104 protein-coding genes (2 of these 104 running past the window's edge) are annotated in these 115,343 nt (G+C 66.9%); 55 read left to right on the top strand and 49 right to left on the bottom strand.

Annotation, left to right across the window (positions count from 1 at the left end; all coding sequences use genetic code 11):
* Positions 1–133 carry the end of a M48 family metalloprotease gene (locus tag M8859_RS21930; protein ID WP_159927073.1) on the top strand. Its footprint begins 1,286 nt before the window's first position, so the window shows 133 of its 1,419 coding nt (coding positions 1,287–1,419); its start codon lies beyond the left edge, outside the window; it ends in the stop codon at positions 131–133.
* Between the two features lie 84 nt (positions 134–217).
* Here M8859_RS21930 and M8859_RS21925 read toward each other — a convergent pair whose 3' ends face one another.
* The 4 genes from M8859_RS21925 to M8859_RS21910 form a co-directional block, all read right to left on the bottom strand.
* On the bottom strand, positions 218–1,750 hold the full coding sequence (locus M8859_RS21925; RefSeq protein WP_195070889.1) for an esterase-like activity of phytase family protein: 1,533 nt from the start codon (positions 1,748–1,750) through the stop codon (positions 218–220).
* A gap of 222 nt (positions 1,751–1,972) precedes the next feature.
* Positions 1,973–3,394 (bottom strand): glyceraldehyde-3-phosphate dehydrogenase, encoded by a 1,422-nt coding sequence (locus M8859_RS21920; RefSeq protein ID WP_370523810.1) that lies wholly within the window; start codon positions 3,392–3,394, stop codon positions 1,973–1,975.
* A 350-nt stretch (positions 3,395–3,744) separates the two neighbouring features.
* On the bottom strand, positions 3,745–4,824 hold the full coding sequence (locus M8859_RS21915) for a saccharopine dehydrogenase family protein (RefSeq protein ID WP_195070812.1): 1,080 nt from the start codon (positions 4,822–4,824) through the stop codon (positions 3,745–3,747).
* 96 nt (positions 4,825–4,920) lie between these two features.
* Entirely contained in the window at positions 4,921–5,640 is a 720-nt protein-coding gene (locus M8859_RS21910) for a MerR family transcriptional regulator (RefSeq protein ID WP_195070888.1), read from the bottom strand.
* A gap of 113 nt (positions 5,641–5,753) precedes the next feature.
* Between M8859_RS21910 and M8859_RS21905 the strand changes: the two genes are divergently transcribed.
* Positions 5,754–6,971 carry an erythromycin esterase family protein gene (locus tag M8859_RS21905; RefSeq protein ID WP_195070811.1) on the top strand — a complete coding sequence of 406 codons (1,218 nt, stop codon included), beginning with the start codon at positions 5,754–5,756 and terminating at the stop codon, positions 6,969–6,971.
* Between the two features lie 81 nt (positions 6,972–7,052).
* On the opposite strand, the gene M8859_RS21900 is transcribed toward M8859_RS21905, so the two are convergent.
* Together M8859_RS21900 and M8859_RS21895 are read right to left on the bottom strand one after the other, a co-directional pair.
* On the bottom strand, positions 7,053–7,679 hold the full coding sequence (locus M8859_RS21900) for a VOC family protein (RefSeq protein ID WP_159927079.1): 627 nt from the start codon (positions 7,677–7,679) through the stop codon (positions 7,053–7,055).
* Between the two features lie 143 nt (positions 7,680–7,822).
* Positions 7,823–10,276, bottom strand: coding sequence for an FHA domain-containing protein (locus M8859_RS21895; RefSeq protein WP_195070810.1), 2,454 nt, complete (start codon positions 10,274–10,276; stop codon positions 7,823–7,825).
* Between the two features lie 620 nt (positions 10,277–10,896).
* Between M8859_RS21895 and M8859_RS21890 the strand changes: the two genes are divergently transcribed.
* From M8859_RS21890 to M8859_RS21870, 5 genes are all read left to right on the top strand, one after another.
* Positions 10,897–11,814, top strand: coding sequence for a DMT family transporter (locus tag M8859_RS21890; protein WP_195070809.1), 918 nt, complete (start codon positions 10,897–10,899; stop codon positions 11,812–11,814).
* A gap of 232 nt (positions 11,815–12,046) precedes the next feature.
* Positions 12,047–13,237: an NAD(P)/FAD-dependent oxidoreductase gene (locus M8859_RS21885; protein WP_195139695.1), complete on the top strand. Its 1,191-nt coding sequence runs from the start codon at positions 12,047–12,049 to the stop codon at positions 13,235–13,237.
* Between the two features lie 10 nt (positions 13,238–13,247).
* Positions 13,248–14,186, top strand: a complete 939-nt coding sequence (locus M8859_RS21880; protein ID WP_195070807.1) for a sigma-70 family RNA polymerase sigma factor — start codon at positions 13,248–13,250, stop codon at positions 14,184–14,186.
* A gap of 196 nt (positions 14,187–14,382) precedes the next feature.
* Positions 14,383–15,081, top strand: a complete 699-nt coding sequence (locus M8859_RS21875) for a helix-turn-helix transcriptional regulator (protein WP_159927087.1) — start codon at positions 14,383–14,385, stop codon at positions 15,079–15,081.
* A gap of 93 nt (positions 15,082–15,174) precedes the next feature.
* The gene (locus M8859_RS21870; RefSeq protein WP_159927089.1) at positions 15,175–15,555 is read left to right on the top strand and encodes a VOC family protein; all 381 of its coding nucleotides are present in this window, start codon (positions 15,175–15,177) and stop codon (positions 15,553–15,555) included.
* Between the two features lie 123 nt (positions 15,556–15,678).
* Here M8859_RS21870 and M8859_RS21865 read toward each other — a convergent pair whose 3' ends face one another.
* The 3 genes from M8859_RS21865 to M8859_RS21855 all read right to left on the bottom strand — a co-directional run bounded on the left by M8859_RS21865 (position 15,679) and on the right by M8859_RS21855 (position 17,802).
* Complete coding sequence (locus M8859_RS21865; protein ID WP_159930911.1) at positions 15,679–16,551, bottom strand: LLM class F420-dependent oxidoreductase; 873 nt, start codon at positions 16,549–16,551, stop codon at positions 15,679–15,681.
* 159 nt (positions 16,552–16,710) lie between these two features.
* On the bottom strand, positions 16,711–16,914 hold the full coding sequence (locus M8859_RS21860; protein WP_195070806.1) for a hypothetical protein: 204 nt from the start codon (positions 16,912–16,914) through the stop codon (positions 16,711–16,713).
* Between the two features lie 243 nt (positions 16,915–17,157).
* Positions 17,158–17,802, bottom strand: a complete 645-nt coding sequence (locus M8859_RS21855; protein ID WP_195070887.1) for a DNA alkylation repair protein — start codon at positions 17,800–17,802, stop codon at positions 17,158–17,160.
* A gap of 498 nt (positions 17,803–18,300) precedes the next feature.
* Here M8859_RS21855 and M8859_RS21850 point away from each other — a divergent pair, with 498 nt between their 5' ends.
* The gene (locus tag M8859_RS21850) at positions 18,301–19,299 is read left to right on the top strand and encodes an alpha/beta hydrolase (protein WP_240679492.1); all 999 of its coding nucleotides are present in this window, start codon (positions 18,301–18,303) and stop codon (positions 19,297–19,299) included.
* An 80-nt stretch (positions 19,300–19,379) separates the two neighbouring features.
* Here the strand turns inward: M8859_RS21850 and M8859_RS21845 are convergent, their stop codons facing one another.
* Both M8859_RS21845 and M8859_RS21840 read right to left on the bottom strand, forming a co-directional pair.
* Complete coding sequence (locus M8859_RS21845; protein ID WP_195070805.1) at positions 19,380–20,033, bottom strand: VldE C-terminal domain-containing protein; 654 nt, start codon at positions 20,031–20,033, stop codon at positions 19,380–19,382.
* Positions 20,034–20,369: 336 nt separating this feature from the next.
* Positions 20,370–20,768, bottom strand: coding sequence for a winged helix-turn-helix transcriptional regulator (locus tag M8859_RS21840; protein ID WP_159930915.1), 399 nt, complete (start codon positions 20,766–20,768; stop codon positions 20,370–20,372).
* 62 nt (positions 20,769–20,830) lie between these two features.
* On the opposite strand from M8859_RS21840, the gene M8859_RS21835 reads away from it, so the two are divergent.
* On the top strand, positions 20,831–21,667 hold the full coding sequence (locus M8859_RS21835; RefSeq protein WP_195070804.1) for an NAD(P)H-binding protein: 837 nt from the start codon (positions 20,831–20,833) through the stop codon (positions 21,665–21,667).
* Positions 21,668–21,875: 208 nt separating this feature from the next.
* Here M8859_RS21835 and M8859_RS21830 read toward each other — a convergent pair whose 3' ends face one another.
* On the bottom strand, positions 21,876–22,505 hold the full coding sequence (locus M8859_RS21830; RefSeq protein WP_308221223.1) for a hypothetical protein: 630 nt from the start codon (positions 22,503–22,505) through the stop codon (positions 21,876–21,878).
* Positions 22,506–22,821: 316 nt separating this feature from the next.
* Here M8859_RS21830 and M8859_RS21825 point away from each other — a divergent pair, with 316 nt between their 5' ends.
* The 7 genes from M8859_RS21825 to M8859_RS21795 all read left to right on the top strand — a co-directional run bounded on the left by M8859_RS21825 (position 22,822) and on the right by M8859_RS21795 (position 29,107).
* Entirely contained in the window at positions 22,822–22,968 is a 147-nt protein-coding gene (locus M8859_RS21825; RefSeq protein ID WP_159930918.1) for a hypothetical protein, read from the top strand.
* A gap of 39 nt (positions 22,969–23,007) precedes the next feature.
* On the top strand, positions 23,008–23,985 hold the full coding sequence (locus tag M8859_RS21820) for an NAD-dependent epimerase/dehydratase family protein (RefSeq protein ID WP_249644788.1): 978 nt from the start codon (positions 23,008–23,010) through the stop codon (positions 23,983–23,985).
* A 185-nt stretch (positions 23,986–24,170) separates the two neighbouring features.
* Entirely contained in the window at positions 24,171–25,109 is a 939-nt protein-coding gene (locus M8859_RS21815) for a TauD/TfdA dioxygenase family protein (protein WP_195070802.1), read from the top strand.
* 359 nt (positions 25,110–25,468) lie between these two features.
* Positions 25,469–26,113 carry an ABC transporter permease gene (locus M8859_RS21810; protein WP_159930920.1) on the top strand — a complete coding sequence of 215 codons (645 nt, stop codon included), beginning with the start codon at positions 25,469–25,471 and terminating at the stop codon, positions 26,111–26,113.
* Positions 26,110–27,390: an ATP-binding cassette domain-containing protein gene (locus M8859_RS21805; RefSeq protein WP_159930921.1), complete on the top strand. Its 1,281-nt coding sequence runs from the start codon at positions 26,110–26,112 to the stop codon at positions 27,388–27,390. Before M8859_RS21810 ends, M8859_RS21805 begins: the two co-directional genes overlap by 4 nt.
* On the top strand, positions 27,387–28,124 hold the full coding sequence (locus tag M8859_RS21800) for an ABC transporter permease (protein ID WP_159930922.1): 738 nt from the start codon (positions 27,387–27,389) through the stop codon (positions 28,122–28,124). The genes M8859_RS21805 and M8859_RS21800 overlap by 4 nt, the downstream gene beginning before the upstream one ends.
* Positions 28,121–29,107, top strand: coding sequence for a glycine betaine ABC transporter substrate-binding protein (locus M8859_RS21795; RefSeq protein WP_195070801.1), 987 nt, complete (start codon positions 28,121–28,123; stop codon positions 29,105–29,107). Before M8859_RS21800 ends, M8859_RS21795 begins: the two co-directional genes overlap by 4 nt.
* Positions 29,108–29,210: 103 nt before the next feature.
* Here M8859_RS21795 and M8859_RS21790 read toward each other — a convergent pair whose 3' ends face one another.
* Together M8859_RS21790 and M8859_RS21785 are read right to left on the bottom strand one after the other, a co-directional pair.
* Complete coding sequence (locus M8859_RS21790; protein WP_159930924.1) at positions 29,211–29,969, bottom strand: DUF899 domain-containing protein; 759 nt, start codon at positions 29,967–29,969, stop codon at positions 29,211–29,213.
* 34 nt (positions 29,970–30,003) lie between these two features.
* A complete protein-coding gene (locus M8859_RS21785) occupies positions 30,004–30,768 on the bottom strand; it encodes an SDR family NAD(P)-dependent oxidoreductase (RefSeq protein ID WP_372492930.1) in 765 nt (254 codons plus the stop codon).
* Between the two features lie 190 nt (positions 30,769–30,958).
* Here M8859_RS21785 and M8859_RS21780 point away from each other — a divergent pair, with 190 nt between their 5' ends.
* Both M8859_RS21780 and M8859_RS21775 read left to right on the top strand, forming a co-directional pair.
* A complete protein-coding gene (locus M8859_RS21780) occupies positions 30,959–31,906 on the top strand; it encodes an RNA polymerase subunit sigma-70 (protein ID WP_195139692.1) in 948 nt (315 codons plus the stop codon).
* A gap of 196 nt (positions 31,907–32,102) precedes the next feature.
* The gene (locus M8859_RS21775) at positions 32,103–37,580 is read left to right on the top strand and encodes an ATP-binding protein (protein WP_195070798.1); all 5,478 of its coding nucleotides are present in this window, start codon (positions 32,103–32,105) and stop codon (positions 37,578–37,580) included.
* A 255-nt stretch (positions 37,581–37,835) separates the two neighbouring features.
* Here the strand turns inward: M8859_RS21775 and M8859_RS21770 are convergent, their stop codons facing one another.
* The 4 genes from M8859_RS21770 to M8859_RS21755 form a co-directional block, all read right to left on the bottom strand.
* Positions 37,836–38,060 carry a contact-dependent growth inhibition system immunity protein gene (locus tag M8859_RS21770; RefSeq protein ID WP_372492933.1) on the bottom strand — a complete coding sequence of 75 codons (225 nt, stop codon included), beginning with the start codon at positions 38,058–38,060 and terminating at the stop codon, positions 37,836–37,838.
* A 6-nt stretch (positions 38,061–38,066) separates the two neighbouring features.
* Positions 38,067–38,327, bottom strand: coding sequence for a hypothetical protein (locus tag M8859_RS21765; protein WP_249644786.1), 261 nt, complete (start codon positions 38,325–38,327; stop codon positions 38,067–38,069).
* A gap of 34 nt (positions 38,328–38,361) precedes the next feature.
* Complete coding sequence (locus tag M8859_RS21760; protein WP_159929595.1) at positions 38,362–38,529, bottom strand: DUF4236 domain-containing protein; 168 nt, start codon at positions 38,527–38,529, stop codon at positions 38,362–38,364.
* Between the two features lie 125 nt (positions 38,530–38,654).
* Positions 38,655–39,602: an NAD(P)-dependent oxidoreductase gene (locus M8859_RS21755; RefSeq protein ID WP_249644785.1), complete on the bottom strand. Its 948-nt coding sequence runs from the start codon at positions 39,600–39,602 to the stop codon at positions 38,655–38,657.
* 181 nt (positions 39,603–39,783) lie between these two features.
* Between M8859_RS21755 and M8859_RS21750 the strand changes: the two genes are divergently transcribed.
* On the top strand, positions 39,784–40,653 hold the full coding sequence (locus M8859_RS21750; protein ID WP_249644784.1) for an AraC family transcriptional regulator: 870 nt from the start codon (positions 39,784–39,786) through the stop codon (positions 40,651–40,653).
* Between the two features lie 127 nt (positions 40,654–40,780).
* On the opposite strand, the gene M8859_RS37305 is transcribed toward M8859_RS21750, so the two are convergent.
* Positions 40,781–41,560: an AraC family transcriptional regulator gene (locus M8859_RS37305; protein WP_159929591.1), complete on the bottom strand. Its 780-nt coding sequence runs from the start codon at positions 41,558–41,560 to the stop codon at positions 40,781–40,783.
* 63 nt (positions 41,561–41,623) lie between these two features.
* On the opposite strand from M8859_RS37305, the gene M8859_RS21740 reads away from it, so the two are divergent.
* Together M8859_RS21740 and M8859_RS21735 are read left to right on the top strand one after the other, a co-directional pair.
* Entirely contained in the window at positions 41,624–42,628 is a 1,005-nt protein-coding gene (locus tag M8859_RS21740) for an alpha/beta hydrolase (protein ID WP_240679477.1), read from the top strand.
* Positions 42,625–42,816 (top strand): hypothetical protein, encoded by a 192-nt coding sequence (locus M8859_RS21735; RefSeq protein WP_195070899.1) that lies wholly within the window; start codon positions 42,625–42,627, stop codon positions 42,814–42,816. Before M8859_RS21740 ends, M8859_RS21735 begins: the two co-directional genes overlap by 4 nt.
* A gap of 112 nt (positions 42,817–42,928) precedes the next feature.
* Here M8859_RS21735 and M8859_RS21730 read toward each other — a convergent pair whose 3' ends face one another.
* From M8859_RS21730 to M8859_RS21720, 3 genes are all read right to left on the bottom strand, one after another.
* Positions 42,929–43,258 (bottom strand): DUF3140 domain-containing protein, encoded by a 330-nt coding sequence (locus M8859_RS21730; RefSeq protein WP_195070794.1) that lies wholly within the window; start codon positions 43,256–43,258, stop codon positions 42,929–42,931.
* Between the two features lie 18 nt (positions 43,259–43,276).
* Complete coding sequence (locus M8859_RS21725; RefSeq protein WP_195139687.1) at positions 43,277–43,495, bottom strand: hypervirulence associated TUDOR domain-containing protein; 219 nt, start codon at positions 43,493–43,495, stop codon at positions 43,277–43,279.
* 181 nt (positions 43,496–43,676) lie between these two features.
* Positions 43,677–44,561: an oxygenase MpaB family protein gene (locus M8859_RS21720; RefSeq protein WP_372492932.1), complete on the bottom strand. Its 885-nt coding sequence runs from the start codon at positions 44,559–44,561 to the stop codon at positions 43,677–43,679.
* Positions 44,562–44,752: 191 nt separating this feature from the next.
* Here M8859_RS21720 and M8859_RS21715 point away from each other — a divergent pair, with 191 nt between their 5' ends.
* Positions 44,753–46,402, top strand: coding sequence for an acyl-CoA synthetase (locus tag M8859_RS21715; protein ID WP_249644783.1), 1,650 nt, complete (start codon positions 44,753–44,755; stop codon positions 46,400–46,402).
* Between the two features lie 69 nt (positions 46,403–46,471).
* Here M8859_RS21715 and M8859_RS21710 read toward each other — a convergent pair whose 3' ends face one another.
* From M8859_RS21710 to M8859_RS21690, 5 genes are all read right to left on the bottom strand, one after another.
* Positions 46,472–48,184: an acyl-CoA dehydrogenase family protein gene (locus M8859_RS21710; RefSeq protein WP_159929617.1), complete on the bottom strand. Its 1,713-nt coding sequence runs from the start codon at positions 48,182–48,184 to the stop codon at positions 46,472–46,474.
* Positions 48,185–48,588: 404 nt separating this feature from the next.
* Entirely contained in the window at positions 48,589–49,023 is a 435-nt protein-coding gene (locus tag M8859_RS21705; RefSeq protein ID WP_159929581.1) for a hypothetical protein, read from the bottom strand.
* A gap of 1,125 nt (positions 49,024–50,148) precedes the next feature.
* Positions 50,149–51,723 carry an FHA domain-containing protein gene (locus M8859_RS36920; RefSeq protein WP_308221221.1) on the bottom strand — a complete coding sequence of 525 codons (1,575 nt, stop codon included), beginning with the start codon at positions 51,721–51,723 and terminating at the stop codon, positions 50,149–50,151.
* On the bottom strand, positions 51,720–52,163 hold the full coding sequence (locus tag M8859_RS21695; RefSeq protein WP_159929579.1) for a hypothetical protein: 444 nt from the start codon (positions 52,161–52,163) through the stop codon (positions 51,720–51,722). The genes M8859_RS36920 and M8859_RS21695 overlap by 4 nt, the downstream gene beginning before the upstream one ends.
* Before the next feature lie 3 nt (positions 52,164–52,166).
* Positions 52,167–53,708, bottom strand: coding sequence for a hypothetical protein (locus M8859_RS21690; RefSeq protein WP_195070791.1), 1,542 nt, complete (start codon positions 53,706–53,708; stop codon positions 52,167–52,169).
* Between the two features lie 151 nt (positions 53,709–53,859).
* On the opposite strand from M8859_RS21690, the gene M8859_RS21685 reads away from it, so the two are divergent.
* The 14 genes from M8859_RS21685 (at position 53,860) to nuoN (ending at position 70,613) form a co-directional block, all read left to right on the top strand.
* Positions 53,860–54,270 (top strand): Rv3143 family two-component system response regulator, encoded by a 411-nt coding sequence (locus tag M8859_RS21685; RefSeq protein ID WP_236565703.1) that lies wholly within the window; start codon positions 53,860–53,862, stop codon positions 54,268–54,270.
* A gap of 480 nt (positions 54,271–54,750) precedes the next feature.
* Positions 54,751–55,131 (top strand): NADH-quinone oxidoreductase subunit A, encoded by a 381-nt coding sequence (locus tag M8859_RS21680; protein WP_159929573.1) that lies wholly within the window; start codon positions 54,751–54,753, stop codon positions 55,129–55,131.
* 51 nt (positions 55,132–55,182) lie between these two features.
* On the top strand, positions 55,183–55,737 hold the full coding sequence (locus M8859_RS21675) for a NuoB/complex I 20 kDa subunit family protein (protein ID WP_159929571.1): 555 nt from the start codon (positions 55,183–55,185) through the stop codon (positions 55,735–55,737).
* Positions 55,734–56,510, top strand: a complete 777-nt coding sequence (locus M8859_RS21670; protein ID WP_195070790.1) for an NADH-quinone oxidoreductase subunit C — start codon at positions 55,734–55,736, stop codon at positions 56,508–56,510. Before M8859_RS21675 ends, M8859_RS21670 begins: the two co-directional genes overlap by 4 nt.
* The gene (locus tag M8859_RS21665) at positions 56,510–57,844 is read left to right on the top strand and encodes an NADH-quinone oxidoreductase subunit D (RefSeq protein ID WP_236565702.1); all 1,335 of its coding nucleotides are present in this window, start codon (positions 56,510–56,512) and stop codon (positions 57,842–57,844) included. Before M8859_RS21670 ends, M8859_RS21665 begins: the two co-directional genes overlap by 1 nt.
* Positions 57,841–58,611: an NADH-quinone oxidoreductase subunit NuoE gene (gene nuoE / locus M8859_RS21660; protein ID WP_159929569.1), complete on the top strand. Its 771-nt coding sequence runs from the start codon at positions 57,841–57,843 to the stop codon at positions 58,609–58,611. The genes M8859_RS21665 and nuoE overlap by 4 nt, the downstream gene beginning before the upstream one ends.
* Positions 58,608–59,930 carry an NADH-quinone oxidoreductase subunit NuoF gene (nuoF, locus tag M8859_RS21655; protein WP_159929567.1) on the top strand — a complete coding sequence of 441 codons (1,323 nt, stop codon included), beginning with the start codon at positions 58,608–58,610 and terminating at the stop codon, positions 59,928–59,930. Before nuoE ends, nuoF begins: the two co-directional genes overlap by 4 nt.
* Positions 59,927–62,464, top strand: coding sequence for an NADH-quinone oxidoreductase subunit G (locus tag M8859_RS21650; protein WP_283779929.1), 2,538 nt, complete (start codon positions 59,927–59,929; stop codon positions 62,462–62,464). Before nuoF ends, M8859_RS21650 begins: the two co-directional genes overlap by 4 nt.
* A gap of 16 nt (positions 62,465–62,480) precedes the next feature.
* Complete coding sequence (gene nuoH / locus M8859_RS21645) at positions 62,481–64,358, top strand: NADH-quinone oxidoreductase subunit NuoH (protein WP_159929609.1); 1,878 nt, start codon at positions 62,481–62,483, stop codon at positions 64,356–64,358.
* Complete coding sequence (locus M8859_RS21640) at positions 64,355–65,185, top strand: NADH-quinone oxidoreductase subunit J (RefSeq protein ID WP_249644782.1); 831 nt, start codon at positions 64,355–64,357, stop codon at positions 65,183–65,185. Before nuoH ends, M8859_RS21640 begins: the two co-directional genes overlap by 4 nt.
* Positions 65,182–65,481, top strand: a complete 300-nt coding sequence (gene nuoK / locus M8859_RS21635; protein ID WP_063048808.1) for an NADH-quinone oxidoreductase subunit NuoK — start codon at positions 65,182–65,184, stop codon at positions 65,479–65,481. Before M8859_RS21640 ends, nuoK begins: the two co-directional genes overlap by 4 nt.
* A 1-nt stretch (position 65,482) precedes the next feature.
* A complete protein-coding gene (gene nuoL / locus M8859_RS21630; RefSeq protein ID WP_159929561.1) occupies positions 65,483–67,369 on the top strand; it encodes an NADH-quinone oxidoreductase subunit L in 1,887 nt (628 codons plus the stop codon).
* Entirely contained in the window at positions 67,366–68,991 is a 1,626-nt protein-coding gene (locus tag M8859_RS21625) for an NADH-quinone oxidoreductase subunit M (protein ID WP_159929559.1), read from the top strand. The genes nuoL and M8859_RS21625 overlap by 4 nt, the downstream gene beginning before the upstream one ends.
* Positions 68,988–70,613, top strand: coding sequence for an NADH-quinone oxidoreductase subunit NuoN (nuoN, locus tag M8859_RS21620; protein WP_249644781.1), 1,626 nt, complete (start codon positions 68,988–68,990; stop codon positions 70,611–70,613). The genes M8859_RS21625 and nuoN overlap by 4 nt, the downstream gene beginning before the upstream one ends.
* A 72-nt stretch (positions 70,614–70,685) precedes the next feature.
* Here nuoN and M8859_RS21615 read toward each other — a convergent pair whose 3' ends face one another.
* Genes M8859_RS21615 through M8859_RS21605 form a run of 3 tightly spaced genes read right to left on the bottom strand, consistent with a single transcriptional unit; the run spans position 70,686 to position 72,351 of the window.
* A complete protein-coding gene (locus M8859_RS21615; RefSeq protein ID WP_195070786.1) occupies positions 70,686–71,522 on the bottom strand; it encodes a helix-turn-helix domain-containing protein in 837 nt (278 codons plus the stop codon).
* A complete protein-coding gene (locus tag M8859_RS21610) occupies positions 71,519–72,067 on the bottom strand; it encodes a DUF6879 family protein (protein ID WP_195070785.1) in 549 nt (182 codons plus the stop codon). Before M8859_RS21610 ends, M8859_RS21615 begins: the two co-directional genes overlap by 4 nt.
* Positions 72,067–72,351 carry a hypothetical protein gene (locus M8859_RS21605; RefSeq protein ID WP_159929551.1) on the bottom strand — a complete coding sequence of 95 codons (285 nt, stop codon included), beginning with the start codon at positions 72,349–72,351 and terminating at the stop codon, positions 72,067–72,069. Before M8859_RS21605 ends, M8859_RS21610 begins: the two co-directional genes overlap by 1 nt.
* 199 nt (positions 72,352–72,550) lie before the next feature.
* On the opposite strand from M8859_RS21605, the gene M8859_RS21600 reads away from it, so the two are divergent.
* Positions 72,551–72,793: a MarR family transcriptional regulator gene (locus tag M8859_RS21600; protein ID WP_159929549.1), complete on the top strand. Its 243-nt coding sequence runs from the start codon at positions 72,551–72,553 to the stop codon at positions 72,791–72,793.
* A gap of 125 nt (positions 72,794–72,918) precedes the next feature.
* Here the strand turns inward: M8859_RS21600 and M8859_RS21595 are convergent, their stop codons facing one another.
* Positions 72,919–73,938 carry a helix-turn-helix transcriptional regulator gene (locus tag M8859_RS21595; protein WP_159929547.1) on the bottom strand — a complete coding sequence of 340 codons (1,020 nt, stop codon included), beginning with the start codon at positions 73,936–73,938 and terminating at the stop codon, positions 72,919–72,921.
* A 62-nt stretch (positions 73,939–74,000) separates the two neighbouring features.
* Between M8859_RS21595 and M8859_RS21590 the strand changes: the two genes are divergently transcribed.
* The 4 genes from M8859_RS21590 to M8859_RS21575 all read left to right on the top strand — a co-directional run bounded on the left by M8859_RS21590 (position 74,001) and on the right by M8859_RS21575 (position 77,293).
* Complete coding sequence (locus tag M8859_RS21590; RefSeq protein ID WP_195070783.1) at positions 74,001–75,158, top strand: epoxide hydrolase family protein; 1,158 nt, start codon at positions 74,001–74,003, stop codon at positions 75,156–75,158.
* Between the two features lie 64 nt (positions 75,159–75,222).
* Complete coding sequence (locus M8859_RS21585) at positions 75,223–75,711, top strand: DNA glycosylase AlkZ-like family protein (protein ID WP_249644780.1); 489 nt, start codon at positions 75,223–75,225, stop codon at positions 75,709–75,711.
* Positions 75,712–75,872: 161 nt separating this feature from the next.
* A complete protein-coding gene (locus M8859_RS21580) occupies positions 75,873–76,460 on the top strand; it encodes a TetR/AcrR family transcriptional regulator (RefSeq protein ID WP_308221220.1) in 588 nt (195 codons plus the stop codon).
* Complete coding sequence (locus tag M8859_RS21575; RefSeq protein WP_195070781.1) at positions 76,457–77,293, top strand: alpha/beta fold hydrolase; 837 nt, start codon at positions 76,457–76,459, stop codon at positions 77,291–77,293. Before M8859_RS21580 ends, M8859_RS21575 begins: the two co-directional genes overlap by 4 nt.
* Before the next feature lie 157 nt (positions 77,294–77,450).
* Here the strand turns inward: M8859_RS21575 and M8859_RS21570 are convergent, their stop codons facing one another.
* From M8859_RS21570 to M8859_RS21560, 3 genes are all read right to left on the bottom strand, one after another.
* The gene (locus tag M8859_RS21570) at positions 77,451–78,764 is read right to left on the bottom strand and encodes a S8 family serine peptidase (protein WP_195139738.1); all 1,314 of its coding nucleotides are present in this window, start codon (positions 78,762–78,764) and stop codon (positions 77,451–77,453) included.
* A complete protein-coding gene (locus M8859_RS21565; RefSeq protein WP_195070780.1) occupies positions 78,736–79,530 on the bottom strand; it encodes an HdeD family acid-resistance protein in 795 nt (264 codons plus the stop codon). The genes M8859_RS21570 and M8859_RS21565 overlap by 29 nt, the downstream gene beginning before the upstream one ends.
* Before the next feature lie 108 nt (positions 79,531–79,638).
* On the bottom strand, positions 79,639–80,592 hold the full coding sequence (locus M8859_RS21560) for a coiled-coil domain-containing protein (RefSeq protein WP_195070779.1): 954 nt from the start codon (positions 80,590–80,592) through the stop codon (positions 79,639–79,641).
* Positions 80,593–81,200: 608 nt separating this feature from the next.
* Here M8859_RS21560 and M8859_RS21555 point away from each other — a divergent pair.
* From M8859_RS21555 to ligD, 5 genes are all read left to right on the top strand, one after another.
* Complete coding sequence (locus M8859_RS21555; RefSeq protein WP_249644779.1) at positions 81,201–82,172, top strand: methyltransferase; 972 nt, start codon at positions 81,201–81,203, stop codon at positions 82,170–82,172.
* Positions 82,173–82,433: 261 nt separating this feature from the next.
* Positions 82,434–83,945 (top strand): carboxylesterase/lipase family protein, encoded by a 1,512-nt coding sequence (locus tag M8859_RS21550; RefSeq protein ID WP_249644778.1) that lies wholly within the window; start codon positions 82,434–82,436, stop codon positions 83,943–83,945.
* 166 nt (positions 83,946–84,111) lie between these two features.
* A complete protein-coding gene (locus M8859_RS21545) occupies positions 84,112–85,317 on the top strand; it encodes a site-specific integrase (protein ID WP_159929531.1) in 1,206 nt (401 codons plus the stop codon).
* 239 nt (positions 85,318–85,556) lie between these two features.
* Positions 85,557–85,847: a hypothetical protein gene (locus M8859_RS21540; RefSeq protein WP_159929529.1), complete on the top strand. Its 291-nt coding sequence runs from the start codon at positions 85,557–85,559 to the stop codon at positions 85,845–85,847.
* A gap of 80 nt (positions 85,848–85,927) precedes the next feature.
* Positions 85,928–86,875 (top strand): non-homologous end-joining DNA ligase, encoded by a 948-nt coding sequence (gene ligD, locus M8859_RS21535; RefSeq protein WP_195070882.1) that lies wholly within the window; start codon positions 85,928–85,930, stop codon positions 86,873–86,875.
* Positions 86,876–87,276: 401 nt separating this feature from the next.
* Here ligD and M8859_RS21530 read toward each other — a convergent pair whose 3' ends face one another.
* Positions 87,277–87,864 carry an allene oxide cyclase barrel-like domain-containing protein gene (locus M8859_RS21530; protein ID WP_223514744.1) on the bottom strand — a complete coding sequence of 196 codons (588 nt, stop codon included), beginning with the start codon at positions 87,862–87,864 and terminating at the stop codon, positions 87,277–87,279.
* A gap of 27 nt (positions 87,865–87,891) precedes the next feature.
* Between M8859_RS21530 and M8859_RS21525 the strand changes: the two genes are divergently transcribed.
* Complete coding sequence (locus tag M8859_RS21525) at positions 87,892–88,302, top strand: MerR family transcriptional regulator (protein WP_159929528.1); 411 nt, start codon at positions 87,892–87,894, stop codon at positions 88,300–88,302.
* 236 nt (positions 88,303–88,538) lie between these two features.
* Here the strand turns inward: M8859_RS21525 and purN are convergent, their stop codons facing one another.
* The 4 genes from purN to M8859_RS21505 are packed head-to-tail and all read right to left on the bottom strand — an operon-like array spanning position 88,539 to position 94,018.
* On the bottom strand, positions 88,539–89,150 hold the full coding sequence (gene purN, locus M8859_RS21520) for a phosphoribosylglycinamide formyltransferase (RefSeq protein ID WP_159929527.1): 612 nt from the start codon (positions 89,148–89,150) through the stop codon (positions 88,539–88,541).
* A 14-nt stretch (positions 89,151–89,164) separates the two neighbouring features.
* Entirely contained in the window at positions 89,165–90,865 is a 1,701-nt protein-coding gene (locus tag M8859_RS21515) for a tetratricopeptide repeat protein (RefSeq protein WP_249644777.1), read from the bottom strand.
* A gap of 49 nt (positions 90,866–90,914) precedes the next feature.
* Positions 90,915–92,729, bottom strand: a complete 1,815-nt coding sequence (locus tag M8859_RS21510) for an ABC transporter permease family protein (protein WP_249644776.1) — start codon at positions 92,727–92,729, stop codon at positions 90,915–90,917.
* Positions 92,726–94,018 carry an ABC transporter substrate-binding protein gene (locus tag M8859_RS21505; RefSeq protein ID WP_159929521.1) on the bottom strand — a complete coding sequence of 431 codons (1,293 nt, stop codon included), beginning with the start codon at positions 94,016–94,018 and terminating at the stop codon, positions 92,726–92,728. Before M8859_RS21505 ends, M8859_RS21510 begins: the two co-directional genes overlap by 4 nt.
* Positions 94,019–94,300: 282 nt before the next feature.
* On the opposite strand from M8859_RS21505, the gene thrS reads away from it, so the two are divergent.
* From thrS to M8859_RS21490, 3 genes are all read left to right on the top strand, one after another.
* Positions 94,301–95,533, top strand: a complete 1,233-nt coding sequence (gene thrS / locus M8859_RS21500) for a threonine--tRNA ligase (protein ID WP_195070776.1) — start codon at positions 94,301–94,303, stop codon at positions 95,531–95,533.
* A 78-nt stretch (positions 95,534–95,611) separates the two neighbouring features.
* Positions 95,612–96,955 (top strand): cytochrome P450, encoded by a 1,344-nt coding sequence (locus tag M8859_RS21495; protein ID WP_159929517.1) that lies wholly within the window; start codon positions 95,612–95,614, stop codon positions 96,953–96,955.
* Between the two features lie 153 nt (positions 96,956–97,108).
* Positions 97,109–97,726, top strand: coding sequence for a TetR/AcrR family transcriptional regulator (locus tag M8859_RS21490; RefSeq protein ID WP_236565698.1), 618 nt, complete (start codon positions 97,109–97,111; stop codon positions 97,724–97,726).
* 29 nt (positions 97,727–97,755) lie between these two features.
* Here the strand turns inward: M8859_RS21490 and M8859_RS21485 are convergent, their stop codons facing one another.
* The 3 genes from M8859_RS21485 to M8859_RS37695 all read right to left on the bottom strand — a co-directional run bounded on the left by M8859_RS21485 (position 97,756) and on the right by M8859_RS37695 (position 100,460).
* Positions 97,756–98,277: a 2-phosphosulfolactate phosphatase gene (locus M8859_RS21485; RefSeq protein ID WP_249644775.1), complete on the bottom strand. Its 522-nt coding sequence runs from the start codon at positions 98,275–98,277 to the stop codon at positions 97,756–97,758.
* 479 nt (positions 98,278–98,756) lie between these two features.
* Positions 98,757–99,041, bottom strand: coding sequence for a hypothetical protein (locus M8859_RS21480; RefSeq protein ID WP_159929508.1), 285 nt, complete (start codon positions 99,039–99,041; stop codon positions 98,757–98,759).
* Positions 99,042–100,109: 1,068 nt separating this feature from the next.
* The gene (locus M8859_RS37695; RefSeq protein WP_372492929.1) at positions 100,110–100,460 is read right to left on the bottom strand and encodes a carbohydrate-binding module family 14 protein; all 351 of its coding nucleotides are present in this window, start codon (positions 100,458–100,460) and stop codon (positions 100,110–100,112) included.
* Positions 100,461–101,220: 760 nt separating this feature from the next.
* Between M8859_RS37695 and M8859_RS21475 the strand changes: the two genes are divergently transcribed.
* On the top strand, positions 101,221–102,708 hold the full coding sequence (locus tag M8859_RS21475; RefSeq protein ID WP_249644774.1) for a hypothetical protein: 1,488 nt from the start codon (positions 101,221–101,223) through the stop codon (positions 102,706–102,708).
* A 580-nt stretch (positions 102,709–103,288) separates the two neighbouring features.
* Here M8859_RS21475 and M8859_RS21470 read toward each other — a convergent pair.
* The 4 genes from M8859_RS21470 to amcB form a co-directional block, all read right to left on the bottom strand.
* Positions 103,289–104,293, bottom strand: a complete 1,005-nt coding sequence (locus M8859_RS21470) for a hypothetical protein (RefSeq protein ID WP_249644773.1) — start codon at positions 104,291–104,293, stop codon at positions 103,289–103,291.
* Between the two features lie 142 nt (positions 104,294–104,435).
* A complete protein-coding gene (locus tag M8859_RS21465; RefSeq protein ID WP_372492928.1) occupies positions 104,436–104,789 on the bottom strand; it encodes a transposase in 354 nt (117 codons plus the stop codon).
* Positions 104,790–105,251: 462 nt separating this feature from the next.
* Positions 105,252–105,395 carry a hypothetical protein gene (locus M8859_RS21460; RefSeq protein WP_195070771.1) on the bottom strand — a complete coding sequence of 48 codons (144 nt, stop codon included), beginning with the start codon at positions 105,393–105,395 and terminating at the stop codon, positions 105,252–105,254.
* Entirely contained in the window at positions 105,373–106,533 is a 1,161-nt protein-coding gene (gene amcB, locus M8859_RS21455) for a cyclophane-forming radical SAM peptide maturase AmcB (RefSeq protein ID WP_249644772.1), read from the bottom strand. Before amcB ends, M8859_RS21460 begins: the two co-directional genes overlap by 23 nt.
* Before the next feature lie 250 nt (positions 106,534–106,783).
* On the opposite strand from amcB, the gene M8859_RS21450 reads away from it, so the two are divergent.
* Positions 106,784–107,530, top strand: a complete 747-nt coding sequence (locus tag M8859_RS21450; protein WP_249644771.1) for a HEAT repeat domain-containing protein — start codon at positions 106,784–106,786, stop codon at positions 107,528–107,530.
* Positions 107,531–108,113: 583 nt separating this feature from the next.
* Here M8859_RS21450 and M8859_RS21445 read toward each other — a convergent pair.
* The 3 genes from M8859_RS21445 to M8859_RS21435 form a co-directional block, all read right to left on the bottom strand.
* Positions 108,114–110,339, bottom strand: coding sequence for a hypothetical protein (locus M8859_RS21445; protein WP_195070768.1), 2,226 nt, complete (start codon positions 110,337–110,339; stop codon positions 108,114–108,116).
* Positions 110,340–110,934: 595 nt separating this feature from the next.
* The gene (locus tag M8859_RS21440; RefSeq protein WP_195070767.1) at positions 110,935–111,309 is read right to left on the bottom strand and encodes an Ig-like domain-containing protein; all 375 of its coding nucleotides are present in this window, start codon (positions 111,307–111,309) and stop codon (positions 110,935–110,937) included.
* Positions 111,310–111,352: 43 nt separating this feature from the next.
* Positions 111,353–111,724: an FKBP-type peptidyl-prolyl cis-trans isomerase gene (locus M8859_RS21435; protein ID WP_195070881.1), complete on the bottom strand. Its 372-nt coding sequence runs from the start codon at positions 111,722–111,724 to the stop codon at positions 111,353–111,355.
* A 531-nt stretch (positions 111,725–112,255) separates the two neighbouring features.
* On the opposite strand from M8859_RS21435, the gene M8859_RS21430 reads away from it, so the two are divergent.
* The 3 genes from M8859_RS21430 to M8859_RS21420 form a co-directional block, all read left to right on the top strand.
* Entirely contained in the window at positions 112,256–112,582 is a 327-nt protein-coding gene (locus tag M8859_RS21430) for a hypothetical protein (protein ID WP_195139675.1), read from the top strand.
* On the top strand, positions 112,579–113,682 hold the full coding sequence (locus M8859_RS21425) for a tyrosine-type recombinase/integrase (RefSeq protein WP_195070765.1): 1,104 nt from the start codon (positions 112,579–112,581) through the stop codon (positions 113,680–113,682). The genes M8859_RS21430 and M8859_RS21425 overlap by 4 nt, the downstream gene beginning before the upstream one ends.
* 794 nt (positions 113,683–114,476) lie before the next feature.
* Positions 114,477–115,343, top strand: the 5' portion of a protein-coding gene (locus M8859_RS21420; protein WP_159930974.1) for a cytochrome P450 family protein. Its footprint extends 342 nt past the window's final position; 867 of the gene's 1,209 nt are visible here — the first part of the coding sequence; the start codon lies at positions 114,477–114,479; its stop codon lies off the right edge, out of view.

Raw genomic sequence — 115,343 nt, 5'->3', positions numbered from 1 at the left:
CGACGGGATCTCCAAGGGAAAGTTCCATCAGTGGAGACACTCCTCCCCTCGTGGCCGTCACGATCTCGCCGACTTCGCGGACCCTGACCCGTTCGAATTCCCATGGCGGCAACCGGATGAGGACAACAGATGATTCTCCTGGGTTCGACCGCTGCAATGCCGATCGACTACTGCCGAATCCGACCGACGCGCGTGCTGCGATTGCCGTCTGTGCTGTCTACTTCACGGTGATCGTGACTGTCTGCGTCCGTGTCTCGGCGGGCAGCTCGGTGGTGTCGATCATCAGCACCTCACCCGAGGCCTGCACGCCGTTGGCCAGGAGCTTCGGCTTCAGCCCGAACGGCGGTCGGTCACCGGTGCGGGCCTCGATGCCGAAATCGCTGTCAGCGGCAATGTAAAGGGTTTTGCCGCCGTCACGGGTGGCGACACCTTCGATCTTGTCGTGGCCGAAGAATAGGCCGTCCGCGTTCAGACCGTCCAGCAGACCGCCGAGATCCAGAGCGGACTTCTTGACGACCGGAGAAATGCCCGCCTTCCGCAGCGTGGCGACGCCGTCGGCGGTGGGCACGGCACCGACGAGGAGTTCCAACGGCTTTCCGCCGACCAGCAGGCCCAGCTCCGTATCGTATTGCGCGCCTTGAATCTCCGACTGCGGGCCGACATCGGTGGCGCCGGTGATGTCTATCGTCCAGAGCTTTTTGTTCGCTTTGGGTGTTTTGTTGCCATCGCGCTCGTCGACCACAAAAGTGGTGTTGCTCAGCGCCGTGATCTCGGAGACCACGAGTTTCTGCTTCGGCTCCTCGAGCGGATACACGAATTCTTTGACGTCCCGGGTCTTCAGATCCACGGTGACGATCCGGGTCATGGGCACCTCACGCGCCGACGCGACACCCGGCTCGCTGAGTGCGCTCTGCACGATGCCGACCAGCGTGCTGCCATCCGGGGTGACGGTGAGCCCCTCCATCCCCTGGTTGGGAGTGCGCAGCGAAAGTTCCGCGGGCAGGCCGCGTCCCGGCGCCAGCCGTTCGAGCTCGGTGCCGTTGGCGTCGAAGTGCACGATGAACGGCCCGTACTCGTCGGACACCCAGAAGCTGCCGTCGGGCATAGCGACCAAGCCCTCGCTGTCGATGCCGTGATCGGTGGGCGGCAGGATGGCGCCGTTGAGGTCGCGGATGGTCTCGCCGGTGCCGGCGGAGATATCGACCAAGCCGTTGAACGGTTGACCCGCCGAGTTCTTCAAAGCGATGGCGCTTACCAGCACCGCCTTGGTGCCGACCATCTTGAACTTCGCGATGGTGGGCGTGAAAGTGGGTACGGGCGTGAGCTTCTCGCTCTTGCCCTGGCCGTCGACGTTCGGACCGCGGTCGGTGAGACCGTAGAATTCGTCGGTCGATCCGGGTACCGGGGCGAACGCCGACCCGTACCCGCTGCCCTGCAAGCTCACCCCGCCGAAGTCGCCGAGCGGCGGGATATCGGTGGTGAACAGCTTCACGGCGTCGGTGGTGGTCACGGTGATGCTGTCGGGCCCGGTGTACCCGGCAGCCGGCGTGTACACCACCGCCCCATCGGTGCGATGGGTGATCGTGCCGTGCCGCGGATCGGCGATCTCGACCGCGGCGCTGCCGCCGGTCTCGGCCAGCAGATCGTCCAGTGAGATCACCAGGGGCTCATCCCTGGTGGCGGTGAAGTCCGCCTCCGAACTCGACGACGAGCAAGCGGACAGAACGGCGGTCGCGCACACGGCCACCATGACGAGTGCGCTTCGGGTTCTGCGGTGCGTTCGCACCGGTGATGCGTACCGTCCGCGCCTGGCCACCAGTTGGCATCGAGCCGAACGTGCGCCGTCGATCCTCACAACCATTCGATCATTCTGCCGTGGCACCAGCCTCGACGCGCATGCCACCGGCAACGACTTCCCGATCGCGCCGCCCCTGCCGGCGGAGCAGGGGCGTGTGCCGACCGGGATCCCGGGCTACCGCGCGTCGGTCGCAGTCAGCACATGCGCGTTCGTTGCTCGGACCTGCGGGTAGGTCGGGTACTCGATGCCGGAAATGTACTGCACCGTCCGCACCACCTGGCACGAGTAGCCGAATTCGTTGTCGTACCAGACATACAGGATCGCGGTGTCATCCTCGACGATCGTGGCATTGGCATCGATGATCGACGCTGCGCGCGATCCGATGAAATCGCTGGAAACGACGTCCGTGGCGGCGGTGTAGTCGAGGTTGCGGCTCAGCGGCCCGGCGAGCGAAACCTGACGCAGGTAGGTGAGCACATCGCTTTTCGTCGTCGGCCGCGCGAGTTGCAGGTTCAGAATCGCGACCGAGACGTCGGGGGTGGGAACACGAATCGAATTGCCAGTGATCTTGGCCTTGAAATCCGGCATGGCCTTCGCGACCGCGGACGCCGCACCGGTTTCGGTGAGCACCAGATTGAACGGCGCGGACCGGCCCCGACGGTCCGCCTTGTGATAATTGTCCAGCAGGTTCTGGTCGTTGGTGAACGAGTGCACCGTCTCGACGTGCCCTCGGATGATGCCGTACTCGTCATCCATGGCCTTGAGCGGCGGGACGATCGCGTTGGTCGTGCACGAGGCGCACGAGAAGATCCGCTGCGACAGATCCAGGCTGCGGTGATTGACGCCGTGCACGATATTCGGAACGTCACCCTTGCCTGGCGCGGTGAGAACGACCTTCGCGATGCCGGGGCGCAGGTGCTGCGACAGCCCGTCACGATCGCGCCACCTACCGGTGTTGTCGATCAGGATCGCGTCCTTGATCCCGTACGCGGTGTAGTCGATCGTCGTCGGATCATCGCTGTAGATGAACTTGATGACGTTCCCGTTCGCGGTGATCGTGTCGTTGCCGGTATCGACCTTGATCGTGCCGTTGAAGTGGCCGTGAACCGAGTCCCTGCGAAGCAGCGACGCACGCTTGGCCAGATCGTCCTCGCCTCCTTTGCGCACCACCACCGCACGCAGGTTCAGCCCGTTGCCGGATCCGGCCTTCTCGATGAGCAGACGAGTGACCAGACGACCGATGCGGCCGAAGCCATAGAGGACGACGTCCCTCGGGCCCGGTGACCGAGCCTTGTTGCCGTTGGTCACCTCGGCCAGCACCGACTCGGTGAACTCGCGGATCGAGAGTCCGCGATCATCAGCGCGATAGGTCGTGACCAACTGACCGAGGTCGATCTTGCACGGCCCCAGATCCAGCTCGCTGAGCACTTGCAAGAAAGGAAGGGTCTGGTCCACCGACAGCTCTTCGCCCTCGATCTGCCTCGCGAAGCGGTGCGTCCGCAGGATGCTGATCACCGATTTGTTCACCAGCGACCGGCTGTGCAGCAGGATCGTCACGCCTTTCCCCCGGTACAACGTGCCGATGATGGGAATCATCGCCTCCGCGGCGGCTTCCTGGGCATTCCAGCGGTCAAGTTGTTCGGTCGTCAACGCAGGCCCTCGGATTTCCCTCGATTGTTCGCGGTTTCGATGCTAATGAGGGCGGCGATATCACCGAGGCCGGATACCCACTCGTGAGATCACCAGGTCGGCGACACCGTCGCTCCGGCGGGTGTAGGAATGACTATCTCGAACAGCCACGACAAAGCCTTGCTCGTGCGGCGCGACGAAGCCGAGACGCTCGAAACCATGGGTGTGCGGCTCTATGCCGATCACGATATGACCGGCGGCAAGCTGAGCGCGAAAACTGAGCGGTCCGCGGTGATCACAGTAGCGGCCGGGAACCCCTACCGGCTGAACCCCGCATTGGCCGCACCGGCAGTGAGCGCATCCAAGCCGAACGCGTCGACCGGACCGAGCGCACCGGTGCCGAGCAGGCCGCCGTCGAGGGCGGTCTGCGCACCCCAGCCGAGGATCGCGGCAGTGAAGTCGTAGGGGTCGACACCGCCCAGTGTGACCGACGTCAGCACGCGGCCGGTGTCGTCGAATGTCTCGGCAACCGCCCAGGAGCGAGTGCGGGCCCGTGCGTCCTGCCCCGGGCCGCCGGTCGATCCCTTCACGACACGTTCCAGCACACCCTCGGCCAGTTGTTTCACCGGCTCCACTCGTGCGACGGCGCCGGTGAGTAACGAGCCGGCCTGCAGGCCGCGAGCGACCGCAGTCGGCAGTCCGAGATATACGTCGACCTCCCCCAGCCGCGGGTAGGCGCGGCTCAGTGCGAGGTGTTCGGATCCGGGAATCGACACCCCCGTGCGCGAGCGACCGGCGACGTCGAAGGTGCGAATCCGTGAGCCGGTCCGCTCGGGCACGACCAGGCCGCCGCGGAGGGCGAAGCCGCGCTCGAACAGCATCCCTGCCATGGACGCGCGGGTGCCGCCGCTGGTGCCGGGGCCGGCGATGAAGTAGCCGATGTCCACGCGGACCGCCTCCGGCGCTTCGCGCAAGGCGAGACCGGCAGCCAGGTTGCCGGGCACGAAATCGAAACCGAACGCGGTCAGCAGGGCCACTCCTGCCTTGCGCGCCTCGTTGTCGCGGTCGAACACTTCGCGGATGAACGGGCCTTCCCCGGTGGAGTCGAAGTAGTGTGCGCCCGCCGCCACTGCCGCCGCCAGCGCGGGTCCGCCGTATCGCAGGAACGGCCCTACCGTCGTCACCAGCACGTCGCCTCGGCCCAGAAGCAACCGTACCGAGGCGGGGTCGGTCACGTCGGAGACCGCGGTCTCCGCGCCGCCGAGGTCGGCGGCCAGTTTCCCGAGGACAGTGGCATTGCGGGCAGCCAGCACGGGGGCGGCGCCACGGGCGATCAAGGCTTCGGCGGTCAGGCGACCGGTGTACCCGGTGGCGCCGAACAACACGATCTTCGGCATTGGCAGTCACCTACCGTTCTGTTCATCGATACGCGAATAAGCTCACCCCGCCTGCCATGGGCATACCAGCACTGTAGCGGTGCAGGATAAACGTTTTCACACTGTCGCCGCTCGCCCCTGCTGTGCCTGATCGAGCATGGTGATGTAGGTATCGAGCTGCGCCGCGCCGGTGAGAAGGTCGCGGCTGCGCGTGGTCAGCCGGTCCTGCCAGGAGTCGAGGAATGCGCTCAACGCGTTCGCCCCGCCCGCCTCGCGCAGCGAATCGATGAATTGCGCGACCTGGGACAGCAGGTAACCGCCTCGGCGCAGCTGTCGTGCGATCTCGGCGTCGCGCACACAGTCGGGTCCGTATTCTCGGTAACCCGTTGCCCGGTCGCGTTCGGGGCGCAGGATGCCGTGGGTCTCCCAGGCGCGCAGCGTCGCAGGGTGCACGCCGAGGCGCCGGGCGAGTTCCCCCACGCTCAGCGGCCGACCCTGGACAGGGGTCGGCATCGCGGTGGACAGGCTGCCCAGTGCCGTTGCGACCTCGGTGCGGGTGTCACGTTCGGTGAGCAGCGCGACGTGGGCGGTGTCGATGAGCCGGTAGGCGGACTCGGTGTCGCCGCGGTTGGTGGCGCGCATGATCTCCATTGCCTGCTGGTGCCCGTGGCCACGGCGTAACGCGAGGAAGGCGCGTAGGGACTGCGCGTGCAAGGGCGTATAGCGCCGGTAGCCGGTCTGGCTGCGCTCGGTCGGCGGGAGTATGCCCGCATCGTCGTAGTTGCGGATCGCCTGTGCGGACAACCCGTGTTCCCGGGCGAGGTCGATGGGTCTCAGCTTGCATCTCCGATTGAGGCTTTGATCTCTAGATGGCAGGTAAACGTGTCAGAAGTTTCACTTGCATCTTCAACGGTACTGTCAAAGGCAGTGCCTAGTCGAAAGAAGTGCTCATGTCCACTGCCGCATTACCGTGCACCCTCGGCCGCCAACTCGACGACCCGGCCGACCTGGGCCGTGCCATCGATGAATTTCTCGCCGCGCGAACCGAGCCGCCGATTCTGCTCGCCCTCGGGGAACCGACGCACGGGATCGAGGCGTTCCCGTTGTTGCGCAACGAAATCCTCGGCCATCTCGTCGCACGGGGGTACCGGTCGATCGCGCTGGAGACCGACGTCTTCGCCGCGTCGGTTGTCGATGACTACGTGGCCGGGGGTCCGGCGGAGATCGACACGGTGCTCGCGACCGGGTTCAGCCACGGCTTCGGCGCCGTGCCGGGCAACCGCGAACTCGTCGAATGGCTCCGCGCGCACAACGCCGGTCGCGCGCCGCAGGATCGAGTTCGCTTCTATGGCTTCGACGCGCCGGTGGAGTACTCCGGTGCGCCGAGCCCGCGACGCACACTGACCTCGGCCGTCGACTACCTTCCCGTGCCGCTGCGGCCAGATTCAGTCCACGACCTCGACGCACTGCTCGGCGAGGATGCCGACTGGTCGAACCGGGCGGCCATGTTCGACCCGGCGGCGTCCATCGGCGGATCCGATCGCGCTCGCGCCCTGCGTATCGTCGCCGACGATGTCGCCTGCGCGCTGCGTCGCGCGGCACCCGGCCTTCGTCCCGCCGACCCGACCGGCTACGACCACGCCGTCGCGCACGCGCGCACCGCCCAAGGCCTGCTGCGCTATCACGCGGCCATGGCCGGCCCCGCCCCCGATCGCATCGCGACCATGCTCAGCCTGCGCGCGGAGATGATGGCCGATAACCTGCTCGCGATCGCGGCCCGAGAGCAGTGCCGCGGCCCGAGCCTGGTCTTCGCGCACAACGCGCACCTGCGGCGCGCGCACTCCCACACGCTGATCAGCGAAGACGAGGCGAACTGGTGCGGCGCCGGCGCGCTCGTCGGGCTCGCCCTCGGCGAGCGCTACATGTTCCTGGCAACCGACGCCGGCCTCCACAGCGCTCCGGGCACCCTCCAGGGTGTGTTGGCCGAGGCGACCACCCGCCGCGCACTGTTCCCGGCACCGGCCCTGCGCGCCGCGCTTGCCCCGTCGATCGGCACAAGCGAACCGATCGTGCCCGGCCATATCCCACTCGACCCCGAAGACTTGGACGGCGCCGACGCGGTCATCTTCGTCACCGATACCGACGGAAAGCGGCATCAGTACTGGTAGCAGCACTCGATGCGGCAGAGCGGCCGGTTGGCGGGGACCACCGCATGGGCGTCTGCGCCCCACGGAGATACGGTGCTCACGTCAGACCACGGCCTCCCAGGCGAACCCGTCCGGGTCGGCGAAGGCACCGATGTCGCTGCCGATGACGATCCGATGCGACCCGGTGCCCTCTGGGGAGACGCCGGCGTCCTTGGCGGCGGCGCGACGCCCGTAGAGCGCCAGCTTGACCGACGACGAGGCGGCGAACTCGACGTATTTACTCCCGAAGCTCTTCGCCACGGTCAGGCCGCGATCGATGTAGAACTGTTTGGTCGTTTTGACGTTGTCGACCCCGAGCAGAATCACGAAATCATCGATTTCCCTGGTCGCCGGGCCGGTGTCCTTCTTCGACGACGTCGCGACCTTCCAGATCGCCCCGTCCGGCGCCTGGACGACGCCGCCGTAGCCCCAGAAACTCTTCTTGGCCTGCTTCAGCGTCGTCGCTCCGGCGTCCACAGCGGTGCCGATGAGGCCGTCGACGGTGCTCGGCTGAGACACCACGAGCGAGAGGATGAAGCCACGGAACCCGTTCGTCGGCGTCTCCGAGGCGCGCACCCGCACCTTGTCGCCGAGACCGAACGCGGCGGCGTAGAAGTCCGCGGCGGCGGCGGGATCGGGCATCTCGAGGATGACGGACTCGATGGTGGGCTGCTTGACGGTGGTATCCATGGCGATGACGCTAATTGCTGCTCGGTGACCCGCGCTTCTCGATTCCTGACCGGTCTGGCCTGCCGCCGACCGCACGCGGTACCGAACCGCCGCAGGCCGCTGACGATATGGCGTCGCGAGGTTGCCGGAGTCGGAGTCGTGCGTCAGAGCCTGGCCGGGCGGGCACCGCGGCGCTGTGGACGCAGCTGGTACAGGCGATACCAAGCCAGCGCGAGGAAGAGGACCCCTAAACCGGCCACCACTCCCATGTCGACCAGCCACGTGCCGAGGGTGTGTTTCCACAGCGGGTCGGGCGCTCCCGAGTGCGGTGAGAGAGTGTCGAGGTCGAGAGTGGCGGCTCCCGCGCCGTAGCCCCAACGAGACGGCGATAGATAGGACAGTTGCCCTAGGACGGGTGTGCCGGGAAGCCGCACCATCCCGCCCGTGAGCACCAGCTGCGCCATCGAGAGCACGATCAGCAGCGGCAGTGTCTTCTCCGAGGTGTTCACCGACACCGACACCAGCAAGCCCAGTGCCAGTGACGCGATGCCGAGTAACGCCATCACCAAGATCAGCTCCAGCTCCACCGACGTGAACACCCCTTTGGGCGGCATGCTCACACCAATAGTGCCGATCATGACCAACACCGCCGCTTGGAGGGTGGTGATCACGCTCAGGACCAGGAGTTTCGACATCAGATAGACCCCAGCCGACAGTCCGGCCGCACGTTCTCTGCGGTAGATCGTCTGCTCTTTGACGATTTCGCGAATCGAGTTGCCGGTGCCGACGAAGCATGCGGCGAATGCCAGGATCATAAGCTTCGTCGGGGCATCGACGTTGGATCCCGGCGCCCCGATGAACCCTTCCCCGGACGGCACCAGGGCGATCAAGCCGCCCAAGAGCAGTGGCATCGCGCCGAGAAGCGCCAGATAGCTTCGGTCCGAGGCGATCACAGCCAGATATCGCCGGCACAACGTACTGAGCTGGCTGAGCTTCGACTGCGGCGCGGGCGGCGGGGCTGGCGGACGCACTTCCACCGGCCCGACCTCGTCGGTCAGCCCGACCGCCACGTAGTTCTCGAAGCGTGGCGAAGCCCGGAATTCAGCGGCCCAGTCGCGGTCGTCCTCGCGGTCGAACGCCTGGAACACCTCAGCCCAGGTGCGCTTTCCGAACTGCTGCAACCCCTCCGCCGGAGGCCCGTAATAGGCCAGCCGACCGCCGGGCACAAGGACCAGCAGGCGGTCGCAGAAATCGAGATTCGCAACGCTGTGCGTGACGACGATGACGGTCCGCCCGTCGTGGGCCAGCTCGGACAGCATTTCCATGACCGTCTTGTCCAGGCCCGGGTCGAGCCCGGAGGTCGGTTCATCGAGGAACAGCAGGGACGGTTTGGTCAGCAGTTCCAGTGCGACGCTCACACGTTTGCGCTGCCCGCCCGAGAGCTTGTCGATACGGGTATCGGCATGCTTCGACAAACCCAATTCGTCCAGCACCTCGTCGACCCGCTGCTCGCGCTCCTCGCTGCGTGTATCACCCGGGAAGCGCAATTCAGCCGCGTAGAGCAGCGCCCGCCGCGTCGGAAGCTGATTATGCAGGATGTCTTCCTGCGGGACCAACCCGATCCGGTGCCGCAGCTCGTCGTAATCGGTGTACAGGTCGCGTCCGTCGTAGCGGACCGTCCCCTCCGTCGCGGGCCGCAACCCGGTGACCGCGCCGAGCAGTGTCGACTTGCCCGCCCCACTGGGCCCGATGACGCCCACGAGCGAGCGCTCCGGGATCGGGAAGCTCACGTCGTCGAGGAGCACCTTGCCTTCCGGTGTCCGCACGATGAGGTTCTGCACCGAGACCGACACGTCGCCGGTATCGACAAACTTGCGCAGTTCGTCGCCGACCAGACGGAAAGCGGTGTGGCCCATGCCGATCAAGTCGGATTCGGACAAGTCTGCGGCGTCGACCCTGGAGCCGTTGACATAGGTGCCGTTGTGGCTGTCGAGATCGACGATCCGGTATCTGCCCGGGCCGACCGTGCGCAGCTCGGCATGATGACGGGAAACCATGAGGTCGTGCACGGCGATGTCGTTGTCGGCCGCGCGTCCGATCCGGAGGGTGGGCGAAGTGATACGGACTACCGCGTCCGCAGGGGCCACCGGTGGCGCCGATCGCGAAACTCGCCGCGGCAGGCCCGGCTGGAACTTCGTGACCGTCGCATCCTCATCGAGGTTGTATCCGGGATCGGGGACGACCATCGTGTCGCCCTCACCATCGCCACCCGAGTCGTGGGTGGGTAGCCCCTCCACGGAACAGGCCAACTGCTCACCGTCCACGGCGTGACCGAGCTGGAACGTCTCGTCGTGGTCGATCACCATCCGGTCGACCCGGTGACCGTCGAAGAATGTTCCGTTGAGGCTACCCGCGTCCTCGATTTTCCAACCCTCCACACCCCGCTCCAGAACGGCGTGCAAGGAAGATACACGCGGATCGCTCACCACGATATCGGCTTCTGGATCGCGGCCGATATTATATGCGCCCCCGGCGCGGAGCCGATAGACGCGTTCTCTCGTCTGCACCACAAGAACCGGTGCCTCGGGTAATTCCGTGGAGGACGGTTCATACGCCATAACGGGAGTATACGACCGTTCGGCGGTGCCGCCGCAATAGTCCGTAACCCGACATCCCGTCGGCGGTGCCCGACCGTCTCCGGCACGGCTCACCGTAGCACCCTGCTGACCAGCGGAATCCCGTCAGTCCAGTGAATAGTAAATTACATCGTTCCGAGAAATGCGACAGCGAATCCAACTGCATTCAGCAGCTCGACCAAGGGAACCGCAGTGAAATCGACAATCCCCGCGGATCGGGCCGATGCGGTTGTCCGATGCGGTATCGAGGCCGAATGCTGCCTTGTTGTTTTTCATGGGGACTGAACTGTTACATTTCAGGTCGGTGATGGCGGTAGCCACGCGACGACGATGTGGATCCTGCCGGCACCCATAACAATTCCGTAGAAATTCTGCGGTATTCCGTACACCGCGCCCCCGTCGGCACCGGCGCTTTCGCGGCCCGACGCGCCCATGACGCGCCTTCTACGCGGACGATGCCGGGCGACCAGCGCATCCGGCCCGACGGGCGCCGAGCCGCCGATCAAGACAAGTAACGGATCGTTAGCGGAAAGCCTCGATAGGTCCTCGGTAGAGCGCCGCGCGGCCCGTCCCCCGCCTGTGCACCGGAGTAATCTACCGGAGTGTCGTCCTCACAGGTCGCCATTGTCTTCGCCCTCTGCGCGGCCCTGTGTATAGCGCTCGGGGCGGTGATCCGCCAGCGTGCCGCCGCGCGAACGGCCGGTGCGCCCGACTCGGTCGCGGCCATGGGCGATCTGCTCCGCACCTCCGAATGGTGGCTGGGGACCCTGGTCGGCGCCGGTGGATTCGCCTTCCAGGCCGCCGCTCTGGGTAGGGGTGCGCTGATGCTGGTGCAACCGCTGTTGGTGCTGTCGCTGCTGTTCGCTCTGCCGATGGGTGCGTGGCTCAACGGGCGCACGGTGTCGGCCCGCGAGTGGGCATGGGCGCTGGCGCTGACCGCCGCGGTCGCGATTCTGGTGGTGGTCGGCGACCCCAAGCCCGGCCAGTCGCACGCGGAGGCGTGGCACTGGGTGCTCGTGGGGCTCATCGGCGTTCCGTTGTTCACCGCCGCGTTGCTCGGTGCCCGCGCTTGGCCGGGGCCGCGTCGGGCGGTACTGCTCGGCCTGTGCTCCGGTGCACTCTTCGGGCTCGCCGCCGTGCTCATCAAGGGCGTGACCGCAACCGCAGGCCGCGGCACGAACGCGGTGCTCCTCTCGGCCGAGACATACGCATTGATCGTCGTCGGCCTCACCGCCACGGTGATGCAGCAATACTCGTATCGGGCCGGAAGCCTGCACGCATCGTTTCCGGCGGCGACGGTCGTCGAACCGATAGTGGTCGGCGCCCTCGGATTCCTGGCGCTCGGCGAGTACCTGGATGTGAATGTCGAACTGGTCGCGGTGCTGGTAGCCGCGTTCGTGACCGTGGTCGTCGCGACGGTGGCGCTCGCGCGCCACAAAGGCGTCGACCCCGTTCCAGACCATCACGACACCGCGCCACAGTGGGACGTACCGGCTGAGTTCCGCAGCGACAGCTCATAACCGCCGGAAGGGCGACCGCCACGGCTCTGCCGATGACCGAGCACGCCACCGACCCCCACAGGGTCACCCTGGTCGACTTCGGCTGTTCGATCTAAGACTGCGGATCGCTGGGTTCGGAATGGAGGTCGTTCGCTGAGCGAGGGTCGGAGGTGACCCACGTCACCGGTCGATGCTGTCAGGAATTCGGGGGCTGTCTCGTTCAGGGAGCACGCGAACCAGACAGGAGCGAACCATGAAGCACCGCATCGTCGTCCTCGGGGCGGGATACGCCGGAACCTTCTCCGCGGGATATCTGGCCCGCCAACTCCACCCCGACGACTTCGAGATCACCGTCCTCAACGCCGAACCCGATTTCGTCGAGCGGCTGCGCCTGCATCAGCTCGCCGCCGGGCAGGAACTTCGCCACCGGCCGCTGACGGAGGTGTTCGCGGGCACCGACATCCGGCTACGAGTGGCGCGGGTAACCGACCTCGACGTCGAGCACCGGACAGTCACTGTCGCCGACGACCAAGGCGTCGACCGGCTCGGATACGACACTCTCCTCTACACGCTGGGCAGCACCGCCGCCGACCACGACATTCCGGGCGTCCACGAGCACGCCTTCCACGTGGCCGCGCGGCCGGCCGCTCTACGCCTGCGCGCACGCTTGGACGAGCTGGGCGGGGACGGGAAGGTGCTGGTGGTCGGCGGCAACCTGACCGCGATCGAGGCCGCCACCGAGTTCGCCGAATCCCGTCCAGGACTTCGGATCGACCTCGTCACCAGCGGTGAACTGGGCGGCTGGCTGAGCGCGAAGGCCCGTGGTCACCTGCTGCGTGCCTTCGACCGGTTCGGCATCACAGTTCACGAGCACAGCACGATCGTGCGCGTCGAGCAGGGGGCGGCGGTCGCCGCGGACGGCACCACTTTCGCCTCCGACGCGATCGTGTGGGCCGCCGGGTTCGCAGTCCACCCGATCGCCGCCGCAAGCGGTCTCGCGGTGGAACCCAACGGTCAGATCACGGTCGACCGTCAGATGCGGTCGGTCTCGCACCCGAATGTCTACGCTGCCGGTGACAGCGTCTGCGCCATCGCAGAGAACGGTCGGCCGTTGCCGATGTCCTGCGCTTCCGCGGGGCCCACCAGCAAGGGGGCGATCTCCGGGATCATCGAAGACCTGACCGGGCGCAAGATCAAGCCGGCCTCGCTGACTTACGTCGGCAACCACATCAGTCTCGGCCGCAAGGACGCGATCTTCCAGCTCGTCGACGGGGATGCGCAATCCAAGCCGGGTGCCCTGCTCGGCAGGAAGGCCGCGCGTGTCAAGTCGGCGATTCTCGGGACCGCCGCCTGGAGCCTGAGCCACCCGACCGTCGGAAAGCTGAGTCACAAGTACCGCTCGGCCACCACTGGAGAGCATTCGCCCGACGTGGTCGCCGCATAGAGTCGTGCTCATGGACACTGCCACCGTGGCGCGTTTCGAGGCCAGCCGGAACCGGCTGGCCTCGCTCGCCTACCGCCTGCTCGGCTCGGCCGCCGACGCCGAGGACACGGTGCAGGACGCGTTCCTGCGGTGGCAGGCCGTCGACCGCGAGTGCGTCGAGGTGCCGGAGGCATGGCTGACCAAGATCGTCACCAACCTGGCGCTCGACCGGCTCCGTTCGGCGAAGGTGCGGCGCGAACGCGCGGTCGGCGCCTGGCTGCCCGAACCGCTGCTCGACGGCGACCCGATGCTGGGCCCGGCCGATACCGTCGAGCAGCGCGAATCGGTGACCTTGGCCGTGCTGACGCTCATGGAGCGCCTCTCGCCGGTAGAGCGGGCCGTGTACGTTCTGCGTGAGGCGTTCTCCTACAGCCATGCCGAGATAGCCGAGATCCTCGACATCACCGAATCGGCGAGCCAACAGCACGCCCACCGGGCCCGGCGCCGCATCACCGCCGAGCGCAACTCCCGCGAGATCGACCGTGCCTCCGCGCGTCGAATCGCCGAGGCTTTCGTCGCTGCCGCCTCCTCGGGCCGGACCGAACGGCTGGTCGCGCTGCTGACCGACGACGCGACCGGCATCTCCGACGGCGCCGCGGGACTGGCCGAAACGCTGATCCGGTACTCGACTCCGCAGCGGCTCGCCGACGCGGTGCGGGCCGGCTTCAGACCGTCCGCGGCCAAGCGTAGACTCGCCGGTGGCTCCCCGTCGATCCATGCCGCTATGGTCAACGGCTGCCCGGCCATGTTGTTCGCGCTGGACGACCGGGTCCTCGGTGTCGCGATCCTGGAGATCCGTGACGACAAGATCGCAGGCGTGTGCGGCATCGCCGCCCCGCGCCGACTCGGCCGCCTCACCGAGGAATGGCAGCGGCAGGAGCATGACGTCCCGCTGATCGAATCGTGGTAACCGGCTGTCCGACAACCGATCTCACGTTAGTCCGTCGGTTCCCGTCGAGCCATTCGACGAGCACCGCGGCCTGCCCGTGCTCGGCGTTCCCGATGCCGCTGCGCACGCCAAGGGCCTCCTCCAAACGGACGCACGGAGTTCGACATCGCTCGGCCGGTGGGCGGTAGGTGTCGGTGGGCGGCGCTACGGTGACGGCGTGAACCGGACGGATCGGCTGTACGCGATAGTCGAAGAGCTGCGGGCGATCTCGCCGCGACTGCGCAGCGCGCGCGAGTTGGCCGCGCGGTACGAGGTGAGCATCCGGACGATCGAGCGGGATATCTGCGCGCTACAGCAGGCCGGTATCCCGATCTATGCCGATGTCGGCAGGCGCGGCGGGTACGCGCTGGACAAAAGCATGTCCTTGCCGCCGCTGAATCTCACGCCCGCGGAGACCGTCGCGCTGGCGGTCGCGCTGGCCCGCCATCGCGGGGGCCCGTTCGAGCGGGCGGGCCGCAGTGCGCTGCGCAAGATCGTGGCGGTGCTGCCGGAACGCGACGCGGTGGCAGCCCGAGATCTCGCCGCGCGGATCCGATTGCTGTCGGTCGACGCACAGCAGGATCGCGAGATCCCGGCGGTGATCGAACGGGCCATCGAGGTCGGCAGGGTGCTGCGGATCGGCTATCTCGACCGGTTCGGCGCACGCACCGAACGCGAGGTCGAGCCGTTCGCGCTGGTGAACGGGACCAACGGCTGGTACCTGGCGGCTTGGTGCCGGCTACGCGGCAGTGCGCGCTGTTTCCGGTTGGACCGGATCGGTTCGGCGGTGACGACCGAACTGCCCGCGCCGCACCGCCCGTTCGACGGTTCGGCCTGGGACATTCCGGATTCCGGACTCCGGGTCGTCGCCTGGTAGAACCGATTCGAAAACACCGACAGGGGGATGTCGCCTCGGCGGGAGATCGTGTTCCGGCAAGACCACACGACCCCGAGAATCCGGAGACGATCGATGAGCACTCCCCCGTACAACACGGTGACCTGGTTCCAGGTAGGCAGCGACGAGCCCGAGCAGATCAAGGAGTTCTACGGCAAGCTGTTCGGCTGGTCCTACAGCCCGTACCCGAACAGCGACGACGGCTATGAACTGATTCACTACCCTGGCAGCGAGGCACCGAGCGGCGGTATCGCGCACACCCCGGACAGCGCGGCCAATCACGCCACCTTCCTGGTGGTCGTCGAGGATGTCGCGGCCACCGTGGCGGCGGCCGAGGCCCTGGGCGCCAAGGTGCTGACTGCGCCCGTCATGAGCGCGGACGGTCTGGTATCGGCCGATCTGCTGGACACCTCCGGCAATCATTTCGGCGTGTTCAGCCCCGCCCCCGCGGCGTGAGCGAACGGTGAACTCGTCTCCCGGCGCATCGCCGACGATGCGCCGGGAGGCCGACCGACGATTGGGCCGACGGCCGGATGCGAGCCCCGAATCCGCATGGCCGCGACGAAGGCGGAGGGAGGCCTAGCCCAGCTCGGACAGCTGCGGGACGACAGGCGCGAAGCCATCGATCCACGCGGCCGGGGATCCGGTGGTCGGAGTGACCATGACCGCGTGCACGCCGAGCTTCGCGTATTCGGCCATCCCACGGACGAATTCGTCGCGGGTCTCCGGAGTCGGCCGCGGGTTGTTGGCCATGATCGTCTTGCGGATCTCGTCGTAGTCGCGACCGACGTCGTCGCAGTGCCTGCGCAGGACGTCGAGCTTGTGCTCGACTTCCCGGGGCGAGCCGAACAGGTTGCACGCGTCGGCGTACTGCGCGACCAACCGCAGCGTCTTACGTTCCCCGCTGCCACCGATCAGCACCTTGGGGCGGCTGATCGGCTGCGGCGAACACAGTGTCTCGGCCAGCTGGTAATGCCTGCCTTCGAACGGCCCGTTGTTCGCCGGATCCCACATCTGCCCGCAGATGAGCAAGGTCTCCTCGAGTCGCTCGAACCGTTCGGCGACCGAGGGGAACGCCACGCCGAGCCCGCGGTGCTCGCGCTCGAACCACGCGGCGCCGATGCCGAGCACGGCCCGCCCACCGGACAGGACGTCGAGTGTGGTGACGATCTTGGCGAGCAGACCCGGATGCCGGTACGTCACGCCCGTGACGAGCAAGCCGAGCTCGACAGTCGAGGTGTGCGCGGCCAGGAAGCCGAGCGTGGTGTACCCCTCCAGCATGTTCGATTCTGCGGGGAGGCCGATCGGCTCGATCTGGAAATAGTGATCCATGAACGACAGCCAGGTCGCGCCCGACGCTTCGGCCGCCGCACCCACCCTGGCCAATTCACCGGCGATGGCGGTGGTTCCTCCGTCGATGTCGAAGATCGGTAGGTGAAAGCCGAGTTCCATGGCGTGATCTCCTCGTGTGTCGGCGAGCTTGCGCCCTCACGCTACGACCTGGAGTGCACTCCAAGGCAAGTCGAGCGCAACGCCGGTTCTACGAGGTTTCAGATGGCTTGCGAACAATGCGGGGTGAGGCGACACGGAACCTGTCAGGGGGGCGGAGTGTCACTCGTTTTCGGTGACGGTGGTGTCGGGGTGGCGGCGGCTGGTATCGGGTTTGACGAAGTGTCCGGTGATCGCGGAACGGTCGCGCCGGTTGTCACCGTGGTGCGGCTCATCCTCGCCGAGGGTGGTTTTCGGGTTCTCCGCCGCGGTCTCCTCGCTCACATATTCGCCGGTCTCAGCGGAACGAAAGCTCTTCTCGGCCACAGTGATCTCCTATGCGCTGTCTGGTCGTAACCCGTTGCGGGCGCTATGTCTAGTCAGTCACCGAATAGCACGCATACGCCGCGAGAAACGTCACCGGCAGCTCTTTTTCGCCATGCGATCCGCGAGAACCGTTCTTACGCTTGCATGGCAATCAACGACGAAGGAACGCTGGAGCGCGTAGTCGTGTCCTGACCCCCATGGCAGGAGTCGACCGTGACATCCCCGAGCGCGAGCCGGACCTTCCTACTTGTCGTGCTTTCGGCGCACCATCTCGGTGATCCAGATGGGCGCGAACGGAGACGTGCAGTTCGCTGGAGTCGGGTAGTCCTCGAGTACCCGCAAGCGCTCACCGATTCCGATCGCACGGGCGCGGTGCTCGGCGTGCTCGATCCCGATCTGCGCCAGGCAGTGGTTCATCGCCCACTGCAGGCGGTCCGGGGCGTGTTTCATCTCGGCCTCGATGACGTCGAGCAGTCCGGCGAGGTCGAGGCCTTTGGGCTTCTTCGCCACCCGTTCGGTGGTCAGCGCCCAGCCGGCACTGGCGACCACTCGATCCGGATCGGCGGTCCAGGCCAGGCGCAGTTCCTCGGAGTGCGGGTTCTTCTTCACCACGTAGTTGACGAGCCAGTCGTGCACCTTGGGTGTGCGCGCCTCGCGCACCATGGCGTCCAACTCGGCACGCTCGAACGTCTTCGGGCTGCAGATCAGAATGGCCAGCAGTCTCGCCGCGGTGTCACCGGTCTCCCACAGCGTGCGCGCTAGTTCCTGCTGAGTTTTCAGCCGCTTCGCGAGCGCGCGCAGCTTGCTGAGGTTCACACCGTGATCGTCACCGTGTCTCTCGTTCACCTCGCGTGCCTTCGGGTCTTCGAGCGCGGCCAACTCGGCCATCACCTCGGCCAGCGTCGTCTCGGCCACCTCGGGCTCCTTCCATAACAGAGGAGATCCACCCTATGAGAACGCTGCCGTTGCGCTCGACGTCGACGCACCCTCGCCGAACAGCTCGGGGTTTCGCGGATCACCGGGATCACGGAGGTGACGTCGGCTTTCCCGCCGCCGGAACCAGCCGCTGCGCATCCGTCGTCCGGTCCTGATCGGCCACCTCCGAGCGAACGTCGCACCCGGTGGTCCGCCCGCCGAGACGAATCCTCGTGGTCGGGCCGAACGTGAAGGCGTCGGCACCGGCGAGTTGCCAGCACCACGCGCGCAGACGGTCGGACCTGGAGTTTCCCAGCAGTGACGGCCACGACCCCAGGGGCCGGTAGCGGCGCGACGTAGGATGATTTCCCGGTCTCGGGCGCGGCTGCAGTACGCGCGAGTGGAGCAACTTGCTCTCAGCGGCGACGGATTCGAATTTCTCGGTCATCGAACAGTAAGTCGGCAGGAGGTATGCGGGTGGGAGCGGCGCGATCTGGACACCAGCGAGTTGTTCGTGGTCGATTGCGGAAGACCGGCGTTGCCGTGGCAACAGCTGTGCTCATGTCGTCGATCGGCCCGGCCGTGGCTACCGCCGTGCCACTCCACGCGCCCGTATTGCGCGCCCCGGCAGGCGGTTTCACGGAGCTTTCCGTGCCGTCCAGCATGGGGCCGATCAAAGTCCAGGTGCAGTGGGCGGCCCGCGGCGGGAGCGCTGCCCTGTATGTGCTCGACGGCCTGCGAGCGCCGGGCGACCACAACCAGTGGACGACCGATACCGACGCTCTGCGCCAATTCGAGAACGACAATGTCACGTTGGTGTTCCCCGTCGGTGGCCATTCGAGCTTCTACACCGACTGGTACCGGCCGAGCAGCACGAACGGTCAAACGACGACGTACAAATGGGAGACCTTCCTCACTCGGGAACTGCCCGCCTACCTCCAGCGATACGGTGTCTCGCGCACCAACAACGCCATCGTCGGCGCCTCCATGGGAGGAAACGCCGCCCTCACACTGGCCGCGCATCACCGCGACCAATACAAATTCGCCGGATCGTTCTCGGGATTCCTGCACCCCACCTTTCCGCTCTGGAACGAAGCGATGCGCGCTGCGATGTGGGACGAGGGCCACTTCAACGTCGATGACATGTGGGGTCCGGCCGGAGACCCTGCCTGGAGCCGCAACGACGCCACCGTTCAGGCGGAGTTGCTGCGCGGACTGCCGATCTACATCTCGACCGGCAACGGCGTGCCCGGTCCGCAAGACCTGCCGTACGGGGTCGGCAACACCGTCAACGCGATGAGCCTCGAGTCGATGACCACCACTGCCACACAAATCTTCCGTGACCGGATCGCCGCGCTCGGAATCACCGCCCGCGTCGACATCGTCAACGGAACGCACACCTGGCCCTACTGGCAGCAAGCACTCGCGACCGCGCGTCCGATGATTCTCGACGCGCTGCGCGCGCACTGAACTCGGTTCTCCGAGTGCCGACCTGCACTCGTCCGGCGATCGGGCGGGGTGGAAAGTCGCGGAAAGACCGCGTCATCAGATCAGCAGGTCACGTCCACTACGGCAGTCTTGTGGAACGACACATGCACATGGTCGTAGTGATTGGCGGTCGGGCTCCCTCGGTCTTCCAGGTACGACCAACCGCTGCCGTCGTTGTACCGTTGCCGCCAGATCACGTAGGTCACGCCGAAACGCTGTTGGTTGGCCAGCACGAAATCGGCGATGGCGTCGCCGCGTGCCGAATCGGATGTCATCAGATCGAGCGCCAGCCCGGCGCCGTGGTCGCCGTCGCCCCGGCCGACGGCGCCGCCGATGTCGGTGACGCCGAACGTCTTCTTGAGCAGGTGGCCCACCTGTGCCACGTGCGGGCGTGTGCCGACCAGGTCCGTTGAACACGGGACGGAGGGAGGCGGCGGGGGCGGGTGCTGTATCGCCTGCTTGGCCGACGGTGGTGGTTGCTCGGCCGCCGCCGCGGCCTGCGCCGGTACCGGCGGCGCCGTCGACGGCACGGTCGTCATGGCCGGGTCGCTTGCCACGGCGGACGACGGCGCGGATCCGACCGCCGCGACATGCTGAGCAGCCGGGTTCGGTCGAATCGCCGCCCACAGCCCGACGGCGATGATTGCCGCTATGCCGCACACAACCAGGGGCGTGAGCTTCCGGGTTGCCGTCCGCTTGCGATGTTGACCAGGCATGATGTCGATTACCGATTACGTCGAGGATAGGTCACCGATACATTACGAAATGGTCGCGGAAATGTCACGCCGAACGGGTCGGCGGTACGAGCAGCCCGTCACGCCCACAGTGGTCTCGGCACGGGCGTCCCGCGCAGGGCATCGGCACCGGCACAACGGGGGGTCGACTGCTCCAGCGGGCTCGACCGACCATCGTCTCGGCGGACCAAGATGAGCGGCTACGGCTGGAAGAACGCCAAAGCAATCTCGATCAGGTTGTAGGAAATTGTCGCGGCGACTAACCGGCGGATCCGCGGCACCAGCAACGCCCGCCGCCGACGCGCTTGCGCCGAGAGATCATCGACTTCGCCGATCGTGCTCGTGCTGGGCGGCCACGACCTCGGCCGTGTGCCGACGGATCCACTCGAGGAACTGCTGCAACGACACCGAGAGACTCCGGCCCAGTGCGGTGAGTTCGTAGTTGACCCGCGGCGGCGTGGTGGGCTCCACGGAACGCGCGACAAGCCCGTCCCGCACGAGCGTGCGTAGCGTCTGCGACAGCATCTTCTCGCTGATCCCGCCGATCATCCCGCGCAGCTCGGAAAACCGCAGTGGCCCGCCGCCCAGCGCGGTCAGGATCAGCACGCCCCAGCGGCTCGTGATGTGGTCGAGCACCTCACGCGCAGGGCAATCACTGTTGAATGCGTCACTCCGCACCGGCCAGGCAGCGCCCCCGACTTGCGAACGTACCGCCATGACCGGAGCTTACCTTAAGGTATGTCCTTACCGAGAGTAATCCCGCAGCCTACGCTGCTGCCATGGTCACAGTCGTTTTCGGAGCCAGAGGCAATGTCGGCCGCCACGTCGCGGCAGGTCTGATCGCGAAGGGCAGCCAGGTCCGTCTGACAAGCAGGGAACCCGACACGGCGGGCTTCCTATGGGGCACAGAGGTCATCGCGGCTGATCTGGAGCGCCCCGAAACGCTGCCCGCCGCACTCGCAGGCGCGGAAGGCGTGTTCCTCTATGCCAAGCCCGAAGGGATCGACGGTTTCGTGGCGGCGGCCGAGGCCGCCGGGGTACGGCACGTGACACTCCTGTCGTCCGGGGCTGTCTTGGGCGGCGATGCCGACAACCCGATCGCCCGCATGCACACCGTCGTCGAGTCCGCCATCGAAAAGTCCGGTCTGGAATGGACATTCATCCGGCCCGGCATGTTCGCCACGAACGCACTGTGGTGGTGGCAGCAGTCCATCCGCGACGCCGGCGTCGCCCGTGTGCCGTATGCCGACGCGCGAACTGCGCCTATCCACGAGAAGGATCTGGCAGCGCTCGCGGTGACCGCTCTGACCGAGCCGGGTCACCACGGCCACGCCTACACCGTGTTCGGTCCCGAGTCACTGACCCTGCGGCAGCAGGTGCGGCACATCGGTGCGGCCATCGGCCGTGAGATCGCCCTCGAGGTGATCTCGGTCGAACAGGCGCGCGCAGAACTGAGCAAGACCATGCCGTCGATCGGCGTCGAGGCCGTCCTGGCCGGATGGAAGGCCGGAACAGTGGCGCCACCGCAGGTGTCGTCGATCATCGAGGAGGTCACCGGACGCCCCGCGCGAACGTTCGCGCAGTGGGCAGAAGATCACGCGGCCGATTTCCGCTGACCCATCGTGAGCGTCGCTGAGGTCCCATCTCACGCCATGCCGGAGTCGGGGGCGATCCGATCAGCCCCCGCCCCGCCGACCCTTCCGGTCTGCTCGACATAGCCGCAGTGCTACATGGCGTGCGAGGACCGATCGAGTGCGCCGCTGGAACACGATCGCGAACGGCGATCATGCCCGAAGGCTGTCGGACCTCCGCTCACCGCGTGCATCATCGGGGCACGATGCTCTTGGCACCCACCATGCGCACCAGGCTGAGGATCGGAAGCCCGATCACGAGATGTTCGATCCCGGTGGAGATTCCCACCCAGAGGTGGCTGGACAGTGCCAGTGGAATGATCACCGCCGCCGCGGTGAGGATTCCCACGATCCAGCTGAAGAACAATTCCGGTGACGGAGTGCCCAGGCGAAGCAGGTACCAGAGCAGTCCGGCGAGCAGTGTGCAGATGAATGCCACCACCGCGAACCAGTACGCGTCCTGGGCCATCGGGTTCCACACCCCGAGCGCGCCGCTCTCGGTGACCCGGGTCGCGATGATCTCGATGATCAAGGCGCACAGCCAGGCCGCAAGAGCGGTCACCACGGCCGCCGCGATCACACCACCGACGAACATGCCGATGTTGACCTCCGGGCCCTGTTGTTGCCGAGGCTGCCGGTCCGGAAGATCGGATTGCTGGTATTCGCTGTATCCGTGACCTCGGTGGCCGTATCCGGAGCCGTGGTCCTGGCTGTATCCGGAGCCGGGGCTGTATCCGTGATCTTGGCCGTACCCAGGATCACGGTAATTCCCCGGCTGATAACCGGGTTCATAGCGTGCGGTGTGCTGGTCGCGCGGATCCATGGGATTCAACCGCCGATCACCTCCGTCTTCAGCATGCGTGTGCGTCGAGTGTAGGGCCGCACCGAGCGTGCCGCTGACCGCCTACCCAACTCCGCTCGGCCGTGGCAGCGCCTTGGATTGCCACCTTGGCAGAACTTGCTGCCACGCAACGCTCTCGCTCCCAGCCCGTTCACGGGTTCGGCATCCACGCACGGTCTCGGGTCGTCGACGTATGCGATGCTGGAACCCTGAAACCATTGCTACCGCGCCCGGCATGGTGGGCATGGCGACGACAACCGATGCGCGTGAAACCGACGTCGGTGGGTAGGCCACGGACGTGACCGAACCCGGAAACCAGAACGCACCCGAACTGGGCGACCAGACCGACACCTCCCACCCTGACGACTTGGACCTCGATACCCGCGAAACCCCGGAGAACGAGGACGTGAACGAGGAGGCGGGCGCCGTCGAACCGCCCGACTGAGCACCGTTTCACCCACGGCGGGCGGGGAATCCCGCCCGCATGGGTATCACCGTCGCCGTCACCGGGCCGACCGGCGAGATCGGCATCTCCGCCGTCACCGCACTCGAACGCGACCCGGCGGTCGACCGGATCGTCGGAATGGCCCGCCGACCGTTCGACCCCGCCGCACACAGCTGGAGCAAAACCGAGTACCGGCGCGGCGACATCCTCGACCGAACCGCCGTGGACGCCCTGGTCACCGAGGCCGACGTGGTGATCCACCTGGCGTTCGTGATCATGGGCTCCCGGGAGGAGAGCGCTCGGGTGAACCTGGCGGGCACCCGCAACGTCTTCGAGGCGACGGTCGCCGCCGAGCAGGCCCGCCGCCTCGTCTACACGTCCTCGGTCGCCGCGTACGGCTACCACCCGGAGAATCCCACCCCCATCACCGAGGACGTGCCGCCCGAGGGCTCGCCCGAGCACTACTACTCCGAGCAGAAGGCAGCGTGCGAGGCGGCGCTCGCCGAGATCACCGCCGACTCCGACCTGGAGGTATTCGTGCTTCGGCCGTGCATCGTGGCCGGCCCGAAAGCGCCGGCCCTGCACGACCTGCCGTGGCAGAGACTCCCCCGCCCGTTGCGGGCACTGGCCAGGGCCAATCCGCTTTTCAAACCGGTGATTCCCGACCCAGGCCACCCGCTGCAACTCGTCCACCACGACGACGTGGCCGCCGCCATCGCGCTGGCCGCCACCGCGGATGCGCCGCCCGGCGCCTACAACATCGCAGGCGACGGCACCCTCACCCTCTCCGACGTGGCAGCCGCACTGGGCGGCAGGCCGGTGCGCGTCCCCGCGGTCGCCGCCACCGCAGCATCCGCGGCCCTCGCCCGCCTCCCCTTCGTGCCCGCCACCCTGGAGTGGCTGCACATCGTCCGCACGCCCGTCGTCATGGACACCAACCGCGCGAAGCGGCAGCTCGGCTGGAAACCGACGCATACCTCCGCCGAAACCCTCGCAGCGCTCGCCGCCGCCCGCTGAGCCTCGGAATCCCACCCGGCCGCCGCAGACCAGAGCTGCTCGGAATACGACGAACTCGCAGCTGCGGCCGACCACCGCCTGCGTGGTCACCCGTTTCGATCTCGATGACTGTAATGCTGGCCGCGCCGTACCAGGGCTGGTTACCTCTGAGCCGGATCATCAGGTTCGAGCGAAAGGCCCCCGGTATGTCCGCCGACCATACAGCCGAGACCGAGACCGACCTGGCAGTGGTCAAACTCGGCGCCCACGTCGGCGCACAGATCGACGGGGTCCGGCTCGGTGGTGACCTGGACGCGCGGACCGTCGCCGCCATCCGCGCCGCACTGAGCGAGCACAAGGTGATCTTCTTCCGTGGCCAGCATCACCTGACGGAATACGGCCAGTACGAGTTCGCGCAACTGCTGGGACAACCGACCACCCCGCACCCGACCATCACCTCGGCGGGTGTGAAGAGCCTGGCCATCGATTCCCGCCACGGGCGCTCCAACACCTGGCATACCGATGTCACGTTCGTCGACCGCGTCCCGAAGGCATCGATCCTGCGTGCGGTGTCGCTGCCCAGCTACGGCGGTTCGACCACCTGGGCCTCGACCGTCGCCGCGTACAACGCGCTTCCGGAACCTTTGAAGCGGCTGGCGGAGAGTCTGCGCGCGCGGCACAGCAATCAGTACGACTACGCCGCCGCCGTCGAGGACGATCCGGACGAGAACACCAGGGCCTACCGCCGGGAGTTCGAGTCCACCTATTTCGAGACCGAGCACCCCGTGGTGGAGGTGCACCCGGAGACGGGTGAACGCGCCCTGTTGCTGGGCTGCTTCGTGAAGCAGATCGTCGGCCTGTCCAGCCAGGAGTCGCACGCGCTGTTCCGATTGTTCCAGGACCGGGTGACCCGCCTGGAGCACACCACCCGCTGGGACTGGTCCCTCGGAGACGTCGCCATGTGGGACAACCGCGCCACACAGCACTACGCGGTCGACGACTACGACAGCAATGAGCACCGCAGGCTGACTCGTATCACGCTCGCCGGACCGGTTCCTGTCGGTGTCGACGGCACGCCGAGCACCGTGATCGCGGGCATCGCCGAAAACTACTCGGCCGTCGGCGCCCTCACGCGGGCGGCATAGCCCGTCACCAGGGTGGATGCCGTCACGAACATGACTCGCACACAGATGGTTCGGCGAATCCGCCACTCGCTCTTCGCAGCTTCTCGCCACGGACGTGGTCGCTGAGCCGTCCGAATTACGCCGACCGCCCATGGTCGGCTCGGAACGTCGAAACAGGGCGTAATCGAAGTCGTCTGTGGGCACGAATGCGTCCTTGCCGGTATCGATCGAAATACCGCGAATGCGGCAAGCTCGCGAATCGCCCGGCACGCGGCGTCCGGATTCGAACACGCGGAATCGTCTAGTCTTTGACGGCTCGAGTATCCGGTGACTACACGTAGACAGGTACCAACTGGTCTTCGGCTGACGAGGGGAATCCCGTGAATTTATGGAGCTACATCCGAGGACGGGGAGAAGTTCTGGCGTTTCTCACCTATCAGCATTCCTCCCTGGCGTTTCAAACCGTCTTGGTCGGAACGATCGTCGCCGTCCTCATCGCGGTGGCGGTTTATCGGTTGCCGCTGCTGTCGGCGCTGTCGCTGACCTCGAGCCGGGTCGCGTTGACGATTCCTTCGCTGGCGCTGCTGGCGATCCTCTTGGTCCCTTTCGGGCTGGGCGTGGTCCCTTCGTTCGTCATGCTGACGTTCTTCGCCGCGCTGCCGGTAATCGGTAACGCGATCGTAGGTTTGCGGTCGGTGCCCCCCTCGGTGGTCGAATCCGCGCGTGGCATCGGCTTTTCGCGATGGCGCATTCTGCTGACGGTCGAATTGCCGATCGCCTGGCCGGTCATCCTCACCGGCATCAGGGTATCCACCCAGATGATCGTGGGCGTGGCCGCCATCGTCGCCTATGTGCTCGGGCCGGGCCTGGGATCGCTGATCTTCAACGGCCTCTCCCGTCTCGGCGGCGCCAACGCCCTCGAGATGGCTCTCACGGGCACCATCCTCATCGTCGTCATCGCGCTGGTGTTCGACGCGCTGCTCGTCCTGCTCGGACGGCTCACCATCGCAAAGGGACTGTCATGACCGACGACGTGACCAGCGGGCCCGGCCCGGCGACGCCGGAGCGCAACGTGACCGGCGCTTCCATCAGGCTGGACTCGGTCGTCAAGCGCTACAAGGGTCAGCACAAGCCTGCGGTCGAGCGCCTGGACCTCGAGATCGAAGCAGGCGATATCGTCGCGTTCGTCGGTCCCTCCGGCTGCGGCAAGACGACCACGCTCAAGATGATCAACCGGCTGATCGAGCCGACCGAAGGCCGGATCTTCATCGGCGATCGCGACGTCACCGGGGAGGACCCGGACAAGCTGCGGCAGTCGATCGGGTATGTCATCCAGTCCGGCGGCCTGTTCCCGCACTGGACGGTCGCCAAGAACATCGGCGCCGTCCCGCGGGTGCTCGGATGGGACAAGAAGCGGATCGCCGAACGCACCGAGTACCTGCTCGATCTGGTCGGTCTCGACCCCGGCACCTTCGCCGGACGGCTGCCGAAGGACATGTCCGGCGGCCAACAGCAGCGGGTCGGGGTCGCCCGAGCGCTCGCGGCGGACCCGCCGGTTCTGCTCATGGACGAGCCCTTCGGCGCCGTCGACCCGATCACCCGGGTCCGCCTGCAGGACAGCCTGATCGCGATCCAGCAGGAGCTCGGCAAGACAATCGTGATCGTCACGCACGATTTCGAGGAGGCCACCAAGCTCGGCGACAAGGTGCTCATCCTGTCCGAAGGAGGTCATGTCGAACAGTACGCGCGCCCGGAGGAGATCCTGACCGAACCGGCAACGCCGTTCGTGGAGGAGTTCGTCGGGTCCGGCGCGAAACTGGCGTACCTGACCGTGACGCGGGTGCGTGACGTCGCCTACGACGAGGTGATCACCGCTCGGGTCGGCGAGTCGGCGCAAGGGGTGATCGAACGCGCGAAAGCCGCGGGACACACCTGGGTCGTCGTCGTCGACCAGGCCGGCCGGCCGCGGTCGTGGCCCTCGCTCGCGGAGGTGGCGACCAAACCGGAGGTCTCCGACTACCTCGACCGGCGGTTGCCCGTGGTCGCGCGATCCTCGACCCTCAACGACGCGCTCGACGCCATGCTCGCCACCAGCCAAGGCGCCGCCCTCGTCACCGATGGGCGCGGCGCGGTCATCGGTTCGCTCGGCATCGGCTCGGTGACGGAGGTGATCAGGAGCAAGCTCGCCGAAGGACGTGCCGACGAGGAGGTGTCGTACGAAACCTATGTCGAGGGAACAGATCCGGCGCCCACTCCGGTGGTCGCCGCCGACGACGAAAACGGATCGGCCGGGCAGTCATGAGTCGTCTGCGCCGCGTTCCGATCGACGTATGGTTCGAACCGATCATCATCCTGGTCATCGGTATCGGATACGTCCTCTGGTACCGATCGACGACGTTCACCCCGACCGAGAAGGCGTCCCTCGACTGGGCCAACCTCCAGACCACGATCCTCGCGCACATCGAGTTGACGGTGGTCGCCACGGTGATCGTGATCGTCGTCGCAATCCCGCTGGGCATCGCGCTGACCCGTCCCGGGGTGCGGCGGCTCGAGCCGATCGCCGTCAACATCGCCAACATCGGCCAGGCCGCGCCCGCGGTCGGCCTGCTCGTGTTGTTCACCTTCTGGTTGGGCACCGGATTCCGCACGGCGATCGTCGGTCTCGTCGTGTACGCCGTCCTGCCGATCCTGCAGAACACGATCGTCGGTCTCCGGCAGGTGGATCAGCGCACGATCGAGGCGTCACGCGGTATCGGCTATTCGAGCGCGCGGACGCTGTTGCAGGTCGAGTTACCGCTCGCGGTGCCGGTGATCCTCAATGGTGTGCGCACCGCGCTGGTCATCCTGGTCGGCACCGCGACGCTGAGCACGTTCATCGGCGCGACCAGCCTCGGCACGCTGATCACGACGGGTGTCACCCTCTTCCTGCCCAAGCTGCTCCTGTCCGGCGCGGTCCTGGTCGGGCTCCTGGCGTTGATCATCGACTGGCTCGGCAGACTCGTCGAACTGGCCGCGACTCCCCGAGGTGTCTCATGAGATCGCCACGAGACCGCATGGTCACCCTGCTGGCGGCGCTGGTCGCGACGACCTCGATGCTCGCAGGGTGCGGTTTGGTGAGTTCGTCCGGAACGTTCCACGACGCGCGCCTGCCGGACGGCGCGCGCCCGCTGGACGGCGCGAAACTGGTCGTCACCTCGAAGAGCTTCACCGAGGGCGTGCTGCTGGGCAAGATCACCGCGACTTATCTGGCCGCGGCGGGCGCGGAGGTCACGGACCTGACCGGCGCGCCGGGTTCGGCCTCGTCGCGGCAAGCCCAGCTCAACGATGACGCCGACGTGCTCTGGGAGTACACCGGCACCGGGTGGGTGAACTACCACAACCAGACCGAGACGATCTCGGATCCGAAAGAACTGTGGCAGCGTGTCCACGATATCGAGAAGCGCGAGCACGACCTGGAGTGGCTCCCACCGGCCAACTTCAACGACACGTACGCGTTCGGCACCTCGACGCCGAACGCCGAACGTCTGAAGGTTCGGTCCCTGTCCGACGTTGCCGCGCTCCCGGTCCCCGATCGGACTTTCTGCGTCGATGACGAATTCTTCAGCCGCTCCGACGGTTTCATTCCGATGCTGCAGAAGTACGGGATCCCCTACAACGACCCGAACGGTGTTCCATCGGGCAACGTCACGCGGATGGACGCGGGTGTGGTCTACACGGCGACGGCCAGAGGCGTCCCGTGCAATTTCGGCATGATCTACACCACCGACGGCCGGGTCAAGAACCTGAACCTCGTCGTCCTCGACGACGACAAGAAGTTCTTCCTGCCCTACAGCGGCGCGGCGGTCGTGCGCGGGGTGATCATCGACCGCTACCCGCAGTTGCGGCCCCTGCTCGGGACCATCTCCGAGCGCCTCACCGACGAACTGATGCAGGACCTCAACGGTCGCGTCGACATCGATGGAGAAGATCCCGCCGACGTCGCCTACGACTGGCTGAAGAGCGAGGAGCTCATCGAGTAGGCCTTGCGGGGCCGAGCCGAGTCGTCTCCCATCTACGCTCGGCTCGGCTCGCATCGAGGAATTCGGCATCAGAGCGCGAAACACCCACGCGTGGAATCACCGATCATGCGCAGCCGCAGTCCTTCGAGCCGGCACGCGGCGGCCGTTGGTCGTTCGGGTTGTCCGGGTCGGGGTCACCGAACCACCGAGAGGGCTTGTGCTCGCCATAGGTGTCATGCCAGTCCCACCACTCGTAGGGTGGAGTCTGTGGGTAGCCCTCCGGCGAGTCCTCCCATTGCTCCTGGCGCCCCAGCGCGGTCATGTCGAGGAAGCTCCACGTGGTCCCCAGCGCCTCGTCGCCGCGGTTGTTGATGAAGTAGGTGCGGAACACGCTGTCACCGTCGTGAATGAACGCGTTCGTGCCGTGCCATTCGTCCACGCCGAAGTCGGCGTCGAAATCGTCGGTGATGGTGTACCACGGCATCTTCCAGCCCATCCGCGCCTTCACGCGCTCGATGTCCGGCTGCGGCGCACGGGAGGCGAACACCAGCGTGGTGTCGCGGGCGTTCAGGTGGGCGAGGTCGGCGACATGATCGGCCATCATGGAGCAGCCGCGGCAGGCGTGGTGGGGCCAGCCGCCCACGCCGGGCTCGAAGAAGGCGCGGTAGACGATCAGCTGACGTCGACCGTGGAACAAGTCGAGCAGAGTCGCACTGCCCTCAGGTCCTTCGAACGCGTACTTCTTGTCCACGGCCTGCCATGGCATCCGTCGTCGCAAGGCGGCGAGCGCGTCACGAGCGCGGCTCACCTCCTTTTCCTTCACGAGCAGTTGCTGCCACGCTGCCTCCCACTCCTGCGGCGCGACGATAGGCGGTTTGTTCATTGCGGATGTCCTTCCTTCCTACGGTTCCGGCGAGTCAGGCCAGCGGTGACATGCCCGCGGCGGTGAGCGTGTTCGCGGGGTGGATCGGGTGCTCGGCAGTCGCGATCTCGAGAACCGACTTGCCCACCTGTTCCGGGGTGAGGGAAGGTCCCAAGGCCCGCACGAAGGTGTCGACATCGACCCCTTGCCGCTCGGCGTAGCCGGCCACTGCCGCTGCCCCGAGATCGGTGGCGGGCGTCAACTGTGGAAGAACGGATACGAACCTGATCCCCAGCTCGGCCCGTTCGGACTCCACGGCGGCATAGCTCGTGATGAACTTGACGGTGGCCTTCGCCCCCGCGTAACCACCGCTGAGCGGCGACCCGTGGATCGCCGCGCCGCTGGAGATCGCGATCACCGAGCTACCCGGCGCGAGCGGGCGGCGCAGCGCTTCGCGGATCCAATAGAACGCCTGCGCGACGTCGACACTCCAATTCTGGCTGAAGGTTTCCCACGTCTGATCCTGTAAGGGGCTCATCCGGGGAGTGGCTCCCGCGCACAAAACCACGGTGCGCGGTCGATGCTCGTCGAGGAGACGGGCGGCCGTCGCGGGATCGGCGGCGTCGGCGCTGACCGCGGTGAAGGTAGCGCCGAGTTCGTCGCGCACCGCGTCGAGATGCGGGCCGCCCCGGGCGACGCCGACGACGTGGGCGCCTGCCGCCGACAGCGCCCGGGCGATGCCGAGGCCGAATCCACGGCTGGCTCCGGTCACGATCGACGTCGTGCCGTCGAGGGCGCCGGGCTTGTTTGTCACATTCACGGTCGTATTCGCTTTCGTTGGGGAGGTGCTTCGAGTCCGTACTGATTGAGATACGTCTCGCCGCCACGATTCATCGGTTGCGGCTCCGCTGGTCTTTCGTGGCGGGCCGACCGATGAATTCCGGTCGCCGGACGTATCTGTACCGGTATGGGGCTCGCGTCCCCACCACCTCGAGAATGGGAGTACGACTGTGCCGGTCCAGGAGGATTTCATCGAGCAGGCGGCGCCGTTCCGCGCCGAATTGATCGCCCACTGCTACCGCATGCTCGGTTCGGTGCACGACGCCGAGGATCTCGTCCAGGAGACCTACCTGCGCGGTTGGCGCGGCTATCCGGCGTTCGAGGAGCGCGCGGCGCTGCGGACCTGGCTGTACCGCATCGCGACCACCGCGTGCCTGCGCGCACTGGAGAACCGCGCCCGCCGGGTGTTGCCGGCCGGCCTGGGCGCCGGCTCGGTCGATCCGGATGTGGGTCTCGACGGCGACGCCGGTACTCACCAATGGTTGGAGCCGCTGCCAGACGCTTTCACCCCGGAGAGCGCCCTCGTCGCCAGGGAAAGCGTCCGGCTGGCGGTGATGACGGCCATGCAAGAGTTACCTGCACGCCAGCGAGCCGTGTTGATCCTGCGCGACGTCGTCCAGTTCAGCGCCGCCGAAGTCGCCGAACTGCTCGAAACGTCGCCATCCGCGGTCAACAGCGCACTTCAACGGGCACGCGCCCGGCTCGCCGAGGTCGCCCCCACCGACGAAAGCGTGACCGAACCGGAGGACGCCCGAGGCCGTGCGCTACTCGACCGCTACTGCGCGGCGTTCGAGAACGCCGACCTCGCCGCCCTCACCGAACTGCTGGCCGCCGACGTCAGGCTGGAAATGCCGCCGGTGCCGGTATGGTTCACCGGCCGCGACGCCGTGACCCGGTTCCTTGCCAAGCGGGCTTTCGCCAAGCCCGGCGATCTCCTGCTGATCCCGACGGCCGCGAACGGACAACCCGCTGTAGCCGAATACCGTCGTGGCGCCGACGGCATCCTCGAAGCCCACTCGATACACGTCATCACCACAGACCACGGCGGGGTTGCCGCCATCACCGTCTTTCTTCAACCAACCCTGTTCGCCGCGTTCGGCATGCCACTGACCCGGTAAGCATCGAAGGGCGCCCAGGCGCTCGCCTACCGCCACACGTGATCGACCTCGGCAGCGGACGGCTCGCCGAACGTATACGCGCGAGTAGGGCCCATATGCCGTGCATAATTCCAGGCTCGAGGTGCACACTACGCACAGCCGCGATCGGCTCGCCCGTCGACGGGGCCGGAGCATGGGATAGAAAGGAGCCAGGCGAGTGTTCAATCGCATCGCCATCGTCAACCGGGGAGAGGCGGCGATGCGCCTTATCCACGCTGTCCGGGATCTGGCGGCCGAGACCGCGAGACCGATCGAAACCGTCGCTCTCTATACCGATGTGGACCGGAACGCGACGTTCGTGCGAGAGGCCGACATCGCCTACGATCTCGGTCCCGCATCCGCACGCCCCTACCTCGACCTGAAGGCGCTCGAGCGTGCGCTGGTGGCGACTGGATCCGATGCCGCCTGGGTCGGCTGGGGTTTCGTCGCGGAGGACCCGGCGTTCGCGGAGTTGTGCGAGCAGATCGGCATCACCTTCATCGGCCCGAGCCCGGACGCGATGCGCAAGCTCGGCGACAAGATCGGCGCCAAGCTGATCGCCGAGGAGGTCGGCGTGCCGGTCGCGCCGTGGAGCCGGGGTGCGGTCGAGTCCGTGGACGCCGCCCTGGCCGCCGCGGCCGAGATCGGCTACCCGCTGATGCTCAAGGCCACCGCCGGTGGCGGTGGTCGCGGTATCCGGGTGATCACCAACGAGGCCGAACTCGTCGACGCCTACGAACGCACCCGCCAGGAAGCCGCGCGGGCCTTCGGCAGCGGCGTCGTCTTCCTGGAGCGGCTCGTCACCGGGGCCCGCCACGTCGAGGTGCAGGTCATCGCGGACGGTCAGGGCACCGCCTGGGCACTCGGTGTGCGCGACTGCTCGGTGCAGCGACGCAACCAGAAGATCATCGAGGAGTCCGCGTCGCCGGTGCTGAGCCCCGAGCAGACCGCCGAACTCAAGGCGTCGGCCGAGCGGCTGGCGATCGCGGTCGGATACCGCGGCGCGGCGACCGTCGAGTTCCTGTACCACCCCGGTGACCAGCTGTTCGCCTTCCTCGAGGTCAACACCCGGCTGCAAGTCGAACACCCGATCACCGAATCGACCACCGGTTTCGACCTGGTCCGGGCGCAGCTGCACGTGGCCTCCGGCGGCAAGCTCGAGGGCGAGCCCCCGGCTGAGCGCGGCCACGCCATCGAAGCGCGGCTCAACGCCGAGGATCCGGATCGCGACTTCGCGCCTGCCCCGGGCCGTATCGCTCGCCTGGACCTGCCCGCCGGCCCCGGCATCCGCGTGGACACCGGTGTCAGCGAGGGCGACACCATCCCGGCCGACTTCGACTCCATGATCGCCAAGATCATCGCTTACGGCCGCAACCGCGACGAGGCGCTGGGCAGGCTGCGCCGGGCGGTCTCGCAGACCCGAGTGGTCATCGAGGGCGGCGCCACCAACAAGAGTTTCGTACTCGACCTGCTCGCCCAGCCCGAGGTGATCGACGCGGTCGCCGACACCGGCTGGATCGACCGCGTGCGCGGCGAGGGCCGTCTCGTGTCGCACCGCCACTCCACCGTCGCGGTGGCCGCGGCCGCCATCGACGCCTACGAGGAGGAAGAGCGGGTCGAGCGGGACCGGCTGCTGTCCACCGCCGCAGGCGGACGCCCGCAGGTGCAGCACCAGAGCGGGCGGCCGCACGACCTGAAGCTGCGCGGCGTCGGCTACCGGGTGCGCGTCGCGCGCGTCGGTGCTCATCGGTTCCGGGTCGGTGTCGAAGCGGGCGGGGATCTCCGCATCGCCGACGTCGATCTGGAACGCTTCGACCACCACACCGGGCAGATCGTGGTCAACGGCACCCGGTACCGCCTCACCACGGGCACGCACGGACCGATCCACCTGGTCGATGTCGACGGCGTGACCCACCGGATCAGCCGGGATGAGGGCGGTGTCGTCCGCTCCCCCGCGCCCGCGCTGGTCGTCGCCACTCCGCTGGAGGTCGGCGCCGAGGTCGAGGCGGGCGCGCCCGTTCTGGTGCTGGAGAGCATGAAGATGGAGACGGTGCTGCGCGCGCCGTTCCGGGCCCGGTTGAAGGAGTGCGCGGTTTCCGTCGGCACCCAGGTGGAGACGGGCGCGCCGCTGCTGCGGCTGGAGCCCATCGCCGAGGACGGCGAGGAGGCCGACGGCGCGGCCGTCGCGACGGTCGAACTGGATCTGCCGGTCGCGCCCGCGCCCGCCCAGCCGCACGAGCGGGTGGCCCGCACGCTGCAGGACCTGCGCAGCCTGCTGCTCGGCTTCGACGTCGACCCGCACGACGACCGCCGTGTCCTCGGCGACTATCTCACTGCGCGCCGAGCGGCCGTGGCGGACAACCGCAGGCCGCTGGCCGAGGAGGTCGAACTCGTACAGGTCTTCGCCGACCTCGCCGAGCTGAGCCTCAACCGCTCGTGGGACGAGGACGGCGGCGGTCAGAGCCACGTGCACAGCGCGCGGGAATACTTCCACACCTACATGCGAAGCCTCGACGTGGAGCGGGCCGGTCTGCCGGAGTCGTACCGGGCCAAGCTGGCCAAGGCGTTGGGGCACTACGGCGTCACCGACCTGGAACGCACCCCCGAACTCGAGTCCGCGGTGTTCCGGATCTTCCTCGCCCAGCAACGGCCGTCCGACACCGTCGAGGTCATCACCGCGCTGCTGCGCGAGTGGCTGCGGGAGCCGGTGCCGGAGCGGGCTTTGAGCGAGCCCGTGAGCGCGGCGCTGGAGCGGCTGGTCGGCGCGACACAGGTGCGCTTCCCGGTGATCGCCGACCTCGCCCGCGGCCTGGTGTACGCCTGGTTCGGCCAGCCGCTGCTGCGGCGCAACCGGGCCGAGGTGTACGCCACGGTCCGCAGGCACCTGAGTCATCTGGACGCGCACCCGGACACCCCCGATCGAGCCGACCGCATCGCCGAGATGGTGCGCAGCACCGAGCCGCTGGTGCGGTTGCTCGGCCAGCGCCTGGTGCGCGGCGGGGCGGACAACACCGTCATGCTCGAGGTGCTCACCCGCCGCTACTACGGCAACAAGGGCCTCACCAGCGTCCGTACCGAGCAGGCGGGCGGATGCACCTTCGTGATCGCCGAACGCAAAGGCACGAGTCTGGTCTCGGCCGCGGTGCGGTTCGACGCTCTCGACACCGTGCTGCGTGGTCTCGCCGAGCTGGCCGATGGCACCGCGTCCATCGAGGCCGACATCTACCTGAGCTGGGAGAAGCAGCCCGAGGGCTTCGACGCGATGGCCGCCGCACTGCATGAGGTGCTCGCCGCGCGGTCCCTGCCGGAGCGGGTGCACCGGATCACCGCCACCGTGGCCGGGAGCAACGGCGCGATCATGCACCATCACTTCACGTTCCGCCCGTCGGACACCGGCATGGCCGAGGAGCGGCTGATCCGAGGCCTGCACCCCTACATCGCGCAGCGGATGCAGATGACACGGCTGCGCAATTTCGATCTCACCAGGCAGCCGTCCTCGGACGAGGAGGTCTACCTCTTCCGCTGCGTGGCGAAGGAGAACCCGGCCGACGAGCGTCTCGTCGCGTTCACGCAGGTGCGTGACCTGACCGCGCTGCGCGACCACGACGGCCGGTTGCTCGCGCTGCCGACGGCGGAGAACACCGTCGCCGCCTGCCTGGACTCGATCCGCCGGGCTCGGTCGCTGCGAGCGTCGTCCGCCCGCTCCCACACCAACCGCATCGTCATGTACATCTGGCCGCCGCTCGACATCACCCGTGCCGAGCTGGACACCGTCGTCGAGCGCATCCAGCCGACCACCGTGGGCGCCGGACTGGAAGAGATCCTGCTCATCGCCCGGCACCGCACCCCGGAGACCGGCGAGCTGGTCAAGGTCGCTGTGCATATCTCCTTCGACGCCACCGGCACGAAGGTCACGATCGGTGAGCGCACCGACGACCCGGTCGAGCCTCTCGACGAGTACCGGCAGAAAGTGCTGCGGGCGGCGAGCCGCAACACCGTCTACCCCTACGAACTGACCGGCCTGCTCGGCGAGTTCACCGAATACGACCTCGACGCCGACCACACTCTGGTGCCGGTCGACCGGCCCAAGGGTCGCAACACGGCGGCGATCGTCGCCGGTGTGGTTACCACGCCGACCGCGCAGCACCCGGAGGGCGTCACTCGGGTGGTGCTGCTCGGCGATCCGACCAAATCGCTGGGCGCGCTGTCGGAACCGGAATGCCGCCGCGTCATCGCCGCACTGGACCTGGCGGAGAAGATGCGGATCCCGCTGGAGTGGTACGCGCTGTCCTCCGGCGCCCGCATCTCGATGCGATCGGGCACCGAGAACATGGACTGGGTGGCCGCCGCGCTCAAGCGGATCGTCGAGTTCACCCAGGACGGGGGCGAGATCAACATCGTCGTCGCGGGCATCAACGTCGGCGCGCAGCCGTACTGGAATGCCGAAGCGACAATGCTCATGCATACCAAGGGCATCCTGGTGATGACTCCGGACTCGGCGATGGTGCTCACCGGCAAGCAGTCGCTGGACTTCTCCGGCGGCGTCTCCGCCGAGGACAACTTCGGTATCGGCGGCTACGACCGGGTGATGGGCCCGAACGGGCAGGCGCAGTACTGGGCGCCGAACCTGACCGCCGCGCGGAACGTGCTGATGTCGCACTACGAGCACACCTACGTCGCGCCCGGTGAGCAGGCGCCGCGACGGTCGCAGACCAGTGACCCGGTCGATCGCGATGTCTCCGATTTCCCGCATGTGTCGGCGGACAGCGACTTCACCACCGTCGGAGAGATCTTCTCCGCCACCGCCAACCCGGATCGGAAGAAGCCTTTCGACATCCGGGCCGTGATGCGGGCACTCTCCGATCAGGACCATCCGGTTCTGGAGCGGTGGGCGGGCATGGCCGACGCCGATACCGCCGTGGTGCAGGACGCACGGCTCGGCGGCATCCCGGTGTGCCTGCTGGGCATCGAATCACGGAACGTGCCGCGGCGCGGCTTCCCGTCCACCGACGGCCCCGACACCTACACCGCGGGCACGCTGTTCCCATTGTCGTCGAAGAAGGCCGCTCGGGCGATCAACGCGGCCAGCGGCAACCGGCCGCTGGTAGTGCTGGCGAACCTGTCCGGATTCGACGGCTCGCCGGAGTCGATGCGGAAGCTGCAGTTGGAGTACGGTGCCGAGATCGGCCGCGCCATCGTGAACTTCCGCGGTCCCATCGTGTTCTGCGTGATCTCCCGATACCACGGCGGTGCGTTCGTGGTGTTCTCGAAGGCGCTGAACCCGAACATGACCGTGCTCGCGTTGGAAGGCTCGTTCGCCTCGGTGCTCGGTGGCGCCCCGGCCGCCGCGGTGGTGTTCTCCAGCGAGGTCAACGCGCGGACCGCTGCCGACGCGCGAGTGCGGGAACTGGAGGAACGCGTCGCGAGCGCGACCGGCACCGAGCGCGCGGCCCTGACCGCGGAGCTCGATGAGATCCGGTCGTCGGTCCGCGCGGAAAAGCTCGGCGAGGTAGCCGCGGAATTCGACCGCGTGCACAATATTCAGCGCGCTGTCGAGGTCGGTTCGGTCGACGCCATCATCAACCCCTCCGAACTCCGCCCCCGCATCATCGAGGCCATCGAAGCACATCTGGCCGACCAACCCGCCCGGACGTAAAGGAGAAGCCGGGCGGACTTTCAAGGCCAGGAGAACAGGTCCCGACGCCGCGGGTGCGAAGGTGGGTGAGCACACTCATCCAGAACTTCGCACCCGCACCGCCTGTGCCTTCCCGCATCCGGGGTGGGCCACCGCCACCCCGTCGGCCACCGTCAACTCCGCTCGTACCGGGCGTCGGTGGTCAACGTCCACGCAGCTCGGCGAGGAAATCTGTTGCGCGGTTCCAGATCTCCTCGTGCGGTGCACTGTTTTCGGTCAATCACCCAGGTCATTGAGCTTGTCGATGATGATCCGAATGCGAGTGACCGCGACAGGATCCTGTGTCCAATGCTCGTGGCCGACTCGGAGGGTTGCGACCAGCAGGTCGCCAGGAAAAAGGTCGCCCTCGGCAAGTGGATTCCATTGCAGCTGGATCAACGCGCGCGGCAACAAGACATAGACACCTTCGTTCTGCTGCAGCAGGCAACGAACATCCTCGATAGTCAGTCAGCCGATCGGCTTGCGCCACAGCGCATGCACAGTGCACATCAGACGGGTCGCCTCCGGCGGCATCGCAGGCCACACGTTGTCATCGAGCTGTTCCAACGACAGCTCCTCGTCAGCGTCCGCGCACAACGTCCACCTTCCGGCTTCGTGCCGGAAGAACAGAGTGGCGACGTCGCCGGTTGCGTGCATGATGCGCGCGAAGGCGACATCCCCGAAAAAGCGGATATCCAGCTGATCCGGCAGCAAGGCGGTGGTGAACAAACTCCGCGAGTTCGGTGATCGAGCGCGGGATCGCTCAGCGCTGGCGCCAGCTGAGCGGTCCCGGCAGGTCGACATTGTTCTTCTTGCTGCGGGAGTTCCACGACCACGGGCCGATCTTGATACTCCACGAGGACAGACCCGACTGGGTGAAATTGAGTTTCAGCGGCCCGAAGGATTTGCGCTGACGGTATCTGATGGGCATGAGCAGCCTCCTTCACTCGTTCCCCCCGGCAATAGCCGATCATGTTGTCCCTCAAACCTTTCCTGGTCAGGAGTGATGCCGCTCGGGTTTCGGTGCCGATGTCATCGCGAACGCCGACAACACCACTATTTCGGGTCACCTCGGAGCAGTTGGAAGGTCGATATCGGTACACCCGCTCGCTCGCTTGCAGCCAGTGCCCGAATCCAGTAGGTCCGCACTGCGTGCGCCAACTCCTTGTCTACTCCGGCGGCCGTGGCGGTTCGGACGACATGCTGCGCGCCGGCCGCCATCATGCGCAGATAGGCCATATCGCGCCGCCCGCCGGTGGTTGTCATGGCCGCCACCGCGGCATACAGATCCGCCATGTCGCCCATCGACCGTTGTGCGTACGGCAGGAAGCGTTCGATCGATTCGCCTGATCGATCGATCATGGCCAGTGCCTGCTCGAAGGCGAGCAGCCCGGGTAGGAACATTGCCAGGATCGCCTGGTAGTACAGCTGTGCGATCCCCTCGTCCGCACCGAGGTACTCCGGCCTGCCCAGCGGCCGGAGCACGTCGGCACATGCAGCGAAGACATCGCGGGGGCCGCTGTAGAAGATATAGGCGGCGGAACTCCCTACGCCATCGCTGTCGGCCATCACTCCACCAGCGAGGAATCGACCTCCACGCGCACGGATCCATTCCCCCGCTGTCCGTGTACTTTCCGGCGCGTCCGACGAGAGGTTGACGATTATCTTGCCCGACAGATGCTCTGCCACAGGCTCGAGCACGTCGTACATTGCGGGATAGTCGGTCAAGCTGAGGACGATCACCTCGCCGGCGCTCAAAGCTTGTCCCACAGTTTCGGCTCGCACGGCGCCGAATTCGACTACCTCGTCGGCCTTCTCGGGGCTGCGGTTCCACACGGTCACTTTCGTGCCGGAGGCACACAACGACCGAACCATCGCCTGCCCCATCGGCCCCAGACCGATAACCGTCACCGAACCAGCTGACTTGGACATCATTTGTTTCCTTCGAATACGGTTTCGCAGATCTTGTCGGCACCGGACTCGATAGTGACTGCCGCCGGCCACGTCGGGAAGACCGCACTTCGGGTCCCGGTAACCTACCTCCAGGTTCGGGACAAGGTCAGAACACCGCGGCTCCTACGGCGGTGGTGTGGATCACCCATCGACGCAAATGATCGAATCGGTTCGCGGCGATCGGGCGCGGCCGGGGTACTTTCGGCCAGGGTTGATGTCGGAAGGAGGCCTCTTGATCTCGGCACTCAACCGGCTTGTCGACCTCGTCGAGGAGCACCTCACCGAGGAGTTCGACGTCCACGAGCTGGCCAGAACGCTCGGCACGACCGAGTACCACCTGCGCCGGATGTTCTCGTCCCTGGCCGCGATGCCGCTGTCGGAGTACGTGCGCCGTCGCCGCATGACCATTGCCGCAGGCGATGTCGTCCGGGGCGAGGACGATTTGCTGAGCATCGCCGTCCGACACGGTTACGGCTCGACCGAAGCATTCGGCCGAGCGTTCCGGGCTGTCCACGGCGCCGGCCCCGGTGACGTTCGCCGCGATGGAGGCCCCCTTCGCACACAACCGCAGCTCAGGTTCCGCCTGACCGTTGAAGGGAGCACCCCCATGGACACCCGCATCATCGACCGACCCGCGTTCCGGCTCGTCGGACACGCAGCCAGGGTTCCGCTCATTCACCAGGGCATCAACCCCCACATCCAGCAGCACATCACCACACTGCCGCAGGAGGAGCATCTGCGGCTGAAGGCTTTTGGCGACACCGAACCCCGGGGCCTGCTGCAAGTCTGCGACGACCTGGATCCCGACGGCACCGAGGGCAGCGAACTGACCTATCTGCACGGCATTGCTGTCTCCTGGGACACCCCAGCCCCCGAAGACCTCGATGTCATCGAGGTGCCGAACGGCAAATGGGCGGTCTTCCACACTGCCGGACCCCATCCGCAGGCCTTGCAGGAGACCTGGGCCGCGACCGCCACACAGTGGTTCCCCTCCAACCCGTGGCGTCTGCGGCCAGGTCCCTCGATGGTCGCGGTCCTGAAGCGCGCGGACGACTTAAGCACCGCGACCTGCGAACTGTGGCTACCTGTCGAACCGGTGTGACACCCCTGCGGAGAATCCGGACAGCGAGGATCCGGTCCGGCTGCCTGCCCGATGCCGGGCTGGACGATGCCGGTCCACTGGTCCGAGCCCGTTGTCGGGCAACCGAATGCTCGGAGACACCCGAACATCAGGACGCAGGAGCGGTTCCGAGATCGAAGCTGATACCGGAACGCAGCACCCTGGTGGCGGAAAGCCCGATCATGTCGCGGAAGGTCTCACTGAAGTGGGACGGGGTGGCAAAGCCGGCGTCGAGGGCGGATCGGGTGAGATCGTGGCCTGCCACAGCGCCGCGGACAGTGTGGATCATGCGGTTCCATCGCTGATAGCCGCGGAATGTGGTACCGCACTGCTGGGTGAACAGCCGGAGGAAGTGGGTGGTGGACAGGCCCAGGTTCGCGGCGATGTGGTCGGCACGGAAGGCGTGGGCCGGGTCGCTGCGGATGGTGGCGGCGACCCGCTCGATGCGTGGATCGGTGACGGGTGCGGGGCCGGCGACAGCTCGGGCGTAGATGCGGTCCGGGTCCACGATGCGACCACGGCACAGCTCGACGAGTTCCCGCTGTCGCCGGTGTGACAGGCCGAAAGGACCTGCGGCAGAGGTCATCTCGTCGGCGATGGCAGTGGCGGGCGCACCCGTGGGGTCGACGAACAGCGCCAGAATCCATCCGCGAGTTGCGACGATGCGCTGCATCGTACGAGCGGGAGCGAATGAACTACCGGTGCGAATCGGCCCGTTCGCGGTATGCAGGACGAGCGGCGCGTCCAGGCCGACACTGAGCATCGCGACCGAGGGGGAATGCGGGTCGACGCCGAGATCCGGCCCGATATAGCCCACGTGACCCTGCCGTACCCACGCCACCGGCGTCCCCGCCGAACCGCAGATTTCCGAAAGCGCGTCGATGGTCACGCTTGCCAGGGTATCGGTACGCCGCCGGACCACGGCGGTCGACAAGGAGTCTGGAGAGCAGTCATGCGAGGCAAAGTTCCCCTTGGTGTGCGGATTCTAGCCGCACTCTCGACCGAACCGGACTGGGATTCCATCACCCCGGCCCAGGTCATCAATTTGCGCGAAGCGCAGAACCGCAGGCGCAGGTCCGCCCTCGGCAGCTTCGCCACCGGCAAGCCCGACCGTCGCGCGCTGATCACCACACATACACTTCATCTGCCGGGGCGTCGGCTGAGTGCCCGCGTGTACCGGCCCGTGCGGGAAGACTCGGCGCTGCCGCTGATCGCCGCGTTCCACGGCGGCGGATTCATTCTCGGCGCACCGGACCAGGACGACTGGCTCCTCAGCCATCTGGCGGTCGGCTGTCCGGCCGTTGTCGTCTCGGTCGACTATCGGCTGGCACCCGAGCAGCCCGTTCCCGCTCCCATCGAGGACGCCTACGACGCCGTCCCCCGCATCGTCGAAGAGGCCGCCGTATGGGGGGCAGACCCCACGCGGCTCGCCGTGCTGGGCGCCAGCGCGGGAGCTACTCTCGCGGCTCTCACCGCGATCAAAGCCGATGACCTCGGGCTGCCGGTGCGTGCCCAGGTACTGATCAACCCGCAACTGGATTGGACCGAGCAAGTCTTCGAGTACCCGTCGTTCACCGAGAACGCGGACAGCCCAACCGCGACACCGGCCAATTGCCGCGCGGTGCAACGCCTCGCTCTGCCCGAATCCCTCGACCCGCGCACCATTTCGCCATTGCACACCGACAACCTCGCTGGCCTCGCCCCGGCACTCATCCAAGCCGTGGGTACGGATCCGCTGGAAGATCAGGCACCGGCCTATGCCGATCGGCTGCGGCGAGCGGGAGTCGAGGTGACGCTGACCCGTTATCCGGAAGCGGTGCACGCCTTCATGAGTATGCCCGGACTGGTCCCCGCGGCCCGGCCCGCACGCGCTGAGATCCTCGCTCATCTACGCTGCCACCTGCTCGAGCAGGCGGGCAGTGCCGCGACGGGAGCAACGGAGACGGGACGGCGATGACAAGCGTCGTTGCCGATTCCGCTGCGAAAAAAGTGCTGGCGGGGTTGCTGCGCCCGTTCCTGCGCGGTTTCGCCGCCGTTGTCGTCCTGCAGGTCTTCGGCGCCGTCGCGGGGTTGGCGCCGTTGCTCGCGGTCGTCGAACCGGGTCGAACACTGGACTCAGCGACTCCGACGAACGGCAACACCTGATCGAGGATGACTCTCGCTACCCACGACCCCTGCCGTGGATGACATGGAAGCTGCTGCCCATGCAACTCGCCGCTGAACTGACGGAAAGCGAACCGTCAGGCTGGTTCTGCCGTCAGCTTTTCATCGGATCGTGACCCCAGTTCATCAGCGAGTATCGCCAGTTACTGTGCGCGATTTCTCCGGACGGTCGTTGTTCGAGATGGCGGTGCGCATAGCCGACGACTTTGCGCATGTGCGCGTAGTCGTCGTCGGTCGGGTCGGATTTCTCGAGAATTTCCACGATGCGGCGTCCGCTGACGTGCCCGGTGGACTCGCCGCCGCCCTTCGGTTTCTGCCCCACCGAATTGGACTCGCCGGTATCGAGCCACCGACGTAGTTCTTTCGCCGTCATGTTGACGACCTTGTCGAATTGTTTGCGTGTCTCTTCGTCGCCTGTCGCCATAGCGGCTCCGGTTCGATGTCATTCACCGTGCCGACGTAGAGCGTCGGGTTTGTGCACCGCATCACGGCCGCTTTTCGCACTGCGCACGCGATACTGCGGGTCCTCCTCGGATGCCCGGACGGTACGTCCGGCCGCCTCGGTGTCGGAGGTGATCACTTCTTCCACTTCGCCCGCGGTGGTACTGCCGTGACTATTCCATTCGACTTTGTCACCTTTGCTGAACGATTTCTTGCTCATGGTCGATTCCTTGCTCGTTCCCGTTTCAGACGTCGACGTGGTACCCGCGCGACGGCGGAGGAAACTGAGCGCTGATGCGCTACCGCATCGGTTCGGTGTCGGTTCGGGTGGCCGGAGGCGTCCGGTCGAAGGCGCTGCCGCAGCGTGGCGAGTTGTTGTCTGTCACCACTGACAACAGACCTCACACCAGCGGTTTCCCCAGCGAGCGCCGCCTGCGCATGTCGTAGAGATAGGTTTCGAACGGATACAACCGCCAGCGCTCGGGAACCAGCCGTAGCACCAGTCCGATCGAACGCATCGTGAGTTCGAAGACGCGCTGTCGGCGAGGGCTCCAGTCCAGTCCCAGTTCCTCGCGGAATCGCTGGGGAAGAAACCCCGTGGTGAAAAACCGGTTGATCCGCCGGAAAGCCATCCGCTCGATTCGCCGATAAGGCCCCAGATCGACAACTTGGTCGAGCAGATAGGCTCGCACCTCGTCGTCCATCGCGATGCCGGCCAGCTTCGATTCCCAATACTCGGCGAACGCCGCGCGATCGCGCGGCCACAATTCCGGTCGCATCTGTAATGTCGTCCCGAATCGGCTGGCCTCGCAGTACAACTCGTCGGCCAGGTCGTCGTCCACGCGGCCGTAGAGGTAGGTCAAGGAATCGATGGTGCCCCGGTAGAGGCACGCGGCGACCCACAGTTGCAGTTCCGGATCGAAGGCGTTGTACTTCACCGGACTGCCGGGAGCGGAGCGCACATGACGATGCGACGTGTCGACCGCCGCCCGATACGCGGCGCGGTCGTCCTCGGTACCCAGCATCGCCACCGCCAGATAGGTCAGGGTCGTGCGGCCGCGTTTGCGCGGATGCAGAGTGTAGCGCCCGCTGTCGACCGTGCTCTCCACCACGCCGCGGCCGACCGGGGGCGAACTCAGCTGCATGATGACGTTGGCAGGGCCGCCCAGCAGCGCGGCCGGGCCTGCCATATAGCGGCGTCGGCGCCCGAGATCCGGAGCGGAAGGGGTCGGCGAGGGTGCCGACGGTTCAGGACGGGGCATGCCGATCTCCAACGAGGGGCTGATATAAATTACACGTTATTCTCTCATTCTCCCGGGCGGTGGGCAACCCTGAATCACCAGATCAAGTAACCTATCTGTCGTGAATATGTGAATGACTATTCTTGTGGTGCGGTAGGCTCTATCGAGCTGCTGACCCGCCGCGCGGCAGCCGGGACTGGGCCGCGATCATCGAGCGGCGCAACTGGAGGTGTCCGATGACAATGACGTTGCGATCGCCGGTCAGGGCGATCCGGTCGGTGGCCGACTCGGTATCGGCGGCCGTCGTGCTCGCCAAGCGCGGGATGTTCGATCCGGCGCGCCCCGGCGAGACGATTCGTGTGATGCGCGAGGCCTCGGTATACGGCCCGTTCGTCACCGTGCTGGCACATGCCGCACGTCGCAACGGGGCCGCGCCCGCGATCGTCGACGAACGTGGAGCGCTCACCTTCGATCAACTGGACAAGCAGTCGAACGCACTCTCCCGCGGACTGTCCGCCGCCGGCATCGGCCCCGACACCGTGCTCGCCGCATTGTGCCGCGACCACCGTGGGATGGTGCTGACACTGCTGGCAGCCGGAAAGCTGGGCGCTCGTGTGGTGCTGCTGAACACCGGGTTCGCCGGACCGCAGCTCGCCGACGTCGCCGAGCGAGAGAACGTCGGCGCGATCCTGCTCGACAGTGAGTTCATGGACTTGCTCGATGCGATTCCTCCGCGGGTTCCGCGAGTGGCGACCTGGGTGGACGACGCCGACGCCATGGCGGCGGATACGCCGACGATCGACGCGCTCATCTCCGCGAATTCGACTGCCGCACTCCCGCCTCCCCCACGGCCGGGCGGCGTCGTACTCCTGACCAGCGGCACTACCGGTACGCCGAAAGGCGCACCGCGGGAGAAGGTCTCACCGCTGCAATCGGCGCAGTTCCTGCACAGGGTGCCGATGCCGCACGACAACACGATCGTGATGGCGGCGCCGATCTTCCACGGCACCGGCCTGTCGCAGCTCGGTCTCGGCTGGGCATTGGGCAACAAGGTGGTCTTCCAGCAGCGCAAGTTCGATCCCAGGCGAACACTCGCGAACGTCGCCGAGCACCGCGCGGCGACGCTGGTCGTCGTGCCCACGATGCTGCAGCGCATCCTCGATCTAGGATCCGGGGTGCTCGAGCAGTACGACACGCGCTCGCTGAAGGTGATCTTCGCCGCGGGATCGCCGGTCTCCCCGGACCTGAGCAGACGCACCGCCGAAGCCTTCGGTGACGTGCTGTACAACCTCTACGCCTCGACCGAGGTCGCCGTAGCCGCCGTAGCCACCCCGCAGGACATGCGAGTGGCGCCGGGGACCGTCGGCAAACCTCCCGTGGGATGCCGGGTGGCGATCTACGACGCGCAGCGAAAGAGGATCACCACGCCCGGCGAGGTCGGAACCATCTTCGTCTCCAGCGGGCTCAGCTTTTCCGGCTACACCGACGGCCGGCACAAGGAAATCGTCGACGGACTGCTCTCCAGCGGCGACGTCGGCCATTTCGACGCCGACGGCCGATTGTTCATCGACGGCCGCGACGACGACATGATCGTCTCCGGAGGCGAGAACGTCTTTCCGCTGGAGGTGGAGAATCTGCTCGTCGAGCGCGCCGACATCCTCGACGCCGCGGTGGTGGGCGTCGAGGATCGCGACTTCGGCAAACGACTGCGCGCTTTCGTCGTCCCGGCCGAGGGCGCCGAGCGCGACGAGCAAGAGATCAAGGACTACGTCAAGGCGAACCTGGCCCGCCATAAAGTGCCACGCGAGGTGGTGTTCGTCGACGAGCTGCCACGGAACGCCACCGGCAAACTGATGCGTCGCAAACTCGAGGAGACCGACGGATAGGGCTGCCTCGTCGATCTCGCCATCTCTTGCCGGGGCGTCATCCGGGCCACGCCGGGAGGGTGCAGCGAGCTATGGATTCATCTCGAAGACGCCGGCGTGGCTGGTCACCTCGTCGTAGAGGCGTGCTGTCCGCTGCTCATCGATGATCGGTTTGCGCAGCACACTCAGTGCCCAATCCTGCTGGGCAGGGGTCGACGATGCCTTCGAGAACACTCCCAGCGCGTACGCGGAGAAGTCGCGAACGAACACCTCGAAGATCGAATCGATGATGTCCTCCGACGTTCCGATGATGGCGGCTTGTTCGAGGATGAGCTGTCCGTAAGGCAGCAGCGTGAACAACTCCCCTACTGCCAGCTGATAGTCGAGATCCTCGAGCTGAGCCGAGGTGGGCGGCGCCTGCACCGGGAACTGGGTGAACTGCTCGGCCTGCTCGATGAACAGCGCCACATTCGGGAGATGACGGTAGCTCGCGTACGCCGCTCGCCAGTCGGCGAAGCGAACTTTGCTCAACCCGGCGGCGCCCGGTTGCCGGAACAGGGATTCGTCGTCGCCGGGATCACGTCGCACGGGCACAGCAGGCAGTTCCGCCGGATTGAAGAGAAAGTTCGGCATGAATTTCAGAGTGAGCGCCATATTGACATGGGCAGTGCCCTCCAGCCTCGGCATGGAGTCGATGGTGCCGCGCGCCGTCGCGAAGTAGCTGTCCTTCTCGAACCCCCTGGCCGAGATGACATCCGAGAGTTCCCGGAATACACGCTCCGCTTCGCGGGTGACTTTCATCTTGCCGATGGAATTGAACATCACGAAACGGCGATCTTCCGGGGTGGAGCATCGCATGTAGTCGATTGCTCGTTCATGGTAGAGCCGCATGGCATTCATTCGAACGTAGCTGTCGCAGAGGATCTGGCGCACCTGCCCGAAGTCGGTGACCGGGTGGCCGAACAGAATCTTGGCGCTGGCGTGGTTGATCGTCTCGTAGAAACAGTGCTGCACGATCCCGAGCGCGACCATGCCGATGTTGAACTTTCCGCAGTTGACAGCGGCGAGTGCGGAGTCGAATGCCGTGCGGCCCGTGTGCAATACGTCGTCGGCCGACAAGGGATAGTCCACCAGATCATAGGCACTGACGAAGTTCTGGCCGTGGATGACGTTCTTGACCAGCCGGTAGTTCGGGTGCTGACTGTCGACGATGAACCAGACGTACGCGTCGGGACCCGCCGAGTCGGTACGTCTGCCGATGGTCGGCACGATCCTGGCCACGTTCCCATTGCCGATGTAGTACTTGCTCCCGGTCGCCGTGAACCCGCCCGCGCCATCGGGAGTGAGCAGCATATCGGTGGCATAGATGTCGGCGCCGTGATCCTTCTCCGACAGCCCGAATCCGATGACCCCACCGCGGTCGAGCTCCTCGGCGGCACGAAGGTGCGCCTTGACGTTGGCGCTCTGCCAAATGGTGGCGAGACCAAGTGTGGAAACACCCCACGCGTACCAATACTGGGATCCGTAAAAGCCGGTGATCTCGTTGAACCGGGAAATGAACGCCGTGTCCCAGCGTTTGTCCGGATCCGCGCCGGCACTTGCCCGCGGTGTTGCCATGTAGGCGATGATCCGGCTCTCGGCCAGGAACTCCATCCAGTCCTCGTACCACTCCGCCCGGTGAGCGTCGCCGGTGAGCGCCCGCTTGCCCTTCGCTTCGAAGAACTCGACCACCGACCGTAACCGAGCCCTGGTGGCTGGATCGAACTCGTCGAACGTCTCGGTTCTGGGGTTGAACAGGGCCATGGCGACGCCGCCTTCCAAAGTGATGGCAATTGCCATCACATTAGAACTGACGGCAGGTGCCGTCAATCTCTGACCGGTGTCGCCGAGCTTCACAGGAAGAGCGACGCCGAGCGTCGGACCGCGTCAGCGTTGGCCCGAGTGGGCGGCAAAGCCGCCACCAAGGAAATCGCGAGTTACTGGCGAGGCGCCTACGGATTGCAGTTCGACCATGCCGAGAGCACGTTCGCGCCGACCTGGCGCCCCATGCCAGGGCCGAACATCCGCGCGTACCCCGCCTCCCGCCCCGGGCGTCCTCGTAGAGTCGCAAAGATCGCCTGGTCAGAAGCCGCGGAAGTTCATCGACGCCGCCCGGGCCCGCCGCATCGACACCGCCCAGAATTCACGGACGGCTTCGAACGGCCTTGTCACCGACGCGGAGGTTGCCCGCCGCTCGGTTCCGCCGTGGGCACGACGGACGAGCCGACGGCGGCACCATGCGAGCCGTCGACCTCATCGAGAACATGCTGGGCTGAGCCCTCCGCGGCGGACTCACCCCTCCTGGTCGTTCGCAGTCCCCATACTCCTAGGGTTACCGCTATGCCCATGTATTGCAGGTAGGCGGCGACGACCAGCCATCCGCCGTAGTCGTGCAGCCATGCCCGCAATGGCACCAGCGCCGCGACGCCGAGGCAGATCAGGAGTGTGCCCAGCACCAGCGCCGGGATCCGCAGCGGAGCGAGTTGCTCATCGAGGCCACGCACAGACCGCGTCGGGTCCGCGGCATATTTGGGCCGGGGCGTGGCGGCGACACCGCCGTCAACTGTGCCGAACAGGTTTGGTGCATACGCGGGTGTGGCCATAGCGGTCTCCAGGCCGACGTTTCGGTCGACCGAGGTAGCGATTCGGTATAGCAGCTGGCGCAAGGCTATCTATCAGCCATCAATATCGTGGCGGTTATGCAGGTTGGAGGAAAGAGTGACTGCATTACACGAACGCCAGAGCGCGAGCGAGACCAAACCGTTACCTTATGCGCACATTCGCCCGCTACCTCGGCAAACGCACTGAGTGCATAGCAGATGTCGTCCTCACCCCGAGAGGAAAGCTCTCCGTCGAGGTTATCGAACTGATACGTCGCGACCGTTCACCGAGCAGGTTCCGACAGCCCCTCATGGTGGCGGCAGGGCTGGCGCACGGTCAGCAATCAGGTCGTCCGCACCCACATACCGGGGGTCGACTCGATCCGGCCGGCGCGCCGGACGGGGGGCAGAAGCAGCACACCGACGCACCCAGCAGACCGACCCACGATCGCGATCTAAGTCCGGGCACGAGCAGGCGCAGCCGACGATATTTCGGTCAGCGCGCTGTTCGACCTCCCGGCCGCTCAGCCAATGCCCCCGCTGCGATCAGGTGAAGGGACGCGAATGCCGGTCAAGGTTTCCGTCGACCCGTATCACCACCAAACGTCGATCCTGCGGTTGCGCGCCCGCCGGGTGATGCAGCCGGAAACCGACAGACGTGAACAGCGGCAAGCTGGAACAAGATACCGGAGTTCACAATTCGCATGACCATCGCTATGCGTATACGTATACTGCGCGTATGTTTGATCCCCTCAGCCTCGTAGTCGGTGCCGGCCTTGTCGGTGTCGGCTGGGTTTGTGGTCGGTTCGGGCGTCGGCGAGTCCGGTCGGGGGAGAAACTTCCCGCGCGTTGCGGCTGCGGTCACGATCTGGCGCTGCACGACCGTGCCACAGGAACTTGTCACGCCGAGATCTCTCGAAAGGGCACGCACGGCTTGCGGGAGTGGGTCGGTTGCCACTGCCGCCGCTACACCGGCCCGACTCCGCTGGAGGAAGTGTTCTCCTCGCCGATCCTCCCGCCGGAGTCCTGAACGGGCAGGCCGGCGACACGTCGCGGACGAGGTCGGTCTCGGCCTCGACTTTCGTTCCGGTGGCCCCCCGGCATCGGACGCGCCGCTGGGCGATACGGCTACAGCTGACCGTGCTGGGAGTCGAAGGTCATGACCCGCCCGCCCAGCTGGACCTGGGTGCCCGGTGCGAGGGTGACCGGATGGCCGGGAACCGCACGGACCCAGTCCTGGCGGCCGGGGTGGCGGATGTGGGTGCCGTTGGTGGAACCGCCGTCGACGACCGTGACGTCCCAGTCGACGAGGCGGATCTCCGCGTGCGCTCGCGACATCCCGCCAGAGCTGTCCTCCAGCCGCACCGGGCGCGCACCGCGGGCGACCGCCTCGGAATGCTCCGGCTCGCGACCGAGTACGCAGTCGCTGTCCAGGACGAACGATGTGCCGTCGTCCAACAGCAGCACCCCCAGCGGCGGGCGCACCCCCGGGCTCAGCACGCAGGTGAGCTGATCCATTCGGATGCCGCAGACCGCGCAGAACGACACCCGCGGGTCGTTGTGATGGTGGCGGGCGCATTGGAAGCCCGGCACGATCACGCGGTGCCCCAGTGCGTTGGAACCGGTGGACCCGAGCGCGTCCGCGACGACATCGGCGTTCGGTACCACCGTCTCGGCGAGGTTCGCGTCGTTGGCGATCGCGTAATCCCGATCGATGCGGTGCGCCGGTCGCGCCGGACCCGGGTTCGGTCCCGGTGGCGCCACCGGTGTCCCGCCTTCGCGTGGCGTCACACGCCGCGCCGACGCCTGGAGATCGACTTCCGTTGCGGCGTCGCCGGATTCCTCGCCCTTGCGCAGGCTCGGCACCCGTGGCGGCTGCGGTACCGGCTCCTGCTCGGAACCCGGCCGCGCACCGGGACGCTGCGGATCCGGCGTTGCCTGCGGTCCGGGGACCCGATGCGGTGGCGGCGCCGGTTCCGAGAGCGGAGGTGGCTCCGCGCCGGGAGGGGGTTCGGACGCAGGCCGTGCCTCGACGTGCTGCGCCGGCCGTCGCGGTTCGGGTGCCCCCTCCCGTGCCGATCGCACCCGAGGCTCGGCTTGTGCGGATCCGGCATCAGGTTGTCGCACCGACTCGGTGACACTGTCGCTCACCGGTCGGCCACCGATTGCCTCCGCGATGGCTCCTGGCCACAGCACCGCGCCCGACCCCGGTGCGGTCCCCTCACCGAGCGCGCAGATTCCGCGGCCCGGCAGGGACTCCGCGGTCCACCCCGCCTCATCCACGAACAAACCCGCACCGCTGCCGGGCGCGGGCGTCACCATGCGGTCGACGGTGAATCCGGCGTCCCGGCCGCGCAGTACCTCGGTGCGGCCGGGACCTGCCAGGACGGCGGTGACCCCGCCGTGCAGGAACACCGCCAGGCCGTTGTCCAGGGGCGTGATCACCCCGAATTCGACCTCGTCCTCCTCGCCGTTGGACAGGCTCATAAGCCAGGTCGTGGCCAGCCGCGCCACCGCGCGCCCGCTGTGGCGCCGCTCGCGCGCGACGGCTTCTCGCACGATGTCCAGCAACGCCGACATCGTGCGGGCAGCCACCGTGTCCACGGTGACGGCGCCGTCGCCCCGATGCGCGACGACCATGACTACGCCACCCACACTCGCCACCAGATGGGCGCCCGGCAACACCTCGATCTGCGCGCTCACAGGAACCTGCCACCTTGGAAACGCCACCGGTGGAACACCACCCGCATCGGCCCGTTCACGATGAGCCAGAAGACGATCCACGTGAGGACGAACTGGATTCCGAACGCGGTGAGCGACGGACGCAGATGTTCGGGCAGCACCACGGTGGTGTAGCGCACGAGGACCCACATCAGCGCCCCCTCGTTGAGGATGGTGACGAAACCGAACAAGGTCGGCCAGTCCTTTTCCCAGCGGAACTGCTGCAAGAAATGGTAGAGCAATTCCCAGAGCACACCGACCAGAACGGTCGCCAGGAGCACCGACAACGTCACCCGGTAAGCCTGGCCGATGCTCAACGAGCCGGTCGGCAGCGCGGGTGTGATGATCAGCGCGACGAAGAAGCCGATCACGCTCAGCGCGAGAAGACGGGTCTGGATTCGCCCGTTCAGGGTAGGAAGCATCGCTCAGATCTTCTTGTTCGTAACCCACAGCCACCATTGCCGCGTCGAGCGCAGCGGCCCCATTCTCCGGCAGAGCCCGACCGCGGCGAGATCGTCGGCGATCTCCTGCGCCGCGATCTGCAAGCCGAGAAAGGTGTCCACCCCGACGAACGGCCCGCCGAGCGTCGCGCTGCCGGAGGCGTACATCCGTCCGGCGCCGCTGCGGGTGCCGATCAGCTCGAATGTCGTGTCCACGTCCAGCCTGCCGAGCGGATTGCGTCCTGCGCCGGTGTGGTCGAGCAGGTCGGCCAGCAGCCGGTGCTCACGGATGTCGGCTTCCAGCCCTGTGCAGTCGATGATGTAGTCGACGGTCGTGTCGAACGGTTGCGTCGGCGGCGGAAACGGCAGCGGCGCATTGGTGTCCGGAAGGATCGTCGCGACAACGCCTTGCCGCCCGCCGGCGGGACGCGGGGCTCGCATCGTTCCAGCCATCACCTGGTACCACCCCTCCCGGCGGCCACGGCGCAACTGTTCCTGCCAGTTGTCCCTGATCGGGGTGTTGGTGCCCGAGATCTCCTTGTACGCCCGCGCGCGATCTTCGCCTTGCAGGCGGCGCACTTTCTGCTTGAGCTGACCGCCCCACACCGACTTCGGATAGTTGAAACCCTGGTAGGCCCATCCGTCACCGCCCTTGCGCCTGCTGAAGATGTTCTTGCCGTGTGAGCCGGAGATATACGTGCGGAACAGGTGCAGGATCCGGGTGTCGAGGCGGTACTTGTCCCGGTCGTCGATCAGCCGTTGCAGGACGCGGCTGGCCACGATCCCGCTGCCGCGGATCAGCACGGTGCCCGGCCGCCGCTGCAGCGCCTGGTAGACGTGCTCGTGCGGCTCGTAGGCGTTGACCACGCGTGTCGGGTCACGATGGGTTTCCCGGTATTCCTGCAAGTCCGGCAACAGCTTCAGCCCCGGGTAACCCACGGCCACATGGACATACGTGCTGCGGAAGGCCACGCGCTTGGTCGGTGTCGAGCCCGTCGGCGGGGTGAGGATGGTGAAGTATCCGCCGCCGTGGCGTCTGCGCACCATGCGAACGTGACCGCGGTGCAGCGAGCGAGCGTAGTCGATGCGATGGAACTCCCGCTCCATGGCGGCGAACGCCTGACCCGCCCGCGGCGTGTAGTAATTGGCGAAGATCGGCTCGACGAAGACGTTCCACAGCGGCTTGATCGACTTGTCCGCGACGGCCTCCCGCACGGCGTAGGAGGGGAAGCCCCAGATGTTGTCCGGCGTCGAGGCCGAGTCGCTGCGCAGGCGCTCGCCGCGCGGAATCTGCGAGACCCTGGTCAGGTATTCGTAGGAGGCCCACGGGTGCTCCTGCGGACCGAGCACGGCCATCGCCTCCGCGGGCACGCCGAAGATCCGGAGCGTGTCGTAGGTGACGAACGACCCGATGCCGCTGCCGATGGTCACGAACGGTACGTCGATCACCGGAATCCCGGTGTTGCCAAGCATTTCATCGGTCCACACGTCGGTATCGACGAGGGCCTGCGTGATGTCTCCCCGCATTGGGCGGACTCTACCGGCAGATTCTTACCAACTGCTTGTCGTCGGCTTTGCCCGCACGGCCCGCGCCGGTGACACGCACCGCACGACGCGCGGGGACGATCTGCGCCGAACCTGCCACGCGGCCCACCTCCGTGGACGTACCATGCCGTTCGTGGCCGATTCCACTCGTTCCACCCCGCTGCGGGTTCTCGTGTACAGCAACGACGCCGACACCAGGCGCCAGGTGATCCAGGCCTTGGGCAAGCGTCCGCACCCGGAGCTACCGCCGTTCGAGTACCTCGAGGTGGCCACCGCCCCCGTGGTGATCGCGCAGATGGATGCCGGCGGTATAGACCTCGCCGTGCTCGACGGCGAGGCGACCCCGGCCGGTGGACTCGGCATCGCCAAGCAGTTGAAGGACGAAGTCGATCCGTGCCCGCCGCTTCTGGTGCTCACGGGCCGGCCGGACGACGCATGGTTGGCCAGCTGGTCCCGAGCGGAGGCCGCGGTAGCTCATCCCATCGATCCGCTTCGGCTCACCGAGGCCGTCGTCGCGCTGCTGCGCAGCCGCTCCGCGGCTTGATCACCGCCGACCACCATCGACCACGCTATTCATAGCGATCATGAATTAGTACGACCCGGCCTGCGACCGCGGTTCGACCGGCAAGGAACGAGCCCGGAGTTTCCGACCCATCGACTTGTCGATCCTCGCCCAGCTGTCGCCGATTCCGACTTTGAGCCCGCTCGGGACCACATGTGACGTCGCGATGCCCGACACTTCGGGCCATCCAACTGACCGTTCACCCAACTTCTTGCGCGGCCCGCACGGATTACCGCCGTTTCGGTCATAAATCCTTGTACTGAATTCGATCAAACACCGTCGCCAAACGCGCTGCGGGCCGCCCGTTCGGTTGTAGGCTGTGCCCTACCTCACATGGGAGCGGATCAAGTAATGACCGGTCCCGGTGAAGCCGAGGGGCGAGTCCGGCCGAGGCGGACAACGACGTCAGCCCGCCTCGGACGCTGTTGTCAGCCGCAGCTCGCAAGGAGGGGAAGTGCAGTCGTGAATATCGAGGTGCCGACGCTCGTACTCGGCGCGATCGCGGCGGCGTTCGCGCTGTTCTCCATCGTCCTATCGGCCCTGGTCGGCCCGAAGCGGCACAACCGGGCGAAGCTGGAACCCTACGAATGCGGTATCGAACCCACGCCGCATTCCGTGGCCGGCGGGCCGGGAAATGTTACGGGACAACGCTTCCCGGTGAAGTACTACCTCACCGCGATGCTGTTCATCATCTTCGACATCGAGATCGTGTTCCTCTACCCGTGGGCTGTCCACTTCGATGCGCTCGGTCTCTTCGGTCTCACCGCGATGGCGTTGTTCATCTTCAACGTCTCGGTGGCCTACGCCTACGAATGGCGGCGCGGCGGGCTCAGCTGGGACTGAGCGCCGCGCAGCCGAGGTCGTAGCCGACAAGTGGAAGCGAGTCAGTAGAACATGGGTCTCGAGGAAAAACTGCCCAGCGGCTTCTTGCTGAGCACGGTCGAGGATTTCGCCGGATTCCTGCGCAAAGGCTCTCTGTGGCCTGCCACCTTCGGGCTGGCGTGCTGCGCCATCGAGATGATGGCCACCGGCGGGGGGCGATTCGACATCGCCCGCTTCGGCATGGAGGCTTTCCGCGCCTCGCCGCGGCAGGCCGATCTGATGATCGTCGCGGGCCGGGTGAGCCAGAAGATGGCCCCCGTGCTCCGCCAGGTCTACGACCAGATGACCGAACCCAAATGGGTGCTGGCGATGGGCGTCTGCGCGTCCTCCGGCGGGATGTTCAACAACTACGCGATCGTGCAGGGCGTCGACCACGTGGTACCGGTCGACATCTACCTGCCCGGCTGCCCGCCCCGGCCGGAGATGCTGCTGAACGCGATTCTGGCACTGCACGCGAAGATTCAGGAGATGCCGCTCGGCGTCAACCGCGAGGAGGCCATCCGGGCCGCCGAACAAGCCGCGCTCGCCTCGACGCCGACCATCCGGATGGAGGGTCTGCTGCGATGACCTTCGACACCCCCGACAACACCGACATCCCGGCCGCGCACGATGCCATCGATGCCGCGGCCACCGCGGGCCCCGAAGGCACACTGCCCGAAGAGGATGCCGTCGAGACCGGCGCCGACGTGATCGGTGTGCGCCGCGGCATGTTCGGCGTCACCGGCACCGGCGACACCTCCGGCTACGGCGGCCTGGTCCGCTCGGTCACCCTGCCGGGCGGCACGCCCGCCCCGTACGGCGGATACTTCGACGAGGTCGTCACGGTGCTGCACGGCGCACTCACCGGCAGCGACGTACGCCTGGACGCGGCGCTGGAGAAAGTGATCGTCTTCCGCGGCGAGCTCACACTGCACGTGCGCCGGGAGCATCTGCTGTCGGTCGCCCGCGCCTTGCGTGACGATCCCGCACTGCGTTTCGAGCTCTGCCTCGGCGTCAACGGCGTGCACTACCCGGAGGACTCCGGCCGCGAACTACACGCCGTCTACCACCTCATGTCGATCACGCACAACCGGCGCCTGCGGGTGGAGGTCGCCGCGCCGGACGCGGACCCGCACATCCCTTCGCTCTACGAGGTGTACCCGACCACCGACTGGCACGAACGCGAGACCTACGACTTCTTCGGCATCCGGTTCGACGGGCACCCCTCACTGACCCGGATCACCATGCCGGACGACTGGCGCGGCCATCCCCAGCGCAAGGACTACCCGCTCGGCGGGATCCCGGTCGAATACAAGGGCGCGCGTATCCCGCCGCCCGACGAGCGGAGGGCATACAGCTGATGAACGACATCGACACCGAGCCCGGCGTCACCCACGACTCCGGGCCGGAGCCCACCACGGTCACCGTCGCGGGCCAGGACTGGGACCAGGTGGCCGAGACATTGGCCGGCGCGGGCGAGGAACGCATCGTCGTCAACATGGGTCCGCAGCACCCGTCCACCCACGGCGTGCTGCGGTTGATCCTGGAGATCGAGGGCGAAACGGTCACCGAGGCCCGCTGCGGAATCGGCTACCTGCACACCGGGATCGAGAAGAATCTCGAATTCCGCAACTGGACCCAGGGCGTCACCTTCGTCACCCGCATGGACTACCTGTCGCCGTTCTTCAACGAGACGGCGTACTGCCTGGGCGTGGAGAAACTGCTCGACATCACCGAGCAGATCCCTGAGCGCGCCACGGTCATCCGCGTGCTGCTGATGGAACTCAACCGCATCTCCTCGCACCTGGTCGCCCTGGCCACCGGCGGCATGGAACTCGGCGCGCTGACGCCGATGCTGTTCGGCTTCCGCGAACGCGAGCTGATCCTCGACGTGTTCGAGACGATCACCGGACTGCGCATGAACCACGCGTTCATCCGCCCTGGCGGCCTCGCCCAGGACCTGCCCGACGACGGCGTCACCAAGGTGCGCGAACTGCTCGCGCTGCTGCCCAAGCGACTGCGCGACATGGAACACCTGCTCACCGCCAACCCGATCTGGAAGGCCCGCACCCAGGACATCGGCTACCTCGACCTGCAGGGCTGCATGGCGCTCGGCATCACCGGCCCGGTCCTGCGCGCCACCGGGCTGCCGCACGACATGCGCAAAGCACAGCCCTACTGCGGCTACGAGAACTACGAATTCGACGTTCCCACCACCACCGGATGCGACTGCTACGGCCGCTACGTCATCCGCGTGGAGGAGATGAAGGAGTCGCTGAAGATCGTCGAGCAATGCCTGGACCGGCTGCGGCCCGGCCCGGTCATGGTCGACGACAAGAAGATCGCCTGGCCCGCCGACCTCCGGCTCGGCGAGGACGGACTCGGCAACTCCCCCGAGCACATCGGCAAGATCATGGGCAGGTCCATGGAGGGGCTCATCCACCACTTCAAGCTCGTCACCGAGGGCATCCGCGTCCCGGCGGGCCAGGTGTACGTGGCCGTGGAATCGCCGCGCGGCGAGCTGGGCGTCCATATGGTCAGCGACGGCGGCACCCGGCCCTACCGGGTGCACTACCGCGACCCCTCGTTCACCAATCTGCAAGCGGTCGCGGCGATGTGCGAGGGCGGCATGGTCGCCGACGTCATCGCCTCGGTCGCCAGTATCGACCCGGTCATGGGCGGAGTGGACCGATGAACACGACATCGCAGAACGATTCCACCGGCGGCGGTAGTCCCGTGACCGGCGGCACGGCAATCCTGCTGAAGCTCGGCACCCGGCCCGAGCCCTACCAGCCTTTCGTGCGCGAGCGGCTCGAAACCGACGCCAAGGAGATCATCGGGCGCTACCCGCATCCACGCTCGGCGCTGCTGCCCCTGCTGCACCTGGTGCAGTCCGAAGAGGGCTACGTCACCGGCACCGGCATCGAGTTCTGCGCCGAGCAACTCGGCCTGACCGGCGCCGAAGTCACCGCGGTGGCCACCTTCTACTCCATGTTCCGGCGCACCCCGACCGGCGACTACCACGTCGGTGTCTGCACGAACACACTGTGCGCGGTCATGGGCGGTGACGCCATCCTCGCCGCGCTCGAACGGCACCTCGGCATCGGGCACGGCGAGACCACCCCGGACGGATCGATCACGCTCGAACACATCGAGTGCAACGCGGCCTGCGACTTCGCCCCCGTGGTCATGGTCAACTGGGAGTTCTTCGACAACCAGACCCCGGAATCCGCGCGTGCCCTGGTCGACGCGCTTCGCGCCGGTCAGCAGGTCACCCCGACTCGCGGGGCACCGCTGTGCACGTTCAAGCAGACCGCGCGCATCCTGGCCGGATTCCCGGACGAACGGCCCGGCGTGCTCGACGGCGCCGCGGGTGCGGCGACGCTCGCCGGTCTGCGGGTCGCCCACGAACAGGGCATGCAAGCTCCTGCCGCGCAAGAGAATCCGGAGGGCCTGCGATGACCCTCACCCCGGTGCTGACCACCTACTGGGACGATCCGCAGTCCTGGACGATGGACACCTACCTGCGCCACGACGGCTACCAGGCGCTGCGCACCGCCCTGCGGATGGAACCGGACCAGATCATCCAGACCATCAAGGACGCGGGACTGCGCGGGCGCGGCGGCGCGGGATTCCCCACCGGCATGAAGTGGAGCTTCATCCCGCAAGGGCCCGGGCCCGACGGGATCACCAAACCGCACTACCTGGTGGTGAACGCCGACGAGTCCGAACCGGGTACCTGCAAAGACATTCCGCTCATGCTCGCCTCACCGCACGCTCTGATCGAAGGCGTCGTCATCGCCTCCTACGCCATCCGCGCGGCGCACGCGTTCATCTACGTGCGCGGCGAGGTGGTTCCGGTCCTGCGGCGGCTACAGGCCGCGGTGGCGCAGGCCTACGAAGCGGGCTTCCTCGGCCACGACATCCTCGGCTCCGGCTACGACCTCGAGCTGATCGTGCACGCGGGCGCGGGCGCCTACATCTGCGGCGAGGAGACCGCGCTGCTGGACTCGCTGGAAGGCCGTCGCGGCCAACCCCGCCTGCGCCCGCCGTTCCCCGCCGTCGCCGGCCTCTACGCCTGCCCGACCGTGGTGAACAACGTGGAGTCCATCGCCAGCGTGCCGCCGATCATCCGCAACGGCATCGCGTGGTTCCGCTCGATGGGCAGCGAGAGATCCCCAGGCTTCACCCTCTACTCGCTGTCGGGTCACGTGGCCCGACCCGGCCAGTACGAGGCGCCGCTGGGGGTCACGCTGCGCGAACTGCTCGGCTACGCCGGTGGCGTGCGTGCCGGACACCGGGTGAAGTTCTGGACCCCGGGCGGCTCGTCCACGCCGCTGTTCACCGAGGAGCACCTCGACGTGCCACTCGACTACGAGGGCGTCGCGGGTGCGGGATCCATGCTCGGCACCAAGGCGCTGCAGATCTTCGACGACACCACCTGCGTGGTGCGAGCCGTGCTGCGCTGGACGGAGTTCTACGCGCACGAGTCCTGCGGCAAGTGCACCCCGTGCCGGGAGGGCACCTACTGGCTGGTGCAACTGCTGCAACGGATCGAAGCGGGCACCGGCGCCGCATCCGACCTGGACAAGCTGCTCGACATCAGCGACACCATCAACGGCAAGTCGTTCTGCGCCCTCGGCGACGGCGCGGCCAGCCCGATCGTCTCCTCGCTGAAGTACTTCCGCGAGGAGTACACCGAACACCTGCGGCTCGGCGGATGCCCGTTCGACCCGGCGCGCTCTACCGCATGGGCGGAGTCAGGAGAAGAGGTCCGATGAAACCGGCATCGCGCAGCGATTCGATCTCCGGCGGCGCTCGGGCGACGGGTAGGTCGGCCACCGTGAGCGGTCGCACCGGCGCGCCCGCTCCCGCCGACCTGGTGACCGTGACGATCGACGACAACGCCGTCAGCGTGCCGGCAGGCACCCTGCTGATCCGGGCCGCCGAGCTGATCGGCATCCAGATCCCCCGCTTCTGCGACCATCCGCTGCTCGACCCGGTCGGCGCCTGCCGCCAATGCCTGGTCGAGGTCGAGGGGCAACGCAAACCCGTCGCGTCCTGCACCATGGCCGTCGCCGACGGCATGGTGGTCCGCACCCAGCTCACCTCCCCCGCCGCGGACAAGGCGCAGGAGGGCGTGATGGAACTGCTGCTGATCAATCATCCGCTCGACTGCCCGGTGTGCGACAAGGGCGGCGAGTGCCCGCTGCAGAACCAGGCGATGTCCACCGGCCGCGCCGAGTCCCGGTTCGACGGACACAAACGCACCTACCCGAAACCGATTCCGCTGTCGACGGCCGTCCTGCTGGACCGGGAACGCTGCGTGCTCTGCGCCCGCTGCACCCGCTTCTCCCAGCAGATCGCAGGCGATCCGTTCATCGAGCTGATGGACCGCGGCGCGCTGCAACAAGTCGGCACCGCGCAGGCCGAACCGCTGGACTCCTACTTCTCCGGCAACACCGTGCAGATCTGCCCGGTCGGCGCGCTCACCGGCACCGCCTATCGTTTCCGCGCGCGTCCGTTCGACCTGGTGTCCAGCCCGAACGTCTGCGAGCATTGCGCGTCCGGCTGCGCACAGCGCACCGACCACCGGCGCGGAAAAGTGCTGCGCAGGCTGGCCGGTGACGACCCACAGGTCAACGAGGAGTGGAACTGCGACAAGGGCCGGTGGGCCTTCACCTACGCCACCGAACCCGACCGGCTCACCACCCCGCTCGTGCGCGGCTGGGACGGCGAGCTCGCCCCGGCCTCCTGGTCGGAGGCGCTGGCCGCGGCCGCGGAGGGGCTGGCCGCGGCCTTCGGCAACGCGGGCGTGCTCGTCGGCGGCCGGGTCACCGAGGAGGATGCCTACGCCTACGCCAAGTTCGCGCGAGTCGCCCTCGGCACGAACGACATCGACTTCCGCACCCGCGCGCATTCGGCGGAGGAAGCCGACTTCCTCGCCGCCAGGGTCGCCGGCCAGGACAGCACGGTGACCTACGACAGCATGGAGGCCGCGCCGGTCGTCCTGCTCGTCGGATTCGAACCCGAGGAAGAGTCGCCGATCGTCTACCTGCGGCTGCGCAAGGCCGCCCGCAAACGCGGCCTGCCGGTCTACTCGCTCGCGCCGTACACCTCGCGCGGCCTCGAACGCATGTCCGGACGCCTGATGCGCGCCGTGCCGGGCGCCGAACCGCATCTGCTCGACGCCATCCGCACCGGCGAGATCACCACACCCGGCGCGGATCCCGCCCGCCTGGCCGATCTGGCCCGGCTGCTGCGGGAACCCGGTGCGGTGATCATGGTCGGCGAACGGATGGCGGGCATCGCGGGCGCCCTGTCGGCCGCAGTGCGGCTCGCCGATGAAACCGGAGCCGCCCTGGCCTGGGTTCCGCGCCGGGCGGGCGAACGCGGCGCGGTCGAAGCGGGCGCGCTGCCGTGCCTGCTTCCCGGCGGCCGCCCGGTCGCCGATCCTCGTGCCCGCCAACAGGTTCGGGCAGTATGGAACGTGCCCGAGCTGCCCGTCGGCGCCGGCCGTGACACGACGGCCATCCTGGAGGCCGCCTCCGGCCTCGCCGCGCTGGTCATCGGCGGCGTCGACGTCGCCGACCTGCCCGACCCGGCGGCCGCGCTGGCCGCCATCGACGCGGCCAGATTCGTGGTGAGCCTGGAACTGCGCCGCAGCCCGGTCACCGAGCGCGCCGACGTGGTCTTTCCGGTAGCCGCGGCCATGGAGAAAGCGGGCACCTTCCGCACCTGGGAGGGCAGGCCGCGTCCGTTTGCCGCCGCGCTCGGCGACGACATGGTGCGCCGCCAGACCGCGCCGCTGTCGGATCAGCGAGTGCTGCACGCCATCGCCGACGAGATGTCGGTGCGCTTGGGGCTGCCCGACGCCGAGTCCGCCCGCGCCGAACTCGCCGAACTCGGCGCATGGGACGGCGCGCCCGTCACCGCGCCCACCCACCCGCCGCATCCGCTGCCGCGGCCCGAACCCGGCACCGCGGTGCTGGCCGGCTGGCGCATGCTGCTGGACGCGGGACGTATGCAGGACGGCGAACCGAATCTGGCCGGCATCGCCCGCCCGCCGGTGGTGCGCCTGTCGGCCGCCACCGCCGCCGAACTCGGCGTCCAACCCGACGATCCCGTCACCGTCGCCAGCAGCCGCGGCGCCGTCACGCTCCCCCTGATGATCAGTGACCTGCCCGACCGCGTGGTGTGGCTGCCGCAGCACTCGCCCGGCTGCTCCATCACCGAGCAGCTCGCCATCCAGCCCGGCGCGATCGTGCACCTGCGGCACGCCGACGAGAGGATGAAGGAGCACCGTCATGAGTGATTCCGCCGCGCTCGTCATGGCGTCCGCGATCAACCACGCCGCCGAGCCCTACACCCTCACCGGCTTCGGACACGACCCGCTGTGGCTCGTGATCGCCAAGGCCGTCGCCGTGTTCGTCTACCTGATGCTCATACCACTGGTCGCGGTGCTCGCGGAGCGGAAGATCGTCGCCCGCATGCAGATGCGGATCGGCCCCAACCGCACCGGCCCGTTCGGCTCGCTGCAGAGCATCGCCGACGGCGTGAAGATGGCCCTCAAGGAGGACATCGTCCCGGCGATCGTGGACAAGCCGATCTATATTCTGGCGCCGGTCATCTCGGTGGTGCCCGCGTTCATGGCCTTCGCGGTGATCCCGTTCGGACCGGAGGTGTCCGTCTTCGGCGTGACCACCGCCCTGCAGCTCACCGATCTTCCGGTGGCGGTGCTGTACATCCTGGCGATCACCTCCATCGGCGTCTACGGCATCGTGCTGGCCGGATGGTCGTCGGGCTCCACCTATCCGCTGCTGGGCGGCTTGCGCTCGACCGCGCAGGTCATCTCCTACGAGATCGCGATGGCGCTGTGCTTCGCCACCGTGTTCCTGCTCGGCGGCACCATGGCCACTTCCGGCATCGTGTCCGCACAGGAAGGCACCTGGTATGTGTTCCTGCTGCTGCCGTCGTTCCTGATCTACTGCGTCTCGATGGTCGGCGAGACCAACCGGGCGCCGTTCGACCTGCCCGAAGCCGAAGGTGAATTGGTCGGCGGCTTCCACACCGAGTACTCCTCGCTCAAGTTCGCCATGTTCATGCTCGCCGAATACGTCAACATGGCAACGGTTTCCGCCCTGGCCACCACGCTGTTCCTGGGTGGCTGGCGGGCGCCGTGGCCGCTGAACATGTGGGACGGCGCGAATACCGGATGGTGGCCGGTGCTGTGGTTCACCGCCAAAGTCTGGACATTCCTGTTCGTGTTCATCTGGCTGCGCGGCACCCTGCCCCGGCTGCGCTACGACCAGTTCATGAATCTCGGCTGGAAACTGCTGATTCCGACCTCCCTGGCCTGGGTCATGGTCGTGGCCACAGCGCGGGTGTTGCAGGCCGAGGGCTACCCCGTGCAGACTCCCGTTCTGGTGATCGGCGGCTTGGCGGTCACCGGGCTGCTGGTGCTGCAGTTCCTGCGGGCGGGCCGTGCGCCGGGAACACCGCTACCGGCCGAGGAGCCTGTGACCGCGGATTCCGCCGATTCGACGGTCTTCCTCGGTTTCCCGGTGCCGCCGCTGCCCGCCGACGCGCACGCCCGCGACGCCACCCGCGCCAAGGCCGGTCTGTTCGAACCGCTGTCGGGGTTCGCGGTCACCGCCGCGACCATGTTCAAGAAGCCGAACACCGAGTTCTATCCCGAGCAGAAGACCCCCACCGCGCCCCGCTACCACGGCAGGCACCAGCTCAACCGTCATCCCGACGGCTTGGAGAAGTGCATCGGCTGCGAGCTGTGCGCGTGGGCATGCCCCGCCGACGCGATCTACGTCGAAGGCGCGGACAACACCGAGACCGAACGGTATTCGCCCGGTGAACGGTACGGGCAGGTCTACCAGATCAACTACCTGCGCTGCATCGGCTGCGGATTGTGCATCGAGGCCTGCCCCACCCGGGCGCTCACGATGACCAACGACTACGAGATGGCCGACGACAACCGGGCCGACCTGATCTACGAGAAGGACCGTCTGCTGGCCCCCCTGCAGCCCGGGATGACCGCGCCGCCGCACGCCATGCACCCCGGCGCCGACGAGGCGGACTACTACCTCGGCCGGGTGCCCGGCAACCTCACACCCACCAGTGGTGCCACGGCAACGATCCCGGCCGACGCGGCCCGGCAACCTGCCACCGCGGGCACGGAAGGAGCACCACGGTGACCGATCTGATCCTGGCCGCGGAGCCGTTGACCAACGCCTCCACCGGCGAGACCGTCCAGTTCTGGATCCTGGCCCCGCTGGCCGTGCTGGGCGCGCTCGGCATGGTGTTCGCCTCCAAGACGGTGCATTCCGCGCTGTGCCTGGCCGCCACGATGATCGCGCTGGCCGCGTTCTACATCGCCGAGGACGCGCTGTTCCTCGGTGTCGTGCAGATCGTGGTCTACACCGGCGCGGTGATGATGCTGTTCCTGTTCGTGCTGATGCTCGTCGGCGTCGACTCCGCCGAATCACTGAAGGAGACCATCCGCGGGCAGCGGCTCGCCGCCGCCGCGGTCGGCCTCGGCTTCGGGCTGCTGCTCAGCGGCGGCATCGCCCACGGCGTCCGCGAGTCCGGCATCGTCTTCCCCGCCTCCGGTTTCGCGGGCCGTGACGTGATCGGCGAGCTGGCCGAGCTGATCTTCCTGCGCTACGTCTGGGCCTTCGAACTCACCGGAGCCCTGCTGATCACCGCCACCATCGGAGCCATGGTGCTGGCCCATCGCGAGCAGTTCGGACCCCGCACCGGCCAGCGGGAACTGTCGCGCCGCCGGTTCCGAGAGAAGGGACACCGCGCGACACCGCTGCCCACCCCCGGCGTCTACGCCAGGCACAACGCGGTCGACGTCCCCGCGCGACTGCCCGACGGGTCGTTCGAGGAACTGTCGGTCAGCACCATCCTGCGCCACCGCCGCACCAGGGCGCTCACCGAAGCGGCCGTCATCTCGGTAGGCACCACGCCCACACCGGAGGAGACCGACAACCCCAGCGACGAGGAAGGCAACCGGTGAACCCCGAGAACTACCTGTTCCTGTCCGCCCTGCTGTTCACGATCGGCGCGGCAGGAGTGCTGCTGCGGCGCAACGCCATCGTCGTGTTCATGTGCATCGAGTTGATGCTCAACGCGGTGAACCTCGCGTTCGTCACCTTCGCCCGGATGCACGCCGACCTCGACGGACAGGTCTTCGCGTTCTTCACGATGGTGGTCGCCGCGGCCGAGGTGGTCGTCGGCCTGGCCATCATCATGACCATCTTCCGCGCCCGCCGCTCGACCTCGGTCGACGACGCCAACCTGCTGAAGTTCTGACGTGGACACCGCAACGTTGTGGCTGCTGCCCGCACTCCCCCTGGCGGGCGCGATCGTCCTGCTACTGACCGGACGTTATGCCGACAAGTGGGGTCATCTGCTCGGCGCCGCGATGGCGCTGGCTTCGTTCGCCGTCGCCGCCCTCGCCTTCGTCGCCATGCTCGGACGCGACACCGCCGAACGCGCGGTGCACCAGGATCTGTTCAGCTGGGTCGAGGTGGCCGGCCTGCAGGTCGACTTCTCGCTGCAACTGGACCAGCTCTCGGTGTGCTTCGCGCTGCTGATCACCGGCGTCGGCTCGCTGATCCACGTCTACTCGATCGGCTACATGAGCCACGACCCGGCGCGGCGGCGGTTCTTCGCCTACCTCAACCTGTTCCTCGCGGCCATGCTGCTGCTGGTGCTGGCGAACAACTATCTCGTGCTCTACCTCGGCTGGGAGGGGGTGGGCCTGGCCTCCTACCTGCTGATCGGTTTCTGGCACGAAAAACCCTCCGCCGCAACGGCGGCCAAGAAGGCGTTCGTGGTCAACCGAGTCGGCGACATGGGCCTGGCGATCGCGATGATGGTCATGTTCGCGACGTTCGGGTCGGTCGACTTCGATGTCGTGTTCGGCGCCGCGCCCGCCGCGAGCGAGGGCGCACTCACCGCGATCGGGCTGTTGCTGCTGCTGGCCGCCTGCGGCAAGTCCGCCCAGGTGCCGCTGCAATCCTGGCTCGGTGACGCCATGGAGGGCCCCACCCCCGTGTCGGCGCTCATCCACGCGGCCACCATGGTCACCGCAGGCGTGTACCTCATCGCGCGCTCCAACGCGATCTTCGACCTCGCGCCGAACGCACGGCTCGGGGTGGTGCTGGTCGGCGCGGTCACCCTGCTGTTCGGCGCGATCATCGGCTGCGCCAAGGACGACATCAAGAAGGCCCTCGCCGCCTCCACGATGAGTCAGATCGGTTACATGGTGCTCGCCGCGGGCCTCGGTCCCGCCGGATACGCCTTCGCCATCATGCATCTGCTCACCCACGGGTTCTTCAAAGCCGGGCTCTTCCTCGGCGCGGGCTCGGTGATGCACGCGATGAACGACGAAACCGACATGCGCCGCTACGGCGGACTGCGCACGCTGCTGCCGATCACCTACGTCACCTTCGGTCTCGGCTATCTCGCCATCATCGGTGTGCCGCCGTTCGCCGGGTTCTTCTCCAAGGACCGGATCATCGAGGCGGCGTTCAACCAAGGCGGCCTCGGCGGGATCGCACTGGGGCTGGTGGCGCTGTTCGGCGCGGGTCTGACCGCGTTCTACATGACGCGGGTCATGCTGATGACGTTCTTCGGCGAGCGCCGCTGGAAACCCGACACCCACCCGCACGAGGCTCCCGTGGTGATGACCGGCCCGATGATCCTGCTCGCGCTCGGCTCGGTCGGCGCAGGCGCGGTGTTCGCGTTCGGCTCATCCCTGCAGAACTGGCTCGAACCGGTCGTCGGCGCCCACCACGGCACCGAAACCGTACCCGCGGCGCTGGTCACGGTATTGGCGCTCGGGGTGGTCGCCATCGGTGTCGCGGTCGCCTACTCGCAGTACGCGCAGCGCGAGGTCCCCGAGACCGCACCCGGAGCGGTGTCCGCGTTGACGGTCGCCGCGCGGCGGGATCTGTACGGCGACACGGTCAACGAGGCCGCGTTCATGCGGCCGGGGCAGCACCTGACCCGGGCGCTGGTCTTCCTCGACAACCGCGGCATCGACGGCGTCGTCAACGGCACGGCGGCGCTGATCGGCGGGTTGTCGGCACGGGCACGGCGAGTGCAGTCCGGCTTCGTGCGCTCCTATGCCCTGTCCATGTTCACCGGCGCGGCCCTGGTGGCCGCCGCCCTGCTGGCGGTGAGGTTGTGGTGAACGAGTTCCCCTGGTTGACGACGCTGTGGCTGGCTCCGGTCGTCGGTGCGGCGATCGTGCTCGTGCTGCCCGCCGCGCGACGCACCCTCGCCCGCGCTGTGGCACTGAGCTTCTCGGTGCTTGTGCTGGTCATCGGCATCGGACTCGCGGTGCGCTTCGATCCCGGCGGCGCGCAGTACCAGTTCGTCGAATCCCGCCGGTGGATCCCGGCATTCGGCGCCGGCTACACCCTCGGGCTGGACGGGATCGCGCTGGTGCTGGTGCTGCTGACCACCGCACTGGTTCCCCTGCTGATCCTGGCGGGCTGGCACGACGAACGCGAAGTCGGCGGCGGCAAGCGGGTGGCGCACACCTACGTCGCGCTCATCCTGCTCGTCGAGGCGATGGTGCTGGTCTCCTTCCTCGCCCTGGACATCCTGCTGTTCTACGTGTTCTTCGAGGCGATGCTCATCCCGATGTACTTCCTCATCGGCGGATTCGGGCCGCGCACCGGGGACGCGCTACTGCGCAGGCAGCGCTCACGCGCGGCGGTGAAGTTCCTGCTGTACAACCTTTTCGGCGGGCTGATCATGCTGGCCGCGGTCATCGGGTTGTACGTGCTGACCGCCCGCGAAGGCCTCGGCGAGGGATCCTCGGGCACGTTCGATCTGCGCACCGTGGTCGCCGCCGCCAACGCCGGGCAACTCGGCGCCGGACCCGCGGTGCTCAATGCCCTGTTCCTCGGATTCATGTTTGCATTCGCGGTCAAAGCGCCGCTGTGGCCCCTGCACACCTGGCTGCCCGACGCCGCCGTCGCGGCCACACCGTCGAGCGCGGTGCTGATGATGGCGGTGGTCGACAAGGTGGGGACCTTCGGCATGCTGCGCTACTGCCTGCCGCTGTTTCCCGGCGCGTCGGACACGTATGCGCCGCTGGTGATCACGCTCGCGGTGATCGGCATCGTGTACGGTGCCCTGCTGGCCATCGGGCAGACCGACGTGATGCGCCTGATCGCCTACACCTCGATCTCCCACTTCGGCTTCATCGTCCTCGGTGTCTTCGCCATGACCAGCCAGGGCCAGACCGGCGCGACATTGTACATGGTCAACCACGGCATCTCGACCGCCGCACTGTTCCTGGTGGCCGGATTCCTGGTGTCGCGGCGGGGAACTCGGCTGATCGCCGAGTACGGCGGCGTGCAGAAGGTGGCCCCGGTGCTGGCGGGCACGTTCTTCATCGCCGGTCTGGCGACGTTGTCCCTGCCCGGGCTCGCCCCGTTCGTCAGCGAATTCCTTGTGCTGGTCGGGACCTTTGCCCGCTACCAGTTCGCCGCGGTGGTCGCCACCGGCGCACTCGTGCTCGCCGCCCTCTACGTGTTGTGGCTCTACCAGCGGATGATGACCGGGCCGGTGAAGCAAGGCAACGAGCGGATCTACGACCTCGTGCCCCGCGAACTCGCCGTCGTGATCCCGCTGATCGCCGCGCTGCTGTTCCTCGGCATCTACCCGAAGGTTCTCACCGACTTCATCAATCCCGCGGTGAACCAGACCCTCACCACCATCGGCCGCAGCGATCCCGCACCGTCGACGCCCCCACTGCCCGAAGCGGGCTCGGCCCACCATTCCGGAGGTGCCCACAAATGAACGACCTCGCCTCCGCCACGACACTCGCCGCGAGCGTCCCCGCGCCGAGCATCGAATACGGCGCCCTGTCCCCCATGCTCATCGTGTTCGGCGCCGCCGTGCTCGGCGTACTCGCCGAAGCGTTCGTCGCGCGGCGCTACCGCTACGCCACCCACCTGGTGCTGAGCGTGGTCGGGTTGGCCGCTGCGCTGGTCGCCGTGGTGGCGCTGGCAGGCACCGAATCCACCGCCATCGCCGGAGCCGTGGCAATCGACGGCGTCACGCTGTTCCTGCAAGGCACGATTCTGGTCGTATCGATTCTCGCCGTCGGCTTCCTCGCCGAGCGCGGCGCCGAGCCGCGTCGAGCGGGGCGGTCCGGGCCGGGCACCTGGAGCCGGGCCGCCGCCACCGTCGAACACGGTGTGGACGCGTTCACACCGCAGGCCTCGGCGGTGCCCGGCAGTGCGGCCGAGGCCGCGGCGCTGCGGGCGGGTATCGCGACCACCGAGGTGTTCCCCCTGACGCTACTCGCCGTCGGCGGACTGTTGCTGTTCCCGGCGTCCAACGACCTGCTGACCATGTTCGTCGCCCTCGAAGTGCTGTCGCTGCCGCTGTATCTGCTGTGCGGGCTGGCCCGGCGCAAGCGGCTGCTGTCTCAAGAGGCCGCGCTGAAGTACTTCTTGCTCGGCGCGTTCTCCTCGGCGTTCTTCCTCTACGGCGTCGCGCTGCTGTACGGCCAGGCGGGCACGGTGCGGCTCGGCGGCATCGCGGACGCGATCGCACAGCATCCGGACAACGCGACCCTGGCGGTGCTCGGGGTCGCGATGCTCGCGGTCGGGCTGCTGTTCAAGATCGGCGCGGTGCCGTTCCAGTCCTGGGTGCCCGACGTGTATCAAGGTGCTCCCACCGCGATCACCGGTTTCATGGCGGCGGCCACGAAGATCGCCGCCGTCGGGGCGCTGGTGCGGGTGCTGCAGGTCGCGGTGCCCGGCCTGCGCGACGACTGGCGGCCGATCCTGGCGGCCGTCGCGATCGCCACCATGGCCGTCGGCGCGGTCATGGCGATCACGCAGACCGACGTCAAACGGATGCTCGCGTATTCCTCGGTCGCTCATGCCGGTTTCCTGCTCACCGGCCCGGTCGCCGCGGACGATCGCGGCGTCGCGGCGGTGTTGTTCTACCTGGCGGCCTACGGCATCGGCACCCTCGGCGCCTTCGCCGTGGTCAGTCTGGTCCGGGAACCGGATGGCGAGGAAGCCACCGGTCTGCCGCGGTGGGCCGGTCTCGGCCGCCGATCCCCGGGATTGGCCGCGGTTTTCGCGCTGTTCCTGCTTTCCTTCGCGGGGTTGCCGCTCACCAGCGGCTTCGTCAGCAAGTTCGTCGTCTTCGAGGCCGCGGCCGCAGGCGGGGCGGCGCCGCTGGTCATCGTCGGCGTGATCTGCAGTGCCATCGCGGCGTTCTTCTACCTGCGGGTCATCGTGCTGATGTTCTTCACCGACCCGCCCGTTGACGCTCCGGTGGTGGTTACTCCGCCGTTGACGACGACGATCGTGGCGATCACCGCGGCGTTCACGTTCGCGCTCGGCGTCTTCCCGCAGCCGCTGCTCGACCTGGCCGGTAAAGCGGCGACGTTCGTCCGCTGAGGTCTCTCCCGGCCGCTGTGCTGCCGCCGCTGCGCGACAGCGGCGGCATCGCCGTTACCGCGATCGGCGCACCTAGCTTCCGCGGCGGCGTTCCAACGCCTTCGCAATCAGCGACCGGGCGCGATCACCGTACTCGGCTTGGTCGGCGAGGATCGCGAAAGTCTTCTCGTGCACGGCGATCTCCGACGGCCGGGTGATGGTCAGCTCGGCCGAGACCGTCTCGGTCAGCACCTGCGAACGGTCGTAGATGACGAAATTCGTTGCGGGAGCACGGTAGTCGGCGCAGATCGGGATGATGCCCAGCCGCACCCTCGGGTTGGCCATCACCGCGAGCAGGTGGGCCAGTTGCTCGGCCATGACCGCGGAGTCGCCGACCGTTCGCCACAGCGCGGCCTGGTTGACCACGAAGTGGAACCGGTGCTTCGCCCGGAACAGCACCGGCTTGCGGGCCATGCGCGCGGCCACCGCGTCCTCCAAGTCGTCGCGTCCGCCGGTTATGGCGATACAGGCGGTCAGGATCGCGCGCGCATAGGCTTCCGTTTGCAACAGTCCCGGCAACGTATCGGGCGCGTACCAGCGGATCTGCGTGGTCTGCGCCTCCAGGTCGATCGACTGCCGTTGCCTGCGGGCGTGCCCGGAGGCGACAGTGCGTTGCCACTCCAGGTACATCGACTGCAGATTGCGCGCGTTGGCGACCAGATCGTCCAGCACGGCGATATTGCCGCAGGCCTCGCACCACGCGGCGAGGTCCGCTTCCGAGGGCATCTGCTTGCCTCCCTCGATCCGGGAGACCTTGCTCGAATGCCAGCCGCACCTCGCGGCCAGTTCCAGGCCGGTGAGGTGGGCGGCGCGACGCAGTTCGCGCAGGCGCGCACCCAGCACCTCGCGCGCGTCCGACACACCGTTCACTCGTCCACGTGCTCACTCTCGCAGTATCGCTGATGGTCGATGCCTCTAGGCCACAGCCGCTCCCGCACCTGTAGACAGCGGGCGACAAGCGCCGGGTCCGTGGTGATCGACAGGCCCATGAACGCCCCGCTCTCAGCGAAGGTGTTGAAGGCGACCGTGTTCGTGTCGAACAGCCAGTAGTCGTCATGTGGCAGGTCGACGGGGTCGACCAGGTGCCGCGGCAGCCAGCGCACGGCCTCGCCGGTGGCGATGTTGTCGTCGGTCGCCGACAACAGCCAGCGGGTGTAGCCGGTGTGCGGGACCGTCACGACTCGTAGTCGCTCGAGGGTCACCCCGCGAGTGGCTGACTCGACCATCAGAGCATCCCAGGCTTTCCATGACTCGGGCTGTTCGTCTCGTTCGTACGCTACTCCGGCGGCGAAGCGCCGCAATGCTTCCTGTTCGTCCTCCATCACGTAGTCGTCTCGCACCTCCAGATGGAAGGCGCGGGATCGAGCCGCCCGGAAGAGCGGCTCGAAACATCGGGCCCCCACGACGTGCAACATCAGCGCACCACCACGGCGGTCTCGTGACAGTCGAGGGTGAGCTGGGCGAGCAGTTCGGGGTCGGTCACCGGTTCACCGGCCACCAGCACGGAACCACAGGTTCCACTCGCCTCCACCCGTAGCCACATGCCCGGCTCCAGCCAGTCCAACAACTCGTGCGGCACGAGGACCGTCCCCGTGCGGTCGGTGGCATCGCCCTGCACCACTAGCACGCCGGTGTCGGTCGCATACACGGCGGGACAAGCGCCATGGTCGGATCCGGAGCCGAGAAGCCGCAGGTTCATAGCCGATCCTTTGCGAGAGCTGACGGACGATGTCGTGCAATCGTCCCTACCGGAGACGGTGACGGTCAACGCACTTCGCAAAGTCGCGCAAACTCGTGGCGGTGGGAGGGGTGTGGCTTCTACCGTCGATTCGGCAACTCGGGACCCCGCGCGCTGTCGATTCCCCGATTGTCTTTTCCACTCGAGGAGAGGTTTCGACATGATGAGACGACCCAGGACTGCCGCCGATTTCGCGGTGCTGGGTGTGCTTGCGCCAGGCGGATTACTCACCGTCGAGCAACTGGCTCAGCAGGCGCGGCTGACCGCATGGTCGGTGCGCAGCGCTTTGTTACGCCTGCAGTCGCGTGGTCTGATCATGGATTGCCAGCACCGCGGCCGCTGGGCCATCACGCCACGGGGCCGCGGCGAGTGGGCCGCGAAGGGACGCCGATTCACTTTGTGAGCCGGATCGGGTTCGCGGTCAGGATCGTTCACGGTGGCGCAAGTTTTTGGAGGTCAGGACTCGCGTTTCCGCCTCCCGCGGTGTGCCGATGATTTGGTACCGACCCGCCTTCTGCATGGGATGATTCACACGGTTGGTACCCGTGGCGAATGAGCGCCCTCGACCGTTGGGTCTCGCGTCGCCGCGGTGACCGCACGCAGGTAGCGGTTGCCCAAGGTACGCAACAACTCCACCAACTCCGGCGGTCCGCCGACAGTGAAATCGATGCCGTGCATGCCCAACTGCCCGATGTTGAGCGCCAGCGCTTCCGGGGTGTCGGCACCAGTGTGGAGCAGACAGGTGGTGTCGTCGATCGGCTCGACCGTGCCTGCGGCTGGGGGAACGCGGGCGCTGAGGAATTCGGCGGCGGCGTGCACCGTCACCGATGCCTGGAATCGCCAAGCCGCCGCGGACACGCCCCGCGTCACCCGATCGGTGACATCGTGCGGCAGTTCACGGGGTGTGAACCGCGGGCCGGTCGGGGTTTTCGGCGTGATGCGATCCACCCGGAAGGTGCGCCAGTCGCCCCGATCGATGTCGAATGCGACCAGATACCAGCGTCGGCCCCAGTTGATCAGTCGATAGGGCTCGACCACCCGTCGGCTGGCGCCGCGATTGTGGTCGCGGTAGTCGAATCGGAGCCGTTCGTGATCGCGGCATGCGGCCGCGAGGGCGGTCAGAATCTCGGCGTCGACCGTCGGACCTGTGCCGTCTCCCGGTACGACGACGGCAAATGTCTGCAATGAAGAGACCCTGCGCCGCAACCGATTCGGCAGCACCTGCTCGAGCTTGGCGAGCGCCCGCAGTGCGGCCTCCTCGACTCCGGCGACGCCACCGGCCGCGGTGCGCAGGCCGATGGTGACCGCGACGGCCTCCTCGTCGTCGAGCAGCAGTGGTGGCAGGCTGGCGCCAGCGCCGAGCCGGTAGCCGCCCGCCGACCCCCTGGCCGCGTGCACCGGGTAGCCGAGGTGGCGCAGCCGTTCGATGTCGTTGCGCACCGTCCTGGTGCTGACCTCGAGCCGTTCGGCCAGATCCGCACCGTTCCAGTCGCGTGGGATCTGCAACAGCGACAGCAGCCGGAGCAGTCGCGCCGAGGTTTCCAACATTTTCTCAGTCTGCCATTTCTTTAGGAACGGAGTCTTCCTAAAGGCCGCATATCGTTCTGATCATGACATTCGAGAGCACCGCGATCACGCCCTTCCGTAACGATATCCCGCAGGCAGTCCTCGACGATCTGCAGGACCGGCTGGCGCGTGCTCGCTGGGCCGACGAACTGCCTCTGGAGACGGAGGGGAAGACCCAGACCGGGCCGGTCCCGCCTGGTTGGGAGTACGGAGTTCCGCTCGGCTATGTGCAGCGGCTGACCGGCTACTGGCGGGATGGATACGACTGGCGCACATGGGAAGCCGAGCTCAACCGCTATCCGCAGTTCACCACCGAAATCGACGGACAGCCCATCCATTTCCTGCACGTACGTTCGCCCGAAGCTGATGCCACCCCGCTCATCCTTACGCATGGGTGGCCGAATTCGGTGTTCGAGTTTCTCGACCTGATCGAGCCTCTCTCCGATCCCCGTGCGCACGGCGCAGACCCGGCCGAGGCGTTTCACCTGGTGATTCCCTCCCTGCCCGGTTTCGGCTTCTCCGGGCCCACCAGAGAGCAGGGTTGGAACCGCTACCGCACCGCCGCGGCTTGGGCGGAGCTGATGCGGCGACTGGGCTACGACCGCTACGGCGCACACGGCAACGACATCGGCTCGCACGTGTCACCCGAACTGGGCCGAATCGACCCGGACCACATGATCGGGGTGCACGTAACCCAACTGTTCTCATTCCCGTCCGGCGACCCGGCAGAGCTGGCCGACCTGACCGAGGAGGAGCAGGGCTACGTGCGGTATCTGAAGTACTTCGACGACAACATGTCCGGATACGCCCGGCTGCAGGAGAGCGCGCCACAGAGCCTCGCGCACGCGCTGGCCGACTCGCCCACCGGACAGCTCGCCTGGACAGCGCAGTTGCTCGCCTCGACCGACGACGACCATGTCTTGACCAACGCAACGCTGTACTGGCTGACCAACACGGCCGCTTCCGCCGCCCGCTTCTACTACGAGGACCACCATGTCCCGCGCCCGACTCAACCGACGAGCGTGCCCACCGGCCTGGCCAGTTTCGCCTACGACTTCACCGCCCTGCGCCGCTTCGCCGAACGCGACCACAGCAACATCGTGTCCTGGAACGAGTTCGACCGCGGCAGCCACTGGGCCACTCAGGACGCACCCGAGCTCCTGATCGCCGACATCAGACAGTTCTTCAGCGCACTGAAGTGATTCAGCTCGGAATGATCGTCCCCAGGTTGGTGGCGCGCCGTGGTGTGCCACCAACGCCCTGGTTGTGTCGAAAGGGTCTACAGATGACGCAGATACTCAGCCGTCGGGCGCTCAACCGCGCCACTCTCGAGCGGCAGTTGCTGTTGCGCCGCTCCGAGCTGCCGGTCGTCGATGCAGTGCGGCACCTCGTCGGGCTGCAAGCCCAGACCCCACACAGCTGGCACCACCGAGATTTCTCTACGACTTCGACAACCTCTTGCTGTCGCACGCGGACCGCACCCGAGTGATCACCGCCGGGCACGGTAGACAGGGCTACCGCACTCAACGTCCCGCCCCGCAGATCCTACTGGTCGACGGATTCACCGCAGCCGACTGGACGATCCACCGCGACAACGGATCCGCAATACTCACCGTCCGCCTCTACGACCGGCCGTTGTCCCCCGACGACGTGGCCGCCGTCACCATGGAGGCGCAGGCTCTGCTGAGGTTCCTCGACCCCGGCGCCGAGCACCGCGAGGTCCTCCTACTCGGACGACCGCCTCGGGCGACGTAGCAGCTGTCCCGGAACGTCCTGCAGCTCGACACCGTCGACCATTCATTGGCTGAGGTCGCGATGAGACCCTCCGTCGGCGCGGCCATCGCCGAACTGGCGTGATTGGAAACCTAAGGCGACTAGGCTAATGTCTAGGATTAGTAGGTTTTCGGAGGATGCGAATGATGGCACGAGCGGGACTGACTGCCGAGCGGATCACGCTGGCCGCAGCCGATCTCGCCGACGAAATCGGTCTGGACAACGTCACCATGTCGGCGCTGGCCAGGAAGTTCGGCGTCCAAGACGCGAGTTTGTACTCGCACGTCAAGAATCTGCGAGACCTTCGTGCGCGCGTGGCCGTCCTGGCGACGACAGAGAAGACCGACCTCATCGCCGCCGCGATCGCCGGTCGGGCCGGACGCGACGCGCTCACCGCCTACGCCCACGCCTGGCGTGACTACGCGCTTCGCTACCCCGGTCGCTACGCCGCGACCCAGCTTCCCTCCGATCCCGATGTGGCGCGCACCGCGACCGGCGTGCCGCGCGCCATCGAACTGACCTACGGCATGCTGCGCGCCTACGGTCTGGCCGAACCCGACCGGACCGACGCCGTCCGATTGCTGCGCAGCACCTTCCACGGATACAGCGTCCTGGAGGAAACCGGCGGTTTCGGGCACACCCGGTCCACCGCCGAATCGTGGGAACGCATCATCGAGGCCCTGCACGTCACCCTCGAGCAGTGGCCCACCGACAGCAAGGAGCAACAATGAGATCCGGCACGCTGGAAGTTCCCGGGGCCACGCTGTATTACGAGGTGAGCGGTGCCGGGCCGGTGCTGCTGTTGCTGCCCGGCAGCGGAGGCGACGCGGCGGTCTTCGATCCCATCCTCGATCCTCTCGCACGGCACTTCACCGTGGTCACCCTCGACCCACGCGGCTACTCCCGCAGCGTGCTCCATCCCGGCCCACCCGCCGACATCGCCGTAGAGGCGCAAAGCGAGGACGCCCGCCTGCTCCTGCGACATCTCGCGCCTGCCGGCGAAGACGCCTACGTGTTCGGCGGCAGCGGGGGTGCAGTGGTGGCGCTGGACCTGCTCGCCCGGCATCCGCAGCGGCTGCGGCTGGTGATCGCGCACGAACCGCCGTCCTTCGGCGTGCTGCCCGACGCCGCCGAGCACAAAGCGTTCGTCGACGAGGTATACGAACTGTTCGTCACCGACGGTCTCGCCGCCGCGGGAGCGCGTTTCCTCGAAGGGATCGGCGGAGGGGTTGAAATGCCCGATCCCAGCCGACTGTCGCCGCGTGCTGCCGCGATGGTCGAACGTCTGCACGCCAACGCGCCGCGCAACATGGCGCACGAACTACGCACGATCACCTCCTATCTCCCCGACGTGGCGGCCCTCGCGCCGGTGAGCGATCGCCTCGTGCTGGGCGCAGGCCGCGCGAGCAAGGGCAAACTCCCCTACCGCCCGGCCGAGACCCTCGCCGCGCAACTCGGCATCCCCCTGACCGAGTTCCCGGGTGGGCACAGCGGTTTCACCGACGCTCCCGCCGAGTTCGTCCAAGTGCTGCTCGAACGGCTGCTGGCGGCGCGGGTGAGCTGACTACGCCGTGATAGCGGCCCGGTGACCCGACGTCGCCACTTGTCGGCTCCCTGGCATGGCGTTTTCGTCTGGTGAAACTATGCCTCTAGACAATTCCACCCAGCGGAATCGGCGCAGCGCGATGTAGGTCAGCCCCTCGGCTGCGTGGTTCCTGCGCCTACCGCGGCAGGATCATCGACTTCAGATCCGGTAGGTTGCCGATGCGCTGTGTCGCGGGCCGTCCCGGCGCGTCCGTTTGCGGCGAACCGGTTTCGCGTAGCCTGGCACGCACCTCGGCGGGCGTTTTGCGCCCGGCCGCGGCCGCGCTCATCGCTTGGTAACTCGTGACCGCGCCGACGACGATCGGGGACGCGCTCGAGGTTCCGCTGAACACGTCGGTGTACCAGATGTCCTCGTCGGGGCCGCCCTGGAGATCGCCGTACCCGGTGGTGGCGACTTCCAGACCCCACCCCTGAACATCGACTCGCTCTCCGTAGTTGGAGAATTCCAATCGGGAGCGAGCCGGGCCGTGATCGCGGCCGTGGAATCCAGGTGGGGGTGCGCCCGCTCCGACGATGATCGCCCCGGAGTCGACCTCCCCGCCGCGCAACGGATTGCGCCACGTGCTCGGGAACTCCGTGGGAGGGGTGTCGTAGACGGCGTCGTCGAGGTCCTCGCCGCCGTTCCCGGCCGCCTCCACCACGATGATGCCTTTGCCGACGGCATACCGGATCGCCGCCAAGTCGTCGGGCCACCATTCGATCGCGATGTAACCGCGCTGATCCGGCCGGTTGGCGAAGGCGAAACGCGGTCCGGGACGGTGCAGTTCGAGCAGGATCACATCACCGGTATTCAGCGCGTCCGCGGCCGAGCGGATCGCGGACGCCGAGCCCGATCCGAAGATCGACACCGCGCGGATGTAGGCCTCGGGCACGATGCCGGTGATCCCATAGGCGTTCACGTCGGCGCTGATCACCCCGGCGACGGCGGTGCCGTGGTCGCGCCAGCCACGATCCGGTGAGGGACTGCCACCGATCACACCGCCTTGATTGACCTGCAGGTCCTCGTGGGTGAATCGCCACGCGCCCTCGATGTCCACCACCCGCACGTCGGTCCCGCGGCCACCCCGCACCGTCCAGGCCCACCGGGCGTCGATGCCTTGGGGGGCGGCGTCGAGATACCCCTGCCGCGTGGCGAAGTCGGGGGTCACCGGCGGCGCCTCGGCAGCCGAGCGGCCGGTTCTCACCACCGCACCTTCCGGTGCGATGGGCGGTTCGGCGGGTGGCTTCACGTATGCCGCCGCCACGTCGTCGACGGCCCGCAACCGCGCGGCCAGCTCGTCGAGGTCGTCGGTGACGCCGCGGACGAAGTAGTAATGGAGATATTCCGCGCCGGTCCCCAGGTGCGGGGTTCCGGTGAGCCTGCGCTCCAATCGATTCGCGGGCCCGAAGATCCGCACCAGTTCACCGTCGTCGGGGAGTAATTCGTTCAAGCGTGCTTGGACGCTGCGACTGTCGCTCAAGGCTGTCGGCGTGATCGCGGCGTCGGCGCCTCGGGTGACCACGATCAGCTCTGCGGGCGATCGTAGCTCGGAATGCTGGGATGCCATGTCGCCCAGTCAACCTGGAGAGCACGCGGCTCGCCACCGGATGCGCAGTCGCGGTCAGCCATCCAGGCGCACGGTCGGCGTCAGCCCCGGCACCGTCACCGCGCTGCGCCTGGGGGCCGGCGGCGAAGAGGGCCTCCATCGCCCCGATCGCGAGCAGGCACGCCCCGGTCGCCCAGCCGAGCGCGTCCAGCGAGTCGAACGGCAGAACCCCGACCAGCACGCCGAGTGCGAGCGTGAGCAGGCCGAACAGCTCTTGTCGCGCGCGGCCGGGCAGATCGTCGGCCCAAACCGCCACGGTGGCATGACAGATCCCGCGAATCGTCCACGCCAGCCCGATCCAGAACGACAGCAGCAACGTCGAACCACCCGCGAAGCACAGCATCGCCAGCAGGGCCGACAATCCGCCGCTGATCAGCACAAGCACCCGCAGTGGGGTGACCAGGCGCGCGCCGACCGCCACGACCAGCTGGACAACGCCGTTGAGCAACAGGTAGCCGCCGGACAGCAGTTCCGCTGTCGACAGCGACTTGTGCGGCCACACCGCTAGGACCACACCCATGATCATCGAGCAGGCACCGGCCACCAGTACCGTCTGCCGGGCTGCCCCGGCCAGTGGTTCCGTACGCCCTTCTACCTCGGTTTCGGGCATAGCTACATGATATGACCGCAGCTACGGTCATGGCTTGATCGCCTGGCCGAACTCTCCTCTCCATCGGATCATTTGCCGGGTGTCCGGTCCGGGCGCACCGTCGACAGGTCAAGCCTCGTCGCGCCGAGGGGCTTCGGTATCGGCTGATCTGCGCCGAGTTTCGGCGAGGAGTTCGTCCAGTTGCGCTTCGGCGCGTTCGGCGCGAGCGAGAGTTTGAGCGCGGGCCTCATCGAGCGCTTCGTGTCGCTGGGCGGCTTCGGCGCGCACCTTTTCGACGGCCGTGGCGGCTTCGGCGCGGGCGGAGGCGAGTTCGGCCGCCGCGGTGCGACGGGTCTCGGCGAGTTCGACGCGGACGGCATCGAGTTCGGCGCGGACTCTGCGCCATTCGGCGCGCGCTTCCTCGGCGGCCTCGGCTCGTTCGGTGGCGGCTTGTTCGGCGCGCTCGGTGGCGCGCTCGGCGTCGGCCGCGCGCTGCGCGGCGACGTCGCGCTCGGTGTGCGCGGCCGCGACACGCGCCGCCGCTTCCCGCTGAGCCTGGGCGATCTCGGTCTCGGCGCGGCGCTGCGCGCGCTGCACTTCGTCCGCCGCTTGCTGTTCGATGCGTTCGATCTGCTCGGCGGACTCGCGGCGCACGGCGCGAATCTCTGCTTCGGCGTCGCTGCGGGCGGCGAACACGTCGTCGGCGGCCTGCTTGGTGACGCGTTCGAGCTCGCGCAGCGCGTCGTCGCGGGCCGAATTCGCCGTGGCGATCAGCGCTTCGGCCTGTTCGGCGGCGCCGGCGGCATCGTCGGCGGCGGATTCGGCGAGTTGTCTGGCCTCCTGTGCCTCCCGCCGCGCCTGCTCGGCCGCGACGGCCGCACCCTCGGCCTCGGCGATCCGCCGTGCCGCGTCCACCTGCACCGCCTGCACTTGAGCTTCGGCGGTCGCCGGGTCGGCCAGCGTGGCCAGCTCCGCGACGGCGGCGTTCAGCGTGGAGTTGAGCTGCTCGGCGAGTCCCCGGAACTGGGTGAGCAGCTCATCGGCCCGCAACCGCGCGGCGGTCACCGGCCCCGGTTGCGTCACAGTGACGGCAGCGGTCGCCGCTTCCGACTCCTGTTGTTGCCGTTGTCGTTCGCGCCATGCCCGCCATCTCGTGTGATCGGGGCGGTCACAGTACTCCGACGGGCGACCGGGCCCTGCTACTCGCGTGATGGGTCGGGAACATCCCGGATAGTTGCATACGTTCGACACGACGAAATCGTAGCGTTTGTTTCGTAAAATATGACGTATCTATACGAAACGAAATCTTCCACGGCCTCGATGGCCGACGAACGACCGCTCCTGGTCTGACCGCCGATAAGTGAACCTTATCGGAGGTCAGGGCGGGTAGTCCGAATCCACTCTCAGTCGAACCAATTCGTTTAGTAGCGTCAAGTGTGACGAAACTAAATCCCAACGGAAGTCACGAAAAACTGGGTACCCTCGACGTTGCAGTCGCTTCTCGGGCGATCTGGTGGTGCTCTCATGTATGTCGCGGACAGAAGCCGCTGGCACCGACTGCAGCCGGACCAGCGGACACCAGGGCCAAGCCCCATCAGCACCACCAGTTGCGGAGCAGGACCGATTTGCGATTGACATACCTGCCACAGTGAATCTTCGTGAGACACAACGACACCGACACACTTCGTCGCATGGCTGGTCTGGCGACGCCGATGGCTCTGCGGGTCGCAGTGACCCTGGGCCTGCCGGACCGGCTCCGCGGGGACGGCGCCGCCGCCGATCAGCTCGCGGCCGAACTCGACGTTTCACCTGTCGCGCTCGATCTGTTGCTGCGCCACCTCACCACCCTCGGGGTAGTCGAGCGAATATCGACCGACTACCGGACTACCGAGTTCGGGGCGAACCTATGCGCCGATGCGGGCGATGGCTTCACCAACATCCTCCTGCCCCTGGATTCCGCTGCCGGCCGCGCCGAATTGGCGTTTGTCGAACTCGCTCACAGCATCGCCACCGGCAAAGCGGCCTACCCACGTCGTTACGGGCAGGACTTCTGGGCCGACCTCACCGGCCACCCTCACCTCCGTGAGTCGTTCGACCGGCAGATGACCGTGCGGTTGCGAGAGCAGATTCCGCAGGTCGTCGCTGGTTTCGATTGGTCACGGTTCTCCACCATCGTCGATGTGGGCAGTGGCCACGGCACCCTGCTCACCGCGATCCTGGCCGCTCATCCTGGGATACACGGCCATCTCATCGATCTCGCACCAACTGCGGCCCACGCCGGGCATGCGTTCAGAGCTCACGACCTCGAGGATCGCACCGTGGTGACCGCAGGCAGCTTCTTCGACCCGCTCCCGGCAGGGGCGGATGCCTATTTGCTGTTCGACATCCTCCACAACTGGGACGACGAGCACGTCCATCACATCCTGGACCGGTGCGTCGAGGCCGCCTACCCGGACGGGCGCATCCTGGTGATCGAAGCAGTCGGAGAGCTCGACGCCGACAGCGAGATGGATTTGATCATGCTGGTGCACTACGGCGGCCGCCAGCGCCGGATCGACGAGTTCACCACGCTAGCCGCTTCACATGGACTGGTCCTCGGCACTGTGACCGCTCTGACCGACCAACGCCGGCTTCTCGAATTCCAACTGGCCGCCAGCCGGTGAGACCCGTCGAGCACCCTCTCCGAGGGCGATCAGCAGACATCAGGACACCTCCGTTCGAGCAGTGATCTGTCGGAGACTCGAGTGATCTGCCCTGGCCGTGACGAGTTCTCGGATGTCTGCGCGCGAAAACCGGAGGTGACGAAACGACTTGCAGGGTTGAATGTCGTTGCAGGCTGTGAATATTCGGACCGTGCGTGCGTCGACCATCACCACCTTCGCTCCCCCGCAGCCGATGACCTACCGAAGGAAAGCGAGCACCGCGTGAACATCGAACCCGAGATACGCACTGCTGCCGGAGTTGTGCGTGGCAGGTGGGAGGGCGCCGTCGCGGTCTTCCGGGGTATCCCCTACGCCCAGCCACCGTTCGGTATCCGACGGTTCGCGGCGCCGGTCCCGGCACAGCCGTGGGATGGCGTGCGCGACGCGTCGGCGTTCGGTCCACCGGTTCCTCAGGCGGGCAGCGCGGTGCCGTCGATGTCCGGGGACACCGATGACGGTTCCGGCGACTGCTTGACCCTCAACGTCTGGTCACCTGACCTCGGCGCCGCCGGGCTGCCGGTGATGGTGTGGATCCACGGCGGTGCGTATCTGGGTGGCCGTTCCGGTAACCCGCATCACGATGGTGCGACTCTCGCCGGGTCCGGTGTGGTGGTGGTCAGCATGAACTATCGCGTCGGCGCGGAAGGTTTCGCTCATATCGCCGGAGCCCCGGACAACCGCGGCATTCTCGACCAGGTCGCCGCGTTGCGTTGGGTGCAGAACAATGTGGCCGCGTTCGGCGGCGATCCGGGCAAGGTGACCGTGTTCGGGCAGTCCGCCGGGGCGGGCTGTCTTGCGGCGCTGCTCACGATGCCGATGGCCGCCGGGCTGTTTCATCGAGCGATAGCCCAGAGCGTCCCGGGAACGTACTTCACCCCGCGGCTCGCCGCCGCGATCTCGGCGACGATCGCCGCGGAACTCGGTGTGCAAGCCACCGTGGGTGAGCTGGCCGGTGTCTCGCCGCGCGCGCTGATCAACGCGACGGACGCGGTCATCCAGAAGATGCCCGGATTCGTCGAAACGTGGGGACCGATGGCGCTGACCCCGACACCGTTCTCACCCGTCGTCGACGGTGCCGTGCTCCCAGGCGCGCCATGGCGCGCGCTCGCCGCAGGCACCGCAGAGGGCATCGATCTGCTCGTTGGGCACACCCGGGACGAATACCGGCTGTTCAACGGCTTGCTCGGCAGCGAGGTGACCGAGGATCAGGTGACCGCCGTACTCGACCGTCTCGCGCCCGCCTCCGACAGCCTTGGCCTTTACCGTGCCGCGTACCCCGATGCCACGCACGGGCAGTTGTACGAACTGGTCAACTCCGACTGGCTGTTTCGGATGCCCAGCTTGCATCTCGCACACGCCCACCATGCCGGGGGCGGGCCGGTCTGGACCTACGAACTGTGCTGGAGCTTCAACTCGGAGCAAGGCGCCTCACACAGCCTCGACTTCATGCTCGTCTTCGCCACGCTCAGCGTGGACGATGTGCGCGGCCATCCCTCCGCTCATCCGAACGCCGCGGATGAGGTGGTGCGCGTCTCCCAGCAGATGCGCAGCGACTGGGTGAATTTCGCGACCACAGGCGACCCCGGCTGGGCTCGCTACGATTCGGACACCCGGCTCACCCGTGTCTACACCGCCGAGTCGATCACCCAGCCCTATCCCGAGGAACGCTCGAGGCTGATCTGGGCCACGCACCGGTTCGACACCCTGGACCTCCCCGGCCTGCTGTCACTGTGACGCTTGCTGATTGCTGCTGCGGGTCCGGCGCAGTGCCTGGGCAGCGGAGCCGGAGCGCGGCGAGCTTTCGATCGTGAGGGTGCTCTCGGAGTGCCGTAGGCTGGATTCTCGCGCCGAATGTGCTGGCGCGGACAGTCAGTCGCCGACCGGAACGCGGGAGCCAGCCATGGACGATCGATCCAGCGTGGTCGCGGTCCCGGAGTCGGTGCGCACGCAGTTGCGGCATGGCGTGCGCAGCGTCCTGGTCGATGCCGTGGCATTGCGGTTGGTGCGTGATCGCTTCGATGACGACCAAGCCGGTTCGCTGCGCCGATATCTCGAAGCGTCCCAATCGGCGAACACTCTGCGTGCCTACCGGGCCGACTGGGTGGCCTGGTCGGCGTGGTGCACCGCAGAGGGCCGCCAGGCGCTTCCTGCCGATGCGCTCGACGTCGCCGTTTATCTGGCCGCGGCCGCCGACGCACGCCGTGACAGCGGCGAGTGGGCGTTCAGTCCGGCGACGTTGGAACGCAAGTCGGCCGCGATCGCGGCGGTGCACGCGGCCAACGGCCTGCCGTCGCCGACGCGTTCGGATGTGGTTCGTCTGACGCTGCGCGGTATCCGCCGTACCCGGCGCACTCGGCCCAATCGCAAACGCCCCGTCCTGCTGCACACTCTCGATCAGCTCCTGGGCGGGCTTCCCGAAGCGGGCTGGCCCACCGAACCCGCACGCCGCCGGGATGCCCTTGTTCTGCTCATCGGTTTCGCCGGCGCGTTGCGCCGCAGCGAATTGGCCGGTTTGCGCATCGGCGACGTCGAGGTCGGCCTCGACCACACCACCGGGGAGCCGATCCTGCTGATCCGGCTGCCCGCGACGAAGACCGACCCGACCGGCTCGGCCGAACAGCGCGTGGCCCTGCCCCGGGGGCGGCGCCCCGCGACCTGTCCGGTCTGCGCTCTCGCGGACTGGCTGCGTCTGCGCGAAATTCACGCCGCCGCCGGGACATCCGGCGTGCGCGCTCGGCTGGCCGACGTTTCCGCGGGAGCGCCGGGGATCCACCGTTGCCACGGCTTCACCGGCACCACCCTCACCGACGCGGATCTTCCGCTGTTCCCCACCATCACCCGGCACGGCGTGATCGGCGATCGCGCCATGTCCGGCCGAGCGGTCGCCGAGCTGGTCAAGCGCTATGCCGCCCGCGCCGGACTCGACCCGGCCCTGTTCTCCGGTCATTCGCTGCGCGCCGGATTCGCCACCCAGGCCGCGCTCGGCGGCGCCAGCGACCGCGAGATCATGCGCCAAGGCCGGTGGTCCAACCCGCGCACCGTCCACGGCTACATTCGGACCGCCAACCCGCTGGAAGACAACGCGGTCACCAAGCTCGGATTGTGATCGCGGGGCTCAGGATGACCGCATTCGATGCGACATCGCGCATTGCCGCGATGAGGGGCTGCGATGCAGGTCGAGAGCAGTTCGTACCTAGCGATCCGCATGCAGGCAGGCACTGCGGCGCGCACAGAATCCCTCGGTGAATTCCGTGTGATCGAGCGGCCCTTTGCCATCCGCACTCGACGAAAAGCGCCTGGTGCTCGATACTTTGGCCGGAGGTGTCGAGTATGCATGATGAGGACGTGAATACTCCTGCACCCGGACCCGTCTTCGACGTGATCGCCGTACTGAACGGCGCGGTGGACCTGCGGTCCTATCCGCGCCGGAACCTGGTCCTGAGCTCGCCTCCGCGTGTGGAGTTCCGCACCCTGGGAGACAACAGGTCCGCGATCGTCGAGCCGGTTGTCCACCTGCTCAATGGCATCGAACTGCTCGAATCCCAGGGTTGGGAGCTGGTCAGCGTGATCGAACGGAGCATCGACAGCGCGAGCACCAAGGAGTGCTGCCTGATGGCGTTCATGCACCGCCCCTGATGGAGACCGGTCTGCCGAGCCGATCCGGCGCGGATGTTTGCTGAGGATATGCTGTTGGTGTGCTGTCAGCGCCGGCGCCGATGCTGGCCGTCTCCGGACGGCCACCGCAGGAGCGCGGCCGGTGGGCGTTCGAGATGAAATGGGACGGCATTCGCGCCATCGCGCGGTGCGGGGACGGGGACTGCCGGCTCTACAGTCGCAACAATCGGGATCTCAGCGGATCGTTTCCTGAGCTCACAGCGGTTCTGGCGGATCTGGGTGAGGGAGGCGAGCTGTTGCTCGACGGTGAGATCGTCGCGCCCGATCCGGTGACGGGGGCGCCGTCGTTCGGTCGCCTGCAGCGGCGGATGCATGTGATCTCGCCGGGTGCGGAGTTGCTGCGCGGCTTCCCGGCGCAGTACCTGGCCTTCGATCTGCTCGCCCTCGACGGTTCGTTTCTGATGAATCTGCCCTACACCGAGCGCCGCGAGCGCTTGGCGGAACTCGCGCTCGACCGGCCGCTGGCCCGCACCCCGCCGTATTACCCGGATATCGATCCCACCACCCTGATGGACGTCGCCCGCGAGCACGGCCTGGAAGGCATCATCGCCAAGCGCCTCGACTCCGCCTACTACCCCGGCCGCCGGTCCCCGTTGTGGATCAAGACGCCGCTGCGTAGAACGACCGAGGTCGTCGTCGCGGGCTGGCTGCCCGGCACGGGCCGTTTCTCCACGACGTTCGGTTCGCTCGCGCTGGGCGCATACGACGACCACGATCAACTGGTGCACATCGGCAATGTCGGCACCGGATGGACCATGCACGCCCGCCGCTCCCTGCAAACCCGGCTGAACGAGCTGGCCCGCCCGGACACGCCCTTCGACATCGCCCCGCCGCGAGCCCTCGCCGCTACCGCTCACTGGGTGGAGCCGGTCCTCGTCGCCGACATCGAATACCGCGAAGTCACCCCCGAGGGCCTGCGCCACCCCAGCTGGCGCGGCCTGCGTCCCGACAGGTCTCCCCGAGAAGCGAAAGTGCCTCCGTCGCAGTGATTTCGGAGATTGGCCGGTCGTGCCCGGCGGTTCACGGTCGCAGGCCCGGTCACGCGGCAATCGGGCGGAATCGCATCCAATACAACAATCCGTAACCTGCACCAACAGGCTTCCACGAGGGCAACGCGATCCTGCAACGGCGACGATCGCCGATGTCATGGATCTCGACGCCCTCGTGGTCAGCGATCTCTTCGGCGTTGCCCCGCAGACGGCACACAAGTGAACCCAGTTCGCCAAGACGACTGGGCCGCTTATCTCCCTGCGCTTTCACCGGACAGCACCACTCGATTCGGCCGTTGCATCCGAGGACAGATGTCCACGAATGTCGGCGGCACCGGCATGCGGCAGAGGGCAGCGTTCACGAATCACGAGGGCGGGCACCCTTGCCTCTGACGGCCGTATCAACGGATGATTTCGGCGCGTACTCTCTCGTTCGGTGTCCCGATGTCCCAGAAGCGAACACTGCCCCCGGCATCGAGGTAGGAGCCTGTGCCGCCGGTGATGGCCATGTCCAGCGGGTTCGCGCCCCTGACCCACACAGCCTGCAACGTGACCGAGCCGCTCTCGAACTGCATCGTGAGCAAGCACTGCGAAGTGACCTTTTCTCCGTCGACATGTATGGCTTGGCAAGTGCCGCCCCCGCGTCCGACCTTCTGCCCGTTCTTTATAGCGTTTCCGGAGAAAATATCCATATCGCCGATGCTCATTCCCGCGCGATCGAGATCTGGGGCCGCGTACTGATCGTTCTCGACTTCGAGTTCGAGAATCTCGACCTGGTTCTCCGCGGGGGGCGGTGTGTCGCCATCGCCGGCTCCGCAACCGCTGAGTGCAGTGGCCAGCAGTGACACGACACCGAATGCAGTGAGCACCGTTTTGGCTCGCACCTTGTTGTTCGATACGCGATTCCTGATCAGTTGGTAGGGACGGTGTTGCGGCAGCCTCACCGCCGCGGAGCGCTCGGGCTCTTCCGGATTCACTGGTTTGCTCATGCCGCCAGCGTGCCGGTTAATGGACACATGAAGTCAAGTGAGATGCTGACCATCGGCGATCTGGCCCGGCGGTTCGGGCTCGGCACACACGTGCTGCGGTACTGGGAGAGCCTCGGGCTGCTGGAGCCTGCTCGCCGCAACGGTGGCCAGCGGCTGTACGAGCAGACGGACCTCGAACGCGTGGCGTTGATCCTGATGGGCAAGGAGGCTGGTCTCACGCTGGGGCAGTTGGCAACGGTGCTGTCCACCGCGGACCCGATGGAACACCGGGATCTGCTGTGCCACCACGTCGACGAGCTCGAGCGGCGCATCGCGCAGGCACAAGCGGCCAAGGAACTGATCGAGCATGCTCTCGCCTGCCCGCACAGCATGACCGAATGTGAGCAAGCGCGCGAACATATATCGGCTCGAATTCCCCCTCTTCTCCCCGGGGAATAGCGCACGAAACGAATACCTACCCGCCACCGATTCCGGACGCGGTCGTTCTCGAAATCCACCCGGTAGATCGCGGGCATCGGCATCGCACGGCTGAATGCCCGGTCGCCTTACGGCCGCCGAAACCGACCAGAGCCCGGGAGAGCCGTGGCTGCCGAGAACGTTCATAGTCGCCGGGCCGCCTGGGCGCGGACGGTAGGGCTCGGCATGACGAACCAGAACGAGAGTGGCTCGTGCGGTCACGGGCACGTGGTTGCGCGTGCCGGGAACGCGTTGTCCGTCGCGATTCGCCGCACCACATCGGGAAGCAAGGTGTGTTCGGCTTCCAGGACGCGCGCACCGAGCGTCTCGGCGGTGTCTCCCGGATGGACCGGCACCGTGGCCTGCGCGATGACCTCACCGGCGTCGTATTCGCCGGAGACGACATGGACGGACGCGCCTGTGAGGAGGTCTCCGGCGTCGAGGACGGCTCGGTGCACGTGCTCGCCGTACATGCCGGGGCCGCCGTGGCGGGGTAACAACGCGGGGTGGACATTGATGATCCGGTCGGCGAATTCGCTCCTGGTCCGCGGCCCGATCTTCTCGAGGTAACCGGCGGTCACCACCAGATCGACCGCGTGCTCGACGAGTGCGGCGCGGATGGCTTCGTCCGGGTCGTCGTGGGTGCGTCCGGACAGGTGCCGGACCGGGATCTGGTGATCCCGCGCGTAGCGCAGCGCACCGGAGTCGCTGTTGTTGCTGATGACCAGCACGATCCGGAACCGTGCGTCCGGGACGCCGGAAGCTCGGTGCATCGCACGCAGATTGGACCCGTTGTGGGAGGCGATCACCGCGACTCGAAGCTCCGGCATGGTTGCGTAGTCTCTCACAGCGCCGGTGCGGGGGCGTGGGCGTCGACGGGTGCGGGCCACTGGTCGATGCGCGACAGTGGAGTGCGATGGCCGGCCGGGAGGAGGTTGCGGAAGCCACGGCCGGAGCGCAGTGCGGTGCGAGCCTGTGCGGCATAGCGTTCGGCGTGGTGAGCGGCCGGATGCCTGCGGCGGGCTTCGGCGAGCCACCCGGTGGCTTGGCGGAGGGCTTCGACGCGGGTGAGGGGCGGGTCGGCGGGCAGGAGCAGGGTGGCGTGATCGGGGGCGATGACCACTGCGGAACCGAGGTGTTGCAGGCAGCGGCCGATGCCGGGGTCGTCGTCGAGTACCCGGTATGCGCTCAGGGCGAGCTGCCAGCAGCGCAGCGCTCGGCGGGGTTCGCCGCGAGCCCACCACAGGGCGCCCATCGTCTCGTGGGTCTGGGCGCGTCCGTCGGGATCGAGGCCGGTGCGGGTGAGGGATTCGGCGAGTTCGAGACGATCCTGCGCGGCGTCGAGGCGTCCTTGCCGGATGTGCACGACGGCGAGGTTGATCAGCGCGCACACCTCGCCGGGGATGTCGTCACGCGGCAGCAGCCACCAGGCGGTTTCCAGTTGGTCGGCGACTTCGTCCAGATCCAGCGGGACGGTGGCGAGCCGTCGCAGCGCCGCGTGGTGTTCCCACCGGGCGGCCAGGCTCGTCGACAATCGCCGCGGCCGGTAGCCGCGCGGACGCTCGGGCAGCCGGCCGGCCCGTAGCAACATCAGATCCCGGTTCAGGTCGTCGAGTCCGGGAAGCGAGCACAGATCGTCGGGCACTCCACGCTCGTTCTCGGCCATACCGATTCGCGCGTACCACACGTCCAGTGCGTTACCGATGCCGAGCAGGTGCGCCAGCGCCGCCGCGGGAAATTCCACGCCGGGATTCGCGCACGCGGCCACCAAGGCGCGCAGGTATGGTTCCTCGGCCTCGAACCATCGGCGCGCGCCTACCGCGAAGCGCCGCGTCTCCAGCGCGATCGCCCAGCGGCCAGCGCGGTCGGCGTAGTGGTGCAGCAGCGCGGTGAGCGCCGCACCCCATTGCGGCCCCGCCGTGACCGTCGCTCGATCCGGCAGTTCGGGCACCTGCCGCACACAGAAGCGCTGGGCACCGTCGTGGGCGAGGACGCCGCGTCGGCGCAGTCCTTCCACCAGCATTGTCGCGGTGCGCGCCGAGGGTTCTCTCGCCACCGGCAACCGTCCCGGGGTGTCGCGAATAGCGTTGAGCACCGCCAGCAGCGCGACCGTCTCGTAGTCGTGCACCGGCAGGTCCCGCAGGACCGCGGCGATGAGATGCCCGTTCAAGGCGGCGACCCTCCGCGGCGGGGGCGTGACCACCCGTGGGCTCGGATCGGCCAGCGCGGGCCCCGGCTCGACCAGCCCGGCGATCGAGTCCATGGCGCGGGCGGTGCGCAGCTTGGTGCGATACCCGACGGCGAACCGGTGCAGCGCGTACGTGGCCGCCGCGGCGACGAACAGCGCCGAGAACCATCGCAACGGGCCGTTGAGGAATTCCACGACGGCGTTCTCGCCGAACGAATTCACCACCAGGGTGCGTACCAACTCGAACAGCACCGTGTAGGCCACCACCGACGCGGTGCCCAGAAACCCCAGCCAGATCGATGACCTCGGCGTCGTGGTCTGCCCGGCGGTTTCGCGGTGTTCGCCCGATGCGCTCAACGGCGCTCCTTGCTCGCCGCGCCGCACGATCGCGCCTGTTCGATCCGTCTCATCGCAGTACTCCCCCGGTCAGTCCCGGCACCACCCAGCGCCGCCAGGTCGCCAGCAGCAGCGCCACCGGCAACACCGCCGACACCAGCGATCCCGCGGCCAGTTGGGCGGCGTTCTCCCCGAACTGCCTTGCCTCGCCCCACAACAGCAGCGACCAGGGGCTCGCTCCCGCCCCGCTGACCACGAGCCCGATGAAGAAGTCGTTCCACACCTGGACGAATTCCAGCACCGCCACCGCACCCAGCGCGGGCCCGGAGGAGGCGAGCACCCGATGCGCGATCGTGCCGGGACCGGCCAGGCCGTGCAGGGCGTCGGCCGCGGCGCTCCCGGGCGGGGCGAGCAGCGCGCCGCGCAGCACGAGGATGGCGATCGGCAGGCCCGCGGCTGCGTGCACGAGGATCAGCGGTATCCGCGTTCCCGACAGTTGGTAGGTGTCGACGAGACCTTCGATCGGCCCGAGATAGATCTGCGCCGGGATCACCGCGAGCACCACCAGCGCCACGACGGCCACTCGGGCGGCGGTGCCGTCGGGGCGCAAGGCGGCCAGCCGGTAGGCCACCGGCACCGCAGCGGTGACCACGACCACCGTCACGATCCCCGCGACCCACGCGGTGGTCTGCAGCGAGCGCCACAACCCGTCGTCACCCCACACCAGACCGATCGCCGACCACCCGAATCCGTCGTGTCCGCGCACACTCGTATAGGCGAGCACGCCGATCGGGAACAGCGCCAGCACCGAGACCACCACGATGCCCGCTAGCCGCAACGGGCCCATGCGCCGCCGTCCCGGCACCGAGATCGCCTGCAGCGCCGACCAACTGGCGCGATGTCTGCGCACGTCCAGCTGCAACAGCCACGCGACCGCGCCCACGAGCACCGCCAGCGGTAGCGCGTAGGCGGCCGCGGCGCCGGGCTCGGCGTCGGCGGTCAGTCGCCACCAGTGCACGGTGGCGCTGTCCACCTGGTACTCCAGGGCCCCGGGGACCCCGATCAGCACGACATCGAACACGCGCGCGGCCGCGACTCCCACCGCGAGCCCGGCGACCAGCAGTACCGGCCGCAGCAATTCGTACAGCCGCAGCGCCAGCGGCCTGCCGTCGTCGCGATACAGGTACCCGGCGCGCGCCGGGTCGGTCTCGATCGCGTGAATGCCCGCCCGGAACAGCGCGGTGAGGAAACCCAGCCAGGTCCACAGGAACGCCGACCCCAGCATCGCCGCCAGCCACCACCGGTAGGCGCCGACGTCTTCGATGGCCAGCCACCGCGCACCGGAACCGAAGATCACCCGGAACGCCACACCGGACACGAACGCCGAGATCCCGAACGGCACGATCAGCGGAAGCCACAGCCAGCGCGCCGCGCGCCCCCACCACGCGATCGCCAACGCCAACACCAGCAGCCCGATTCCGAAGGCCACCCACAGCAGCGTGCGCAGGTACGCGCCTCTGCCGTCGGCGGTCATCGTGCCGCCCAGCAGCCACAGACCACCGACCGTGCCGGCGATCGCCCACAGCCACACCGCGATCCGTATCGGCGGCGCACCCAGCCTTCTGCGCAGTATGGCAGGCAGCAGCGCGCTCACCGCGACGATCGCGCACGCGAGCACGGTGACCGGGCGCGCGCGGGTGGCGATGACCACGCTCCACCCGGCGGGCAGCACCAGCAGGGCCACCGTGAGCACGGTCGCGGGCAGTGCGGCCAGCCTGGCCGGCCAGCGCCGCGGCCGGCCGCCGGCGACCAGCGGCCCGCGCATGCGGCGGGTGGCCAGCTCGATGCTCAGCCCGTTCGCTCGGAAGTCCGTGGGCCGCGTCACCGGGGCCGCCGCTCGAAGCCGTCCAGCGCGGTGATCGCGCGTTCGATGGACTCGGCCACCCGCGTCTGCGCACCGTCGCCGATCGCGATCAGGAATTCGGTCAACACCCGCCACAATCCTTCCCGTGCGCCCACCGCGCCGATCCGGTCGGACAGGTCGAAGGCGCTGCGGGCGTTCAGCTCACGCGCCGAGGATGCCAGCAGCGGCGAGTACGTCGCGTCGGTGCGCATGTTCGGCGTGAGGAAACCGCCGTAGCGCTCGATCCAGGGCAGAGGGGCGTGTACACCGGCCAGTTTTTCGACCAGGTCCTCGGCGCGCCGGTTCGCTTCGCGTGTCACCACGATCACGTCACCGCCGACGATCTTCGGCCGCCCCGACGCGGTGTTGACGGACGGAAACGGCGCTACCCCGACCACGTCCCGCACCTCGCGGCCGGACGCGCGCACCGCGCTGCGGATGATCGGTTCGGCGAAATCGGGGGCGACCACGGCTGCGGCGTGGCGATGCTGGAACACGTCGCGGACGGCGTCGGAGAACTGCCGGGTCAACGCGACCCCGACTCCTCCGGGAAAGGCGTGCCGGTGTCCCCACAGGACCCCCAGGTGGGTGAGCGCGGCCCGCACTGCCGGGTTGTCCCACTCTCGTCCGCTCCGGGAGGCCAGTTCGTCGTAGATCCTGGGTGATTCGGCCAGCAGGGCGTTTTCGAAGAAGTCGGTCAGCACCCATCCGTCGGCGGCGGCCAGCGCGAGCAGGCGGATCGGCGACTGTGCGAGGACCTCCATCCGGTTGACCCAGTCGGGTAGCGTCCATTCCGCCGGGTCACCCAACCCGTAGGTGTCGAACTGCCGCCGGTCGTACCACACCAGTGACTTGTCGGCGGCCTTGAACGGCACGCCGAACGCACGACTTCCATAGCGCAGCAACAATTGCCAGTGCTGGGCGTAGCGGGGACCGAGGTCGTCGGTCCACACCGTCTCGGCGATCGGCCGTAGTTTCTTTCGCTCGGCCAGTTCCCGCACCCGCCCCGCCTGCGGCAGCAGCACCACGTCCGGCGCGGATCGGCCGCCTGCGCTGAAGGCGGTGTCGGTGTTGTCTCCGAGCGGGATGACTTCGACGTCGAAGGGCAGGTTCAGCCCGTCGAGTACGGCGTGGAAGGCGGCCAGTTCCGACCCGCTCCAGGACACCCCGACACGCACCGCGTCCGAACTGCCCAGCAGCAGATCCGGCGCGCACGCGGCAGCCAGCGGGAGCATCACCCCCGCTTGCAGCACCGCTCTGCGTGTCCCCATCGACCCCCGATGTCATTGCATGCCAATCGAAGTCGATTATGCGCGAAAGCCGCCGTGCCGGGGGGCGCTTCGAGATCTTCGCGCCTCTCGCGGCGGCGCACGCGATATTCGGGTGTGCGGCGACGGTGGCGTCTGCTAGCGTCGCCGACGTGAAGCGCGCTGCTGTGACGACGACGCCGGAATCCGTCCCGGCGCGCTGATCCCTGTTCCATCCCAGCCCCGGGGCGAGTGCCCCGGGCTTCATCTTGTGGTCACTCGCCCGTTGTTCACGAGGAGACCACCATGCCCGACCATCGCACCCTCGGCCGTGCGCTGGATCTGTTCGACACCGACCCGCTGATCGGCGCGGGACTGCCGTTCTGGCTGCCCGACGGCGCGGCGGTGCGCCAGGCCCTGGAGGACTACATCCGCACCGCCGAACACCGCGCGGGCTACCGCCACGTGTATTCGCCGGTGCTCGGCAAACGCGAACTCTACGAGATCTCCGGGCACTGGCGGCACTACCGCGACGACATGTTCCCGCCGATGGACCTGGGCGGCGAACAAGTGGTGCTGCGTCCGAGCCTGTGCCCGCACCACGCGCTGCTGTTCCGCTCCCGCGCGCACAGCTATCGGGAACTGCCGCTGCGGATCGCTGAACTGGGCGGCATGTACCGCTCCGAACTCTCCGGCGTGCTGGGCGGATTGACCCGGGTGCGCGCGATCCAGCTCAACGACGCGCATATCTTCTGCACCCTCGATCAGGTCTGTGCCGAGGTCGCCGCGGCGCTGGCGATGATCGGTTCCGCCTATGCCGCGCTGGGCATCGACGCGGCTCGCTACCGGTTGTCCCTGCCCGGACCCGGTGGGAAATACGTTGCCGCGCCGCGACTGTGGGAGCGCTCGATAGCGGTGCTCACCGACGTCCTGGACGACTCCGGCCTGCACTACGAGGCGGTGGAAGGCGAAGCCGCGTTCTACGGCCCGAAGATTGATGTGCAGGTCCGCGACAGCGCGGGACGGGAGTCCACCCTGTCCACCGTTCAGGTCGATTTCCATCAACCCGAGCGGTTCGATTTACACTACACCGGCGCCGACGGCGCCGCGCACCGGCCGGTCATGGTGCATCGCAGCATCATCGGCAGCATCGAGCGCGCCGTGGCTCACCTGGTCGAACACCACGGTGGCCGGTTCCCCGCATGGCTGGCGCCCACCCAGGTGGTCGTGCTGCCGGTGAGCGATGTGCAGCATGCGGCGGCCGAGCGGTTCGAACGGCGCTGCCGTGACCTCGGGCTGCGCGTGGTGGTCTGCCCGCCGGATCGTGGCAGTCTCGGATCGCGCATCCGCGACCACCGTCTCGTGCCGTATCAAGCGATCATCGGAGCACAGGAGGCCGCCGCCGACGATGTGGCGCTGCGCCTGCGTGACGGGCACCGACGCGATCGGCTGCCCGTGTCAGAGGCGCTCGGCCGCATCGCGTCGCTGATCGCCGTCCACAGCGCCGAGCTGTGGGACCTCGCGTGCGGAGACCGGTAGGTGTAAGCCTTGTCACACGCGGTACGCAAGCGTACCGTACGGGTGGTACATCGAAGTACCACACGAGGAGGTGGGCGCATGCCCGCTGTGCGCATTCCCGACGGGCCCTCGTCCCCGCCGATCGTGCAGAACCTGCAGATACTCACCGGGCGAACCCGGACTTGGCGACGGATGCACGACCGTTACGGATCGGCTTTTACCATCCAGATGCCCAGATTCGGCCCATGCGTCGTGCTGGCCGATCCGGCCGAGATCAAAGCCCTGTTCACCGCGAGCACCGACCTCGTCGACAACCTCGACGTCAACCTCGGCCAGTTCCTCGGGCCGGGTTCGTTGTTCGCGCTGACCGGCGCCGAACACCGCAAGCAGCGCAAACTGCTCACCCCGCCCTTCCACGGCCGCAGGCTGGCGGTGTACGAATCGCTCATCGAGGAGGAAGCGGTCCGGGAGATGGCGGCCTGGCCGTCGGGCCGCGAGTTCGCGACGATGGACTCGATGATGCGGATCACGCTCAACGTGATCCTGCGCGCGGTCTTCGGCGCCGAGGGCGCGGAGTTCGACGAACTGCGCCGACTGCTACCCAAACTGGTGCTGGTGGCCTCGGCCCTCGCGGCCGTCCCGGTTCCCCAGCGGGCGCTGGGCAGGCTCGGTCCCTGGGCCCGGTTCGCGGCCTATCGCCGCCGCTACGACGAAATCGTCGGCCGACTCGTCGACCGCGCCGCAGCCGACCGGATCGATGAGCGCGACGACGTGCTGGCGATGCTGCTGCAAGCGCGCTACGACGACGGCTCGGCCATGTCGCACGCTGAGATCGCCGACGAATTGCTGACCCTGCTCACGGCCGGACACGAGACGACGGCGACAACGCTGGCGTGGACGATCGAACGGTTGCGCAGGCACCCGGACATCCTGCGCCGCCTGCTCACCGAAGCCGATGCGGGAGGTTCACAGCTGCGCGAGGCGACGCTGCTGGAGGTGCAGCGAGTGCGGCCGGTCGTCGATGCCACGTTCCGCCAGGTCCGCGCCGATTCTCTGCGGCTGGGCCGGTGGACCCTGCCCAAGGGCCAGAAGATCGTGGCCAACATCCGGTTGATGCACGACAACGAGGAACTCTTCCCCGATGCCCGCGCCTTCGATCCCGACCGATTCGTCGGTGTCCGTCCGGGCACCTTCAGCTGGATTCCCTTCGGCGGCGGCAGCCGCCGGTGCATCGGCGCCGCGTTCGCCACGATGGAAATGAACGTCGTGCTGCGCACGCTGCTGCGTGATTTCACACTCGAACCCACCGACGCCCGCGACGAGCGCGCGCACTTCCGCGGTGTCGCACTCGTCCCGGCCAAGAAGGGCCGGGCAGTGGTGCACCGTCGCACTCCCCGACAGCGCGAGCTAGCGCGCGACCGCGCCGCCGAGGCGACGGCATGAGCGAGCGGTTCCCCGAAGTCGGCCGTGGGTCACCCTCGTCGACGGGCAGGCTCGCCGACCTCATCTCGACCGTGCTCTGGCCGGGGCCGGATCCCCGCCCGCGAGGCTCGGGCGGAACGCGACGAGCGGAACGGACTGACTAACCTGAATCTCGTGACACGCGCCGAGCCGGTACCCCGCACCTCCGCCGACGACGGCGCGGACGCGGGGTTTCGCCGCCGCCTGCTCGACGCCATGGCCGTGGCGGTGCGCGAACGCGGTTACCAGGACTCGACCGTCGCCGACGTGGTCCGCCACGCCCGCACCTCGCGCCGCACCTTCTACGAGCACTTCACCAGCAAACAGGACTGCTTCATCGCCCTGCTGTCCGAGCACCACAAGGAGATGATCCAGCGGATCGATGCCGCGGTCGACCCCTGCATGCCATGGCGCACCCAGATCCGCCAAGCCATCGAAGCCTGGACAGCCACCGCGCGAGAAGAGCCTTCCCTCACCCTCAGTTGGATCCGTGTCGTGCCCGCCCTCGGTGACGCCACGCGCCAGTTGCAGCGCGAGGTCGGCGACGCGTTCGTCGCATTGATCCAAAAGCTCGCCGACACACCCGAATTCGCCGCCGCCGGACTGCGTCCGCCATCCCGCCAGGTGGCGACGATCCTCTTCGGCGGCTTCCGGGAACTGATCGCCACCACCGTGGAAGACGGCGACGACATCGCGGGCATCGTCGACGTGGCGGTCGAATCCGCGATCGCGCTGGTCGGCCCGCACCTCTAGCGCCGACCGGCCGCGGCGCGCGCCCACGGTCATCGGACGGCGTCTGCGAAGGCTGCCTCGGCGCGCACCGGCACCACCCGGCTGACGTCGAGTTCGGTGGCCACCGCGACATCCTGCGCGAACCCGCCTCGGGCCAGCTCCCGGCCGGAAGCGCTGTCGCGGATCAGCGCCGCGACGTCGGCGACCCCCTCGTGTGCCGCCGCGGCCGCAGCAGCCTCCGCGGACAGCGGCCCCGCTCCGCCGCGGGCCAGCGCCGCGGCGACCGCTCCCGCGCCCAGCCAATCCTCGACCGCGGGCCGCAATGCGTCGCGTCCGGGCCAATGCTCGCCGACGGCGATCACGGCCACCGGCCGCTGCACGGTGCCCCACCCTCGTTCCACGATCCAGCGGGCGACGGCGCTCGCGTTGCGCAGGCAGGCCGCGACCACCGGCACACCGGTCACGGCCGCGCAGATGGCCGAACCATTCGGCGAGGGCAGCACGAGCCGAGCCGCGACCGGCGCGCGCCGCAACGCCGCCGGAGACAGCGACCACGGCTGCCGCTGGGACACCGCTCGCCGCCCTACCGCCAGCGCCGCGTCGTGCCGCGAACTGCGTGGCCTCGCCGTCGCGCCACGGGTAGGGCAGCACGTATGTCCCGGCTTCGACCGCGACCGACACCGACGTCGTGAACGACAAGACGTCGACCACGACGACGCACGCGCGGCCGGGGCCCACCGCCATCGCCCCGGGCCAGGCCCCACTCCAGACGCACGCCCCATGGCTGCTGCCGCGACCACTCCGGAAACTCCGGCATCTTCTCCTCCAGAATCACCGGCATTCGCCACGACCGAGCCAACGGGATCGGGCCTCGAGCAGCGGAGCTGACGCGGTCACGATCGGCCGATGCCGGCCTGCGCACCGCCAACGCGCTGCGTGGACTCGGTCGAGGAAAGCGGCCCCGGCGGCCATTGCACCATCCGCGCCTACACTTCCGCGGAACTGAGAACCTCGAGTTCCGCCTCTTAGCGGACACCGAATCACGTGGGTTCTACTGACAGTTCCTTTCGTCGGATCCGTCGCCACAGTCGTCGTCGCCGTCGCACAGCCATTGTTTCTGAACGCATCTGTCGTTGTCGCATTTGAATTCTTCTGGCTCGCACAGGAACTTTCCGCTGTGGCATTCACTGCGGGCTCCGCCCGAGCCGAATTCGAAGGACACCAGCGTCTCTGTGTCGACGGCTGCGGCGAACTCGGCCATCGCCGGTGACGACACCAGCGTCAGCCATGTCACCGTTGCCCCTAGAGCTGTTGCCAGCCCGGAAACGACACGCATGAGGAACCCTCCATGATGAGATCCAGTCTCTTCGCGTACGGAACTTCGGTCTCCAGCAATCGATCGAGCGCTCGCATCCTGCCCAGGATCGCATACCGGACCGCCGAATCGGCGTAGTTCGGAACGACGAGAAGGGGCGGGCACCGTGATCATCGCCCTCACACCCGTACGTGCCGGGACGGGCAAGGTCAGGTTGCTGGGCGTGGGCCCAGGGTCGCTCAACCGGCGCCGCTCGGGCTGTGCCGCGTGCGAGGGCTCGGTTCAGTAGTATCCGTGCTGCGGTATTGCAAGTCGCCGCGCACCTCGACCGCGACCCGGCCCACTACCCACACGGACGCTCCCACGCCATCGCCGTCCCCTCCAGCGGACGCCTGATGATCCGCGACTGGGTCGACGAAGACCTCACCACCATCCGCGACCGATCCACACCTGGACCCGCCGCACATCCAGCTCATGGGACGACAAGGTGGCCTACCACACCCTGCCCGGCCAGATCGACGTCCACGGCCACTGGGACAACCAGCGAAGCAGATACCGCCCCCTCCGCAGCGGCACCCAACCCGCCACCCAACGCCAGCTGGGCGCGATCCCTCTACAGCACTGGGCTACCCGTACCTCTGCGCAGCCAACTCCTCACCGCGATCCGCCGCGATGCCCACATCACCGGAGCGCGCGTCGGACTCCGGGAATCAGCACCGCCGACCCGGCGGTGCTGGAAATCGCGCAGAGCGACTGGGCAAGTGCCGGGAGGACTTCACGCCGGATGCGGTGAAGTGGGCCGATGCCCTGCGTATCGCCGCGTTATCGGGGGGTGCATCCTTGATCTCCAAAACGCTTACCCCACTGTTCGTTCTGCTCACCACTGAGCGGAGATCTCGAGCGTCGGGAACCGAGCCACCCAGTCCTTCAGCTCGGTCGAGCCACGCAGCTTCTGAACGAGAGCGCGACACGCCGCACCGCCCCCTGCGAAGCCGGGCGCAATACCTGGAACGAGATGTTCAGCCTCGACTTCCCTGGCCATCAGAACAAGCCGGGGCGTGCTCGCATGGTTTCGGCCTGGTGGCGGGGTTAAGACCGATGCCGGGCCGAGCCTTGGCCGGATTGGTATTCGTCAGCCACCGCCCCCGCGCTGGACGGCCAGTCGCAGTACTGGCCATTCCGGTTCCAATGCAGGCCGGACGGACACGATTGAACGGTCGCGATGTTGTTCGAGCACTCAACGTACCTCGTCACGTCCTCTGGGTGCGGGAAGAGGCCGTCGGGCTGGGGACAGCTGAAGGCGGCGACGTCGAGTCCAACGCCCTCCGCGCCGGCCGAGGACCCGGCGGCGAGCGTGAGACCGGAACCGAGCAGCAGCGCACCGGCGGACAGAGCGAGGATACGGGCGAGTCGCACGGTCGTCTCCTTCAGCTGAAGCATACAGAACGTTGCAGCGCAACCTACCACCATCACGACCCGGTGACGCCGAAATTCGTCTGTACCAACATCTTCGGATCACCAGTGACGTTCAGACCCACCTGTAAGTGGTGTCGTAGATGACCTGTAGAAGATGACCTGTAGAACCACCCAGGCGCTCGGATGGCCTCTGTAAGCCAGGCGGACTTGCGTCAGGAAATTCAGCGAAGGGCCTCGCCTTGACGCTGTTAGCCTCGCTTCGAACGTGGTGTTGGAGTGTACCCCAACACGACGTTCAGTTGCCTCGGCCGATCGACGTGAAACATCCGACGTGAGCGCGGCTGCCCGGCGGGCGGGCAAATATCGGGGCGGGCCCGGAGGGAAGCGGCCGGGGTGCTGCGGGCGCCGAAGTCGCGCACCGGCGCATCGGACTTCCCGTCAGATGGAGTGCGCCCCCTCACAGATCGATGGTGTGGGAGGCGTGGGCTGCTCGTTGGTACACTGTCGGCCAGCGATCCATAACATAAAACATGTTGCAGGACAAGCTGGTTGGCGAAACTCCATTGTTTTTGGGTGGTAGGGTCGCGCGGTGGCACGGGGGTCGGCGGACTGGCTTCGCAGGATGGGTGACAGGCTCAGGGCTCTTGCGCCGGGCATGGGTTCGGCAGCTGAGCAGCCGTCTCGGGGGGCCGCAAAGGGTGTAGAGAAGTTTGTCGAGACAGTGGTCGGCAAGGACCGTGAAGGGCGAGTTCCGCTCGAGCGAGCCGCGTCCGGGTTCGCGCGTGTGGAGGTCACTGATCGCCCCACCCCCGAGGTGGGCGACGGTGTGCCGGGGGTGGTGTCGAAGCAGCCGTCGCTGGCGGCCCGGCTCGCCCCATTGGGGGAGAACGTGTCACGAGAGGCCCTCATCACCGGTAGCACCGCGATGAACCTCGCCTTCGGAACTCCGATCCGCTTCTCGCACCACCTCGACGTGAAGGTGTCCGAGGCCGCGTACCGGTATATGCGGGACCAACCCGGCTGGTCGGAACACCGATTCTCCGACGGAATTACAGCGTTGAGAAACGGCGACCTCGAGGTCATGCACCAGCGCAAATACGAGCCCTCGCATGGCGAGTTGGCCCGCCGTGCGTGGCGCACACCGGAAGGGATCTGGGTCGCCAGCCTTCCCGACGTCTACGCGCTCAAGGACGAACGCAGGCTCAGCAAGGATGTCAAGGACCTCAAGCTGATGCGGGCCCGGCTGCTCGACCCGACTCAGCCCCCGCTGGAAGCGCACGTGATGCAACGCGAAATCGACGCCGTACGGTCCTTCCTGCCGGAGCAAGCCCTCAACCACCCCGATGCCGATACCGCGGTCCGGCTGGCCGCCAACGGTAAACACATCACCTCCACCCTCTACGGCGACCCCGACATCGGACGAGCCAACACGCTCTTCGGCGAGCTCGAACGTTTCGAATATCAAGCCCCGGCCACCTACCACAATGGATTCGACCTCGACCACGATGGGCGCCTGCTGCAAAAACACTTGGACAACATCGGCGCCCAACCCCACGAACGACTCGACGCCGCGGTGGCCGACACCTATAGCGACGCCAACTACGGCGACGGCCGCAAAAAGAACAACCCCGACGGCTACGACGAACTACGCTCCGGCGAGCTGGCCCGCGCCCACGCCCTGGCCCTGGACTACGACCCCGGGCGCGCCGACCGCATCCACGACATGATCCTGGGCACCGCCTTCGACGAACAAACCAAAGCCCAAGCCGGCAAAAACGACCCCGATCCCCTCGTCCAAGCCATCGCCGGGGTCGATCTGCAAACCTTGGCCGAACCGCACTCCCTGGAAGGCACCTTAGACCTGGCCCCCGAAGACCTCTCCTCGGCACGCCACTCCCCCGACCGCATCCTCGGCCGCACCATGATCGAAAACAATGAGCGCATCCGATTCACCGAGGAAGGCATCCGCCACATCGACGGATACGCCAACTACCGGCCGATGATCGACGGCCGGGTCGCCGACCTCACCGTCATGGACGCCTTCGCCAACCGCGCCGCTGGCGACGCAGGCTTCCGCGACCCCGTCAAAGGCCACCAATACCCGCCCACCTGGACCCTCGACAACCCCCAGATGCGCGCCGAACACACCCAGACAGCACGTGAAATAGCCCAAAAGCTCGCCGACCGCGACATCACCGCCACCCAAGCCCACCACATGGCCAAACAACACGGCCAAGCCATGCAAGAAAAATACGGATCAGCAGCAGACTGAAAACAGGCCCCGGGCCCCGTGAAAACGGCCGCAAGTCGTGAACCCGGGACGCTGGTACCGCCCGGGCTGTTGCCGACACCGACCAAGGGCCCGCACCCACGGCACGGTATACGTCACCCACCACACCTCGGCACCGGACGTTGCGCGGAGATCGCCTGGAGCGCCTGCTTCGGGAGCCTCATCGTCTTGTGTGCGGATCCATCGGTATCGACGTCAACGCTACCCGAATCTGTTCGTCTACCGAGGTCGCTCTCGGGATGGCCGCGAACCCAACCCGGTGGGCGGTGTCCGTTCGCTTTCGTAGGCGGATCCGGGACACAATACCGTCGAGCCGTCGTCGGCGTACCCGTATTCTTCGTCGTACCGCCGCAGCGTCGCATGTCGCGCATGCGTCGCGTGATTTGAGCCGCCGCAGTGTCGGCAGCGTTCTCGGTTGGCGTTGAATTCATATCCGGACCGGTTGCTGGAGTTGTCGAGCTGCGCGTCAACGAGTTCACTGATTTCGTCGACGATGTCGCGCCGGGTCTCCGTCGCGAATCGATTGTCTCGGGCGCGTCAAAAGTTGTAATCGGAGCGGCGTCTACTCCTCCGCACCCGTATTAGGTTGAGCGGTTTCAAGAATCTCGGGCGGAATGCTCGACCACTCGTCGAAGTTCGCGAACGCCGCGGAGGACCAGCGGTTGTGAGCATAGGACCACTCCCCCGCTTGAATCCTTTCGTGCACGGTTTTCCCACTGTTACCCAGATCGATCGCGGGCGGCAGCGACTGCGGCAGAGACCGCCCAGTGACAAGCGTCGGGATAACAACTTCAGCCACGTGACGGTGCAGGTAACTCAATTCGACCATCGGACCGACCATCGTTGGGCTGTCCGGACGTTCGACCATGACGGCCGAGTTGAGCTCCAGCATCACTGGCTCACCCGGCCGTGTGGTTGCCAGCACTGTCCCGGGCTCCAGGTTCTGAAATTCAAGGCTGACATTGACCATCGGCGCGTCTCCGCGCTTGAATATTGTCCGTGCTGCCGCCATGCGGATGACGCGATGCTTATCGATGTTTGGATAGCGTTGCAGCAGCAACATCGGGTGTTCGTAGTCGACATTGACGCCCATCATGCGTCCCAGTAGCTCACTGATCGACGGGACGCGCGACGCCGTATCGATATACGGCTGCAGCTTCATCAGGCGATCGCCGAGTGTGGTTCCTGCCACCAACTCGGGGATGTGCTTCTTCACCGAGTCCTGCCACGAAGAGAACTTCGTAGCGTCGTCTTGAACCGGAACCTTGATCCTCGGCGAGTCCTTCTCGGGGATCGCCGAACCACGTTCTTCCTCCACGAGATAGAACGGCACATTCTCCATCGCGGCACGCAAGTGGTGGATTGCCTCGCTGAACAACATCGACGCCAACGGCGGGATCGGTCTAACGCCGATCACCACAGCCGCCAGTTCGCCGGACTCCTGGGCGATCTGCTCTATGCCGACCGGGCTGTTGAGAGACCAAGCCGCAGCCAACTCCCCAAGTTCCTGGGCCAGTAGGTCTACTCGGGCGAGACGCAATGCGATCGGGCCGAGTTCCTTCGGCAATCAGGCTGTTTGGTCAGAGGGGGCGGCACTGTCGGTCGTGACTCCGATCATCCCCCATTGGTGCGATAGATCGTGGCGTGTCTCACTGCCACTGAGTTGATTTGCCTTAGAGCATGTCTCACGTGGCTGATTTGGCGAGGTTCTAGTAGCAGGTCAGTGCCGCAGCGAGGGTGAGGAAGGCGAGGAAGTGGGTGGCCTTGCGGTCGTAGCGGATGTTGAGGCGGTGATAGCCGGTCAGCCAGGAAATCGTGCGCTCGATTATCCACCGGTGACGGCCGAGGCGCTGGAAGGATTCGATGCCTTTGCGGGTGATGTGGACGCCGATCGCGCGGTTTCGCACCCATTGCCGCAGTTCGGCGGTGTCGTATGCCTTGTCGGCGTGCAGCTTGCCGGGTTTGCGTCGGCGCGGTGCTCGCCACCAGCATCTCTCTGTCCGCGGCCGCGTCTGCGGACACCGGCACACCTGTGCCGCAGGAAACGAATTCGGTTGGTACACCGGTTAGTTGCGATCCGCGCAACTTCAGCATTCTGGCCTGCTTGCTGAGCGGTTCCGCTTCGGGGTCGGCGAGGTGACCGGTCGCGCTACGCACTGAAGCTACCTCAGGAGGTGCGCAACCGAGCTGGAGATAGCACGCAGATGCAAACGCCGCGGTTCGAGCAGCCGATCTCCACGGCATCGCCTACCCGGCCCGCCAGCACCCCATGTTGGCCAAACGCCCGGTCAAACCACCGCCCATTTGCAGTCCGTCTTCATGGCATGGTCAGCCCATGTCTTCGCGTCGTCCGCGAGCGATTGGTCCCATCACAGTTCCGGAGCGTCGTACCGCCGCCGGTAGTCGTTGTGCAACTGCTCCTCGAACAGCGAGACCCGGCCGGGGTTGTCCGGCCGGGTCTCGATTCTGTGCAGGGATGTCGAGCAACCCCTCAGCCGGCCGGTCAGGGCTGGCTGTTCGTCAGTTCACCAGCCGAAGATGCCGGCGCTGTCGTAGCGTTCGCCGGCTTGTGCCGATGCTTGGGTGAGTGCGTCGCGGCTGGCCTCGATCCGCTCGGTGAGCGTGACGGTGGACTCAACGTCTTTCTCAAGTGCGGGTGTGTTCGGCATGGCGCAGAATTCCTTCCATGAGGTCGATCTTGCTGGTACGGCAGTACGCCGTTTCGGTGGTGTCCAGGCGGCCGGTCTCGAAGTACTTGTTGGCCACCTGGCCGCCGCGGCAGTAGGAGAAGTGCTCGCACTGCTTACGACAGTTCGCGATACCGGTCAGAGCTTCGGCGACCCAGGCCACCTCGTCCGCGCGAACCGCCAGGACGGTCAACGGTGTCTCCAAGACGTTACCGGCGGTGAATTCGCCGTGCTGGGGTGAGCGGAACCCGGCCAGTTCCGCGCCTATGGGCAGGTAATAGCCGTCCCAGGTCACCAGGGGCAGGGGTCGGATCGGGTGCTCGGCGCGCTGCGGGGCGGCTCCGGAGAGCTCTTCGCGGATATAGGTGTAGGCATGGTCGAGCTCCCTGACGTGGATGCGCGGGTCGGCCTGCCAGCAGGCCGCCAGTTCCTGCCAGAAAGCCACGACCCCGGTCTGCGGTTCTTGCCCGCCGATGTAGACGCCCTTCTTCTCGGCCAGGTTCACGCCGAGGTTTTCGCACCCGAGCTCGCAGGCGAACCGGTACAGCCGGCCGGCCGACCCCGGCGACAAGTCGGATACGACGGCGATCATGCTGAAGCTGATACCCGCACGGCGCAGGGTGTCGATTCCGCGCATGGCCCGCGCGGCACTCGGGCGCCCCGACCAGTCCAGCCGCGAGTCGTTGACTTCGTCGGGGCCATCGATACTTACCGTGACTCGGACCGGGACATCGGCGAACACTTCGCACCACGTCTCGTCGATACGCGTGGCGTTGGTTTGCACCGCATGAGTGATCGGATGGGCCGCACCGGACCCGAACGGTTCCACCAGGGCGCGGAAGTAGTCCGGGTCCACCGCGAGCGGTTCACCACCGTGCCACACCATGGTCACCGGGTGCTGTTCGGACCACTGTCCGACGCCGACGGCCACGGCTTCGGCGACCTCCACACGCATACGCTTCGACTGCTTCCTGTCCGGCAGGTAGCAGTAGGTGCAGTTGAGGTTGCACAATGTTGTCGGCTGCATCAACACCGCCGAGGCCGACCCGGCCAGCCTCACCTCACTCGTCCGCACAGCAGCCGCACTCGACACGATAGGGTCGCGCTGACGCTCGGTCACCAGCGAAGGGTATCAGCCCATCCCGGCGGACATATTCTATTGAGGCGCAGAAGATTTAGATCCACAGACCCTGGGGGCTGTTCCGGTCCGGTTCTGTGACTCCGGTGGTCACATCGTCTACACCCCATCGGTCGCCCCGGATTGCGAGCACCCGACGCCACGGTCGACCTGACCCGCAGATCAGCTGGCCAGATCCAGCAGTTAACCGGACGGGTCCTCCTCTCCACCATCGGGTCACTAGGCTCGACCTATGGCCCTGATGGTGCATCTGACGCCGGAGAAGAACGCGCGGCGTATCCGCCGTGCGGGCATCGCGGCGAACGGCTTCCGTCGCGGAGTGTTCTGTATGCCGGTGATGCCGTCTTACGTGCTGTCGCATCAATGGTTGCGCGAATTGCGCCGCGGCGGACAGCGGCTGATCGTCGCGGTGGACTTCCGGATTCCCGACGACGAACCGGTCCTCGTCGGACACTACGGTGCAACGCAGACAGAATTGACTGCCGCTGAGGCCGTTTCGGTCATTCTTCACGCCGGGGACGCACGAGGGTATGAGATCCTGGTGCCTCGCGCGATCGCATCTGTCGAACTACGTCGGATCCGGCCTGTGCGGCAGGTAACGGGGTGGCGGTATCACCCGAACGCGCACGGTCGGCGGCCCTGCGCGTGTCCGGCGTGCTTGGGGCGCGGTGAATTCAAGGCCACTGACATTCGTCGCCGGTTCGCCACAGACGAGCCGGAGTTGACCAAACCGCAACTGCTGGCCCGAGTGCGTGAGGCGGACCACGACGATGATCTGATCGACGCTCTCTACGGGCTGGCTCGAAGGAGTCGCGGCGACGTCGTTGATGTCGCACACCTGATCGATCACCCCAACCCGGAAGTCCGTTGCGGCCTTGCATCCGCCTTACGCCGGTACCGCGGCAGCGACGCGCGCGCACTGCTGGCACGGTTGGCCGCAGATCCTGATTCCGACGTGCGCGACGCGGCGACCCAGTGACGGCTACCACGGGGCGGACTTGTTCTCCTACCGGAGAATCAGCGAGTCGGCAACGTGCAGAGTCAGCAGCACGTTCCTGGTTCAGATATGGCGAGACTGCTGGAGGCTGCCAGCCCAGCGATGCCCGGGATTCGTCGGCGTGCTCGTTGAAGCCCCTCGGCTGCGTTCGCGAGACCACGGGGGACTGCGAACAAGCTCCACCATCCCTGAGCGATCACGTCGGTGATTCGAGGCCAGCTGATCGGCTATGGAGGTGGCTGGTGGTGTTTGCCTGGCCGTTGGGCCGGTTGCGCGGGGGGCGGAACCTCGTCGAGTTCGTTCCCTGCCCGCGGGGCCGAGGATTTCTATGTGTTCAGGTCCTACAGCCACGCGGCGTACGAGGAGCAAGCAGAGGCGAGACCACGCCGTGGTTCGTTCCTAGCCACAACAGAGCGAACTGCTGCGAACCAACCGGACCGTTCCAGACGCGCGGCTGCGGCGCCGCCGCCACGCGATAAGGAAGGTTGTCGCCGCTGCCAGGAGTTCCCCTCGACAACCGGTGAGCTCAGGCCCGCACTACACCGGTCGACAGCCATCCCGATAATCAGGACGGCGGCTCTTCCTCATCTTCGCGAACCATTTTCAGTGTTTCGTACAGCGGGCTTTCCGGCCCGATCCCGAGGGCGAAGACATCGCTGTAGTTCGCGGGCGCAGGTAAGGAGGGGTGGGCGGCGAACTGGTCGGCCAGTGCTGCGAACATTGCGTCGACGAGGCTGGGCGCGAACTCGAGTGTGGGAAGCGAGCAGTAGGCGACGACCCATGTTGGCAGCATCAATGCCTGGCCGAGCCATCTCAGTTGATCGGGCAGGTAGACGGTGAGGATCGGTGGATCGAATTCCTTCATCGTCGGCCAAACGTCCACTGCCTGTTCGGCCTGCTGGATGAGGAAAACGATGGCCTCGGTGCGAAGTCGTAGCATGCCGCGTTTGATGGCGTGGCTCGGGTCGGCAGCGAATGCCGCCGCATCGAGCGGTCGGCAGTCGATGACGACGCGCTGCGAGTCCCAGCGATCCGAGAACCAGCGCCGGATCTCACGGTTCCACTCCAATGCGGCCAGCAGATCCGTGTCCGCGGTCCAGCATCGGCTCAGATCAGGTACTCGGTCTACGACCTCCTGGACGTCCAGTGCGAACTCCGCAGGAGGATAGTCCCGGGCCAGACGTACCGGTGACCGCTGGTGCTTGCGCCCGTATCCTGGCAATGCCCGGAAGGCCGCGCGATGCATCGCCCAGCCCAGCGGGTGGTTGGTCGGTGGTGCGATAGTGATGAGCTGATCGGTGAACAGGTCGTCTGCGATGCGATTGACTGTGTCGACATCGCGAAGGAGGCCGACCAGCAACCGCAACGTGCATACAGCCGCGAACACGTCGACAAGCAAGCGCGGGACGCTCGGCACGTCGATCACGAGAGTGTTCGGCGGGAACTCGGGTGTTCGCCGCCCTGCCCGGTCCTGTAGCAGTCGCCGTGCCGCGAATTCCTGGTCGACCGCCGTCAAGCTGGAGACCGTGAGATCCGCGACAACACGGCCGCGGAGGAAGTCGGATCGATCCCGGAGATATTGCGTGAGTTCCGCCTCGCGCCTGCACCAGAGGCTGCCACCGTATCTGCTCGAACGTACGCGGGCGATCACCGGCGCCGCCGCGAAGAGGCGCCACACCATCCCGCTGTTGGTTTCACCCGCTGGGACTGTCACCGCATCGATGGAGACGTGGGCAGCGCCCCATAGACCGAGCGTCAGCAGCGTCGGTTTCACATCGCCGGATCTGTGGCTGATCGCGAGCGAGGGACGCGGCCACCACGGAGCGACAGCGCTGAATGCGAAGAGGACGATGTCTGCCAGCCGGACGTCTTGCCACGGATGCGATATCGCTTCCTCCAGCCATGCCAGAGCCCGCAATCCCAAAGCGCAGCGCCGCAGGACACACAACCCGAGGGCGTTCACGGGACCGTCTCTGGTGGCTACGAGACCCACTGCGGCCAGAAGGGGCGGACAGACCAGAAGCTCTGCCACTAGGTGTATGGCCTCGCGCAGGGCTTCACGCTCCCATGCATGGGCCAACCAGAACCAGTGGTCCCGCCACCAAAGGGGCTGCCCCTGTTGAGTGGGGACGAGACTTGGTTGCAGGTCGTGCCATTGCGCCGCATACCAGGCCTCGATGGCGCGGGCGAGGTCGATTTGCGGCTGGTCGACCCACTCCACGATCTCCAGAACTTGCTCGATCCGTTGCAGGGTCTCCTGGTAGAGCAGATCGGCGTCGGTTGTTTCGGCGAACAGCAGGCCCGAAAGTGCGCTACCAGTGATCGAACTCAGCCAGGCTCGAACGAATTCCGCCTGTAGCATCCGCTGCGTCGGACGTCCATCCTGCTGCGGCTCATCGTCTCGAAGGAGCGGAATCAGCCGATCGAGGCATTCCGCCCGCCGGTAGTCGAGCGGCTCTGCTTCAGCGACCACGTCGTCGAGGGCGGCGGAGTTCGATGTCCGGCCGAGGTCGACCGGAACCATGCCCGTTCGCTCGGCCTCCAGTAGCGGCCAGTCGTCCAGGGGGCCGCGCTGACTCCAGGTTTGTATCGCGAAGCCGATCGTGGAGTACCGGATCCCTTGTGCTACCCAGTAATCGTGCGGCCACGGCTCGTGCCACATCACGTCGGTTCCGTCGTTCACCCGCCGTTCGAGTGAGGCCCACCAGGAGTCCCAGATCTGCGGATCGATGTCGTGTACCGCCTGACGAAACCAGGCGCACGCACCGGCTGAGACATTAGGCGGCAACACGTGCGCAACCGGAAAGCCGCACGGCTACAACACTATTCATGGCCCAATCATAAGAGCGACTCGGCGAATGCCTTCGGTTATCCGACAACACCGTCCTTCCTGTGGTGAGCTTCGGGGTCCCGTCATCCCGGATTCGCTACGTTCAGCATGAGTCGCCGCTGCCGTCCAGGCCGTTCGTTCAGCGGGTTGGGCCTTGGGCGGGTGCGGCGGAGCCCGCCGAATGCGCAAGCTCGAGTGGGCAGCGGGTGGGGGCCGTAGACCGAGATTGTTCAGCCGAACAGGCAGCCTCGACGTGAACGTCACCGTGCGGATTTCTCATACACGTCGACCGCTTTCCGGTTGGCCCTGAGACTCCGTCGGCGGCCAGGGCGGGGCGGCGATGGTGGACGTGATGGTGACGACGGTCCCTGGGAGTGTCACTTTGGTTGTCGGCTACCGAGCTGGCCGATAGGCGGTATCGGTGTGATCGTTCATCGACGCGCTGCCGAGGCAGGAGTAGTGATCCGATCCTTCGAGTCGGCGGCTCGAGACCATATCGCCGTTTTACAATGCCGGGTCTCTGGCATCCGGTCCGGCCACTGTCGGAGAGTCGTGTTCATGGGTGGGTGGGCGCCACCGCGAAGCCAGTCGGTCCACCGTTGGTGCAGGTTGTCGTCGCGGTGACGTCGCCGTTTTCTCCGTGAGCGACCGCTGTGGCGGTGTAGGTGTGTCCGTAGCCGAGTGGTTCGGTGCTCGTCCAGGTTCGCTGGTCGGGTGCCGCTGCGCCCGGCAGCGATCTACCCGTTTCATCGATCCATTCGACCGACCGCAGCGTCCCGTCGGTGACGGTGATCGTGCCGGGGTGGCGCGCTTCGACATCGTGGGTGCCGGGTGGGGGATCGAATCGGATGGTGGCGGGTTCGGGTGGCGGCGCGAGGCCCGCTCGCGCCGGCCTGGGCCGCCAACTGGGCCACCAGCTCGGATACAACATTCGGACGGCCTGTCTGCCGCCTCGGCCGAGGCGGCAGACAGGTTCAGGTCGCGATCAAGTCGATCACGAAGACGAGCGTCTCCCCCGGCACGACGGTGTCCGCTGCGCCTCGGTCGCCGTATGCGAGGTGGGGCGGGATGATCAGCTTCCTGCGACCGCCGACTCGCATGCCTCGCACACCCTCGTCCCAGCCCTTGATGACCTGCCCGGCGCCCAGTGTGAATGCGAACGGTTCGGCGCGCTCCCAGCTCGAATCGAACTCCTTTCCGGTGGAGAACGTGACGCCCACGTAGTGGACTTCGACGAAATCGCCCCGTTCGGCCTGCGGACCGTCGCCGTCCCAGATCTCCACGATCACCAATTCGCTCGGCGGCGGGCCAGCGGGGATCTCGATCTCCGGCTTCCGCCGTTTCACTACACCGCGCTCGCCGGGACGACCCAGGAGCCGGGTGATCCACCGCTGCCAGGACTTCTGCTTCATCTCTTCGTCGGACACCGCAACATCATGCCCCAAAACCATTGCGCTGCACCTATTCTGACCTACGGTGCGGTTGATGGAGTGATGGGCCCTGCTGCTACGGCCGCAAGGCCACACACTTCCTCGCCTTCCTCACCCGAGCCGCAGCGCTGACCTGTTACAAGAAACTCGCGAAATCATCCACATGAGACACGGTCTAAGTCCGGTTAGGGCACATTTCCGTAGCGATCTCGCAACCTGGCAGGTGCTCTACAACCGTTCTGGCACCTTCCGCCGTCAGGCCGCACCATGCCTGCAGCCAGCCCGGGTGCGGGCGTGGTGAACCACATCTTGGCGCCGGTACTTCCCGGACGAGGTCCTGTTGCCAAGGTTGCCGGATACGCACACGTCCACAACGACCGTCCTGTCACGACGCTGTATCAGCGTCCATCTCAGCGGGAACCGCAGTGGCTTTGCAGCGTGCGGCGCGTGGACGCCAGAGGCAGAGTGATCGATCGGGCACTGCTCCCCACGCTGGGTTGGTGCCCCGGCGTGCGCCTCGGCTTCCGGTTGGAGGGCAACGTTGTCGTCGTCGGGCGCTTCGGCGAACCGGAACTATGGATCACGCCTGCTGGCGACCTCCGGCTTCCAGCTCAATTCCGCCGCAAAGTCGGCGTACACACCGCTGATCGGATCCTCCTCGCCGCAGATCCGTCCGAAGGCGTCCTTCTGATGTTCACCTCCGACGCTGTCGACGCCATGGTTGCGCGTGAACGGCAAGCACAGGCAACAACTTCCTCAGAGGTGGTCCAATGACAATGTCGGCATCGAACGTCGAAGTGCAGACCGCGCAGGTGCTTCTCGAAAAGCTGGGAGTGACCCTAGAGGACCTCATCGCCGCCCAGTCGAAGCGGCCAATGCCAACCTTCGCCGAGTATGTGCCGATCGTATATGCGGCCATACCTCCGAATAGAACCCGTGATTTATACAGTAGCTATTGGAACCGAATCGTCGAGATGTGGCCGAGTCGCCGACTCGACGAACCGACTACCACTGAACTCAAACAACTCATTGCGACACTCCAGAAGCAACGCGATATCAGGCGTAGCGACCGTGGTGGAATCGGCGTCGCCCAGACAACTACGAACGCATTGCGCTGCCTCTACCGTCGCGCGGTCGATGACAATTTGATCCGGCCCACCGGCAATCCCGCGGCCAGACTGGTCAAGCCTCGACGGCGCCCATCTCGCCGTGGAGCGATACCGACCGGCCGTCTCGCTGAAATCAACCGGGTTGCAGCCGAGTATGGCGATGACCCGGAACTCACCACCCTCATCCTTCGATTGTGCACAGAAACCGCATGTCGGCGGGCCGGCATCCTGGCACTTAGGAAGCAGGATCTGGACGAGCACCAATGCCTGATCCTACTGCGTGAAAAAGGCAACACCGAGCGGTGGCAACCCGTGTCGCCGACACTCATGCGCGCACTTGTGGACCATTACGATTCACGCGTACAGCCTCGAGATCCCACCAATCTCCTAGCGCAAAACGGCAGGCCGATTCCCGTTAACGCCCACGAAAGACTCCTGCGCTACCGAAACGGCGATCCGATCAGCACAATGCGCTTCACCACCATTTGGAGTCAGATCGGCAAGCAGCTGCCGTGGGTCAAGCAGCAAGGAATCACCTGCCACTGGCTGCGCCACACCACCTTGACATGGGTAGAGCGCAATTTCGGCCACGCCGTCGCGAAGGCATATGCCGGACACGCCAGCAACCACTCCGACAATGTCACCTTGATCTATACCCGCGCGACCATCGAAGAGGTGGCCTACGCGCTGTCAGTCCTGACCGGGGAGCCACACCCTCTCGCTCACAAACCCCCATCTGCGCCCCCGGAGAAAAACCTGTCATGAACCCGGCCGCATCAACGGAATCGGCTTCCAGCTCGAGGCAACATCCTCCGTCCAACAGAGACAGGTACCGCCGCAGTCTACTGTCGCTACTTCCGCGCACCCGTCGCCCAGAGGCTCTGGATCCGGATGAGCTTTCTCGCCGCCTCACGGCGGTGAAGGCGTGTCTGCCAGCTCTGCAAGATCCGGCGCTGTACGAGGGAATCGACGAAAGCGAGCTCAACGCCGAGCAAAGACTGCATCGATGGATTCGGGCGCGGAGCCGGGTGGCTGCTGGACAACTTCGTTCCCGGACCTGCTCATGCGAAGCGACGACCTACGCGCGAGCCCGCTCTCGGGATCGCGGCGAGGCTCGACGCGCCTCGCGACCGCGTGCGCCCTCCCGGGGCTATGTCGGCTCGGCCGGCCCGCAGGCACCAGGGATTGCGAACTTCATCGCGGGGACTATAGTTCTGGACCGACCTGACGAAAGGCACGCGCGCATGAATCAGTATGTCGCTGAGGCGATTTCATGGACAACACCGCTCACCGCGATGGTCTGCGTCCACGATGAAACGCGCGATTCAATGCTACCCGTCGGCCTATCGACCCGTGCATGAACGCAGAAGAGAAAAGTCGTCGCCGATGCCGGCACCGAACAGGAGCCTGTTACTTCCAATCGGTGAACGTAATTCGAGTCTGTATCCGTCATCGCGATCCACGTCCTAACTCAATCCACTTGGAGCCACGTTTTGACCTCGCAGTCGTCCCCGGCCCACCCGACCGCCCCCCTCCACCAAGCACCCGAGCGGTTTCGGATGTACGACCCCGACTTCGCCGCCGACCCGCACCGTGCCTATGCTGAGATGCGGCGCCGTTATACTTCGCTAGTTCCGGTCGACCTGGCGCCGAAAGTACCGGCCACGCTGGTGATAAGCCACACGACCGCGGTGAAAATTCTCAACGATCCCGACCACTTCCCGTCAGATCCGCGACAATGGCAGCCCACCGTTCCGCAGGACACACCCGTCCTGGCGATGATGGCCTGGTTCCCCGCAGCGCGGTACAACAGCGGTGCCGCACACGACCGCTATCGAGGTGCCTCCGTAGCGAGCATCGACGGAGTCGACTTGTACAACATAAGCGCGCTGGTCGAGGACATCGCTATCCCGCTGATCAACAAGTTCTGTGGCCGCGGTTCAGCCGATCTGATGGCTGACTACGCATTCCATTTGGTCTTGGACGTCATCAACCGGATATGCGGTTGTCCGGCGGAGATCGGGGAACGGGTCGCAACCGGTATGGCGGCGCGTTTCGATCAGCGCAGCACGCTCACAGCTCAGCAGGGCATGACGATGATCAAAGACGCACTGATGGAGTTGATTGCGCTCAAGCGCGCAAACCCCGAACCTGACAAGGACGCAACCTCGCGACTGGTGACCCACCCCAGCGCGCTCGACAACATTGAGGTATTCGCTCAGCTGATGAGCTTTTATGGTGCCGGTTTCGAACTGGAACGCAATCTGATCACTAACACACTGTTGCGGATGCTCACCGACACTCGGTACGGGGCGTTCGGCGGTGACTACGGTCGGAGTTTGTCGACTATGACCGCCCTCGACGAGGTCTTGTTCATCGACCCGCCGATGGCGAACTTCTGCTTCAGATATCCGAGTCGACCGGTC

The organism is Nocardia sputi, from assembly GCF_023501985.1.
This window is presented reverse-complemented; position numbering and strand designations above follow the sequence as displayed.

What these genes read in the sequence shown, in the direction of transcription:
- M8859_RS21690 (WP_195070791.1), bottom strand. Translation starts at nt 53,708, where the DNA reads ATGCGGGGAGACATCACGCAGGCCCTCGTCGATACCGACGTGTGGACC.
- nuoH (WP_159929609.1), top strand. Translation starts at nt 62,481, where the DNA reads ATGGCGTCCGCGATCAACCACGCCGCCGAGCCCTACACCCTCACCGGC.
- M8859_RS21925 (WP_195070889.1), bottom strand. Translation starts at nt 1,750, where the DNA reads ATGGTGGCCGTGTGCGCGACCGCCGTTCTGTCCGCTTGCTCGTCGTCG.
- M8859_RS21695 (WP_159929579.1), bottom strand. Translation starts at nt 52,163, where the DNA reads ATGCTTCCTACCCTGAACGGGCGAATCCAGACCCGTCTTCTCGCGCTG.
- M8859_RS37695 (WP_372492929.1), bottom strand. Translation starts at nt 100,460, where the DNA reads ATGCTTCAGCTGAAGGAGACGACCGTGCGACTCGCCCGTATCCTCGCT.
- M8859_RS21740 (WP_240679477.1), top strand. Translation starts at nt 41,624, where the DNA reads ATGCGAGGCAAAGTTCCCCTTGGTGTGCGGATTCTAGCCGCACTCTCG.
- ligD (WP_195070882.1), top strand. Translation starts at nt 85,928, where the DNA reads ATGCTGGCCGTCTCCGGACGGCCACCGCAGGAGCGCGGCCGGTGGGCG.
- M8859_RS21575 (WP_195070781.1), top strand. Translation starts at nt 76,457, where the DNA reads ATGAGATCCGGCACGCTGGAAGTTCCCGGGGCCACGCTGTATTACGAG.
- M8859_RS21715 (WP_249644783.1), top strand. Translation starts at nt 44,753, where the DNA reads ATGACAATGACGTTGCGATCGCCGGTCAGGGCGATCCGGTCGGTGGCC.
- M8859_RS21725 (WP_195139687.1), bottom strand. Translation starts at nt 43,495, where the DNA reads ATGAGCAAGAAATCGTTCAGCAAAGGTGACAAAGTCGAATGGAATAGT.
- M8859_RS21665 (WP_236565702.1), top strand. Translation starts at nt 56,510, where the DNA reads ATGAACGACATCGACACCGAGCCCGGCGTCACCCACGACTCCGGGCCG.
- M8859_RS21565 (WP_195070780.1), bottom strand. Translation starts at nt 79,530, where the DNA reads ATGCCCGAAACCGAGGTAGAAGGGCGTACGGAACCACTGGCCGGGGCA.
- M8859_RS21840 (WP_159930915.1), bottom strand. Translation starts at nt 20,768, where the DNA reads ATGGCGGTACGTTCGCAAGTCGGGGGCGCTGCCTGGCCGGTGCGGAGT.
- M8859_RS21760 (WP_159929595.1), bottom strand. Translation starts at nt 38,529, where the DNA reads ATGCCCATCAGATACCGTCAGCGCAAATCCTTCGGGCCGCTGAAACTC.
- M8859_RS21710 (WP_159929617.1), bottom strand. Translation starts at nt 48,184, where the DNA reads ATGGCCCTGTTCAACCCCAGAACCGAGACGTTCGACGAGTTCGATCCA.
- M8859_RS21815 (WP_195070802.1), top strand. Translation starts at nt 24,171, where the DNA reads ATGTCCGCCGACCATACAGCCGAGACCGAGACCGACCTGGCAGTGGTC.
- M8859_RS21675 (WP_159929571.1), top strand. Translation starts at nt 55,183, where the DNA reads ATGGGTCTCGAGGAAAAACTGCCCAGCGGCTTCTTGCTGAGCACGGTC.
- M8859_RS21610 (WP_195070785.1), bottom strand. Translation starts at nt 72,067, where the DNA reads ATGTTGCACGTCGTGGGGGCCCGATGTTTCGAGCCGCTCTTCCGGGCG.
- M8859_RS21525 (WP_159929528.1), top strand. Translation starts at nt 87,892, where the DNA reads ATGAAGTCAAGTGAGATGCTGACCATCGGCGATCTGGCCCGGCGGTTC.
- M8859_RS21650 (WP_283779929.1), top strand. Translation starts at nt 59,927, where the DNA reads ATGAAACCGGCATCGCGCAGCGATTCGATCTCCGGCGGCGCTCGGGCG.
- thrS (WP_195070776.1), top strand. Translation starts at nt 94,301, where the DNA reads ATGCCCGACCATCGCACCCTCGGCCGTGCGCTGGATCTGTTCGACACC.
- nuoN (WP_249644781.1), top strand. Translation starts at nt 68,988, where the DNA reads ATGAACGACCTCGCCTCCGCCACGACACTCGCCGCGAGCGTCCCCGCG.
- M8859_RS21555 (WP_249644779.1), top strand. Translation starts at nt 81,201, where the DNA reads ATGGCTGGTCTGGCGACGCCGATGGCTCTGCGGGTCGCAGTGACCCTG.
- M8859_RS21845 (WP_195070805.1), bottom strand. Translation starts at nt 20,033, where the DNA reads ATGCCTGGTCAACATCGCAAGCGGACGGCAACCCGGAAGCTCACGCCC.
- M8859_RS21835 (WP_195070804.1), top strand. Translation starts at nt 20,831, where the DNA reads ATGGTCACAGTCGTTTTCGGAGCCAGAGGCAATGTCGGCCGCCACGTC.
- M8859_RS21495 (WP_159929517.1), top strand. Translation starts at nt 95,612, where the DNA reads ATGCCCGCTGTGCGCATTCCCGACGGGCCCTCGTCCCCGCCGATCGTG.
- M8859_RS21425 (WP_195070765.1), top strand. Translation starts at nt 112,579, where the DNA reads ATGACAATGTCGGCATCGAACGTCGAAGTGCAGACCGCGCAGGTGCTT.
- M8859_RS21790 (WP_159930924.1), bottom strand. Translation starts at nt 29,969, where the DNA reads ATGAACAAACCGCCTATCGTCGCGCCGCAGGAGTGGGAGGCAGCGTGG.
- M8859_RS21830 (WP_308221223.1), bottom strand. Translation starts at nt 22,505, where the DNA reads ATGGATCCGCGCGACCAGCACACCGCACGCTATGAACCCGGTTATCAG.
- M8859_RS21480 (WP_159929508.1), bottom strand. Translation starts at nt 99,041, where the DNA reads ATGCGTGTCGTTTCCGGGCTGGCAACAGCTCTAGGGGCAACGGTGACA.
- M8859_RS21590 (WP_195070783.1), top strand. Translation starts at nt 74,001, where the DNA reads ATGACATTCGAGAGCACCGCGATCACGCCCTTCCGTAACGATATCCCG.
- M8859_RS21915 (WP_195070812.1), bottom strand. Translation starts at nt 4,824, where the DNA reads ATGCCGAAGATCGTGTTGTTCGGCGCCACCGGGTACACCGGTCGCCTG.
- M8859_RS21670 (WP_195070790.1), top strand. Translation starts at nt 55,734, where the DNA reads ATGACCTTCGACACCCCCGACAACACCGACATCCCGGCCGCGCACGAT.
- M8859_RS21795 (WP_195070801.1), top strand. Translation starts at nt 28,121, where the DNA reads ATGAGATCGCCACGAGACCGCATGGTCACCCTGCTGGCGGCGCTGGTC.
- nuoF (WP_159929567.1), top strand. Translation starts at nt 58,608, where the DNA reads ATGACCCTCACCCCGGTGCTGACCACCTACTGGGACGATCCGCAGTCC.
- M8859_RS21885 (WP_195139695.1), top strand. Translation starts at nt 12,047, where the DNA reads ATGAAGCACCGCATCGTCGTCCTCGGGGCGGGATACGCCGGAACCTTC.
- M8859_RS21735 (WP_195070899.1), top strand. Translation starts at nt 42,625, where the DNA reads ATGACAAGCGTCGTTGCCGATTCCGCTGCGAAAAAAGTGCTGGCGGGG.
- M8859_RS21580 (WP_308221220.1), top strand. Translation starts at nt 75,873, where the DNA reads ATGATGGCACGAGCGGGACTGACTGCCGAGCGGATCACGCTGGCCGCA.
- M8859_RS21605 (WP_159929551.1), bottom strand. Translation starts at nt 72,351, where the DNA reads ATGAACCTGCGGCTTCTCGGCTCCGGATCCGACCATGGCGCTTGTCCC.
- M8859_RS21820 (WP_249644788.1), top strand. Translation starts at nt 23,008, where the DNA reads ATGGGTATCACCGTCGCCGTCACCGGGCCGACCGGCGAGATCGGCATC.
- nuoE (WP_159929569.1), top strand. Translation starts at nt 57,841, where the DNA reads ATGAACACGACATCGCAGAACGATTCCACCGGCGGCGGTAGTCCCGTG.
- M8859_RS21905 (WP_195070811.1), top strand. Translation starts at nt 5,754, where the DNA reads ATGTCCACTGCCGCATTACCGTGCACCCTCGGCCGCCAACTCGACGAC.
- M8859_RS21505 (WP_159929521.1), bottom strand. Translation starts at nt 94,018, where the DNA reads ATGGGGACACGCAGAGCGGTGCTGCAAGCGGGGGTGATGCTCCCGCTG.
- M8859_RS21730 (WP_195070794.1), bottom strand. Translation starts at nt 43,258, where the DNA reads ATGGCGACAGGCGACGAAGAGACACGCAAACAATTCGACAAGGTCGTC.
- M8859_RS21865 (WP_159930911.1), bottom strand. Translation starts at nt 16,551, where the DNA reads ATGGAACTCGGCTTTCACCTACCGATCTTCGACATCGACGGAGGAACC.
- M8859_RS21805 (WP_159930921.1), top strand. Translation starts at nt 26,110, where the DNA reads ATGACCGACGACGTGACCAGCGGGCCCGGCCCGGCGACGCCGGAGCGC.
- M8859_RS21450 (WP_249644771.1), top strand. Translation starts at nt 106,784, where the DNA reads ATGGCCCTGATGGTGCATCTGACGCCGGAGAAGAACGCGCGGCGTATC.
- M8859_RS21850 (WP_240679492.1), top strand. Translation starts at nt 18,301, where the DNA reads ATGCGGGTGGGAGCGGCGCGATCTGGACACCAGCGAGTTGTTCGTGGT.
- M8859_RS21800 (WP_159930922.1), top strand. Translation starts at nt 27,387, where the DNA reads ATGAGTCGTCTGCGCCGCGTTCCGATCGACGTATGGTTCGAACCGATC.
- M8859_RS21595 (WP_159929547.1), bottom strand. Translation starts at nt 73,938, where the DNA reads ATGTTGGAAACCTCGGCGCGACTGCTCCGGCTGCTGTCGCTGTTGCAG.
- M8859_RS21895 (WP_195070810.1), bottom strand. Translation starts at nt 10,276, where the DNA reads ATGGCGTATGAACCGTCCTCCACGGAATTACCCGAGGCACCGGTTCTT.
- M8859_RS21880 (WP_195070807.1), top strand. Translation starts at nt 13,248, where the DNA reads ATGGACACTGCCACCGTGGCGCGTTTCGAGGCCAGCCGGAACCGGCTG.
- M8859_RS21870 (WP_159927089.1), top strand. Translation starts at nt 15,175, where the DNA reads ATGAGCACTCCCCCGTACAACACGGTGACCTGGTTCCAGGTAGGCAGC.
- M8859_RS21705 (WP_159929581.1), bottom strand. Translation starts at nt 49,023, where the DNA reads ATGGCCACACCCGCGTATGCACCAAACCTGTTCGGCACAGTTGACGGC.
- M8859_RS21460 (WP_195070771.1), bottom strand. Translation starts at nt 105,395, where the DNA reads ATGCCGAACACACCCGCACTTGAGAAAGACGTTGAGTCCACCGTCACG.
- M8859_RS21530 (WP_223514744.1), bottom strand. Translation starts at nt 87,864, where the DNA reads ATGAGCAAACCAGTGAATCCGGAAGAGCCCGAGCGCTCCGCGGCGGTG.
- M8859_RS21600 (WP_159929549.1), top strand. Translation starts at nt 72,551, where the DNA reads ATGATGAGACGACCCAGGACTGCCGCCGATTTCGCGGTGCTGGGTGTG.
- M8859_RS21855 (WP_195070887.1), bottom strand. Translation starts at nt 17,802, where the DNA reads ATGGCCGAGTTGGCCGCGCTCGAAGACCCGAAGGCACGCGAGGTGAAC.
- M8859_RS21900 (WP_159927079.1), bottom strand. Translation starts at nt 7,679, where the DNA reads ATGGATACCACCGTCAAGCAGCCCACCATCGAGTCCGTCATCCTCGAG.
- M8859_RS21545 (WP_159929531.1), top strand. Translation starts at nt 84,112, where the DNA reads ATGGACGATCGATCCAGCGTGGTCGCGGTCCCGGAGTCGGTGCGCACG.
- M8859_RS21920 (WP_370523810.1), bottom strand. Translation starts at nt 3,394, where the DNA reads ATGATTCCCATCATCGGCACGTTGTACCGGGGGAAAGGCGTGACGATC.
- purN (WP_159929527.1), bottom strand. Translation starts at nt 89,150, where the DNA reads ATGCCGGAGCTTCGAGTCGCGGTGATCGCCTCCCACAACGGGTCCAAT.
- M8859_RS21440 (WP_195070767.1), bottom strand. Translation starts at nt 111,309, where the DNA reads ATGTTGTATCCGAGCTGGTGGCCCAGTTGGCGGCCCAGGCCGGCGCGA.